Annotated in this window: 107 protein-coding genes and 1 tRNA gene (2 of these 108 only partly in view); 66 read left to right on the plus strand and 42 right to left on the minus strand. The window is 70.4% G+C overall.

Going from position 1 to position 111,068, the window contains the following annotated elements; all coding sequences use genetic code 11:
- From AAHF99_RS03390 to AAHF99_RS03445, 12 genes are all read right to left on the minus strand, one after another.
- Positions 1-9, minus strand: the 5' end (the start) of a protein-coding gene (locus AAHF99_RS03390; RefSeq protein WP_342162659.1) for a hypothetical protein. The gene continues 699 nt to the left of window position 1, outside the view; 9 of the gene's 708 nt are visible here — the first part of the coding sequence; it begins with the start codon at positions 7-9; its stop codon lies beyond the left edge, outside the window.
- Positions 6-1,151, minus strand: a complete 1,146-nt coding sequence (gene pqqE / locus AAHF99_RS03395; RefSeq protein ID WP_342162660.1) for a pyrroloquinoline quinone biosynthesis protein PqqE — start codon at positions 1,149-1,151, stop codon at positions 6-8. The genes AAHF99_RS03390 and pqqE overlap by 4 nt, the downstream gene beginning before the upstream one ends.
- Positions 1,148-2,236 carry a pyrroloquinoline-quinone synthase PqqC gene (pqqC, locus tag AAHF99_RS03400; protein WP_342162661.1) on the minus strand — a complete coding sequence of 363 codons (1,089 nt, stop codon included), beginning with the start codon at positions 2,234-2,236 and terminating at the stop codon, positions 1,148-1,150. Before pqqC ends, pqqE begins: the two co-directional genes overlap by 4 nt.
- Before the next feature lie 135 nt (positions 2,237-2,371).
- Positions 2,372-3,271, minus strand: a complete 900-nt coding sequence (pqqB, locus tag AAHF99_RS03405) for a pyrroloquinoline quinone biosynthesis protein PqqB (protein ID WP_342162662.1) — start codon at positions 3,269-3,271, stop codon at positions 2,372-2,374.
- Positions 3,272-3,304: 33 nt separating this feature from the next.
- Positions 3,305-3,394: a pyrroloquinoline quinone precursor peptide PqqA gene (gene pqqA, locus AAHF99_RS03410; protein ID WP_238204934.1), complete on the minus strand. Its 90-nt coding sequence runs from the start codon at positions 3,392-3,394 to the stop codon at positions 3,305-3,307.
- A gap of 241 nt (positions 3,395-3,635) precedes the next feature.
- Positions 3,636-4,340: a response regulator transcription factor gene (locus tag AAHF99_RS03415; RefSeq protein WP_243958926.1), complete on the minus strand. Its 705-nt coding sequence runs from the start codon at positions 4,338-4,340 to the stop codon at positions 3,636-3,638.
- Entirely contained in the window at positions 4,337-5,983 is a 1,647-nt protein-coding gene (locus tag AAHF99_RS03420; RefSeq protein WP_342162663.1) for a sensor histidine kinase, read from the minus strand. Before AAHF99_RS03420 ends, AAHF99_RS03415 begins: the two co-directional genes overlap by 4 nt.
- A 13-nt stretch (positions 5,984-5,996) precedes the next feature.
- Entirely contained in the window at positions 5,997-6,188 is a 192-nt protein-coding gene (locus AAHF99_RS03425) for a hypothetical protein (RefSeq protein ID WP_243958922.1), read from the minus strand.
- Positions 6,189-6,302: 114 nt separating this feature from the next.
- Positions 6,303-7,097 (minus strand): formylmethanofuran dehydrogenase subunit C, encoded by a 795-nt coding sequence (locus AAHF99_RS03430; protein ID WP_342162664.1) that lies wholly within the window; start codon positions 7,095-7,097, stop codon positions 6,303-6,305.
- A 3-nt stretch (positions 7,098-7,100) separates the two neighbouring features.
- Positions 7,101-8,045, minus strand: a complete 945-nt coding sequence (gene fhcD / locus AAHF99_RS03435; protein ID WP_342162665.1) for a formylmethanofuran--tetrahydromethanopterin N-formyltransferase — start codon at positions 8,043-8,045, stop codon at positions 7,101-7,103.
- Between the two features lie 17 nt (positions 8,046-8,062).
- Positions 8,063-9,691, minus strand: a complete 1,629-nt coding sequence (locus AAHF99_RS03440) for a formylmethanofuran dehydrogenase subunit A (RefSeq protein WP_342162666.1) — start codon at positions 9,689-9,691, stop codon at positions 8,063-8,065.
- Positions 9,685-10,734, minus strand: coding sequence for a formyltransferase (locus tag AAHF99_RS03445; protein ID WP_342162667.1), 1,050 nt, complete (start codon positions 10,732-10,734; stop codon positions 9,685-9,687). The genes AAHF99_RS03440 and AAHF99_RS03445 overlap by 7 nt, the downstream gene beginning before the upstream one ends.
- Positions 10,735-11,037: 303 nt before the next feature.
- Here AAHF99_RS03445 and AAHF99_RS03450 point away from each other — a divergent pair, with 303 nt between their 5' ends.
- The 14 genes from AAHF99_RS03450 (at position 11,038) to AAHF99_RS03515 (ending at position 23,843) form a co-directional block, all read left to right on the plus strand.
- Positions 11,038-12,009 carry a beta-ribofuranosylaminobenzene 5'-phosphate synthase family protein gene (locus tag AAHF99_RS03450; protein ID WP_342162668.1) on the plus strand — a complete coding sequence of 324 codons (972 nt, stop codon included), beginning with the start codon at positions 11,038-11,040 and terminating at the stop codon, positions 12,007-12,009.
- 94 nt (positions 12,010-12,103) lie between these two features.
- A complete protein-coding gene (locus AAHF99_RS03455; RefSeq protein ID WP_342162669.1) occupies positions 12,104-12,997 on the plus strand; it encodes an NADP-dependent methylenetetrahydromethanopterin/methylenetetrahydrofolate dehydrogenase in 894 nt (297 codons plus the stop codon).
- Positions 12,998-13,008: 11 nt separating this feature from the next.
- Positions 13,009-14,163: an ATP-grasp domain-containing protein gene (locus tag AAHF99_RS03460; RefSeq protein ID WP_342162670.1), complete on the plus strand. Its 1,155-nt coding sequence runs from the start codon at positions 13,009-13,011 to the stop codon at positions 14,161-14,163.
- Positions 14,160-15,134, plus strand: a complete 975-nt coding sequence (gene mch, locus AAHF99_RS03465) for a methenyltetrahydromethanopterin cyclohydrolase (RefSeq protein WP_342162671.1) — start codon at positions 14,160-14,162, stop codon at positions 15,132-15,134. The genes AAHF99_RS03460 and mch overlap by 4 nt, the downstream gene beginning before the upstream one ends.
- A 6-nt stretch (positions 15,135-15,140) precedes the next feature.
- Positions 15,141-16,049, plus strand: coding sequence for an ATP-grasp domain-containing protein (locus AAHF99_RS03470; protein ID WP_342162672.1), 909 nt, complete (start codon positions 15,141-15,143; stop codon positions 16,047-16,049).
- A 1-nt stretch (position 16,050) separates the two neighbouring features.
- Positions 16,051-16,881, plus strand: coding sequence for a triphosphoribosyl-dephospho-CoA synthase (locus AAHF99_RS03475; RefSeq protein ID WP_342162673.1), 831 nt, complete (start codon positions 16,051-16,053; stop codon positions 16,879-16,881).
- A 233-nt stretch (positions 16,882-17,114) separates the two neighbouring features.
- The gene (gene fae, locus AAHF99_RS03480; RefSeq protein ID WP_243958899.1) at positions 17,115-17,627 is read left to right on the plus strand and encodes a formaldehyde-activating enzyme; all 513 of its coding nucleotides are present in this window, start codon (positions 17,115-17,117) and stop codon (positions 17,625-17,627) included.
- A 366-nt stretch (positions 17,628-17,993) separates the two neighbouring features.
- Positions 17,994-18,308 (plus strand): polyhydroxyalkanoic acid system family protein, encoded by a 315-nt coding sequence (locus AAHF99_RS03485; protein ID WP_243958897.1) that lies wholly within the window; start codon positions 17,994-17,996, stop codon positions 18,306-18,308.
- A gap of 59 nt (positions 18,309-18,367) precedes the next feature.
- Entirely contained in the window at positions 18,368-18,589 is a 222-nt protein-coding gene (locus AAHF99_RS03490; RefSeq protein WP_342162674.1) for a hypothetical protein, read from the plus strand.
- A gap of 50 nt (positions 18,590-18,639) precedes the next feature.
- Positions 18,640-20,451, plus strand: coding sequence for an ATP-binding cassette domain-containing protein (locus AAHF99_RS03495; RefSeq protein ID WP_342162675.1), 1,812 nt, complete (start codon positions 18,640-18,642; stop codon positions 20,449-20,451).
- A 75-nt stretch (positions 20,452-20,526) separates the two neighbouring features.
- Complete coding sequence (locus AAHF99_RS03500) at positions 20,527-22,383, plus strand: OmpA family protein (RefSeq protein ID WP_342162676.1); 1,857 nt, start codon at positions 20,527-20,529, stop codon at positions 22,381-22,383.
- On the plus strand, positions 22,380-22,652 hold the full coding sequence (locus AAHF99_RS03505) for a hypothetical protein (protein WP_243958890.1): 273 nt from the start codon (positions 22,380-22,382) through the stop codon (positions 22,650-22,652). Before AAHF99_RS03500 ends, AAHF99_RS03505 begins: the two co-directional genes overlap by 4 nt.
- A gap of 64 nt (positions 22,653-22,716) precedes the next feature.
- Positions 22,717-23,358 (plus strand): YidB family protein, encoded by a 642-nt coding sequence (locus tag AAHF99_RS03510; protein WP_342162677.1) that lies wholly within the window; start codon positions 22,717-22,719, stop codon positions 23,356-23,358.
- A gap of 314 nt (positions 23,359-23,672) precedes the next feature.
- Positions 23,673-23,843, plus strand: coding sequence for a hypothetical protein (locus AAHF99_RS03515; RefSeq protein ID WP_342162678.1), 171 nt, complete (start codon positions 23,673-23,675; stop codon positions 23,841-23,843).
- A gap of 157 nt (positions 23,844-24,000) precedes the next feature.
- Here the strand turns inward: AAHF99_RS03515 and fabF are convergent, their stop codons facing one another.
- From fabF to fabD, 4 genes are all read right to left on the minus strand, one after another.
- Positions 24,001-25,260: a beta-ketoacyl-ACP synthase II gene (gene fabF / locus AAHF99_RS03520; RefSeq protein ID WP_243958884.1), complete on the minus strand. Its 1,260-nt coding sequence runs from the start codon at positions 25,258-25,260 to the stop codon at positions 24,001-24,003.
- A 90-nt stretch (positions 25,261-25,350) separates the two neighbouring features.
- A complete protein-coding gene (locus AAHF99_RS03525) occupies positions 25,351-25,590 on the minus strand; it encodes an acyl carrier protein (RefSeq protein WP_007559070.1) in 240 nt (79 codons plus the stop codon).
- Positions 25,591-25,866: 276 nt separating this feature from the next.
- The gene (gene fabG / locus AAHF99_RS03530; protein WP_243958882.1) at positions 25,867-26,604 is read right to left on the minus strand and encodes a 3-oxoacyl-[acyl-carrier-protein] reductase; all 738 of its coding nucleotides are present in this window, start codon (positions 26,602-26,604) and stop codon (positions 25,867-25,869) included.
- Positions 26,605-26,624: 20 nt separating this feature from the next.
- The gene (gene fabD / locus AAHF99_RS03535; RefSeq protein WP_342162679.1) at positions 26,625-27,557 is read right to left on the minus strand and encodes an ACP S-malonyltransferase; all 933 of its coding nucleotides are present in this window, start codon (positions 27,555-27,557) and stop codon (positions 26,625-26,627) included.
- Positions 27,558-27,737: 180 nt separating this feature from the next.
- Here fabD and AAHF99_RS03540 point away from each other — a divergent pair, with 180 nt between their 5' ends.
- On the plus strand, positions 27,738-28,655 hold the full coding sequence (locus AAHF99_RS03540; RefSeq protein ID WP_342162680.1) for a bestrophin family protein: 918 nt from the start codon (positions 27,738-27,740) through the stop codon (positions 28,653-28,655).
- Between the two features lie 66 nt (positions 28,656-28,721).
- Positions 28,722-30,077 carry an NAD(P)H-dependent oxidoreductase gene (locus tag AAHF99_RS03545; protein ID WP_342162681.1) on the plus strand — a complete coding sequence of 452 codons (1,356 nt, stop codon included), beginning with the start codon at positions 28,722-28,724 and terminating at the stop codon, positions 30,075-30,077.
- 3 nt (positions 30,078-30,080) lie between these two features.
- On the opposite strand, the gene AAHF99_RS03550 is transcribed toward AAHF99_RS03545, so the two are convergent.
- From AAHF99_RS03550 to AAHF99_RS03565, 4 genes are all read right to left on the minus strand, one after another.
- A complete protein-coding gene (locus AAHF99_RS03550; protein ID WP_243958874.1) occupies positions 30,081-30,293 on the minus strand; it encodes a hypothetical protein in 213 nt (70 codons plus the stop codon).
- Positions 30,294-30,392: 99 nt separating this feature from the next.
- Positions 30,393-31,508: an AraC-like ligand-binding domain-containing protein gene (locus AAHF99_RS03555; RefSeq protein ID WP_342162682.1), complete on the minus strand. Its 1,116-nt coding sequence runs from the start codon at positions 31,506-31,508 to the stop codon at positions 30,393-30,395.
- Between the two features lie 130 nt (positions 31,509-31,638).
- Positions 31,639-32,406, minus strand: a complete 768-nt coding sequence (locus AAHF99_RS03560; RefSeq protein ID WP_342162683.1) for an FkbM family methyltransferase — start codon at positions 32,404-32,406, stop codon at positions 31,639-31,641.
- Positions 32,407-32,753: 347 nt separating this feature from the next.
- Positions 32,754-32,831: transfer RNA gene (locus tag AAHF99_RS03565), tRNA-Pro, on the minus strand.
- A 186-nt stretch (positions 32,832-33,017) separates the two neighbouring features.
- Between AAHF99_RS03565 and AAHF99_RS03570 the strand changes: the two genes are divergently transcribed.
- The 8 genes from AAHF99_RS03570 (at position 33,018) to AAHF99_RS03605 (ending at position 42,277) form a co-directional block, all read left to right on the plus strand.
- Positions 33,018-34,301 (plus strand): glycosyltransferase family 4 protein, encoded by a 1,284-nt coding sequence (locus tag AAHF99_RS03570; RefSeq protein ID WP_412759836.1) that lies wholly within the window; start codon positions 33,018-33,020, stop codon positions 34,299-34,301.
- Positions 34,302-34,384: 83 nt separating this feature from the next.
- Positions 34,385-34,705: a rhodanese-like domain-containing protein gene (locus AAHF99_RS03575; RefSeq protein ID WP_342162685.1), complete on the plus strand. Its 321-nt coding sequence runs from the start codon at positions 34,385-34,387 to the stop codon at positions 34,703-34,705.
- Positions 34,706-34,811: 106 nt separating this feature from the next.
- The gene (locus AAHF99_RS03580; protein WP_342162686.1) at positions 34,812-35,948 is read left to right on the plus strand and encodes an efflux RND transporter periplasmic adaptor subunit; all 1,137 of its coding nucleotides are present in this window, start codon (positions 34,812-34,814) and stop codon (positions 35,946-35,948) included.
- Between the two features lie 58 nt (positions 35,949-36,006).
- Positions 36,007-39,213 (plus strand): efflux RND transporter permease subunit, encoded by a 3,207-nt coding sequence (locus AAHF99_RS03585; protein ID WP_342162687.1) that lies wholly within the window; start codon positions 36,007-36,009, stop codon positions 39,211-39,213.
- Complete coding sequence (locus AAHF99_RS03590; protein WP_342162688.1) at positions 39,213-39,719, plus strand: hypothetical protein; 507 nt, start codon at positions 39,213-39,215, stop codon at positions 39,717-39,719. Before AAHF99_RS03585 ends, AAHF99_RS03590 begins: the two co-directional genes overlap by 1 nt.
- 9 nt (positions 39,720-39,728) lie before the next feature.
- Positions 39,729-40,505 carry a lysophospholipid acyltransferase family protein gene (locus AAHF99_RS03595; RefSeq protein ID WP_342162689.1) on the plus strand — a complete coding sequence of 259 codons (777 nt, stop codon included), beginning with the start codon at positions 39,729-39,731 and terminating at the stop codon, positions 40,503-40,505.
- 114 nt (positions 40,506-40,619) lie between these two features.
- The gene (locus AAHF99_RS03600) at positions 40,620-41,066 is read left to right on the plus strand and encodes a hypothetical protein (protein ID WP_243958859.1); all 447 of its coding nucleotides are present in this window, start codon (positions 40,620-40,622) and stop codon (positions 41,064-41,066) included.
- A 98-nt stretch (positions 41,067-41,164) separates the two neighbouring features.
- Positions 41,165-42,277: a DUF2125 domain-containing protein gene (locus AAHF99_RS03605; RefSeq protein WP_342162690.1), complete on the plus strand. Its 1,113-nt coding sequence runs from the start codon at positions 41,165-41,167 to the stop codon at positions 42,275-42,277.
- 9 nt (positions 42,278-42,286) lie between these two features.
- Here AAHF99_RS03605 and AAHF99_RS03610 read toward each other — a convergent pair whose 3' ends face one another.
- From AAHF99_RS03610 to AAHF99_RS03625, 4 genes are all read right to left on the minus strand, one after another.
- Positions 42,287-42,682 carry a hypothetical protein gene (locus AAHF99_RS03610; protein ID WP_342162691.1) on the minus strand — a complete coding sequence of 132 codons (396 nt, stop codon included), beginning with the start codon at positions 42,680-42,682 and terminating at the stop codon, positions 42,287-42,289.
- Positions 42,675-42,926 (minus strand): prevent-host-death protein, encoded by a 252-nt coding sequence (locus tag AAHF99_RS03615; protein WP_342162692.1) that lies wholly within the window; start codon positions 42,924-42,926, stop codon positions 42,675-42,677. The genes AAHF99_RS03610 and AAHF99_RS03615 overlap by 8 nt, the downstream gene beginning before the upstream one ends.
- A gap of 61 nt (positions 42,927-42,987) precedes the next feature.
- On the minus strand, positions 42,988-43,935 hold the full coding sequence (locus tag AAHF99_RS03620; RefSeq protein WP_342162693.1) for a prephenate/arogenate dehydrogenase family protein: 948 nt from the start codon (positions 43,933-43,935) through the stop codon (positions 42,988-42,990).
- Positions 43,928-45,052: a pyridoxal phosphate-dependent aminotransferase gene (locus tag AAHF99_RS03625; RefSeq protein WP_342162694.1), complete on the minus strand. Its 1,125-nt coding sequence runs from the start codon at positions 45,050-45,052 to the stop codon at positions 43,928-43,930. Before AAHF99_RS03625 ends, AAHF99_RS03620 begins: the two co-directional genes overlap by 8 nt.
- Positions 45,053-45,325: 273 nt before the next feature.
- Between AAHF99_RS03625 and AAHF99_RS03630 the strand changes: the two genes are divergently transcribed.
- The 3 genes from AAHF99_RS03630 (at position 45,326) to metW (ending at position 47,486) form a co-directional block, all read left to right on the plus strand.
- The gene (locus tag AAHF99_RS03630; RefSeq protein ID WP_342162695.1) at positions 45,326-45,493 is read left to right on the plus strand and encodes a hypothetical protein; all 168 of its coding nucleotides are present in this window, start codon (positions 45,326-45,328) and stop codon (positions 45,491-45,493) included.
- A gap of 110 nt (positions 45,494-45,603) precedes the next feature.
- Positions 45,604-46,809 (plus strand): homoserine O-acetyltransferase MetX, encoded by a 1,206-nt coding sequence (gene metX / locus AAHF99_RS03635; RefSeq protein WP_342162696.1) that lies wholly within the window; start codon positions 45,604-45,606, stop codon positions 46,807-46,809.
- Entirely contained in the window at positions 46,806-47,486 is a 681-nt protein-coding gene (metW, locus tag AAHF99_RS03640) for a methionine biosynthesis protein MetW (protein ID WP_342162697.1), read from the plus strand. The genes metX and metW overlap by 4 nt, the downstream gene beginning before the upstream one ends.
- Here metW and AAHF99_RS03645 read toward each other — a convergent pair.
- Positions 47,461-47,946 carry a winged helix-turn-helix transcriptional regulator gene (locus tag AAHF99_RS03645; RefSeq protein WP_342162698.1) on the minus strand — a complete coding sequence of 162 codons (486 nt, stop codon included), beginning with the start codon at positions 47,944-47,946 and terminating at the stop codon, positions 47,461-47,463. The two genes, metW and AAHF99_RS03645, sit on opposite strands and share 26 nt — an antisense overlap.
- 106 nt (positions 47,947-48,052) lie before the next feature.
- Here AAHF99_RS03645 and AAHF99_RS03650 point away from each other — a divergent pair, with 106 nt between their 5' ends.
- A complete protein-coding gene (locus AAHF99_RS03650) occupies positions 48,053-49,264 on the plus strand; it encodes an MFS transporter (RefSeq protein WP_342162699.1) in 1,212 nt (403 codons plus the stop codon).
- A gap of 21 nt (positions 49,265-49,285) precedes the next feature.
- Here AAHF99_RS03650 and AAHF99_RS03655 read toward each other — a convergent pair whose 3' ends face one another.
- A complete protein-coding gene (locus AAHF99_RS03655) occupies positions 49,286-51,502 on the minus strand; it encodes a lytic transglycosylase domain-containing protein (RefSeq protein WP_342162700.1) in 2,217 nt (738 codons plus the stop codon).
- A gap of 187 nt (positions 51,503-51,689) precedes the next feature.
- Here AAHF99_RS03655 and dapA point away from each other — a divergent pair, with 187 nt between their 5' ends.
- Genes dapA through AAHF99_RS03670 form a run of 3 tightly spaced genes read left to right on the plus strand, consistent with a single transcriptional unit; the run spans position 51,690 to position 53,676 of the window.
- Positions 51,690-52,586, plus strand: a complete 897-nt coding sequence (gene dapA / locus AAHF99_RS03660) for a 4-hydroxy-tetrahydrodipicolinate synthase (protein WP_342162701.1) — start codon at positions 51,690-51,692, stop codon at positions 52,584-52,586.
- Between the two features lie 27 nt (positions 52,587-52,613).
- The gene (smpB, locus tag AAHF99_RS03665) at positions 52,614-53,087 is read left to right on the plus strand and encodes an SsrA-binding protein SmpB (protein WP_243958833.1); all 474 of its coding nucleotides are present in this window, start codon (positions 52,614-52,616) and stop codon (positions 53,085-53,087) included.
- Positions 53,088-53,103: 16 nt separating this feature from the next.
- Positions 53,104-53,676: a peroxiredoxin gene (locus AAHF99_RS03670; protein ID WP_342162702.1), complete on the plus strand. Its 573-nt coding sequence runs from the start codon at positions 53,104-53,106 to the stop codon at positions 53,674-53,676.
- Between the two features lie 7 nt (positions 53,677-53,683).
- Here the strand turns inward: AAHF99_RS03670 and AAHF99_RS03675 are convergent, their stop codons facing one another.
- From AAHF99_RS03675 to rpoZ, 3 genes are all read right to left on the minus strand, one after another.
- Positions 53,684-54,316, minus strand: coding sequence for a LabA-like NYN domain-containing protein (locus tag AAHF99_RS03675; protein WP_342162703.1), 633 nt, complete (start codon positions 54,314-54,316; stop codon positions 53,684-53,686).
- A 226-nt stretch (positions 54,317-54,542) separates the two neighbouring features.
- On the minus strand, positions 54,543-56,765 hold the full coding sequence (locus AAHF99_RS03680) for a RelA/SpoT family protein (RefSeq protein ID WP_342162882.1): 2,223 nt from the start codon (positions 56,763-56,765) through the stop codon (positions 54,543-54,545).
- 160 nt (positions 56,766-56,925) lie between these two features.
- Positions 56,926-57,336: a DNA-directed RNA polymerase subunit omega gene (rpoZ, locus tag AAHF99_RS03685; RefSeq protein ID WP_243958828.1), complete on the minus strand. Its 411-nt coding sequence runs from the start codon at positions 57,334-57,336 to the stop codon at positions 56,926-56,928.
- A 306-nt stretch (positions 57,337-57,642) separates the two neighbouring features.
- Between rpoZ and rpoN the strand changes: the two genes are divergently transcribed.
- The 5 genes from rpoN to AAHF99_RS03710 all read left to right on the plus strand — a co-directional run bounded on the left by rpoN (position 57,643) and on the right by AAHF99_RS03710 (position 64,336).
- Positions 57,643-59,205, plus strand: a complete 1,563-nt coding sequence (gene rpoN, locus AAHF99_RS03690; protein WP_342162704.1) for an RNA polymerase factor sigma-54 — start codon at positions 57,643-57,645, stop codon at positions 59,203-59,205.
- 48 nt (positions 59,206-59,253) lie between these two features.
- Entirely contained in the window at positions 59,254-60,627 is a 1,374-nt protein-coding gene (gene glmU / locus AAHF99_RS03695) for a bifunctional UDP-N-acetylglucosamine diphosphorylase/glucosamine-1-phosphate N-acetyltransferase GlmU (RefSeq protein ID WP_342162705.1), read from the plus strand.
- 27 nt (positions 60,628-60,654) lie between these two features.
- Positions 60,655-61,440, plus strand: coding sequence for an aldolase (locus AAHF99_RS03700; RefSeq protein ID WP_342162706.1), 786 nt, complete (start codon positions 60,655-60,657; stop codon positions 61,438-61,440).
- 104 nt (positions 61,441-61,544) lie between these two features.
- A complete protein-coding gene (gene glmS / locus AAHF99_RS03705; RefSeq protein WP_342162707.1) occupies positions 61,545-63,371 on the plus strand; it encodes a glutamine--fructose-6-phosphate transaminase (isomerizing) in 1,827 nt (608 codons plus the stop codon).
- Positions 63,372-63,496: 125 nt separating this feature from the next.
- Entirely contained in the window at positions 63,497-64,336 is an 840-nt protein-coding gene (locus AAHF99_RS03710; protein WP_342162708.1) for a collagen-like protein, read from the plus strand.
- On the opposite strand, the gene AAHF99_RS03715 is transcribed toward AAHF99_RS03710, so the two are convergent.
- Positions 64,267-65,541 carry a TIGR03862 family flavoprotein gene (locus AAHF99_RS03715; protein ID WP_342162709.1) on the minus strand — a complete coding sequence of 425 codons (1,275 nt, stop codon included), beginning with the start codon at positions 65,539-65,541 and terminating at the stop codon, positions 64,267-64,269. The genes AAHF99_RS03710 and AAHF99_RS03715 overlap by 70 nt on opposite strands.
- Before the next feature lie 189 nt (positions 65,542-65,730).
- Here AAHF99_RS03715 and AAHF99_RS03720 point away from each other — a divergent pair, with 189 nt between their 5' ends.
- A complete protein-coding gene (locus tag AAHF99_RS03720) occupies positions 65,731-66,744 on the plus strand; it encodes a TerC family protein (protein ID WP_342162710.1) in 1,014 nt (337 codons plus the stop codon).
- 3 nt (positions 66,745-66,747) lie between these two features.
- Here the strand turns inward: AAHF99_RS03720 and AAHF99_RS03725 are convergent, their stop codons facing one another.
- Entirely contained in the window at positions 66,748-67,503 is a 756-nt protein-coding gene (locus AAHF99_RS03725) for an N-acetylmuramoyl-L-alanine amidase (RefSeq protein WP_342162711.1), read from the minus strand.
- A 101-nt stretch (positions 67,504-67,604) separates the two neighbouring features.
- Between AAHF99_RS03725 and AAHF99_RS03730 the strand changes: the two genes are divergently transcribed.
- Positions 67,605-67,850 carry a type II toxin-antitoxin system prevent-host-death family antitoxin gene (locus AAHF99_RS03730; protein WP_342162712.1) on the plus strand — a complete coding sequence of 82 codons (246 nt, stop codon included), beginning with the start codon at positions 67,605-67,607 and terminating at the stop codon, positions 67,848-67,850.
- Complete coding sequence (locus AAHF99_RS03735) at positions 67,847-68,251, plus strand: type II toxin-antitoxin system VapC family toxin (protein WP_342162713.1); 405 nt, start codon at positions 67,847-67,849, stop codon at positions 68,249-68,251. The genes AAHF99_RS03730 and AAHF99_RS03735 overlap by 4 nt, the downstream gene beginning before the upstream one ends.
- Here AAHF99_RS03735 and AAHF99_RS03740 read toward each other — a convergent pair.
- Both AAHF99_RS03740 and AAHF99_RS03745 read right to left on the minus strand, forming a co-directional pair.
- Positions 68,243-68,998, minus strand: a complete 756-nt coding sequence (locus AAHF99_RS03740; protein WP_342162714.1) for a DnaJ family molecular chaperone — start codon at positions 68,996-68,998, stop codon at positions 68,243-68,245. The genes AAHF99_RS03735 and AAHF99_RS03740 overlap by 9 nt on opposite strands.
- 103 nt (positions 68,999-69,101) lie before the next feature.
- The gene (locus AAHF99_RS03745) at positions 69,102-69,371 is read right to left on the minus strand and encodes a hypothetical protein (protein WP_243958803.1); all 270 of its coding nucleotides are present in this window, start codon (positions 69,369-69,371) and stop codon (positions 69,102-69,104) included.
- Between the two features lie 194 nt (positions 69,372-69,565).
- On the opposite strand from AAHF99_RS03745, the gene AAHF99_RS03750 reads away from it, so the two are divergent.
- From AAHF99_RS03750 to AAHF99_RS03760, 3 genes are all read left to right on the plus strand, one after another.
- Positions 69,566-70,174, plus strand: coding sequence for an urease accessory protein UreE (locus AAHF99_RS03750; protein WP_342162715.1), 609 nt, complete (start codon positions 69,566-69,568; stop codon positions 70,172-70,174).
- Positions 70,164-70,943: a CDP-diacylglycerol diphosphatase gene (locus AAHF99_RS03755; RefSeq protein WP_342162716.1), complete on the plus strand. Its 780-nt coding sequence runs from the start codon at positions 70,164-70,166 to the stop codon at positions 70,941-70,943. Before AAHF99_RS03750 ends, AAHF99_RS03755 begins: the two co-directional genes overlap by 11 nt.
- Positions 70,944-71,033: 90 nt before the next feature.
- Entirely contained in the window at positions 71,034-71,507 is a 474-nt protein-coding gene (locus AAHF99_RS03760) for a hypothetical protein (protein ID WP_342162717.1), read from the plus strand.
- A gap of 19 nt (positions 71,508-71,526) precedes the next feature.
- Here the strand turns inward: AAHF99_RS03760 and AAHF99_RS03765 are convergent, their stop codons facing one another.
- The gene (locus AAHF99_RS03765; RefSeq protein WP_342162718.1) at positions 71,527-72,393 is read right to left on the minus strand and encodes an NAD(P)-dependent oxidoreductase; all 867 of its coding nucleotides are present in this window, start codon (positions 72,391-72,393) and stop codon (positions 71,527-71,529) included.
- A 232-nt stretch (positions 72,394-72,625) separates the two neighbouring features.
- On the opposite strand from AAHF99_RS03765, the gene AAHF99_RS03770 reads away from it, so the two are divergent.
- From AAHF99_RS03770 to AAHF99_RS03785, 4 genes are all read left to right on the plus strand, one after another.
- The gene (locus tag AAHF99_RS03770) at positions 72,626-74,683 is read left to right on the plus strand and encodes a carbon starvation CstA family protein (protein ID WP_342162719.1); all 2,058 of its coding nucleotides are present in this window, start codon (positions 72,626-72,628) and stop codon (positions 74,681-74,683) included.
- Between the two features lie 4 nt (positions 74,684-74,687).
- Entirely contained in the window at positions 74,688-74,909 is a 222-nt protein-coding gene (locus AAHF99_RS03775) for a YbdD/YjiX family protein (RefSeq protein WP_243958792.1), read from the plus strand.
- Positions 74,910-74,967: 58 nt separating this feature from the next.
- Positions 74,968-75,402, plus strand: coding sequence for a tellurite resistance TerB family protein (locus AAHF99_RS03780; RefSeq protein WP_342162720.1), 435 nt, complete (start codon positions 74,968-74,970; stop codon positions 75,400-75,402).
- A gap of 136 nt (positions 75,403-75,538) precedes the next feature.
- Positions 75,539-78,823, plus strand: a complete 3,285-nt coding sequence (locus tag AAHF99_RS03785) for an efflux RND transporter permease subunit (RefSeq protein ID WP_342162721.1) — start codon at positions 75,539-75,541, stop codon at positions 78,821-78,823.
- On the opposite strand, the gene AAHF99_RS03790 is transcribed toward AAHF99_RS03785, so the two are convergent.
- The 4 genes from AAHF99_RS03790 to glcE all read right to left on the minus strand — a co-directional run bounded on the left by AAHF99_RS03790 (position 78,820) and on the right by glcE (position 86,272).
- On the minus strand, positions 78,820-80,040 hold the full coding sequence (locus AAHF99_RS03790) for a methyl-accepting chemotaxis protein (protein WP_342162722.1): 1,221 nt from the start codon (positions 80,038-80,040) through the stop codon (positions 78,820-78,822). The two genes, AAHF99_RS03785 and AAHF99_RS03790, sit on opposite strands and share 4 nt — an antisense overlap.
- 224 nt (positions 80,041-80,264) lie before the next feature.
- Positions 80,265-83,165 carry an Rne/Rng family ribonuclease gene (locus AAHF99_RS03795; RefSeq protein ID WP_342162723.1) on the minus strand — a complete coding sequence of 967 codons (2,901 nt, stop codon included), beginning with the start codon at positions 83,163-83,165 and terminating at the stop codon, positions 80,265-80,267.
- Between the two features lie 550 nt (positions 83,166-83,715).
- Positions 83,716-85,044 (minus strand): glycolate oxidase subunit GlcF, encoded by a 1,329-nt coding sequence (glcF, locus tag AAHF99_RS03800; RefSeq protein WP_342162724.1) that lies wholly within the window; start codon positions 85,042-85,044, stop codon positions 83,716-83,718.
- 40 nt (positions 85,045-85,084) lie between these two features.
- Entirely contained in the window at positions 85,085-86,272 is a 1,188-nt protein-coding gene (glcE, locus tag AAHF99_RS03805) for a glycolate oxidase subunit GlcE (RefSeq protein WP_342162725.1), read from the minus strand.
- A gap of 222 nt (positions 86,273-86,494) precedes the next feature.
- Here glcE and AAHF99_RS03810 point away from each other — a divergent pair, with 222 nt between their 5' ends.
- Complete coding sequence (locus tag AAHF99_RS03810; protein ID WP_342162726.1) at positions 86,495-86,728, plus strand: hypothetical protein; 234 nt, start codon at positions 86,495-86,497, stop codon at positions 86,726-86,728.
- Here the strand turns inward: AAHF99_RS03810 and AAHF99_RS03815 are convergent.
- The gene (locus AAHF99_RS03815) at positions 86,698-87,324 is read right to left on the minus strand and encodes a TetR/AcrR family transcriptional regulator (RefSeq protein WP_342162727.1); all 627 of its coding nucleotides are present in this window, start codon (positions 87,322-87,324) and stop codon (positions 86,698-86,700) included. The genes AAHF99_RS03810 and AAHF99_RS03815 overlap by 31 nt on opposite strands.
- 141 nt (positions 87,325-87,465) lie before the next feature.
- Here AAHF99_RS03815 and AAHF99_RS03820 point away from each other — a divergent pair, with 141 nt between their 5' ends.
- The 5 genes from AAHF99_RS03820 to AAHF99_RS03840 all read left to right on the plus strand — a co-directional run bounded on the left by AAHF99_RS03820 (position 87,466) and on the right by AAHF99_RS03840 (position 93,268).
- On the plus strand, positions 87,466-88,770 hold the full coding sequence (locus AAHF99_RS03820; protein WP_342162728.1) for an HlyD family secretion protein: 1,305 nt from the start codon (positions 87,466-87,468) through the stop codon (positions 88,768-88,770).
- Positions 88,767-90,344, plus strand: a complete 1,578-nt coding sequence (locus tag AAHF99_RS03825) for a DHA2 family efflux MFS transporter permease subunit (protein ID WP_342162729.1) — start codon at positions 88,767-88,769, stop codon at positions 90,342-90,344. Before AAHF99_RS03820 ends, AAHF99_RS03825 begins: the two co-directional genes overlap by 4 nt.
- Before the next feature lies 1 nt (position 90,345).
- Positions 90,346-91,944 carry an efflux transporter outer membrane subunit gene (locus AAHF99_RS03830; protein WP_342162730.1) on the plus strand — a complete coding sequence of 533 codons (1,599 nt, stop codon included), beginning with the start codon at positions 90,346-90,348 and terminating at the stop codon, positions 91,942-91,944.
- 65 nt (positions 91,945-92,009) lie between these two features.
- Positions 92,010-92,561, plus strand: coding sequence for a sigma-70 family RNA polymerase sigma factor (locus AAHF99_RS03835; RefSeq protein WP_342162731.1), 552 nt, complete (start codon positions 92,010-92,012; stop codon positions 92,559-92,561).
- Positions 92,558-93,268, plus strand: a complete 711-nt coding sequence (locus AAHF99_RS03840; RefSeq protein WP_342162732.1) for an anti-sigma factor — start codon at positions 92,558-92,560, stop codon at positions 93,266-93,268. The genes AAHF99_RS03835 and AAHF99_RS03840 overlap by 4 nt, the downstream gene beginning before the upstream one ends.
- Positions 93,269-93,309: 41 nt before the next feature.
- On the opposite strand, the gene AAHF99_RS03845 is transcribed toward AAHF99_RS03840, so the two are convergent.
- Positions 93,310-93,864 carry a fasciclin domain-containing protein gene (locus AAHF99_RS03845; protein WP_342162733.1) on the minus strand — a complete coding sequence of 185 codons (555 nt, stop codon included), beginning with the start codon at positions 93,862-93,864 and terminating at the stop codon, positions 93,310-93,312.
- 184 nt (positions 93,865-94,048) lie between these two features.
- Here AAHF99_RS03845 and AAHF99_RS03850 point away from each other — a divergent pair, with 184 nt between their 5' ends.
- The 4 genes from AAHF99_RS03850 (at position 94,049) to AAHF99_RS03865 (ending at position 100,344) form a co-directional block, all read left to right on the plus strand.
- Positions 94,049-95,287 (plus strand): metallophosphoesterase family protein, encoded by a 1,239-nt coding sequence (locus tag AAHF99_RS03850; RefSeq protein WP_342162734.1) that lies wholly within the window; start codon positions 94,049-94,051, stop codon positions 95,285-95,287.
- Positions 95,287-98,769, plus strand: a complete 3,483-nt coding sequence (locus AAHF99_RS03855) for an AAA family ATPase (protein WP_342162735.1) — start codon at positions 95,287-95,289, stop codon at positions 98,767-98,769. The genes AAHF99_RS03850 and AAHF99_RS03855 overlap by 1 nt, the downstream gene beginning before the upstream one ends.
- 229 nt (positions 98,770-98,998) lie before the next feature.
- Positions 98,999-99,685 (plus strand): class I SAM-dependent methyltransferase, encoded by a 687-nt coding sequence (locus AAHF99_RS03860; protein ID WP_412759824.1) that lies wholly within the window; start codon positions 98,999-99,001, stop codon positions 99,683-99,685.
- Positions 99,686-99,732: 47 nt separating this feature from the next.
- Positions 99,733-100,344 carry a hypothetical protein gene (locus AAHF99_RS03865; RefSeq protein WP_243958755.1) on the plus strand — a complete coding sequence of 204 codons (612 nt, stop codon included), beginning with the start codon at positions 99,733-99,735 and terminating at the stop codon, positions 100,342-100,344.
- A 57-nt stretch (positions 100,345-100,401) separates the two neighbouring features.
- Here the strand turns inward: AAHF99_RS03865 and AAHF99_RS03870 are convergent, their stop codons facing one another.
- A complete protein-coding gene (locus AAHF99_RS03870; RefSeq protein ID WP_342162736.1) occupies positions 100,402-102,063 on the minus strand; it encodes an aminotransferase class III-fold pyridoxal phosphate-dependent enzyme in 1,662 nt (553 codons plus the stop codon).
- Positions 102,064-102,098: 35 nt separating this feature from the next.
- Here AAHF99_RS03870 and asd point away from each other — a divergent pair, with 35 nt between their 5' ends.
- The 6 genes from asd (at position 102,099) to phnE (AAHF99_RS03900) (ending at position 107,327) form a co-directional block, all read left to right on the plus strand.
- The gene (gene asd, locus AAHF99_RS03875; protein WP_342162885.1) at positions 102,099-102,974 is read left to right on the plus strand and encodes an archaetidylserine decarboxylase; all 876 of its coding nucleotides are present in this window, start codon (positions 102,099-102,101) and stop codon (positions 102,972-102,974) included.
- Positions 102,971-103,645, plus strand: a complete 675-nt coding sequence (locus tag AAHF99_RS03880; RefSeq protein ID WP_342162737.1) for a DUF1045 domain-containing protein — start codon at positions 102,971-102,973, stop codon at positions 103,643-103,645. The genes asd and AAHF99_RS03880 overlap by 4 nt, the downstream gene beginning before the upstream one ends.
- An 87-nt stretch (positions 103,646-103,732) precedes the next feature.
- Positions 103,733-104,563 carry a phosphonate ABC transporter ATP-binding protein gene (gene phnC / locus AAHF99_RS03885; RefSeq protein WP_342162738.1) on the plus strand — a complete coding sequence of 277 codons (831 nt, stop codon included), beginning with the start codon at positions 103,733-103,735 and terminating at the stop codon, positions 104,561-104,563.
- Between the two features lie 76 nt (positions 104,564-104,639).
- The gene (gene phnD, locus AAHF99_RS03890; RefSeq protein ID WP_342162739.1) at positions 104,640-105,572 is read left to right on the plus strand and encodes a phosphonate ABC transporter substrate-binding protein; all 933 of its coding nucleotides are present in this window, start codon (positions 104,640-104,642) and stop codon (positions 105,570-105,572) included.
- 7 nt (positions 105,573-105,579) lie between these two features.
- Positions 105,580-106,461: a phosphonate ABC transporter, permease protein PhnE gene (gene phnE / locus AAHF99_RS03895; protein ID WP_342162740.1), complete on the plus strand. Its 882-nt coding sequence runs from the start codon at positions 105,580-105,582 to the stop codon at positions 106,459-106,461.
- A complete protein-coding gene (phnE, locus tag AAHF99_RS03900) occupies positions 106,458-107,327 on the plus strand; it encodes a phosphonate ABC transporter, permease protein PhnE (protein WP_342162741.1) in 870 nt (289 codons plus the stop codon). Before phnE (AAHF99_RS03895) ends, phnE (AAHF99_RS03900) begins: the two co-directional genes overlap by 4 nt.
- A gap of 8 nt (positions 107,328-107,335) precedes the next feature.
- On the opposite strand, the gene phnF is transcribed toward phnE (AAHF99_RS03900), so the two are convergent.
- A complete protein-coding gene (phnF, locus tag AAHF99_RS03905; RefSeq protein ID WP_342162742.1) occupies positions 107,336-108,106 on the minus strand; it encodes a phosphonate metabolism transcriptional regulator PhnF in 771 nt (256 codons plus the stop codon).
- 63 nt (positions 108,107-108,169) lie between these two features.
- Here phnF and phnG point away from each other — a divergent pair, with 63 nt between their 5' ends.
- The 4 genes in view from phnG to AAHF99_RS03925 are tightly spaced (at most 4 nt apart) and all read left to right on the plus strand, a layout consistent with a single transcriptional unit that may run on beyond the window.
- Positions 108,170-108,622 carry a phosphonate C-P lyase system protein PhnG gene (gene phnG / locus AAHF99_RS03910; protein WP_342162743.1) on the plus strand — a complete coding sequence of 151 codons (453 nt, stop codon included), beginning with the start codon at positions 108,170-108,172 and terminating at the stop codon, positions 108,620-108,622.
- Between the two features lies 1 nt (position 108,623).
- Complete coding sequence (gene phnH, locus AAHF99_RS03915; RefSeq protein WP_342162744.1) at positions 108,624-109,208, plus strand: phosphonate C-P lyase system protein PhnH; 585 nt, start codon at positions 108,624-108,626, stop codon at positions 109,206-109,208.
- Between the two features lie 4 nt (positions 109,209-109,212).
- A complete protein-coding gene (locus tag AAHF99_RS03920; RefSeq protein WP_342162745.1) occupies positions 109,213-110,301 on the plus strand; it encodes a carbon-phosphorus lyase complex subunit in 1,089 nt (362 codons plus the stop codon).
- Positions 110,298-111,068, plus strand: the 5' portion of a protein-coding gene (locus AAHF99_RS03925) for an alpha-D-ribose 1-methylphosphonate 5-phosphate C-P-lyase PhnJ (RefSeq protein WP_342162746.1). It continues 66 nt past the right edge of the window; only the first 771 of its 837 coding nucleotides appear in the window; the start codon lies at positions 110,298-110,300; its stop codon lies beyond the right edge, outside the window. Before AAHF99_RS03920 ends, AAHF99_RS03925 begins: the two co-directional genes overlap by 4 nt.

Here is a 111,068-nt window from a genome sequence, read left to right on the forward strand (position 1 = left end):
GAGTCTCACGAAGAGGCACCTTCTTTCAGCGGCGAGCGGATATTGCTGCCGATCGTGCGGTAGACGTAGTCGGGAGGCGTCTCGGCCGCCTCCTCGACGGCGAGGGCACGCACCTTGGCGTGCAACGGGGACAGGGAGCAGGCCGGATCGGTCGCCGCCGCATCGCCCGCGAGCGCGAGCGCTTGGCAGCGGCATCCGCCCCAATCCTTCTCCCGCCGGTCGCAGGAGCGGCAGGGCTCCTGCATCCAATCGGTGCCGCGATAGGCGGTGAAGGCCGGCGAATCGCGCCAGATCTCCCCGAGGGAGTGGTCCGTCACGTGCCAGAATTCGAGGCCGGGGATCGTTTCCGCCGCGTGGCAGGGCAGCACCTTGCCCTGGGGCGTGACGTTCATGAGCTTGCGGCCCCAGCCGCCGGCGCAGGCCTTCGGGTACTTGGCGTAATAGTCCGGCACCACGAGGTCGATGACGAGCTGGCCCTTCAGGCGCTCGCGGGCGGCCTCGACGATGCGGATCGACTCGTCCACCTGGGCCTTGTTCGGCATCAGCGCGGCGCGGTTCACGTAGGCCCAGCCGTAATATTGCGTGTGAGCCACTTCGAGGCGCTTGGCGCCCATCTTCACCGCGAGGTTGATGAAGCCCGCCACCTCGTGGATGTTGCCCCGGTGGATCACCGAATTCAGCGTCAGCGGCAGGCCGAGTTCCACCACCTTGGCGGCGAAGGTCATCTTCTGCGGCTGGGCGTTCTTCAGACCACCGATCTTCTCGGCATTGGCCGCATCGACGCCCTGCACCGACAATTGCACGTGGTCGAGGCCGACGTCGTAGAGCGCCTGGAGCTTGTCGAGCGCGCCGCCGACGCCGGAGGTGATCAGGTTCGAGTATAGGCCGAGATCTGCGCAGGTCTTGGTGATCTCGACGATGTCGTTGCGGGCGGTGGGCTCGCCGCCCGACAGGTGGACGTGCAGCACGCCGAGTCCCGCCGCCTCCCGCAGCACCCGCTGCCACGTCGCCGTGTCGAGTTCCCCCGAGCGGCGGTCGAGTTCCAGCGGGTTCGAGCAGTAGGGGCAGCGCAGGGGGCAGCGGTGGGTCAGCTCCGCGAGGAGCCCCACCGGTGCCGGCGCGTCCGGGCGGATCGGCGCTTGTGCGTTCATCGCTCCAACACCCGCTTCTCCGCGAGGCCGTCGAGCATCACGCAGATATCCGCCTCGATCGCGCGCGGATCGGCGGCGTAGATCGTGCCCAACTCGTCGGCGATCTGGGACACCGTGCGCGACCCGTCCACCAGCTTAAGGACGGCGACGGCGTTGTCATCGAGGTCGAAGGTGCGCTCGGGGGCGAGCAGCACATACTTGCCGCGGGTCTCGTCGTTGCGCAGGCGGACGCCGCGCGGCAGGCGCGGTGTATCGCCCGGCACGGTCTTGCGCGGGCCGGCGGCTTCCGCCTTGGGCGCGTCCGCCCCGGCGACGAGGCCGACGCCCGGCTGCCACGCATCCGGCGGGATCATGCCGGGGGCCACGTAGGCGAAATAGAGCGCGTCGAGCTGTACCCAGAGGACGTTGCATTTGAAGGTCAGCGCGGCCATCGCCTGCCGCTGCAACTCCGGCGTCGTCGCGTGCTTCTTCACGTAGTCGAGGGCGAAGTCGGCATCGCGCGGCGCCTGGGTGAGGCGCTTGTCGAAGTACGCGAGCGTATCCTTCGTGATGAAGTCGTAGTTCTTCAGCATCCCGGCGACACGCTCGGAGATGATGGTCGGCGAGAACATCTCGGTCAGCGACGAGGCGATGGCCTCCAGGAGCGACCGCTCCGAGACGAAATGCACATAGGCTTCCACGGCGAACTTGGTCGCGGAGAGGATGCCGTTCGTGGAGAGCACGTAGTCGCGCTGGAAGCCGACGCCCTCGGCGAGCTTCAGCCAGCGCTCGATGCCGCCGTCGCCGGGGCCGTCGCCGTCGTGATCGACGATGCGCTGGCGCCAGATCCGCCGCAACTCGGCATCGTGCATCCGGGCGAGGACGGCGGAATCCTTCACCGGGATCATCGCCTGGTAATAGTAGCGGTTGAGCGCCCAGGCCCGGACCTGATCCTTCGAGAGCTTGCCGTCATGCAGCAGGCGGTGAAACGGGTGCAGGATATGGTAGCGCCGGGCGCCGATGTCGCGCAGGGCGGCTTCCATTTCGTCGCCGGTGAGGAGGCGTTCGCTCTCCGCGGCATCCGGGGTCGGGAAGATGGCGTTCATGGCGTTTCCGGCGTCCGACTTCGGCTCGTGCCCGATGGTCTTGTGACCGACTTCTTGGCGTTGCCCGGACCGAGTGCACGGCCCCAGACCGGGGATGTGGGTACGAGACACGCCCACTTAAATGGTGCGCGACGCTCAGAGCTGTAGGGCCAGCCCGTCGTGAGCGACCGTCCAACCCGCCAATTCGACGTCGGCCCGCTCGGCCGAGCCCTCCACGAGGACGGGATTGGTGTTGTTGATGTGGACGAAGACCCTGTGCCCGATGGAGACACCCGACAGGGCCTCGATCGAGCCGTTGTGGCCCCGCATCGGCACATGGCCCATGCGCCAGCCGGTCTTGGTGCCGACGCCGGCCCGGATCATGTCGTCGTCGTGCAGCACCGTGCCGTCAAAGAGCAGGGCATCCGCCCCGTCGAGGCGGGCTCGCACCGCGTCGTCCACCAGGGCGCAGCCGGGAATGTAGGCGAGGCGGCGCCCGTTCGCCTCGATCATCGCGCCGACCGTCGTCTCGGTCGCCGCGCCGATCTCGACCTCGGCGCCCTCCAGCCAGAGCGGCACCTTCCCCGGCACCGCGAACAGCGTCACGGTGAGGCCGGGCAGGGGTTCGAATGTGCTCTCCAGGGCGACGCTGGTGCGCTTCACCACACCCTCGGCCATCACGTCGAACACGCGGTTCGCGTTGACGGAGTCGAGGATGCCGGAGGTCGCATAGAGCGTGTAGGGCTGGCCCTCGCGCAGGGTCAGCAGCCCAGCCACATGGTCGACATCGCCGTTCGTGAGCAGCACGGCGCGGATCGGGGAATGACGTAGCCCCTCGCGCGGATGCATCACGCTGTTGTCGAACAACTGCTGGCGGATGTCTGGCGAGGCATTGATCAGCAGCCAGTCGTCGCCATCGGCGGACACGGCGATACTGGATTGCGTCCGGGGGCGGACGCGCTCCGGCTCGCTGCGCGCGAGGGAGCAGATGGGGCAGCGGCAATTCCATTGAGGAAGCCCGCCGCCCGCAGCGGAGCCGAGAACTACGACGCGCATGGTGCGTCTCCCGTGTTCCCGGCCCGCCTGAAATCAGTTGAAGGTGTCGATCTCGGCCGACTCGTAGCTCGTCACTTCCATGCCGACGCAGATCTCGGACACAACGGGGGCAGCCCAGGCCATGGTGTTTCTCCTTAGTATTTCGTTCACCGAGCGTCCTCAGATCAATCCTAAGAGGACCCTAAGACACTGATGGCGCTCTCGTTTCTGGCGCAGGACTGATATTGTCCATTTGCCCTTCGCATTCAAGCACCAAATTGCCGGATCATCCCAAATTTTTCGTGAGAGGTGAGCCGAAGGGATTGATCCGACAAAATAATTCCGCTCGGACCCCCGCTATCCCCCAAAGGTCCAAGACAGAACGTCACTGCCGGAAATCCGGCCCCCGGGATTCCAGCATGAAACCCTTGCCGCGCACCGTGGTGAGGACTGGACCGCCGTAGCGGACAAAATCGGCCATCTTGGAGCGGAGATAGCCGATATAGACATCGACCACGTTCAGGGAGAGCCCGCCCTGGCTCGCCCAGAGCCGGTCGAAGATCTCGGCGCGGGAGACCGGCTTGCCGAGGCTGTCCATCAGCATGGCGAGGAGTTCCGCCTCCCGCGGGGTGAGCCGGGCGCTGGCCTCGCCGCAGGTGACCTGCCGGGTGTCGAGATCGAAATGCAGCCGGCCGGCGACGAGGCGGGAGCGCGGCGCCTCTGCCTGCTGGCGGCGCATCAGGTGGGTGCGCAGCCGGGCGACCAGCTCGTCGAACTCGAACGGCTTGACGATGTAGTCGTCGGCGCCGAGCGCCAGACCCTCGGCCCGGTCGCGGATCTCGTCACGGGCCGAGAGGAACAGGATCGGGCCGGAAAAGCCGCCCTCGCGGAGGGAGCGGCAGACATCGTGGCCGGACCCGTCCGGCAGGCCGACATCGAGGAGCACGGCACCGGGGGCAGGATCGCGGGCGGCCTTCAGGGCGTCGCCGACGCTGTCGGCGGTGCCGACCTCGAACCCCTCGGCTTCCAGGCCACGGGCGAGAAGGCCCCGGATATCGATGTCGTCCTCGACGATCAGGATCCGCGTCATGCGGCCGGCTCCCTCAGCTTCCCTCCGGCACCCGTCTGCACGGACGCCCGGTCCATCCATGCCGGCTCGGCGGCGGGAATGTCCAGGCGGACGCGGGCGCCGCGTCCGGCCCCGCCCTCACCAAGATGCAGCGTGCCGCCATGCTGCTCCACCACCCAGCGGGCGAGCGCGAGGCCGATGCCGAAGCCGGTCTCGTCCGGGGCGGGGGCGCCGTCCACACGCTTGCCGCGCTTGAACCGCTCGGTCAGTTCGGCCTCCGGCGCGCCGAAGCCCGGCCCGTCGTCGGTGACGGTGATGCGCGCCGCGTTCCCCTCGACCCGCGCCAGCGCGACCTCGACGCGGGTGAGCCCGGTGGCGTGGCGCAGGGCGTTGTCGATCAGGCTCTCCACCGTCTGGCGCAGCCATTCCCGGTCGGCCACGCATTCCACGTCCTCGGCACCGGGCACGAGGTCGAGGGCGACCCGGCGGCGGGCGGCTTCGGAGGACATCGTGTCCACCGCCTCGGCCAGGACGGCGGCGACGCCGAGCGGGCGACGGTCGAGTTCGATCTCCCCGGATTCGGAGCGGGCGACGCGGAGCAGATCCTCCACCCGGCGCTTCAGCCGCTGGGCGCGCTTGCGGATGGTGGTGAAGGCCGGCGTCGGGTCGGCGGCGCGGGCGGCGCCCCGCATGGCGATGTCGCATTCGCCGAGGATGACGGTGAGCGGCGTGCGCAATTCGTGGCTGACATCGGCGAAGAAGCGGCGACGGGAGCGGTCCACCGCCTCCAGCCGGGCGTTGGCGGCGCGCAGATCCGCCGTGCGGGCGGCGATGGTCGATTCGAGGGCCGCCCGGTCGGCCGCGACGTGCACCTCCCGGCGGGAAAGGCGCGCGGCCATGCGGTTGACGTTGGCCATGAGCAGGCCGAGCTCGTCGCGGGATTGCACGGGCAGGCGGGTGTCGAGGGCGCCGCGCCCGATGGCGCTGGCGGCGAGCCGCACCTCCACGATCCGCGCCAGGATCGGCCGGGTCAGCATGCGGTAGAGGATCAGGAGCAGAACCAGAGCTGCCGCCACGGCGACCACCGCCGCGAGCCGCAGGCGGCTCGACAATTCGCGCGCCTCCTCGGAGCCCCGCGTCATGCTCCGCCGCTCGGCCTCGATCAGGAAGGAGAGCGGCTGGCCGGTCATGGCCCCGAAGCCGTTGAGGGCGCCCTTGATCGAATCCTGGCGCTTCTCCGGGTCCATCTGACGGCTGATGAGCGAGACCTGCCGGTCGAGGACCGCCCGCGCCCCGCGCAATTGCGACATCGGCCGCGAGCGCATGGCGTATTGCATCCGGTCGGTTGGGTCGTCGCTCGGCGGGAAGGAGCGCGCCATGGCCTCGTCCACGGCGATCAACGCCTTGTCGACGTTGGCGCGGGCGATGGCCATGGCCTCGGGTTGGCCGTCCGGGTTGCCCACCGTCTCCACGGCGGCGAGGCCGAACTGGGTGAGCCGGCCGGAGAGTTCCGCCAGGAGTTCGAGGCGCCCCTGGGCGGCGAGCGTCCGGTCCACCGTCCGCTCGGCCAGCCCGATCGAGGCCAGCACGGCCGCCGCCGCCAGCAGCACCACGATGGCGCTGACGGCGAAGAGGATCGCGAACCGGGCCTTCAGCGAGCCCATGGGCGCAGGCCCCTCACGGCTTCTTGGCCGCGCAGCGCCACTTCGCGACGTGCCATTCGGGATTCTCGTCCTGCCACTGGGCGAGCACGCTCTGCGAATTGCGCAGGCAGACGAAGGCGTTGGCGGACCCGCCACCCACCGGGATCTGCTCGTCGCGGCAGGTGGCGGGCTGGGCGATGAGACAGGCGGACAGAAGCAGCAGCAAGGGCGATCTCCCGAATGCCGGCCATCGTCTCGGGCCGGCTTGCGCTCAGCATAATCCGGCCCGGCTCCGTGTGGACAGGGCCAAGGCCCGCGCCCAGGGAGCGCAGGCCCGCCGTCAGCCCGCGACCCAGATCTCGCCCTTGGCCAGGGTCGCGAGGTCGCCGGAATAGCGCCGCAGGGGCCTGTCCAGCAGCGCGGCGTGCGCCTCGCTCACGGCGCGCAGGTGCTTGCCGAGGAGACGCAGGAACACGAGGTCGTGGCTCCCGGTCTCCACGAAGGTCGGCGACAGGGTGCCGTGCTTGCCGGTGACGAGGGTACCCCGGCGCATGCCGTAGCCCGGCAGGTCGCCGACGTCGAGGGCGGCGATGGTGCCCGCGATCATCCGCGCCCCGGCATGGGCGCCGGCCTGGCCGACCAGGATCAGCCCCCGGCGCATCCGGTCGCCGCAATGGTCCCCGGCCCGGCCACGCACGATGAGCGTCGCCCCGTCGAGCCCGGCCTTGGCCGCGTAGACGGCGCCGCCCGCGTAGTCGCCCGCGTCGCCTTCGATGGTGATGGTGCCGCCGGTGGCGCCGGAGGCCGCGTAGGGGCCGGCATGTCCGGTGACGGTGAGCGTGCCCGACGCCATGCCCGCGCCGAGGCGCTGGCCGACATCGCCGTCGACGCGGATCGTCCCCCCGGAGAGGGAGGCGCCGACCCGGTCGAGGCGTTCATGCCCGCCCTCGATGGTCAGGCTGTCGGAGCCGTCGAGGGAGACGGCGAAGCAATCGCCGAGCTTCACGCCCCGGCGGCTGGTGCCGACCTCGAGCCGCTCAGCCTCGGCCGGGGTGAGGCCGCTCAAGGCGAGGGGGGAGATGGAGAAGAAGTCCAGGCGCTCGGGGGGCGCTTCGCGGAGCGTGAGGGTGCTCAAGGCTCAGCCCTCCTGGCCGGCGGCCGGCGCGAGCAGGTCGCGCAGGTGGTAGTGGTGGCGGCCGAGATTGCCGCCGTAATTGCCCGCCGTGACGGCGATCAGCCCGTGCCGCTCGCCGATTTCCGTGGCGGCGTGCAGCCCCGCCCGCATGGAATCGGACACGCCCTGCGAGGTGAGGGCATCGATGACGATCTCCAGCACCACGCCGCATTCGGGCGGCAGGGCGGAGCCGGCCCGGCCCTTGAGGGTCGGGCAATAGGCGTCGTTGGTGGAGGCCATCATGCCCTTGGTCCGTCCGCCGACCTTCGAACCGGAGCGGACGATGCCGCCGGGGAAGGGCAGGATCGCGCCGGGGATGGAGGAGGCCGCCTCCACCGCGATCTCGGCGACCTTCAGCGTCTCGGCATGGGTGCGGCCGAGGAACAGCAGGTTGCCGCCGCCCACCGCGCCCTCGACGGCGCGAACCGAATCCTCGCAGAGGAATTCGCCGTCCATCACCGGGATGCGCCAGTAGCGGCGCTCCTTGCCGGTCTCGTCGGGCATGCGCTTGGCGATGGCGAAGCCGTCACCGAAATAGCGGATCGCGCCGCCGAGCTTGATCTTGTTCGGCCCGTCCACGCCCGCGTAGCAGGCGGTGCCGGGGCAGGTGAGGATGCACTGGCCGACCCGCTTGATGAGCTGGTCCTTCAGGCCGTTCGGCTCGAAGCCGAACAGCAGGATGCGCACGCCCGGCCGTCCGTCCGGCGTCTGGTCGGGGGAGAGGATGGCGTCGATGCCGGCCTCGGCGCCGCAGCCGATCACCGAGGTGGCGAAGCCGGTCATGGTCGTGGCCGCGATCATCGCCCATTTGGGCGTGTCGTTGGTGACGACGATGGCCGTGCCCGCGACATCGAACGCCTCGGCGAAGGTGTCGATGACGCGGATGCCGTTGAGGGTGAGGTCAGACATGGGGTGCGGCTCGCTGGTCACGCCCGACATGGCACGGCCTCGAAGGTCGGTGCGTCGAACGCCTCGTCCGGCACGGTGAAGCTGTCGAGCCCGGTGCCGAAGCGGTCGGTGAGGTAGGAATCGGTGCGCTTCTCCATCGCCCCATCGGACTCGACGGTGAGCGACAGGGTGCGGCCCGCCCGCCAGTCCACGACCTCGCCGTCCTCGACGATCGGCGTGCCGTCCTTGAGCACGAGCTTGGCGGCGGTGAACATCGCCGTGCGGTTCGGGTCGTCGCGGTAGACCGCCACGTCCGCCCGCGCCCCGGCCCGCAGGTGCCCCCGGTCGTCCAGGCCCAGCAGCTTCGCCGGCCCGGAGCGGGTGAGCTGCGCGATCTCGGAGAGGGTGTATTCCCGCTCGATCCCCGGCAGGCCGCTGCGCTCGCCGACGATGCCCGGCAGCGTCGCGATCTCGCGCTCGCGCTCGGACCTGTCCATCAGCAGGTGGATGATGCGCGGGTATTGCGTGAACGGGCCGCCGTTCGGGTGGTCCGTGGTGAGGATCGTCCGCTCCGGGTCGGGCGACAGGAGCATGATCTCCAGGCCGATGGCCCATTGCAGCGAGGACGTCGGCCCCTTCGGCCGGTAGAGGAACGGCACCACGCCGCCGCCCTCCGCGTCGCCCGCGTTCAGCACCCACTTCTTCGGGTTGGCACCCTTGCGGCCGGCGAACTGGCGCAGGATGTCGAGGGAGACCGTCACGGTCTGGCCGAACACCACCTGCCCAATATCGAGCGTGGCCTGCGGGTTGTCGCCGATGGCGCGGGCGATCCGCTCGGCGGCCGAGCGGAAGCCCTTGCCGTCGTCGGTCTCGCCATAGGCGTAGAACTGCGCGTGGGCGAAGTGGATGCGCCGCCCCTCCGCCGCGTCGAGGGTCGCCATGAACGAATCGTCGGCGCCCGGCAGGCCCAGGTTGTTGCAGTGGACGTGCAGCGGGTGCGGTACGCCGATTTCCTCCACCGCATCGAGGAGCGCGCCCATGATCTTGCGCGTCGAGAGCCCGTAGCAGGGGATCTCGTCATCGAGGGAGAGCTTCAGGGCGCCGTCCTTGAAGGCCGAGGCGCCGCCCGCGTTGATGCACTTCACCCCGAGCCCGCGCGAGGTCGCGACGTTGAGGGCCACGAGGTCCCTCACCGCCGCCTTGCCCTCGCCGTCGAGGAGCAGTTGCAGCAGCTGGTCGTCGTTGCCCATCACCGTCAGGGCGCCCCTGTCGAGGAGCGGGATGTCGGCGAGTTCGAGTTGCGTGGCCAGCGCATGGGTCGGCGGCATCGCCGGCTCGACGGCGGTGGTGTAGCCCATCCGCGCATAGGTCGAGCCGATCCAGGCGGCGGCGCCACCGGCGTGGGCGAAGGGGTGCCCCTCAGGCGCCGCCTCGCTCACGTAGAGCTCGGGCAGCAGCAGCCGCGAGGTGATGACGTTGCCGCCCGCGATGTGCGAATGCACCTCGACGCCGCCCGCCATCACGACGCAGCCCGCCGCGTCGATCACCCTGTCGGGCTCGCGCCCCGGTGCCTCGATCACCCGGCCGTCCTCGATCCAGACATCGCCGACGGCGTCGCGGGACGCGGTCGGATCGACGACGCGCCCGCCCCGGATCACACTCAGCATGCGGTGCCACTCCTCGCAGCGAGTCGGTTTGTCAGACGTCCCAGCACGGAGGCGGCCGTGGGCCGATCCGCCGGGGCGGATCCTCCCGCCTGAGCCGGCCAGTAGGTGAGGGCGCCCCGCGTCTCGTTCCACAGCACCCCGCCGACGTCGCGGCCGGGCACGCCCACGGCGATCACCACCTCGGCGGCATCGGGGCTCGCCTCGCCGACCAGCGCCACGGAGGGCACCTGCCCGAGCCAGTCGGGCCGGGGGGCGGGCAGCGAGGACAGCCACAGGGCGGCATCGGCCTCGCCCGCCGCGACCTGCCTTGCGGCATCGAAGCGCCAGGGATCGTGCTCGGGCACCTTGCGGCCGAGGCCGACGCGCGGGGCCTGCCCCGTCGTCCAGGCCGAGACGGGCACCACGGCCCTGTCCTGGTTCCGGTGGCCGCCGGAGACCGCGAGGGAGAAGGCACGCGTCCGGTCGTTGAGGTCGGTCACGAGCCCCTGAACGGTCTCGACACCCATCTCACCGATCTCGGCGGGATCGTAGAGCACCACCACGTACTGCGCGGCGGCGAGCTTGGAGGCCAGCACGGCGGTGGGCGACTCGTCGGCGAGGTGCCCCCGGAAATGGGCGCGCAGCCGCGCCAGGGCCGGCAGCACGCCGCCCTCGTTGGCCCCGTCCAGCGCCAGGATGGCCCGCGCGGCACCCGCCGCCCGGCCCCGCGTGGGGGCACCGGCCTCGATGCGGCCGAGAAGCTCGCTCTTCGCAGGTTCTGAACCGAGCACGAGCACGGCGTCGGCCCGGCCGACCGCCTCGGCCGGCGTCGAGGTCATCGCGCCGACGCGGGCGAGGGCGCCGAGTTCGGCATAGGTGCCGGCCGCGCCGTCCGTGTCGAGGGAGGCGCCCACGCGCCCGGCAAGATCGAAGGCCGCCCGGATGGCGGAGACTTCGGCGTTGAGGCCGGCGATGACCGGCATCCGTGCCGCGCCCAACAGGTCGGCGGCCGCTGCGATGGCGGCGTCGATGTCGGTGGCCGCGCCTTTGACCCAGGCTGGCATTGCTCCCCTCGCTCGATCTTTCTTGCGACCCGCGGGGTCGAGGCCCCGGGAATCGTGAATCTCTGTCGGGCGGGCGACGGCCGTAAGACCGGAGGAGCGGGACGTTTCGTAAAGTCCCGCCGGCTCGGAATGGCCTGCCCGCCGGGCCCTTGCCCGGACGGACGGCAAACTCGGCACGCCGTCGCGGGCCTAGGTTTGCCTTCATCGGGCGCGTCCGGCAAGGGCCTTGGCGGTTGCCCCGCCGGGTTTCCCGTGTGAGAAGCGCGCCAGTTCCGACGCCAGACCCGGAGGAAGGGGATCGCCGTGTCCGACGTCCCCGATTCCGCAGCGGAGAGCGTGCGCATCGAAGCGCCGGCCCGGCTGCATTTCGGCTTCCTCGACCTGCATGGCGGCCTCGGCCGCCGGTTCGGCAGCGTCGGGCTCGCCATCGACTCCCCCTCCCTGATCCTCACGGCGCGGCCCGCCGACAGCCTCCAGGCCGAGGGGCCGGAGGCCGAGCGCGTCCGACGCTACGCCGAGGCCGCCGCCGCCCATCTCGGGGTCGGCACGCGGGTCGCTTTCCGGGTCGAGCAGGCGATTCCCGCCCATGCCGGGTTCGGCTCCGGCACGCAGCTCGCGCTTGCCGTCGCGGCGGCCCTGGCGCGGCTCGCCGGGCGGCCGTTCTCGCCGGAGGACTTCTCGAACGCGCTGGATCGCGGCAACCGCTCGGGCGTCGGCCTGCGCGCCTTCACCGAGGGCGGGCTGATCGTCGATGGCGGGCGCGGGGCCGATGCCGCGCCGCCACCGGTCATCGCCCGGTTGCCCTTCCCGGAGGCATGGCGCCTCGTCCTGATCCTCGACACCAGCATGGCCGGCGTTCATGGCACGCGGGAGGTTGAGGCGTTCCGCGATCTCCCGCGCTTCCCCGAGGCCCAGGCCGCCGAGATCTGCCGCATCGTGCTGATGCAGGTGCTGCCCGCCTGCGTGACCGGCGACGCGGATGCCTTCGGCGCCGGCATCACCCGGATGCAGGATCTGGTGGGCGACCACTTCGCCCCGCACCAGGGCGGGCGCTACGCCAGCGCTTCCGTCGCCCGCGTGCTCGAACAGGCCGCGCAGCGTGGCGTCGCCGGCTACGGGCAGAGCTCCTGGGGGCCGACCGGCTTCATCCTGGCCCGCTCTGAGAAAGAGGCGAAGAGCCTCGTCTCCGGCCTCGACGGCGACGCGTCCCTGCGCTTCCTGATTGCGCGGGGACGCAATACCGGTGCAACGGTCGCCGGGGGGATCCGCGCCTGACGCGGGTCGCTTCCGCTTGACCGGGGGGCCTGCGGAAGACTTGTTTAAAGGAATCGGCTCCAGAAGGGGTCGATCAAAGGGAGAGGTCGAAGGAATGGCCCGCTCGATCCTGCACATGCTCACGCCGCTCCGGCACATGAGCCCGTTCGACGTGAACATGGCCGTCGATGCCGGCTTCGAGACGCTGATGACGTACACGGAGGTCAGCCTCTCCGACGTCGTGTCGCTGACCCAGGACTCGATCTTCTCGCGCTCGCCGCAGGACGGGACCCGCACTGGCCTGTTCATCGGCGGCAAGAACGCCGAGGACGCCCTGGACATGGTCGACCGGGCGAAGAAGGCCTTCGTGCCCCCCTTCGTGAATCACGTCTTCGCCGATCCGGCGGGCTCGTTCACCACGGGCGCGGCCATGGTGGCGCAGGTCTCCCGCGCCCTGCGGGTGAAGTTCGGCACCGATCTCAAGGGCAAGCGCATCGTGATCTTCGGCGGCGCGGGCGTCGTCGCCTACGTGGCGGCGGTGATCGGCGCGCTGGAAGGCGCCAAGACCGTCCTCGTCGGCCATGACGGCGAGGAGCGCGTCTCCAAGATCGCCTTCACCATGAAGTGGCGCTTCGGGGTCGAGGTCGGCGCCGTCGACGGCACCACCCCCGCCGACCGCCGCGAGGCGATCCGCGACGCCGACGTGATCCTCTCCGCCGGCCCCGCCGGCATCCCGATCCTCACCGCCGACGACCTGTCCTGCGCAAGCAAGCTCCTCGTCGCCTCCGACGTGAACGCCGTGCCGCCGGCCGGCATCGCGGGGATCGACGTGAACGCGGTGGATGTGGAACTGCCCGGCGGCCGGGGCTTCGGCATCGGCGCCCTGGCGGTCGGCAACGTGAAGTACCAGACGCAGAAGCGCCTGTTCCAGCGGATGCTCGAATCCGACACGCCGCTCTGCCTCGATTTCCGCGACGCCTACCCGCTCGCGGTGGAGATCGCCGGCTGATTCGCTCGTCCGTGGGCGAGGCCATCGTGATCGCGGCCCAGTCCGGCCGCGCCCTCGCGCAGGCGGCGCGGCGGGCGGGCCTTCGCCCCTACGTCGCCGACCTGTTCGGGGACGCGGATACGGTGGCGCTCGCCGAATCGACACGGGTCATGCCGGGCCGGTTCGGGCGGGGCATGGTGCCGGAGGCGGCGCTCGAGGCCATCGACGCCCTCGCGGAGGAGGCGGGCGCGCCGCTCGGCGTGGTGCTCGGCAGCGGGTTCGAGGACGATCCCGGCCTGATCGCGCAGATCGCCCGGCGTCACCGGCTGATCGGCGCCGGTGCCGAGGCCGTCGCGTCCCTGAAGGACCCCTTCGCCTTCGCCGCGCTCTGCGCTCGTCTCGAGGTGCCGCATCCCCCCGTCACGGCGGGGCCGGTGGACGATCCCGCCCGCTGGCTCGTGAAGGCTGTCGGCGGATCGGGCGGCGGCCATGTCCGCGCCGCGACCGGGGCGGCGCCGGAGGCGGGCCATTACCATCAGGCCCGCGTGCCCGGCCGTGCTTACGCGGTGAACATCCTCGCCGTCCCCGGCGGCGCGGAGGTGCTGGCGGTGACGGCGCAATGGTCCGCCCCGTCGCCGGAGCGGCCGTTCCGCTACGGCGGCGCGCTGGCCCTGGCGGCGGGGGAGGCGCATCCGCTGCCGGCCGCGATCCTCGCGGAGGTTCAGGAGGCTGCGATGCGGATCGCGGAGGCGACCGGCCTCGTCGGCCTCGCCAGCGCGGATTTCCTGAGCGACGGCGCCGGCTGGTGGCTCATGGAGGTCAATCCGCGCCCCGGCGCGACCCTCGACGTGCTCGACCGGCGGGCGACGCCGCTCCTTGCCGCGCATGTCGCGGCGTGCCTCGCGGAGCGCGGATCTCCGTCGATCGGCGTGCCGCCGGAGGATGCGGCGGCCTCGGCGATCTGTTACGCCCTGGCCGACCATGCGCCGGTTCCCGCCATCGCGTGGCCCGCCCATATCCGCGACCGGCCCGCCGCCGGCAGCACCGTGAGGCGGGATACGCCGCTCTGCACCGTCTTCGCCACGGGCGCGGATGGCGCGGCGGCCCGCGCCGCCCTCGACGCACGGACGGACCGTCTACGGACGGTTCTGAACGAGAACACGACACACGAGGAAGCCCGAGTATGAGCGACAGCCAGAGCCCCCCGAGCATCAACGCGCTGAGCGCCCCCCTGGTCGAGCGCTTCGTCGCCGATGCCCAGGCCTTGCGGCTCGCCGTCTCGCAGGCGCCGGGCGGCGCGCGGATGGTGGATGCGGGCTCCACCGCGCGGGGCTCCATCGAGGCCGGGCGGCGCATCGCCGAGATCTGCCTCGGCGGCCTCGGCACCGTGACCGTGGTTCCCTCAGGCCCGGTCGCCGCGTGGCCCTACACGCTCACCGTCCACTCGGCCGATCCGGTGCTCGCCTGCCTCGGCAGCCAGTATGCCGGCTGGAGCCTCGCGGACGAGACCGGCGGCACGGGCTTCTTCGCCCTCGGCTCCGGCCCTGGCCGCGCCGTCGCCGCCGTCGAGGAACTGTACGGCGAACTCGGCTATCGCGACACCGCCACCACGACCGCGTTGGTCCTCGAATCGGCCGGTGGCCCACCGGAGAGCGTGGTCGCCAAGGTGGCCGAGGCGGCCAATGTCCGCCCCGAGGACCTGACCTTCATCTTCGCCCCGACCCAGAGCCTCGCCGGCTCCACCCAGGTCGTGGCCCGCGTACTGGAAGTGGCCCTGCACAAGGCGCACACGGTCGGGTTCGACCTGCACGCCATCCTCGACGGGATCGGCTCGGCGCCGCTCTCGCCCCCGCACCCGGACTTCATCAAGGCCATGGGCCGCACCAACGACGCCATCATCTACGGCGGCCGGGTGCAGCTCTTCGTGGATGCCGACGATGCCGACGCGAAGCAGCTCGCCGAGCAACTGCCCTCGACGGGCTCGGCCGACCACGGATCGCCCTTCGCCGACATCTTCTCGCGGGTGAACGGCGACTTCTACAAGATCGACGGCGCGCTGTTCTCCCCGGCCGAGGCGATCGTCACGTCGGTGCGCACCGGCTCGACCTTCCGCGGCGGCCGGCTGGAGCCGTCGCTGGTCGAAGCGTCCTTCGCCTGAGCCGCGATGAAGATCGCCCTCGCGGCCGATAACGGCAACTGGCACAAGGCCCGGCTGCTCGCGGCCCTGCGGGCGCAGGGCGTCGAGCCGGTGCTCTTCTCGCTGGCCGACGTCACCATCGAGACCGGCGCCGGGGAGCCCTTGCGGGTGCCGGGCTTCGACGGCGCCCTGCCGGACGGGGTACTGCTGCGGACCATCGCGGGCGGCACCTTCGAGGCGACGACGATGCGCCTCGGCGTGCTCCACGCCCTGGTGGCGACGGGCTGCGTGGTGTGGAACTCGCCGAGCGCCATCGAGCGCTCGGTCGACAAGGCGGCGACCTCGCTGCTCATCGCCCGCGCCGGCCTGCCGACGCCGCAGACCTGGGTGGTCTCCACCCGCGAGGCCGCCTGCGCTCTCGCCGCGCGGGAGGCGCGGCCCGGCAACCCGCTGGTGCTGAAGCCGCTCTTCGGCTCGCAGGGCGAAGGGCTGGCCCTGATCGAGCGGCCGGAGGACCTTCCCGAGGAGGAAGCCGTCTCGCGGGTCTATTACCTGCAGCGCTACGTCCCCCGGCAGGACGGGCTGTGGCGGGACTTTCGCGTGTTCGTCTGCGACGGGCGGGCCGTCGCGGGCATGATCCGCGAGGGCGACGGCTGGATCACCAACGTCCACCGGGGCGGCCGTCCGCTGCCCTGGGCCATGCCCCCTGTGGCGGCCGAATTGGCCGAGGCGGCGGCGGCGGCGGTGGGCGTCGCCTATTCCGGCGTCGACCTCGTGGAGGACGGGGAGGGCGGCTATGCCGTGCTCGAAGTGAACTCCATGCCGGCCTGGTCGGGCCTCCAGACCGTCTGCGAGACCGACATCGCGGCCACCGTGGTGCGCGGTTTCCTGGCGGCGGTGCGGGGGCAGGTGCGCCCGCGCCTTGTCGTGGCGTGAGATGCAGCCCGCCGGAATTGCCGATCTCTACCGGGCCGCGTGCCTCGCCGAACTCGACGCGCTGAAGGTCGGCAACGTCCACGCCTACGCAGCGGGGCACCGGATGGAGGTGGCCGATTTCGCCCGCAGCGCCGAGGTCTCGGCGGAGGGGCTTGCCCGCGCGGGAGCCGGAATCGGTGCGCGGGTGCTGGCGGGGGTCGCCGCCACCCGCGCGGCGGTGGGGCAGAACACCAATCTCGGCATCCTCCTCCTCTGCGCGCCCCTGGCGGCGGCGGCCGAGCGGGGCCTCACCCTGGCGCAGGCGCTTGATTCCCTCGGGCCGGAGGATTCGAGGGATGTCTTCGCCGCGATTCGCCTCGCCTCGCCGGGCGGGCTGGGGCAGGCGGCCCGCCACGACGTGACCGACGAGTCGGCCCCCCCGCCGCCGCTGTCCGACGCCATGGCCGAGGCCGCCCCGCGCGACCGGATCGCCCGCGCCTACGTCACTGGCTTCGCGGATGTCCGCGCCATCGGTTTGCCGGCTCTCGACGCCGCCCGGGCGGCCGGGCTCGATGCGCCCTGGTGCGCCAGCGCCGTGCATCTCGCCTATCTGAGTGCTGTTCCGGACAGCCATATCCTGCGCAAGCACGGGGCGGCGGTGGCGGAGGAGATCCGCGCGCAGGCGGCTGCGCTCCGGGAGCGCGTCGATATGGCCGGCAAGCCCGTTGCCGACCTCCTGACCTTCGATGCCGCGTTGAAGGAGCGGGGCATCAATCCCGGCACCAGCGCCGACTTTACAGTGGCGACGCTGTTCTGGCAGGCGCTTGCCGAGGCCGGGGCGGGGCTCGCCTGAACGGGCCTCGATCCGGCCGATCCTTTCGCCGGCATAGAGATATTCCTCAAAATCAGGGCGTTGCGCGCCTTGTGACAGTTCGGGGGTCGCTGTAGGGTCCGCCGCGCTATCCGGCCCAACCGGCTCGGTCTGACCCCATCAGGGGCGTGCCGGGCGCCGATAACAAGGATGGCTTCCCGGCAGCGGCTTCGCCCGGCGCCGCAGCCACTTACGGATTCAGGGAGAGACACCGAATGGCGAAGATCAACAAGGTCATGGTTGGCGAGGCTCTCGTCGGCGATGGCAACGAGGTCGCCCACATCGACCTGATCATCGGACCGCGCAACTCGCCGGCCGAGACGGCTTTCTGCAACGGCCTGACCAACAACAAGCACGGCTTCACCAGCCTGCTCGCGGTGATCGCGCCGAACCTGCCGTGCAAGCCGAACACGCTGATGTTCAACAAGGTCACGATCAACGACGCCCGCCAGGCGGTGCAGATGTTCGGACCGGCCCAGCACGGCGTGGCGAAGGCGGTGCAGGATTGCGTCGCCGAAGGCATCATCCCGGCGGACGAGGCCGACGACCTGTACGTGCTGGTCGGCGTGTTCATCCACTGGGAAGCGGCCGACGACGCCAAGATCCAGCAGTACAACTACGAGGCCACCAAGCTCTCGATCCAGCGCGCCGTCAGCGGTGAGCCGAAGGCCTCCGTGGTCACCGAGCAGCGCAACACGGCCAAGCACCCCTTCGCCGCCAACGCTTAGATCGGGGACGGCCCTGGGCAGAGCGCACCTCCGCCCGCACCGCGGGGTCTGCTCCAGCGGTTGGCTTCGATCTTCCTCGGCCGCTAAGGCGTGACGCCGGACACCGGGCTCCGGTTGTCCGCCAAGCGACGGTTCAGGAACACTAAGGTCGCGCCGTCATCCTCCGGGATGGCGGTGTGGTCCGGGCGGTGCTCCGCCCGGGGCGTTTCAGGGTTGGGCCGAAGGCCCCGACGGAACACGACTCAACGGGGCGGCGCGAGCCGTCCCGTTTTTCATAAGCGCTGCCTTCGTTGTCGGGCGCCGGGGGCGACACCATGTCTGGGGCTCCTGACCGCGCGAGCCCCGCGCCCAACACGGTTCCCCCCGATGCCGAAGCCCCTCATCGTCGACATCCCGCACGATCTCGGACAGGCCGAGGCCAAGCGCCGCCTGATGGAGGGGACCGAGCAGGTCCGCGCCCTGCTCCAGAAGAGCGGCATCGCCATCGACCAGCTCGGCTGGACCGGCGACCGGCTCGATTTCGGCGTCTCGGCCGTGGCCCAGAAGGTCGCCGGCTCGATCGATGTCGGGACCGAGAGCGTGCGCCTCGAAGTGAAATTGCCGTTCCTGCTGGCCCTGTTCGCGGAGAAGATCCAGAAGGTCGCCAGCAAGGAAGCCACGCTCCTCCTCACCAAGAAATAGGCGGAACATCGCGCGCCTACGGGCCGTTCGATTGCCGAAAATACGAGGAGGAATGCCCAATGGCGAATCCCGGCTCCGTTCCGGAAGTCCCCCAGCCCGCCCCGACGCCCGCGCCCGATACGCCCTACGATCCGCCGCAGGTGCCGACGCCGAGCCCCGAGCCGGAGATCCCCGGCAACACGCCGGCCGAAGCGCCGGGCATCCAGCCGCCGGAGATTCCGGTGAACGACCCCGGCAGCCAGCCGATGAGCCCGCCCGGCCCCGCCAACCCGACGGCGTGACGCGGGACTGAGCGTTTGAAGAGCCAGCGCGGCGCTGCCATAAGCGCCGCATGGCCGCCCCCCCGCTTCTCACCCTCCAGGATGCCGCACTGACCTTCGGCGGCACGCCGCTGATCAGCCGCGCCGATCTCACCATCGCACCGGGCGACCGGACCTGCCTCGTCGGCCGCAACGGCTCCGGCAAGTCGACGCTGATGAAGATCGCCGCCGGGCTCGCGGAGCCGGACAAGGGCCGCCTCTTCGTCCAGCCCGGCACGACGATCCGCTACCTCGCGCAGGAGCCGGATTTCTCGGGGTTCGCCAACACCCTCGATTTCGTGGAAGCCGGCCTCGCGCCGGGCGATCCCATCCACCGCGCCCGCTACCTCCTCGAAAGCCTCGGCATGACGGGCGAGGAGGATCCGACGAAGCTGTCCGGCGGCGAGGGCCGCCGCGTGGCGCTCGCCCGTGCGCTCGCGCCCGAGCCCGACGTGCTGCTCCTCGATGAGCCGACGAACCATCTCGACCTGCCGGCCATCGAATGGCTCGAAGCCGAGTTGAAGGGCATCCGCGCCGCCCTCGTCCTCATCAGCCACGACCGGCGCTTCCTCTCCTCCCTGTCGCGGGCGACGATTTGGCTCGACCGGGGCGAGACCCGCCGGATCGAGCAGGGTTTCTCCGGCTTCGAGGCGTGGCGCGATGCCTTCCTCGAGGAGGAGGAGCGCAACCAGCACAAGCTCGACCGCAAGATCGCTGACGAGGAGCACTGGCTGCGCTACGGCGTCACCGCCCGGCGCAAGCGCAACGTGCGACGGCTCGGCAACCTCCACGCGCTGCGCAAGGACCGGCGGGAGCATCGCCGTCCGGTCGGCTCGGTGAGCATGCAGGCGGGGGAGGCGGAATCCTCCGGCGCCCTGGTGATGGAGGCGCGCGGCGTCTCGAAATCCTACGGCGAGCGCAGGATCGTCGATAACCTGAGCCTGCGGGTGATGCGCGGCGACCGCCTCGGCATCGTCGGCGCCAACGGCGCGGGCAAGTCGACCCTCATCAAGCTGCTGACCGGCGAGATCGCCCCCGATTCGGGGGAGATCGTGCTCGGCACGAACCTCAAGCCGGTGATCCTCGACCAGGGCCGCGCGGCCCTCGAACCGGGCATGACCGTCACCGACGTGCTGACCGGCGGGCGCGGCGACAGCGTCGTCGTGAACGGCCGCAGCCGGCACGTCATCGGCTACCTGAAGGACTTCCTGTTCGCGCCGGAGCAGGCGCGCACCCCGGTCTCGGTGCTCTCGGGCGGGGAGCGCAACCGGCTGCTCATCGCCAAGGCCCTGGCGCAGCCCTCGAATCTCCTCGTGCTCGACGAGCCGACCAACGACCTCGACCTCGAAACCCTCGACCTGCTGCAGGAGATGCTGGACGATTACGAGGGCACCCTGCTTCTCGTCAGCCACGACCGCGACTTCCTCGACCGCGTGGTGGGCAGCGTCCTCGTCTCGGAGGGGGAGGGGCGCTGGGTCGAATATGCCGGCGGCTATACGGACATGCTGACCCAGCGCGGCAAGGGCGTCGAGGCGCGCGCCGCGGCGGGCAAGAAGTCCGAGGGCAAGGCGGAGAAGGCCGAGCCGCGCGAGCGCGCCGCCCCGCCGCCCGGCAAGCCGAAGCTCGGCTTCAAGGACCAGCACGAGCTGAAGACCCTGCCGGAGCGCATCGCCAAGCTCGAAGCGGGCATCGTGCAGCTCAAGACGATCCTCGCGGATGCCGGCCTCTATGCCCGCGACCCCGCGCGGTTCGAGAAGGCGAGCACGATGCTCGCCCAGGCCGAGACGGACCTCGCCGCCGCCGAGGACCGCTGGCTCGAACTGGAAATGCTGCGCGAGGGCTGAGACTGTCGCGCCGCCTTCATACTGCCGGAATGGCTTTGTGCTATGGCGGGGTTTCCCCGTAATCGGACCCGATCCGTGCCGCAGACCGAGACGTCCGCCCGAGCCCTGCGCCGCGCCGGCTGGCTCGCCGGCCTGCTGCCGCTGGCCGGGCTCTGGGCCGGTGTCGCCATCTGGGCGGCGCCGGGCATCGGCGCGCGGGTCGTCGCCGAGGGCGAGGGCATCGCGGCCACCACCTTCAACAACGGCGAGCCGTGGCTGCGGATCGCCGCGCGCGGGCGGGATCTGGTGGCGCAGGGCGAGGCGCCCGACGAGGCCGGTCGCGCCATCGTCCTCGCCCGCCTCGCCGCCCTCGATGGCCCCCGCCGGATCGTCTCGGAGATCGGCCTCGTGGAGACGGCCGCGCCCTTCCAGTGGGCCGCGACCTGGACCGGCGGCACGGGCGTGACCCTCGAAGGCAGCCGCCCGGTCGAGATCGGCCGCAAGGCCCTCGAAGTGGAGGTGACGGGGGCCATCGGCGCGGGCACGCCCTTGCGCGATGCCGCCCGCGCGGCGCGGGGCGCGCCCCCCGACTTCTCCGCCGCCGCCACCTTCCTCGCCGCGCGCCTGCCGAGCCTCGCCCCCGGCGCCAAGGCGGTGCTGACCGACACCGTGCTCAGCCTCTCCGGCGAGGCGGTGGACCTCGCCGCCTACGATGCCCTGCGCGCCGCGCTCTCGCGCCCACCGGACGGGTTCAGTCTCGGCAAGGTCGAGATTCTGCCGCCGCGCATCACCGATTACCGCCTCGCCCTCACCCGCACCGGAACGGGGGCGACGCTCACCGGCTACGTCCCCTCCGAGGCCGCCCGCCAGATGGCCCTCGCCATGGCCCGCACGCTGACCGAGGGCGGGCCGGTGGAGGACAGGCTCCAGGCCGCGCGCGGCCTGCCGGGCTCCGTCGCGCCCCAGGATCTCATCGCCTTCATGGGCAAGCTCGCGGGGCTGATCCAGGCCGGCGAGGTCACGTATGCGGGCGGCGCGGTCTCTGTGAAGGGCGATGCCATCGACCCGCAGGCGATCCCCGAGGCGCAGGCGCTCCAGAAGGAGGGCCGCCCCGCCGGCGTCGCGGCCGGCACGGTGACCCTCGCCGCCAAGCCGCTCTCGCCCTACCGGGTGAGCCTGCGCCGCACGCCGGAGGCGCTGACGGTGAGCGGCCACCTGCCTGACGAGGAGACCCGCCGCCGGGTGCTCGCCGCCCTGCGCCAGCGGGTGTTCCGCGAGCCGGTGATCGACCGCACCCGCCTCGCCGACGGGGCCCCGACGGGTCTCGCGAACGCCCTCGACGGAGCTGCGACCATGCTCTCGACCCTTGCCACGGGCGAGGCAATCCTTACCGACAGGAGCCTGTCTCTCACGGGCGAGAGCCTCTATCCCGAGGCCGCCGACCGTGCGCCGAACCGGGTCTCCACCCTGCTGCCGGCCGGCTGGACCGGCGAGGTGGCCGTCTCCGCGAGGGAGGCGGACACCCGGCGCGACGGGGAATCCTGCCGTCAGGGCGTCGCCGCCGCGACCGCCACGGCGGATTGGCGCTTCGCCGTGGGCAGCACGGCCCTGACGCCGGCCTTCTATCCCGGCCTCGATGCCCTGGCCGCCTTGGCCAAGACCTGCCCGGACCTGCGCGTGGCGGTCTCCGGCCCCGCCGACCCGCCGGGCGCCAAGCCGCCGCCGCCCACGGAGGAGCCTAAGAAGCCGGCAGAGAAGAAGCCCGGCAAGGCGAAGGCCGAGAAGGCGCCGGAGCCCGAGGCCAAGCCGCCGGAGGAGGAGAATTCCGGCCTCGCCCGGCAGCGGGCGCAGGCGCTGATGGAATATCTGCTCCAGGCGGGGATGCGGCCGGGCCAGGTCGCGGCGGGTCCCGACCGGGGCGCCGGCCCCGCGACGGTGGCGCTCGCGCCGTGACCCTGCTTCTCACCGCCTTCTGGCCCGGCCTCGCCGGGGCGATCCTGCTCGGCTGCGCCGTGGGTTTCCTGGCGGGCTGGCCGGAGAACCGGGCGATCCCCTTGGGCCTCGCCGGGCTCGCCCTCGTGTTGCTGCTGCTCGCCACCGCCCAGGCGATGCCCGGCCTGCCCGGCCTCTGGCTCGAAGGGGCGGCTTTGATGCTGCCCCTCTACCTCGCGGGCTGCGCGCTCGGCGCCCTGGGGAACCGAACGACCGGCGCGGGGCGTTGATCCGCCGCCGACCGGCCTGCAGGCGCTGGCCCGGGCTCGCGACACACCACGGAGGGAGGCCCCCATGGGCATGCTGGAATCGGTGATCGGTGGCGTTCTCGGGCAGGTCTTCGGCGGCCGGCAGGGCGGGATGTCCCCGGTGGTGAAGGCGCTGCTGATGCTGCTCCTCGCCAAGGGCGCCAGCGGCGGCTTCGGCGATATCTTCGGCCGGGGGCAGCAGGGCGAGCCTGGCCCGGAGGCCGACCGCACGGGCACCCGCCCGCCGCAGCCGATGCCGCGCGACGAGCCCGGCGATATCGGCGGGTTCGACCAGTATGGCGGACGCCGCAACACCGGCCCCTCGGCGGATGGACCCGTCGATGACTCGCTCCCCGGCAGCGGCTTCGACGACCTGTCGGGGATGCTCGGCGGTGGTAGCGGTGGTGGCGGCAGTCAGGCGCGCCCCGATCCGGAGGAGGTTGGCGGCCTCGGCCCCCTGGTGGACCGTTTCCGCAATGCCGGGCTCGGCGACGTGATCGGTTCGTGGATCGGCCACGGCGCCAACCATGCCATCGACCCGGACCAGCTCGCCCACGCGCTCGGCGGCGACACCGTCGCGACGCTGGAGCGGGAAACCGGCATGGACCGCTCGGCGCTGCTCAGCGAGCTGTCGCAGGCCCTGCCGGAGGTGGTGCACCGCCTGACGCCCGAAGGGCGGGTGCCCTAAGACCCCTGCCTTCTCCTGGGACCAAATGCCCTCCGCCCCCTTGACCGCCGGGCCTGCGGTCGGCCTATTGGTGGGTGGGGCGGTACGCGCCGCCCTGGGGTTGGGAAGCCCCTAACAGAGAGGCTTGGTGCCCGCCGCTTGGGCGCCATCTTCCTTGACCATGCGGTCGGGGAGCCTGCGACGCATGTCCAGGCGCTCCGGTGCTAAAGGTCGTAGGAGCCGTCTCTGTTCGGTTTTCCCACTCCCCGACTATGGGTGGTTCAGGGCTCGTCAGCGGGGGCGTACCGCGGACACGGGCCTTCCGGGAGTTGAGGATGTCCAACCTCGCCGACACCAAGCAGCGGCTCACGCTGCTCCGCGCCACCGTCGAGGCCCTGCCCGACGCATGGCCGACCGATCCCCTCCATCGCTGCTCACGGGCGATGCTGATGCAGATCGTGACGATGCTGACGAAGCCGGCCGAGCGGCCCGCGCGGCAATTGTAAAGGCAGCCCATCCCATCCAGCCCTGTCCCTCATCCTGAGGTGCGGCGTCAGCCGCCTCGAAGGAGGGGTCCAGTCTGCGCGCGGTTCCTGGAGGCCTCCTTCGAGGCCGCCTCGCGGCACCTCAGGATGAGGGACGTGTCAGGGCGTTCTTGAAAGGTCAGACCCGGCGCATCACCAGCGAGGCGTTGGTCCCGCCGAAGCCGAAGGAGTTCGACAGGGCGATGTCCACCCGCTTGCGCTTGGCCTCGTGTGGCACAAGGTCGATCTTCGTCTCGACGCTTGGGTTGTCGAGGTTCAGCGTCGGCGGGATCACGCCGTCGCGGATGGTGAGGACCGAGAAGATCGCCTCCACCGCGCCAGCAGCGCCGAGGAGGTGGCCCACCGCGCTCTTGGTCGAGGACATCGTGGCCTTGCCCGCGCCGTCGCCGAGGAGGCGTTCCACCGCCTTCAGCTCCAACTCGTCGCCCATGGGCGTCGAGGTGCCGTGGGCATTAATGTAGTCGATCTCGGCCGGGTCGATCCCCGCCCGCTTCACGGCCGCCGTCATGCAGCGGAAGGCGCCGTCCCCGTCCGGGGAGGGGGAGGTGATGTGGTAGGCGTCGCCCGAGAGGCCGTAGCCGACGATCTCGGCGTAGATCTTCGCCCCGCGCGCCTTGGCGTGCTCGTATTCCTCCAGCACGACGATGCCCGCGCCTTCGCCCATCACGAAGCCGTCGCGGTCCTTGTCGTAGGGGCGGGAGGCCTTCTCCGGGGCGTCGTTGAAGCCGGTGGAGAGGGCGCGGCAGGCCGAGAAGCCCGCGATGGAGAGGCGGTTCACCGGCGATTCGGCGCCGCCCGCCACCATCACGTCGGCATCGCCCAGCGCGATCAGGCGGCTCGCGTCGCCGATGGCGTGCGCGCCGGTCGAGCAGGCCGTCACCACCGCGTGGTTCGGGCCCTTCAGCCCGTGCTTGATCGAGACCTGGCCCGAGGCGAGGTTGATGATGCGGCCGGGGATGAAGAACGGCGAGATGCGGCGCGGCCCCTTGTCGTGCAGGGTCACCGAGGCGTCGTAGATGCCGCCGATACCGCCGATGCCGGAGCCGATCAGCACGCCCGTGGCGCAGCGGTCCTCCTCGTCGGTCGGGTGCCAGTTCGCGTCGGCCAGCGCCTCGTCGGCCGCCGCCACCGCGTAGACGATGAACGGATCGACCTTGCGCTGTTCCTTGGGATCCATGGCGGAATCGGGGTTGAACGAACCGTCCGATCCGTCGCCGAAGGGAATCTGGCAGGCGATCCGGCACGGCAGGTCGGCCGATTCGAAGCCGCGGATCGTCCCGGCTCCGCTATCCCCCGCGATCAGGCGGCTCCAGGTGTGCTCCACCCCGCTGCCCAGCGGCGTGACCATCCCTAGACCCGTGACCACAACCCGCCGCATCGATTCCGTCCCGTCAGCCCTTCAAAAACGAATAACGGCGCGGGGGCGAAACCGCCTCATCCGCGCCGCGTGAAAACTCGCGTCGGCCCCTCAGGCGGCCGAGTTCTTCTCCAGGAACTTCACCGCGTCCCCGACCGTCTGGATGGTCTCGGCGGCGTCGTCCGGGATTTCGACGTTGAACTCTTCCTCGAAGGCCATGACCAGCTCGACGGTGTCGAGGCTGTCGGCACCGAGGTCGTCGATGAAGTTGGCGCTCTCGACCACCTTCTCGGGCTCCACGCCCAGGTGTTCGACAACGATCTTCTTCACGCGCTCAGCGATATCGCTCATCGGTCTTGCGTCCTCGTCCTTGCTGGTCTCTGTCGCGTCTTCTTGTGTGCCGTGGCTCACCTTGCCTGAGGGCACTGGAGAGCCGGTGTCCGATCGCGCGTGTTTCGAGGTGAACCGGGTTAGCCCCGATGCAGGGGCTTTGGACTGAAAACCCGCTTAACCGTCAACCCCCTGTACGGCTGAAGCGGGTGGTAGCACAGGGTTCCGGCGCTGGCGAGAGGCCGTTCACAAACCGTTCAGAGGTGTGGTTTTTCAGTGCCTTGACCCCGTTTCAGGTCAGATCATCGCCATGCCGCCGTTCACATGCAATGTTTGGCCGGTGACATAGCCCGCCTCCGCAGAAGCGAGGTAAAGCGCCGCCGCCGCCACTTCCGCGCCCTCGCCGAGGCGCCCCGCCGGCACGCGGGTGAGGATGCCCTCGCGCTGCTTCTCGTTGAGCGCGTCGGTCATCGGCGAGGCGATGAAGCCCGGCGCGATGCAGTTCACGGTGATCCCGCGCGAGGCGACCTCGCCCGCGAGCGCCTTGGTGAGGCCCACGAGACCCGCCTTCGCGGCGGCGTAGTTGCCCTGGCCGGGATTGCCGGTGGTGCCGACCACCGAGCCGATGCCGATGATCCGGCCGTAGCGGCGGCGCATCATGCCCTTCACCGCCGCCCGCGACAGGCGGAAGGCGGCGGTGAGGTTCACGGCGATCACCGAATCCCACTCCTCGTCCTTCATCCGCATGAAGAGGTTGTCGCGGGTGATGCCGGCGTTGTTCACGAGGATGTCGAGCGGGCCGATGGCCGCCTCGGCGGAGGGGACCAGCGCCTCGACGGAGGCGGTGTCGGCGAGGTTCGCGGGCACGATTGCCGTGCGCTCGCCGAGTTCCGCCGCCAGGGCCTCCAGCGCCTCGGCGCGGGTGCCGGACAGGGCGACCGTGGCGCCCGCCGCGTGCAGGCCGCGGGCGATGGCGCCGCCGAGGCCGCCGGTCGCGCCGGTGACGAGGGCCTTCCGGCCGGTCAGATCGAACATGGGTCGGGTTCCGTTCGTGATCAGAGCGCGAAGGCGGCGACGTCGGCCGGGGTGCCGACCGAACTGGCCTGCGCGCCGGGGGCGATGCGCTTGACGAGGCCGGCGAGGACCTTGCCCGCGCCGAGTTCGACGAAGCGGTCCACGCCGGATTCGGCCATGGCGGCGATGCTCTCGCGCCAGCGGACGGTGCCGGTGACCTGCTCCACCAGGGCGGCGCGGATTGCGTCCGGCCCGCCGACCGGCGCGGCGGTGACGTTGGCGTAGAGCGGCACGCGTGGGGCGTTCAGCTCCACCGCCGCGAGCGCCTGCGACATCCGCATGGCGGCGGGTGCCATCAGGCGGCAATGGAACGGCGCGGAGACGTTGAGCATCACCGCGCGCTTGATTCCCTTCGAGGGGGCGAGGGCGACGGCCCGCTCGACGGCGGCGCGGCTGCCGGAGAGCACCACCTGCCCGCCGCCATTGTCGTTGGCGACGTCGCAGACCTCGCCCTGCGCGGCCTCTTCGGCCAGGGCGTGGGCGGCGGCGAGATCGGTGCCGATCAACGCTGCCATGGCCCCGGCGCCGGGGGGCATCGCCGCCTGCATCGCCTCGCCCCGGATGCGCAGGAGCCGCGCGGCATCGGTGACGGAGAGGGAGCCGGCGGCGGCGAGCGCCGCGTATTCGCCGAGGGAATGGCCGGCGACGCAGGCCACGTCCCGCGTGAGATCCAGGCCCTTCTCGGCCTCCAGCACGCGCAGCGCCGCGAGGCTCGCGGCCATCAGGGCCGGCTGGGCGTTGGCGGTGAGGGTCAGCTCGTCGGCCGGACCCTCGGCCATCAGGTGCGAGAGCTTCTGGCCGAGGGCGTCGTCGACCTCGTCGAGCACGGCCCGCGCCTGCGGGAATTCCGCCGCCAGATCCTTGGCCATGCCCACGGCCTGGCTGCCCTGGCCCGGAAAGATGAGTGCGCGCATTCCAGCCGCGACGCCCAGCGCCGCCCCCTCCGGGGTGCCCCTCCCGGCGCGGCGGAGACCCCTCGTTAACGAAGGCGGCGCAGTCGCACCCGTTGCGGCGCGTTGTCAACAACGCGGCGCACAATCGTGTCCTCTCCGGAAGAGGCTGCCAAGCGCCCGCGCCCGTGGCACAGAGCGGGCATGATCGTCCGCCCCCGCCCCACGCTCATCACCGTCCTGTTCGCCCTGCGCGGCTCGATCCTGCCGCAGGTGGCGCCGACGGTGATCGGGATCACGGCCTTCTCGGTGGTGGTCGTCGCCGCCGAGCAGCGCTGGCCCTGGGCCTTCCCCGTCACCGCCGGGGTCGGGCCGTTCACGCTGATCGGCCTCGCCCTCTCGATCTTCCTCAGCTTCCGCAACAACGCCTGCTACGACCGTTGGTGGGAGGCGCGGAAGGTCTGGGGCTCGCTCATCGTGGAGACGCGGGGGCTCGCCCGCACCATCCCCGCCCTGCTGCCGGGGAAAGATCACGCCGCCCTGCGCCGGGCGAGCCTCCTGCGGGTGATCGCCTTCACCAGCGCCCTCCATGCCTCCCTCCGCGACGGGGACGAGGCGCAGGCCGCCGCCGCATGGCTGAGCGAGGACGAGGCCGCCCTGCGCGACCGGCCAAGCCCCGTGGACGCCACCCTCCGGCCGCTCCTCGGCGACCTCGCGGCGGCGATGCGGGCGGGGGCGATCACCGACGTGCTGTTCGGCCTGCTCGAACGGAAGGTCTCGGACCTCTGCGCGATCCAGACCGCCTGCGAGCGCATCCGCCACACGCCCGTGCCCTTCGCCTACACGCTCCTCGTCTACCGGACGGCGTGGCTCTACTGCCTGTTCCTGCCGGTGGGGCTTTCCGGCTCGCTGGGCTGGGCGACGCCCTTCGCCGTGGCGCTGGTCGCCTACACGTTCTTCGGCCTCGACGCCCTCGGCGACGAGCTGGAGGAGCCCTTCGGCACGGCGCCGAACGACCTGCCCCTCGACGCGATGCTGCGCACCGTCGAGCGCACAATCCTCGACGCGCTCGGCGACCCGCTCCCGCCCCCGATGGCGGCCGACCGTTACTGGTTGCGCTGACCGGCGGTCTTGCTCCCCGTCCCGGATCGTGCTGCACCGTTCGGCAAAAATCCGGGAGGAGAGGCCATGTCGTTGTTCGCGCAATTGCAGCGTCGCGCGCAGGAGAAGCGGCCCGTCCGCGTGGGGCTGATCGGGGCCGGCAAGTTCGGCTCGATGTATCTCTCGCAGGCGCCGCGCACCCCCGGCATCCACCTCGTCGCGGTGGCCGACCTCTCGCCGCCGCGCGCCATGGACTCCCTGCGCCGGGTCGGCTGGGCGGACGAGCGCTTCGGCGCCGCCACCCTCGAGCAGGCGTCCCGCGAAGGCACGACCTGCGTGACCGACGACGCGGACGGGATGATCGCCAGCCCGTTCATCGACATCGTCATCGACGCCACGGGCAGCCCGGCGGCGGGCATCCACCACGTCCTGAAGGCCTGCGAACACCGCAAGCACGTGGTGATGGTGAACGTCGAGGCCGACGTCCTCGCCGGTCCCTACCTCGCCCGGAAGGCCGCCGAGGCGGGCATCCTCTACAGCATGGCCTCCGGCGACCAGCCCGCGCTCATCGCCGAACTGGTCGATTGGGCGCGCACCATCGGGCTCGAAGTCGTCTGCGCCGGCAAGGGCACGAAGTACCTGCCGGTCTACCACGCCTCCACCCCCGATACGGTGTGGGGCCATTACGGCTTCACCGACGAGCAGGTGGCCGGCGGCGATTTCAACCGGCAGATGTTCAACTCCTTCCTCGACGGAACCAAGTCGGCGCTGGAGATGGCGGCGGTGGCCAATGCCTGCGGCCTCACGCCCCCGCGCGACGGCCTCGCCTTCCCGGCCTGCGGCGTGGACGACCTCCCGACCCTGCTCCGGCCAGTCTCCGACGGGGGCATCCTCGCCGACAAAGGCACGGTGGAGGTGGTCTCGTCCCTGGAGCGGGACGGGCGCCCGGTGTTCCGCGACCTGCGCTGGGGCGTCTACGCGGTGTTCGAGGCGCCGAGCCGCTACGTCGCGGAGTGCTTCGCGCAATACGGGCTGAAGACCGACAGCACCGGCCGCTACGCCGCCACCTACAAGCCCTATCACCTAATCGGGCTGGAACTCGGCATCTCGGTCGCCTCCATCGCGATCCGGGGCGAGGCGACGGGCGCCACCACCGCATGGCGCGGCGACGTGGCCGCCACCGCCAAGCGCGCCCTGAAGGCCGGCGAGAGGCTCGACGGCGAAGGCGGCTTCACCGTCTACGGCAAGCTGATGCCCGCCGCCGACGCCCTGGCGCAGGACGCCCTGCCGATCGGCCTCGCCCACAACATGGTGCTGCGGAACGACGTCCCGGCCGGGCGCCCCGTGCGCTGGAGCGACGTGAGCTTCGACGAGGGCCAGGAGGCGATCCGCGTCCGCCGGGACATGGAGACCCTGTTTCGCGCCGAACTCGGCGTGGCCTGAGCGCTATTGCTGCCAGCGGTAGATGTCGAACACGCTGCGCTTCGTCCGGAACCAGCGGCGCCCGGTCTCGGGATCGTGCCCGTTGGCCCGGAAGGATTTGGCGAGCCGCCGCACGAGGCGGTTCGCCAGCGACACGCTGTCGATGTCGTAGGCGATCAGTTCGGGAGGCCGCGTGGTTTCAGCCTTCCGTTCGCGGATGAAGATCGAATGAGGCATGGGCTTCACCGGTTGTGTGCTGCCGATACCTTTCAACGATCAGCTTATACCATTGTTCATTATCAACGAGACCGAGGTTAATACATAAAAATTGCTGTCTTAATTTGTCGAACGGCCGTACGGCGCAGCCATGCCTCGCATCCAGCGGGACAGCACCGAGCGCGGAGTCTGCGGGTCGTCGGGGCTGGCGCTGCGGGGCAATTGCGCCACCGCGCGGGCCATCTTGGGGGTGATGCCGTAGGCGGCTTTGAAGGCGCGGTGGAAGCTCGCCTCCGCGCCGAGTTGCCAGCGCCCGGCCACATCCTTCGCCCGCGCGCCGGGCGCGGTGAGATCGAAGAAGGCCCGGTGCAGGCGACGGCTTCGGATATAGGCCTCGACGCCCCCGTGCGGGGCGAAGAGCCGGTAGAGCACGGAGCGCGACAGGCCGAGCTGGCGCAGGATGCTCTCGCCCGACAAGTCCGCATCGCCGAGCCGCGCCTCGATATGCTGCTTGATGCGGATGAGCCGGTCGCCTTCTCCGGTGGTGCCGGCGCCCTGGTCGGCGCGCTGCACCTCGGCCCGCAGGCAGGCGGTGATCAGGCCGATGGAGGCCTCCACGGCCATCTCGCACTCGGTCTGCATCATGGAGGGGGCGACCTCCAGCAGGGCCTGCAGGTGGCGCCCGATCAGCGCCCCCGCCACCTCCGTCCCCGGGATGACCAGCCCGTGCAGCGCCTCGAGGCTCGGCAGGTAGGCCGCCAGCTTGGGGCGGGGGATCACCATCGTCACGTTCTCGAAGGCGTTCGCCCGCGTGTCGAGTGTCTGGGCGAGGTCGAACAGGCAGATGTCGCCGGGCTGCACCCGCATCGCCCGCGGGCCGGCGACGCCCTCGAAGCCGCCACGGACGTAGAGTTGCAGGATGATGTGATCGACGTTGCTGCGTGCGATGGTGTCGACCGTCCGGCGGAAGCGCTGGCCGCTCGCCCGCGTCGTGCCGAGGAGCACCGACCCGAGGGCGAAGCTGGTGAGGTCGGCGCGGAACGGGCCGGGCTCGCCCAGCGCCAAGTCCTCGACGTCGAAGAGCGTGCCGACCGCCTCGCGCCACACGCCGGCATTGTCCTCGGGCGACAGGGATTCGGCGAGGAAGCCGAAACGCGGAACGAGATCGCTGACCCTGACGGAATCGGCGTCGACGACCGACCTGTTCCGCGACGACGGCCCCGATTCCCTGGCCATGCCCCTTCCCGATCCCGCCCGCCGCCCCTCCGGCGGAAGGCCAGTCATGGCCGAGCCTCGCCGGCTTGGCTACTGGCAGGCCGTCCGATGCCGGGGGTGGGATCGACTTCTCTTGTGCCGAAGCGGTGTTCTAGTTCGGCCTGCGGGCGAACAGCATCGGGTATTTGTTCGAAACGATGAAGCCGAAATCGGTGAGCTTGTCGACGATCTCCCTGTCGCTGTGCCCCTCGATCGTGTGAAGCTCCATCGCGATCTGGCGCACGTTCTTCATCGTGTCGCGGTCGAGTGCCCTGAAGATATCGTACTCGGCGCCTTCGCAATCGATCTTCAGGAGAGCGACCGGGCGATCGAGCGAGCGCAGGATGGTGACGATGCCGGCGGCCTTCACCGTGAACGGCCGGACGTCGTTGCTCTCGCGCTGGTCGATGTTTGAGAACATCGTGGTGAGCGACGAGCGTTCCTGCAGCAGCAGAACGATCTCGCCGTCCTGGCCGCAGACCGCTTCGTTTCGCACTTCGATGTTGGACAGCGCGTTGATAGCCACATTGTGCTTGAGGCGTTCGCACACGTCCGGATTGGGCTCGAACGCGATGACCCGTCCGGTCCGCCCGACCTTCTTGGACGCCAGGACCGTGAAAGACCCGAAATTGGCACCGATATCGATGACGGTATCACCTTCGGCGAGGGAGATTCCATCGGAGAAGTAGTCCTCACGGATCACATTCTCATAGATCGTATACCACTCGTGCGTATTGGCTTGAATTTCGAAGCTGATGCCGCAACACTCAGCGCGATAGTTAGCGCGCTTCACTCGCATCAGGTCGAGTATGAGCGGCATTGGTTCTGAGCTGGTCGCGAAGATAGCTCGAATCTGCTCAATCTTTGCGATAATGTTCATCAGCAAATATCTTCGCGACCGAATTGACCATTTCGCCTCGTGTGGCGAAATATATCGATCATGATAACTTGGTATCCGCGCGGGGCGCAATGCTTTTGCTGCGCTGGGAGAATCACGCAGCAATTCCGCTTGAAGCTTGGCGATTGGGACCGCAGGGCCGTGCCGCGGCCGATCTGGCCGGCGAAAAGCTGCGAGGGCGGAGCGCTTTCGAGGAGCGGTGAGGTCTGGAAAGATCAGAATGCCCGTGCGAGCGAATGCGAGAGGCACGGGAAGCAGGGTCGCTGACCAAGTCTTGCGGGCCGAACAATCACCGATCCGACATCAGGTGATTGTATCGGGACGCAAAATGGTCGGAGTGGCGGGATTCGAACCCACGACCCCTAGTCCCCCAGACTAGTGCGCTAACCGGGCTGCGCTACACTCCGACGCCCCGAAGGGTCCGCGCTCTTAGCGTCTCCGCGCCCGGCAAGGCAAGCCCTGAAATGCATGGGACGGCGTATCGGCCACACCCGGTGGCGCGGAAGGCACCCCCGGCGCTGGTCCCGCGCCGCCGGGGCTTGTAGGCAGGGGCCCACATCCCCGGCACGCGAGACCACGCATTCATCGTGACGATCCAGCGCCCGACCGCCTTCGACCTCACCCGCCTCGTCACCCGGCTGCGCCACGCGAGTCCGTCCGGGATCGACCGGGTCGATCTCGCCTATGCGCACGCATTCCTCGGTCATCGAGAGAAAAGCGTCGGCGTCGTCTCCACGGCGGTCGGCCCCCGCGTGCTTCCGCGCGAGGAGGCGCTGTCCATCGTGGCGGCGGTGGAGGCGGGCTGGATCGAGGACCGCCCGGCGGACGAGGATCCCGCCTATCGACGGCTCGCCGCGCGCCTCGGGGCCCCGGTACCGGGCGAGGCGCGGGAACCGGCCGGCAAGCCGGGCTCCGCCGCGCGGGATCGGCGGCTTATCCAGGCCCGCACCGTGGCACGAATCCTCGCCCGGTCCCGGCCCATCGCGGCCCTGCCGCGCGACAGCCTCTATCTCCACACCTCGCATCTGCGGCTCGACAAGCCCGGCCGGTTCGATTGGCTCTATGACCGGCGGGACGTGCGGGCGGCCTTCTTCGTCCACGACGTCATCCCGATCAGCCATCCCGAATACGGCCGCGCGGGCGAGGCCGCCCGGCACGAGGTCCGGATGCGCACCGTGGGGCGGCACGCGGCGGCGATCCTCGTCAATTCCGAGGATACGGGCCGGCGCACGCTCGCCCTCCTCGATGCGTGGCGCTTTCCGCGCCCGCCCGTCGCGGTGGGGCATCTCGGCGTCGAGCCGGCCTTCGGGCGGGAGGGACCGCGCCTGCATCCGCCCCGGCCGACCTTCCTCGCCTGCGGCACCATCGAATCGCGCAAGAATCACCTCCTGCTGTTCCAACTCTGGCGGGTGCTGGCCGAGCGGCACGGGGCGGCGACGCCCCGGCTCGTCGTCGTCGGGCGCCGGGGCTGGGAGGCCGAGAGTGCCATCGACATGCTGGAACGCTGCCCCGGCGTGACGGCGCATGTCATCGAGGCCTCCGGCCTCTCGACCCATGGCCTCGCGGCGCTGATGCGCTCCTGCACGGCCCTGCTGATGCCCTCCTTCACCGAAGGCTACGGCATTCCGGTGGTCGAGGCCGCCGCCTCGGGGCTGCCGGTCGTCGCCTCCGACATCCCGGCCCACCGGGAGATTGCGGAGGGCCTTGCCCGATTCCACGATCCCCTCGACGGGCCGGGCTGGCTGGCGGCGGTGGAGCGTCTGATGGAGGCGGGCTCGCCCCTCCGGGCGGATCTCGCCGGCCGTCTCGAGGGATACCGGCCGCCGGATTGGCCGGCACACTTCGCTGCGGTGGGGCCGACCCTGGCCGCCCTGTGACGCCGCACGAGTTGCGTCGCCGGCCCCTGACGAATATGGAAAAGCGTCAGCGTCACGGATGAGACGCGGGGGAGCGACGTCGGATGAAGGTGGTCGACCTCGATCGCGAGACGGTCAAACAGGGTCTCGCGGATGGGTCGATCCTGGTGATCGACGTACGCGAGTCGCACGAATACGAGGCGGGGCATATTCCCGGCAGCGTCTCGCATCCCCTCTCGGACTTCGACTCCGCCGCCCTCGCCGAACTGGTGCGGACCGACGGGCGCAGGCCCGTCCTGTCCTGCGCGGCGGGCGTCCGCTCCGTGCAGGCGATGGCCGTGGCGCAGAGGGCGGGACTCGATCTCTCCGAACACTATCGGGGTGGTTTCAAGGATTGGTATTCGGCGGGCGAGGATATCGCCTAGAGTTTCCTGAACGTCCGTGTTGCGAACACCGTGATGTGTGGTCGCGCACAGGCGTTTTGGCCGGCGCGGGAGTAGCGCGCCATTGCCAAGGGACCCCAAAAGAACGATGCGCAGCCGGCTCGCACGCACTCTCTCGCTCTTCGTCGGCTTCGCCGCGGCAGCGACGTCCGCCCTCGCCCAAGCTCCGGGCGGCCCCCCGCCGAAGGTGACGGTCGCCAAGCCCGTCGTCCGCGAGATCGTGGAGAAGGACCAGTATACCGGCCGCTTCGACCCGGTGGAATTCGTCGAGGTCCGCGCCCGCGTCACCGGCTACTTGGAGAAGATCAACTTCCTGGACGGCCAGACGGTGAAGAAGGGCGACGTGCTCTTCGTCATCGACCGGCGGCCCTACAAGGCGGCCTTGGAGCAGGCGCAGGCGGCGCTCTCCTCCGCCAAGGCGCGGCAGAACTTCTCCGTCACCGATCTCGAGCGCGCCCAGACGCTCTCGCGCAGCGGCAACATCTCCGAGCAGGTCACCGACCAGCGCCGGCAGGCGTCGCTGACCGCGCAGGCCGATGTCGACAGCGCCCAGGCCGCCCTCGACAACGCCCAGCTCAACTTCAACTTCACCGAGGTGAAGTCGCCCATCGACGGCCGGATCAGCCAGCGTCTGGTCACCGAGGGCAACATCGTCATCACCGACCAGACGATGCTGACGACGATCGTGTCCCTCGACCCGATCTACTTCAGCTTCACCGTCGATGAGAAGTCGTTCCTGAAGTATCAGAGTTCCCTCGGCATCGGCATGGGCCAGACCCAGCGGGGCAAGGGCGTGCCGATCCTGATCGCCCTCTCGGGCGAGGCGAAGCCGACCCGCAAGGGCACGTTGGACTTCGTCGACAACCGCGTCGACACCGCCACCGGCACGGTGCTGCTGCGCGCGACCGTCGAGAACGCCGACAAGTTCATCAAGCCCGGCCTGTTCGGCATCGTCTCGATGCCGGCGACGAAGCCCGCGCAGGGCGTGCTGCTGCCCGACGACGCGGTGGCCGCCAACCAGGACAAGCGGATCGTCTACGTCCTGGGGCCGGACAACGTGATCCAGCAGCGGGACGTGAAGCTCGGGCCGAAGGTCGACGGCTACCGGGTGATCCAGGACGGCCTGAAGGGCGACGAGCAGGTGGTGGTGAACGGCCTGACCCGGGTCCGCCCCGGCGTGAAGGTCAACCCTGAGACCACCGAACTGCCGCCGAGCAAGACCTGAAACGGGACGAGGCGCCGCAGGCCCGCAAGGGCCGCTGCTTCTCCATGAGGTTCGACCGATGCGTTTCGCCCACTTCTTCGTCGACCGGCCGATCTTCGCGTCCGTCACGTCGATCGTCTTCCTGATCCTGGGCTTCGTCGCCTACGAGACGCTGCCGGTCTCGCAATATCCCGAGATCGTCCCGCCGACCGTGACCGTGCGCGCTTCCTATCCGGGCGCCAACGCCGAGACCGTGGCCGCGACCATCGCGACCCCGATCGAGCAGGAGGTCAACGGCGTCGACAACATGCTCTACATGACGTCGTTGTCGACCAACGACGGCAACATGCTGCTGACCGTGACCTTCAAGGTCGGCACCAACCTCGATATCGCGAACGTGCTGGTGCAGAACCGCCTGTCGGTGGCGCAGCCGCGCTTGCCGCCGGACGTGCGCAACCTCGGCGTCACCGTGCGCAAGGCCTCGCCCGACCTGATGCTGGTCGTGCACCTGCTCTCGCCGAACAAGACCTACGACCAGAACTACCTCGCCAACTACATCTACCTGAACATCCGCGACGAGCTGCTGCGCCTCGACGGCGTGGGCGACATCACGATCTTCGGCGGTAACGAGTACGCCGAGCGCATCTGGGTCGATCCGAACAAGCTCTCCGCCTACGGCCTCTCCGTCACCGACGTGACGACCGCCCTGCAGGAGCAGAACGTCCAGGTCGCGGCGGGCGCGCTCAACTCGCCGCCGGCCGCGTCGTCGGCCGCCTTCCAGCTCGTCGTGCAATCGCAGGCGCGCTTCAAGACGCCGGAGGAGTTCGCGGACGTCATCATCAAGGCGCAGAACGGGCGCCTCGTGCGGGTGAAGGACATCGCCCGCGTCGAGATGGGCCAGAAGGACTACACGACCAACTCGTTCCTAAACGACACGCCGGCCGTGGGCATCGGCGCCTTCCAGCGCCCCGGTACCAACGCCCTCGACGCCGCCGCGTCGGTCAAGAAGGTGATGGAGCAGGTCAAAAAGAACTTCCCACCGGACGTCGAGTACCGCATCGCCTACAACCCGACCGAGTTCATCGAGGAATCGATCCAGGAGGTCTACAAGACCCTCTACGAGGCGGTAGGCCTCGTGGTCATCGTGGTGCTGGTCTTCCTCCAGAGCTGGCGCACGGCGCTGATCCCGGTCATCGCCATCCCCGTGTCGCTCATCGGCACCTTCGCGGCGATGGCGGCCTTCGGCTTCTCGCTGAACAACCTCACCCTGTTCGGGCTGGTGCTCGCCATCGGCATCGTGGTGGACGACGCCATCGTCGTGGTCGAGAACGTCGAGCGCAACATGGCCGAGGGCCTGTCGGCGGGAGACGCGGCCCACAAGACCATGGACGAGGTGGGCGGGGCGGTCATCGCCATCGCCCTGGTGCTGGCGGCGGTGTTCATTCCCACCGCCTTCATCCCCGGCATTTCGGGCCAATTCTACAAGCAGTTCGCCCTGACGATCGCCGCCTCGACGCTGATCTCGGCCTTCAACTCCCTCACCCTCTCGCCCGCCCTGTGTAAGCTTCTCCTGAGGCCGCACCATGAGCGGGCCCAGCCGCGCTTCTTCCTCACGCGGTTCGTGAACTGGCTGGCGAACGGCTTCAACCGCGCCTTCGATGCCACGTCGAACGGCTACGGGCGGGTGATCCGGATGCTCACCGGGGGCGTGGTCGGCCTCGGCGTGATGCTGCTGGTCTATGCCGGCGTGATCTGGGGCACGCTCCACCTCGCGCAGACGACGCCCACGGGCTTCATCCCGGACCAGGACCAGGGCTACCTGATCGGCGTCGTCCAGTTGCCCTCCGGCGCCTCCCTCGACCGTACCACCGCCGTGGTGCTGCGGGCGGCGGCGGAGGCGCGCAAGGTCGATGGCGTCACCAACGCGGTGATCATCGCCGGCTTCGACGGCGCGACCTTCACCAACACCACCAACTCGGCGGTCATGTTCCTCACCCTCAAGGGGGCGAAGGAGCGGGCCGAGCACGGCCGCAGCGCGGGCGTGATCACCGGCGACGTGATGAAGGCCACCGCCAACATCGAGGAGGCGCGGATCATTGTCATTCCGCCGCCGCCGGTGCGCGGCCTCGGCCAGGGCGGTGGCTTCAAGATGCAGGTGGAAAGCCGCCAATCCTCCGACATCAACCAGCTGCTCGCCGCGACCGGCGAAATGCTCGCCCAGGCCAACCAGAGCCCGGACGTGACGCGCGTCTTCACCACCTTCGGCAACGACACGCCGCAGCTCTACCTCGACATCGACCGCACCATCGCGCGGATGCTCAACGTGCCGCTGGCCAACGTCTTCTCGTCGTTGCAGGCGGATCTCGGCGGCACCTACGTGAACGACTTCAACACGCTGGGCCGCATCTATCAGGTGCGCTTGCAGGGCGATTCGCAGTTCCGCTCCTCCGAGCAGGACATCTCGCAGATCAAGGTCCGGTCCTCGACCGGAGCCCTGGTGCCGATGGGTACGCTCGCCAGCGTGCGCAACGTGAGCGGCCCGCAGATCGTGCAGCGCTTCAACCTGTACTACTCGGTGCCGGTGCAGGGCGTGGCCAAGCCCGGCGTCTCGACCGGCCAGGCGCTCACCGCCATGGAGGAGATCGCCAAGAAGGCTCTGCCGGACGGCTACGCCTACGACTGGACCGAGATCGCCTACCAGCAGAAGGCGGCGAGCGGCACGGCCGGCTACGTCTTCGCGCTGGGCGTGCTCCTCGTCTTCCTCGTGCTGGCGGCGCAGTACGAATCGTGGGCCCTGCCGCTGGCGATCCTGCTCGTGGTGCCGACGGGGGTGCTCGCGGCTTTGGGCGGCGTGCAGTTCCGGGGGCAGGACAACAACATCCTGACCCAGATCGGCCTGATCGTGCTCATCGGCCTCGCGGCCAAGAACGCCATCCTGATCGTGGAATTCGCCCACGACATCGAGCAGCGTGAGCATCGCGGGCCGGTCGATGCGGCGGTGGAAGCCTGCCGCCTGCGCCTGCGGCCGATCCTGATGACCGCCTTCGCCTTCATCCTCGGCACCCTGCCGCTGGTGATCGCGACCGGCCCCGGCGCCGAGATGCGTCAGGCGCTCGGCACGGCGGTGTTCTTCGGGATGATCGGTGCGACCTTTTTCGGCCTGTTCCTGACGCCGGTCTTCTACGTGGTGATCCGCCACTTCTCGATCTGGCTCGGCAGCTTCCGGCGCAAGAAGACCGACCATGGCGACCATGGGACGGGAGGGGCCACGCCCGCCCACAGCTGATGCGGATCCTCGGCCGCATCCTCCTCGGCGGTTTCGCCCTGCTCCTCGCGGTCGTCGCGGGGAGCCTCGCGTTGATGCTGGCCCTCCTGCTCGATCCGCGGGCGAATGCGTGGCTGACGCAGGGCGCGCTCGCCGGCTTCGACGCCGCCTTCAGCGACCTTGCCGCCGGGCTCCCGCCGGAGGGCTTCCTCCTGCTCATGGTGGGGCTCGCGAAGGCGCTGTTCGTGCTGCTCTTCGTGCCGCCCGCCCTCGTCGGCGTGACGGGGGAGGCGCTGGGGCGGCGGGGCCTGCTCTGGTACGGCGGCGGCTGCGGCCTGCTCACGGCGGCGCTGCCCTGGCTGGTGCGCGGCGCGCCCCGGCCCGGCGCCGCCGGCCTCGCCGCCGCCGAGGCGCGGCTGACCCTCATCCTGTTCTTCGTCGGCGGCTGCGCCGGGCTGGTCTACTGGCTCGTCGCCGGGCGCAGCGCCGGAAACGCACCCTTGGAAGCCGGGCAGGGGCCGCGCTAAAGGAGGGCGATGCTCGCGCTGCGCTCCCTCGCCTTCAACCTCTGTTTCTACCTCACGACGACGGTGGTCGCGATCGTCGGCCTGCCGGCGCTGGCCACCCGTCCGGGCGTGCTGCGGGTCGCCCGGCTCTGGGGCCGGATCACCCTGTGGTTCCTGCGGGTCGTCGCGCGCACCGAGGTCGAGATCCGGGGTCTGGAGAACATCCCCGAGGGGCCGATCCTGATCGCGGCCAAGCATCAGTCGGCGCTGGAGACCCTGGCCCTCTGCACGGTGTTCCCGCGCTTCGCCTACGTGCTGAAGCGCGAGCTGCTCCTGATCCCGCTGGTCGGCTGGTTCTTCGCGCGGGGCGGCATGGTGGCCATCGACCGCTCCAAGGGCACCCGGGCGATGAGCCTGATGAACTCCGCTGCCGCCGCCGCTATCAAGGACGGGGCGCAACTCATCGTCTTCCCCGAAGGCACCCGCCGGGCGCCGGGGGCGCCGCCCGCCTACAAGCAGGGCATCTCCCATCTCTACACGGCGCTGAACGTGCCCTGCGTGCCGATCGCCCTGAACACCGGCCTGTTCTGGTCGCGCAACAGTTTCGTGCGCCGGCCCGGCAAGGCGATCATCGACATCCTGCCGCCCATCGGTCCGGGATTGTCCCGCACCGAGTTCCAGGCCCTCATCGAGGAGCGGATCGAAACCGCCTCGAACGCCCTGATGGGAAGCGGCCTGAAGGACCTCGCCGGAGCGGGTTACACGGTCTCGTCGCACGAGGCTCCGGCCGCCGCGCCGCGACGCTGAGACGGCCGCCGCAGGCCCCCCTCGGCCTTGTGGATAACTCCGCCGACACCCATCTTTCGCTCATGACCACAGCGTCCTTGACGTCTGTGGAAAACACGTTCTAATTGAGAACAAATGACGAACAGACGGGCCCTGTCCTGGTCGGCCGCGCTCCGCGACCTGAAGGACGATCGCTTACGGAGGCAGGACGTGCGTGAGGAACGCTTGAGAACGGCCCAGGGCCTGCGCGGCTCCCCGGCGCTTGCGCTGTCGGCGTGGCGCGGGCGGTCCGGCCGCCGCTACGTCGTCGGCGTCCACCCGGCGGTGGAGTTCGACCCCGAGGAGATGTCCGAATCGGTGACCATCGCCGTGCGCCGTGATTCGTCGGGCATCGCGCAGATGGTCTCGGTGGCGAGTTCGGGTGAGAGCCCGCGCGAGCACCTGCGCCGTGTCTGGCTCGACCGCGCCCGCCGCAGTGGCGCGACGGAGCTTCACATTCACCGTCTGGCCGAGGACGAGGGCGAGCGCGGCGCCATCGTGGACGATCTCCGCCCCGAGACGGCCGAGCCCCGTCAGGTCTGACCGGCGGTGCGACGGCCCTTGCGCTGCCGCATTCCACCGGGATAGGGCCGCGGGCCGAGATACGGCCCGACTGACAAGGCCCTGGGGGGACGCCGCGCATGACGCAGGGGATGGACGGCCGCAACGGGCCCGCGAGCGACATCGCGCGCACCCGGCGGCGCGGGCGGCTTGGGTTGTTCCTGCCCTACGTCGCCCTGGCCATCCTCGTGGCGGCCTGGTCCGGCGCGTGGTTCTGGATCCGCAGCAAGACCGAGCATGAGCTGGACGCCTGGATGGCCCGCGAGGCCGCCGCCGGGCGGACATGGGCCTGCCAGGACCGCAGCCTCACCGGCTACCCGTTCCGCATCGAACTGCGCTGCTCCGCGCTGACCCTCACCCGCTCCGACGGCAGCTTCCGCCTGGGCCCGACGACGGTCGTGGCGCAGATCTACCAGCCCCGCCTCGTCCTGTTCGAGAGTCAGGGGCCGTTCCATGCCGAGCAGGGCGCGCTCACGGGGGATGCGTCGTGGAGCGCGCTGCAGGGCAGTTTCCATGGCGCGAGCGAAGGCTTCACCCGCCTTTCCCTGGTGGTGGACGGGCCGAAGGTGAGCGTCGCGGGCGCCGAACCGCAGCCGATCACCCTACAGGGCAAGCACCTCGAACTGCACGCTCGCCCATCGCCCGCCCGATACGAGACGGACGGCGCCGTCGAGGTGAACCTGCAACTCGCCCAAGCCGCGATACCGAACCTCGACGCCCTGACCGGCAGCGTCGCGCCGGTGGACGCCTCCCTCGACACCACGATCACCCACGCGACGGTGATCGGCACGGGGGCGGTGCCGCGCGAATTGGAGAAGTGGCGTCAGGCCGGCGGGATGCTGGAGATTGGCGCCCTGTCCCTCGCCAAGGGCGTTCAGCGCATCCAGGCCCGTGGTCAGGTCGCCTTGGACGAGGCCCACCGCCCGACCGGGCAGATCGACCTCCGCGCGGCCGGCGTCGATGCGCTGATCGGCAGCGTCGTGGGGCAGCGTTTCGGCTCGGAGAAGGGGGCGCTGGTCGGCCAGCTCGTCGGCGGTCTGCTCGGCCTCGGTCGCGGAGCCCCTCGCGCGGAGGAAGCCCCCGCCGGCTCCGGCCCGCCGCTGAAGCCGCTGCCGCCGCTCAAGCTCGTGAACGGGCAGGTGCTGTTCAGCGGCTTCCCGATCCCGAACGTGCGCGTGCCGCCGCTGTATTGAGCGGTTGCATCAGCCTCGCGTTACGGCCCGAAGGCGCCGCGTGCGAGCGACGTCCTTCAGAGTCAGTGCGATCTTGCGCATGAAGCTGGGGCTGAACGCGCCGATCGGCTCCGGCGCTTCGAGGTCGAACGCGTCCGACTCGAGGAAGCGATTATACTCGTCGAGGATCAGGAACGACGGATAGTCGAGGCCGCCGCGCCGGCATTCAATCTCCGTGACGGCCAGATAGGCCCTTTCCTCGCTCGGTCGCTGCGAAGTCAGCGGAAAGATGAAGAGGCTCGACGGTTGCGAGGGGATGCGGACCACGATGCAGGCAGGGCGGAATTTCCGGCCCGTCTCTTCGCCCCGTGCCGCTTCGCGGGCCCAAAGATAACCGTACCGGATCAGGTCGCCCGGCTTAACCATTCCGAGGTTCGTCCGCGAGGAGGGCGTCGAGCCCGTCCATGAGCTCGTCATGGATCTGGTCGGGCGCGTCCTCCAAGGTGAAGGCCGTTTGCCGCGAGCCGCCGGCCAGGGCGCGATACCGATCGGCGGGGATGATGACGAGCCGCTCCTTGCCGTACTTGGTCAAGGCGACCGGCTCGGACAGAGCGGTTTCGAGGATCTCGCCCGAGAGCCGGTTCATGTCGGAAAAGGAATAGCGCTTCATCCCAATCTCCCGCGATCTACCTAGGTTAGGTAAGTCACGTCGTTGGGGCAAGGGTGAGGTCTCAGGCCCCACCCTCCGCTGGACGAGGCCGTCCGAAATCCGGGGCCGCCGTATCCTGGCCCAGCGCGACGATGCTCCGGCGGATGGCGCGGGTGCGGGTGAACATCGCGTGCAGGGCGTCGCCGTCGCCCCAGCGCACCGCCTTGGCGAGCGCCGCGAGGTCTTCGTTGAAGCGGCCGAGCATTTCCAGCACCGCGTCGCGGTTGTTCAGGAAGATGTCGCGCCACATCGTCGGGTCGGAGGCGGCGATGCGGGTGAAATCGCGAAAGCCGCTGGCCGAGAACTTGATCACCTCGGATTGCGTCACCGCCTCCAGGTCGGCGGCGGTGCCGACGATGTTGTAGGCGATCAGATGCGGCACGTGGCTGGTGATGGCGAGCACGAGGTCGTGGTGCTCGGGGCTCATCGTCTCGACCAGCGCCCCCATGCCCTCCCAGAGGGCGCGGACGCGCGCGGCGGCCTCGTCCGGGGTGCCCTCAGGCGGGGTGAGGATGCACCAGCGCCCGGCGAACAGGGTCGAGAAGCCGGCATCCGGCCCGGAATACTCTGTGCCCGCGATCGGGTGGCCGGGCACCAGATGGACGCCCTCGGGCAAGTGCGGCTGGATCGCGGCCACCACCGAGCCCTTCACGGAGCCGACATCGGAGACGACGGCGCCGGGCTTCAGGTGCGGCGCCATCGCCTCGGCGACGGAACCCATGGCGCCCACCGGCACGCAGAGCACCACGAGATCGGTACCCGTGGCGCCCTCGGCGGGGTCGCCGGTTACGGCATCGGCGATGGCGAGTTCGCGCACCCGCTCGCGCACCGCCGCGTCAGCATCGACGGCCACGATCTCCCGCGCGAGCCCGTAGCGCCGGGCGGCGCGGGCGATGGAGGAGCCGATCAGCCCGAGGCCGACGATGGCGATCCGGTCGAAGGGCGGCGGGGCGGGCGGGGTCTCAGGCACGGGCGCCCCGCACGAAATCACCGAGCGCCGCGAGGAAGGCGGTGTTGGCCTCGGCGCCCGCCACCGTCACCCGCAGGGCGTTGGGCAGGCCGTAGGCCGTGACGCGGCGGGTGATGAGCCCGCGCTCGGTCAGGAACGCATCCGCGTCCTCCGCCGAGCGACCCGGCTCGTCGGGGAAGTGGATCAGCACGAAGTTCGCCACGCTCGGCGTGACGGTGAGGCCGAGCGCCTGCGCCCCGTCGATGAGCCGGGGCAGCCACTCGGCGTTGTGCGCGGCGGCGGCGGCGGTGTGCGCCTCGTCGGCGATGGCCGCCGCGCCCGCCGCGATGGCGGGACCCGAGACGTTGAACGGCCCCCGGATGCGGTTCACCGCGTCGGCGACATGGGCCGGGGCGAGCATCCAGCCGATCCGCACGGCGGCGAGGCCGTAGATCTTCGAGAAGGTCCGCGTCATCACGACGTTCTCGGCCTCGAGGGCGAGTTCGAGCCCGGCCGTGTAGTCGTTCGCCCGCACGTATTCCGCGTAGGCGCCGTCGATGACGAGGAGCACGTGCGCGGGCAGGGCCGCGTGGAGCCGGCGGATCTCGCTGAACGGCAGGTACGTGCCGGTCGGGTTGTTGGGGTTCGTCACGTAGACGATCCGCGTGTGCGCGGTGACGCGGGCGAGGATGGCATCGACGTCGGTCGTCAGGTCGCGCTCCGGCGCGACGACGGGGGTGCCGCCTGACGCCAGGATCGCGATCCGGTACACGAGGAAGCCGTGCTCCGAGTAGATGCCCTCGGCGCCGGGGCCGCAATAGGCGTAGGCGAGCAACGACAGCAACTCGTCCGAGCCCGCGCCGCAGACGATCCGTTCGGGATCGACGCCGAACTTCCTCGCGATGGCCGTGCGCAAATGGGTGGCACGCCCGTCGGGGTAGGTCTCCAGCTTGGCGGTCGCCTCGTGGAGGGCGGCGATGGCGGCCGGGCTCGCCCCGAGCGGCGTCTCGTTCGAGGACAGCTTGTGGACCTTGCCCGGACCCGGACGCCCGCTCTTGCCGGGGACGTAGAGGTCGACCGCGAGGACGCCGGGGCGCGGTTCCGGGCGGGAGGGGGCGGGCGTGCTGGCGGAGGACATGGGCGAGGCCGGTCGGCGGTTCTGATGCGACGATGCGGTCCCTGTACAGCATTTCGCCGGACGGTGAAGCTGGGCCGGTTCCTCGCCATGCATCCGGCGCGACCGCTCCCTGCAACGGGCCGGCGGCGCTTGACTTGGCTCCGATACTTGGACCCGATCCGCACCCGGAACAAATGTCGCGGGGCACCGGCCATCATCCGGCCTGTTGTTATTTCGTAATGCCCTTTACCCGGCTGTCCGAAAGGCGGCGGGAACGACCGGGGTTCGCCAACAATGCTGGATGATCTTCTTCCCTGCGCGCTCTTCGTGCTCGGAATCCTGGTCTCGGTGACGGCTGAATTACGGCTGCGCCGGGGGGATACGGGCTCGATCACCAACGGATTCATCACGGCGGCGGGGGCGGGCCTCGTCTTCGTCGCCTGCGCGGTCGCCATCCGCTGAACCGGCGGGGGAGGGCGGCCGATCCGCGTTGACGCTGCCGGGGCGGGCCATTACCTCCGACCTGTGCCGCAGGGCGTTTTGTAGCCGGCGGTGCCGCCGAAGACCCGGACATGGATACCCGACTGGATACGGCCCCCCGGCCGGACGCCCCCGAACGGAACGCCGCGCCCGTCGCGGAGCCGTCGCAATCCCTCGATCCGAAGAGCCCCGTGGCGCGCTTCGGACCCGACAGGCCGCTCCTGACGGATGCGGGGGTGCGCCTCGCGCCCTTCCAGATTGCCTACCAGACGGCGGGCACCCTCAACGCCGACCGCTCGAACGCCGTGCTCATCTGCCATGCGCTGACGGGCGATCAGCATTTCGCGCACACCCATCCGCTCACCGGCAAGCCCGGCTGGTGGGAGACCCTGGTCGGCCCCGGCAAGCCGGTGGACACCGATCGCTACTTCGTCATCTGCTCGAACGTCATCGGCTCGTGCATGGGCACGACCGGCCCGGCCTCGATCGATCCGGCGACCGGCCGCCCCTACGGGCTCGACTTCCCGCTGATGACCATCCGCGACATGGTGCGGGCGCAGGCGATGCTGCTCGACCATCTCGGCATCAACAGCCTGTTCCTGTGCATCGGCGGCTCGATGGGCGGGATGCAGGTGCTGCAATGGGCGGCGCTCTACCCCGAGCGCGTCTTCGCCGCGATGCCCATCGCCACGGGTGCTCGGCACTCCGCGCAGAACATCGCCTTCCACGAGGTCGGGCGGCAGGCGATCATGGCCGATCCCGCCTGGGCGGACGGGCGCTACCTGGAGGAGGGCACGCGCCCGGCAAAGGGGCTCGGCGTGGCGCGGATGGGGGCGCACATCACCTATCTGTCGGAGCCCGCGCTCCACCGGAAGTTCGGCCGCCGCTTCCAGGGCGGCTCGGCGCCAACCTTTTCGTTCAACGCCGACTTCCAGATCGAGAGCTACCTGCGCCACCAGGGCCTGAGCTTCGTGGAGCGGTTCGACGCCAACGCCTACCTCTACCTGACCCGCGCGATGGACTATTTCGATCTCGCGGCGGACCATGGCGGCGTGCTGGCCAACGCCTTCCGGGGCACGACGACGCGCTTCTGCGTGATCTCCTTCACCTCGGACTGGCTGTTCCCCACGGCCGATTCGCGGGTCATCGTCCACGCGCTGAACGCGGCGGCTGCGCCGGTCGCGTTCGTCGAGGTCGAGACCGACAAGGGCCACGACGCCTTCCTCCTCGACGAGCCGGCGATGTTCGCCGCCGCGCGCGGCTTCATCGACGCGGCGGCCAGGGCGCGCGGCCTGTGAGCGGCGGAACCCCGCACGCCCGCCCCTGGGAGGCGACCGAGGCGCTGCCCCGGGAGAATACCGGCGCCCGCGTCGATCACCTGATGATGCTCGACCTCGTGCCGGCCGGGGCGCGGGTGCTCGACATCGGTTGCGGCGACGGCGCGCTCCTCGCCCTGCTGCGCGACCGCAGCGGCATCGACGGGCGCGGCATCGAACTGTCCCGCGAAGGCGTGAACGCTTGCCTCGCGAAGGGGCTGCCGGTGATCCAGGGCGACGCCGACACCGACCTCGCGAACTATCCCGACGGGGCGTTCGACGTGGTGGTGATGTCGCAGACGATCCAGGCGACGCGCCAGCCGCGCGAGGTGCTGGAGCACCTGCTGCGCATCGGGCGGCACGTCATCATCTCCTTCCCGAATTTCGGGCATTGGCGGGTGCGCACCGAACTCGCCCTGCGCGGGCGGATGCCCGTGACCGACCTGATGCCGGATGCGTGGTACGAGACCGCGAACATCCACCATTGCACGATCCGCGACTTCGTCGTCCTGTGCCGGGTGCTCGGCGCCCGGATCGAGACGGCGGCGGCGCTCGATTCGCGGGGGCGGGCCATGCGCTTCGCCCTGCCGTGGTGGATCTGGAACCTGTTCGGCGCGCAGGGGGTGTTCCTGCTCAGCAAGCAGGGGCGCGGGGGGTGAGGTCCCCAGTGGACTGAACCGTCTTCTTCACGCGGGTCTCGGTCCAGCCCAGGATGTGGCCTTCCGCCGAGCGTAATGCCAACCGGGCGACACGATTGCCCGTTGCAGCCTCGACCAATTCGGACCGCTGCTCGCCGGGGCGATAGAGGTGATCCTCGCCCCATTGTCGGAGCGCGACGATCACGAGGAACAGGCCGCGGCCTCTCTCTGTCAGGACGTACTCGCGGTAGGCGCTGCCGTCCGATGCGGGGACCGTTTCCAGGATTCCGCGCTCCGTGAGGTCACGAAGCCGGGTCGCGAGCATGCCCCTCGCGATGCCGAGACTGTTCTGAAACTCGCCGAAGCGCCGCACGCCATCGAACGCATCACGGATGATGAGCAGCGACCACCAGTCACCGATCATGTCGAGGGCACGGGCCACGGGGCACGCATCCCGCCCAAAGCTTGTCCGTTTCACCATCTCCCACCTCCGCCGGAGCCATCCAGTCTCAATTTAGAACTAGATGGTCGGGTCGTCATCTGGTTCCATGATGAGACCATACGGGCCGACGCGGAGAATGGAACCGATGCAAGGTGTTGCCGAGGGCCGCGCTGAACTCCTCCCCGGACCAGGCCTCACCCGCGGGACGACGCTGATCCTGGCGGCCACGGCCGGTCTCAGCGTTGCGAACATCTACTATGCCCAGCCGCTGCTCGACGTGATGGGGCGCGATCTCGCGATCTCATCCGACAGGGTCGGTCTCGTCGTGACCCTGACACAGGTCGGCTACGGGCTGGGTCTGATCCTGATCGTGCCGCTCGGGGACCGCATGGATCGACGCCGTCTCGTGATCGCGCAGGTCGCGCTGTCCGTGCTGGCACTGCTGACCGTGGCCGCATCCGGGACGGCGGCGATGCTCTTCGCCGGCATGGTGGCGCTCGGGCTGCTGGCCGTCGTGGTGCAGGTGCTCGTGGCCTTCGCTGCGACGCTGGCGGCGCCGAACGCCCGGGGGAAGGCCATCGGAACGGTGACGGGGGGCATCGTCGCCGGCATCCTCACGGCCCGGTTCATGGCGGGGATGATCGCCGATCTCGGGGGGTGGCGGGCCGTTTATGGGCTCTCGGCCGGTGCCACACTCGTCATGCTTGGCGTCCTCGCCCGCTCCTTGCCGTCTCACCCGGCTCCGCCCCAGGGCGGCCGCTACGCAGACGCGCTCCGCTCCATCCCGCTTCTGTTCATCCGTGACCCGGTCCTGCTTGTCCGCGGCGTCCTCGCGGCTCTCATCTTCGCGTCCTTCAGCACTCTCTGGACCACGTTGGTTTTCCCCCTCAGGGCGGCCCCGTTCGCCTACTCCCATGGCCAAATCGGCCTGTTCGGCCTCGTCGGCCTTGCGGGGGCGCTCGCCGCAACGGGGGCGGGGCGCCTCGCGGATCGCGGTCTCGGTCAATGGACGACGGGCGGGGCCCTCGTGATCCTGACAGCCTCATGGGGAGCGATCGCACTCCTGCCGAGATCCATTCTCCTCTTGGTCGTAGGCATCCTCCTGCTCGATCTCGCGGTTCAGGCGGTGCACGTCACGAACCAGAGCATCATCCTGGCCCGTCATCCGGAGGCCCGCAGCCGTCTCGTGGGCGGCTACATGGTGTTCTATTCGGTCGGCAGTGCCATCGGCGCAGGCAGCGCGACGATGATCTACGCCCAGGCCGGCTGGCTCGGGGTTTCGGCGCTGGGGGCGGCTTTCAGCGCCCTGGCGCTGGGAGTGTGGGCAGGGACGCTGACGCTTGATCGTTCCGGTTGACCGGCCGATGGGACTCCAACCCTACTTCGCCCCCCGGTGCAGATCCCCCTCGATCAGCAGCGCGCTGCGGCTGTCGAGGCGGGTGCGGTACACCTGCAGGTTCTCCATCACCCGCTGGACGTAGTTGCGCGTCTCGGTGAACGGGATGCGCTCCACCCAGTCGATCACATCGACCTCGCCCTTGCGCGGGTCGCCGTAGGCGTCGATCCACTTCTTCACGTTGCCGCCGCCGGCATTGTACGAGGCGAAGGCGAGCACGTAGGAGCCGCGCCAATCCTCCATCAGCTCGCCGAGATGCGCTTGGCCGAGCTTCGCGCAGAAGGCGGGGTCGCTGGTCAGGCGGTCCGGGTCGAAGGCGGTGGAGACGCGCTTGGCCGTGCGCATGGCGGTGGCCGGCATCATCTGCATCAGCCCCCGCGCCCCGACGCCGGAGCGCGCCCGCGCGTCGAACTGGCTCTCCTGCCGGGCGATGGCATAGACCATGGCCCGCTCGACCTGCGGCACGGCGGTGAAGGTCTCGTAGGTTGGGATGCCGATGGTCGGGAAGGCGTGGGCGTCGAGCGGCAGGCCCCGGTGCAGGGCGAGCTTGCCCACCGCCACCAGGGCGCGGGCGTCCTTGGCCTCGGTGGCGACGTCGCCCAGCGCCTGGACCTCGCCCGCATCGGTCAGGGCGCGGGTCGCATCGATGTAGAGGGGCAGCGCGAGGTCCTGAAGCCCCGCCTGTTCGAGCAGGCGCAGGGCGCGCACGGACAGGCGGTTGTCGAAGGCCTCCCGCTCGGCGCCGTCGAGCGCCGGCACGGCACGCAGCGGCAGGCTCGTCTGCCCGAGCTTGGCGCGGGCAACCTGCCCGTAATAGGCGATGGGCTGCGCCGCCGCCTTCTCGTAGAAGCGCTTCGCCTCGTCGGCCCGGCCCAGGGCCTCGGCGGCGCGGGCCTGCCAATAGGCCCCCCGCGCCAGGGAGTTCGGCCCCTCGGCGAGGGCGGCGACCTGCGCGAAATGCTGCCCGGCCTTCTCGGGGTCGGAGAGGAAGCGCAGGGCGATCCAGCCGGCATGGAACTCGGCCTCGATCTTCTTCTCGGGCGAGCGCGCGCCATGGCCGCTCACCACCGCGTAGGCGGTCTTGGCGTCGCCGCCATCGAGGAGCTTGCGCGCCACGATCCGGCGCTCGACCCACCATTCGTCGCCATCGACCAGCACGTCCGGGTTGGTCGGCGCGGTGGCGAGCACGGCGGCGGCCTCCACGGGCTTGTCGGCCCGGCGGAAGAACTGCGCACGCGAGAAGATGTACGAGGCGTCGTTGCGCAGCGAGGGCGGCACCGCCGCCAGCGCCGAGGCGGCGCCGGAACTCTTATCCTCCACGGCCCGGCGGGCGCGGACGAGGCTCGCGTAGCTGCCGCCGGCATAGCCCGCCGCGCGGCCCGCGCTCTCCCAATCCTCCTTCAGGAGCGCCCGCTCCATCCGGTAGCGGTGATCCTGGCGGGTGAGCAGGGCGGGGAAGGCATCCTGCACCTTGGCTTCGAGGCTGCGGCCGAAACTCTCCGTGCGCCACAGGTCGCGCACGAGGTCGGCGGAGTCGGCTTCGAGCCCGTCCGCGCGAAGCGCCAGCGCCAGGGCGAACTTGCCCGGTGCGCTCGACGGCTTGGCGGTGGCGAAGAAGGCCCGCACCGTGGCGGGCGCCTTGCGCTCGCTGAGCAGCGTCTCCTCCGCCCGGCGGCGCAGGAGGGGGCCGCCCGGCCAATCCGGGTTGGCACGGGTGAAGGCGACCGTGCGCTCGAAGCCGATGCCGGCCCCGGCGCGGATCGCCACCCATTGCAGCAGGGCGCGGGCGGCGGGATCGGTGAAACCCTCGGCCATCCGGTCGGCGTCGGACACCTTGCCCTTGCGGTAGAGGTCGATCGCCCCGCGCAGCAGGGTCAGGTCGGTGTCGCCGGAGGCCTTCGGCTTGGCGAGGTCGGGCACCTCCGGCACCGGGGCGGCGGGGGTGAGGCCCGCATCCGGCAGCGGGAAGGTGATCGCCGCGTCCGGGTCGGCGGAGGCGTAGGCCGAAGCGGCAGCAGGCTTACGCTCGGCCTCCTCAGCGCGCACCGCCTCGGGGGCTGAGTCGGTGGAATCCGGGGCATGGATGGCGGCGGGCAGGGGCGTCTCCGCCCCGGTCGCGCCGGCCAGAGCCGCCCCGGCGCTCGCCGCGAGAGCGATAAGCGTAAGGTGCGGGCGCTTCCAGGCGATGGCTCGGATCACGACCTCACCCCTCCGCAACGTCAGCGTGAAGGACACAGTCTGGGCAACGAGTGATTAAGAGCCCGTTAACCGTGTCCCGGATCCGTTTGCGAAGGCGCGCACGAACCCCTATGTCTGCGCGCTCGCGCAACGACAGCGCGGCACAATGGCGGCGAGACGACCGCTCGATTCCCCTGGGACGCCTGAGATGACCGAGACGACCGCCCGCCTGCGGGGCTCGATGACCGCGCTGGTGACGCCCTTCCGCGATGGCGCCTTCGACGAGCAGGCCTTCCGAAAGTTCGTGCGCTGGCAGATCGAGCAGGGCAGCCACGGCCTCGTGCCCACCGGCACGACCGGCGAGAGCCCGACCCTGACCCATGCCGAGCATGACCGGGTGGTCGAGGCCTGCATCGACGAGGCCGGCGGGCGGGTGCCCGTGGTGGCGGGTGCGGGCTCGAACTCGACGGCCGAGGCGATCGAGCGGGCGCAGCACGCCGAGAAGGCCGGCGCCGACGCCGTGCTCGTGGTGACGCCTTATTACAACAAGCCGACGCAAGGCGGACTCTACGCCCACTTCAAGGCGATCAACGATGCGGTCGGAATTCCGATCATCATCTACAACATCCCGCCGAGGTCCGTCATCGACATGAGCGTCGAGACGATGGCCCGCCTCTTCGAATTGAAGAACATTGTCGGCGTGAAGGACGCGACCGCGAAGATCGACCGCGTCAGTCAGCAGCGACTGGCCATGGGCGAGAGCTTCGTCCAGCTTTCAGGCGAAGATGCGACCGCGCTCGGCTACAACGCCCAGGGCGGCCACGGCTGCATCTCGGTGGTGGCGAACGTCGCCCCGCGCCTCTGCGCCGACCTGCAGGAGGCCTCGCTCTCCGGCGATTACGCCAAGGCGCTGACGATCCAGGACCGGCTGTTCCCGCTCCAGAGCGGCCTGTTCGCGGAGGCCAATCCCGGCCCGGTGAAGTACGCCCTCTCGCGGCTCGGCCACATGGGCGAGGAGATCCGCCTGCCCCTCGTGACGATCTCGGACGCGACCCGCAGAATCGTGGACGACGCCCTGCGCCACGCCGGCCTCCTCGAAGGCTGACCCCGTAAAAAAGGACGACAGACCCGCATGGCGCCGAAGACGGAGCCCGGACGGCGCGTGGTGGCCGACAACCGCGCCGCCCGCTTCCACTATTCCATCGAGGACACGCTCGAAGCCGGCATTTCGCTCACCGGCACCGAGGTGAAATCCCTGCGCGGGGGCAAGGCGACGATCGGAGAGGCCTATGCCGGCCCCTCCGGCAACGACCTGATGCTCTTCAACGCCTACATCCCGGAATATCTGGAGGCGAACCGCTTCAACCACGACACCAAGCGGCCCCGCCGCCTGCTGCTGCATCGCCGCCAGATCGACAAGCTGATCGGCGCCACCCAGCGGCAGGGCTATACGGTCGTGCCGCTGAAGATCTACTTCAACGAGCGCGGCCGGGCGAAGGTCGAACTCGGCCTCGGCAAGGGCAAGCAGGCCCACGACAAGCGCGAGGCGGTGAAGGAGCGCGACTGGAAGCGGGATCAGGCCCGCCTCCTGCGCGACAGGGGATAGGGCGAGGAGGCACGGGATGAGCGCCAGTCTGACCAGCCTGCCGGACGATCTGCCGGTTCCAGCGGATGACGGCGCCGCCGCCCACCTGCTGGGCGCCCGCCTTCCCGACGTGGCCCTCCGCGCCACGGACGGGAGCACGGTTTCGCTGGCCAAGCTCAAGGGCCGCACGGTGGCCTATGCCTATCCGCGCACCGGCGAGCCGGACAAGCCGGCCCTCACCCCCGATTGGGACGCGATCCCCGGCGCGCGGGGCTGCACGCCGCAATCCTGCGATTTCCGCGACCATTTCGACGAGTTGAAGGGGCTCGGCGTCGATCACGTCTACGGGCTCTCTACGCAGACCCGGGAGTATCAGACGGAGGCGGTGACGCGCCTGCACCTGCCTTTCGCGCTTCTCTCCGATGCGCACCGTGCCCTGGCGATGGCGGCCCGGCTGCCGACCTTCGAAGCCGGCGGCGAGACGCTGCTGAAGCGCCTCACCCTGGTGATCGACGACGGAGTCGTCACGCACCTGTTCTACCCGGTCTTCCCGCCGGACCAGAGCGCCCGGCAGGTCGTCGCGTGGCTCGACGCGGGCCGCCGGGCCTGAGACGCGGCTAGGCGTCGTCCTCCGGCTGGCGGATGCCGTAGCGGTTTTCGAGGTTCGGGCGCGATTCGGCGCGGTGGCGGGTCGGCGTCTCGCCCGTGGGGCGCGGGGCGCGCTCGGTGGCCTCACGGCCGATCCGCGAGGCGAGGGTCGACAGGTCCACGAACTCGTCCGCCTGCCGCCGCAACTCGTCGGAGATCATCGCCGGCTGCGTCTGGATCGTGGAGATCACCGTGACGCGCACGCCCCGGCGCTGCATCGCCTCGACCAGCGAGCGGAAATCGCCGTCGCCCGAGAACAGCACCATGTGGTCGAGGCGCGGGGCGAGTTCGAGGGCGTCGATCGCCAGCTCGATATCCATGTTGCCCTTGAACCGGCGGCGGCCGGCGGAATCCGTGAACTCCCGCACCGGCTTCGTCACGACGCGGTAGCCGTTATAGTCGAGCCAATCGACCAGCGGCCGGATCGAGGAATACTCCTGATCCTCGATCATCGCGGTGTAGTAAAAGGCACGGATCAGGTTCTCGCGTGCCTGGAAATCCTTCAAAAGCTTCTTGTAATCGATGTCGAAGCCCAGGGCCTTGGTCGTCGCATAGAGGTTGGCGCCATCGATAAAGATGGCACACCGTTGATCTGACGGCATGAATGTCTTTCCAAGTACAAAATAGATGAAATCGGTCGAGGGAATTCGTTGCCTAGGCGTCACTGATGCATTAAAAAAAGTCTTTCGCAAAACTGAGTTAAAAATGAATCAATGCTTCATCGTGAGGCGATGAAGAGGTTTAAAGCATTGCGGACGGTCATGCCGAAGTCAAGGTAAGCCGACCACGGCTAAACCCGCTGTACGGCTCGACAACCTCAGGTAATAATCAGCCGTTGACGCGCTGAACGCTGCTCACCGGCCGCTTGCTGCGCAACTCCGCGACGATGGCGTTCAGGTGTTGAAGATCCCAGACCGACAGGTCGAGGGTGATGTCGGTGAAGTCCTGGGTGCGGCGTTTCATCGAGATGTTGTCGATGTTGCCGTCATGGTCCGCGATCACCTGGGCGATCTGCGCGAACACGCCCGGCTCGTTGATGGATTGCAGGGACAGGCGGGCGGGGAAGCGCTCGCCGCTCGACGCCTCCGTATCCCAGCGCACGTCGAGCCAGCGCTCCGGCTCGTTGTCGAAAGCGGCCAGCGCCGCCGACTGGATCGGGTAGACCGTCACGCCGACGCCCGGCGTGAGGATGCCGACGATCCGGTCCCCCGGCACCGCGCCGCCGTTGGGGGCGAAGGTGACGGGCAGGTCCCCCGCGAGACCCCGGATCGGAATCGCGTCCGGGGAGGCTTCGCCGCTGCCGTTGAAGGTCAGGCGCATGGTCTGGTCGGGGGAGCGCACGAGCCGCCCCGCCCCGGTGGCGCCGGGCTGTCCGGCCGAGGGGCGGCGCTCCTCCCGGTGGTCGGGATAGACCGCGCGCACGACGTCGCCGGAGAACATCTCGCCGCGCCCCACGGCGGCGAACACGTCCTCCGTGGTGGAGCGGGCGAGGCGGGGCAGGGCGCCGCGCAGCTTGTCCTCGGAAAAGCTCTTGGCCGCGCGCTCGAAGGCCCGTTCGAGGATCTGCTTGCCGAGGCCGGCATATTGCCGCCGCACCGCCGCGCGGGTCGCCCGGCGGATCGCCGAGCGGGCCTTGCCCGTCACGACGAGGGATTCCCAGGCGGCCGGGGGCGAGGCGCCGTCCGAACGGCTGATCTCCACCTCGTCGCCGTTCGAGAGTTCGTGCAGCAGCGGCACCATGCGGCCGTTGATCTTCGCGCCCACCGCCGAGTTGCCGACATCGGTGTGCACGGCATAGGCGAAGTCGATGGGCGTCGCGCCCCGGGGCAGCGCGATGAGCCGGCCCTTCGGGGTGAAGCAGAAGACCTGATCCTGAAAGAGTTCGAGCTTGGTGTGCTCCAGGAACTCTTCCGGGCTGTCGCCTTCGGCGAGCAGTTCGATGGTCCGGCGCAGCCATTGGTAGGCGCCGCTCTCGGTGGCGAGCTTCGGGTGGACGCTGCCGATGGCGTCGCGCCCGCTCACGTCCTTGTAATGGGCGTGGGCGGCGATGCCGTATTCGGCGATGTCGTCCATCGCCTGGGTGCGGATCTGCAGTTCGACGCGCTGGCTCTTGGGGCCGATCACCGTGGTGTGGATCGAGCGGTAATCGTTCTGCTTCGGGGTCGAGATGTAGTCCTTGTAGCGCCCCGGCACCATCGGCCAGCTGGTATGAACGACGCCCAAGGCCGCGTAGCAATCGTCCAGGGCGTTCACGATCACCCGGAAGCCGAAGATGTCCGACAGTTGCTCGAAGGCGAGCGACTTGCGCTCCATCTTCGCCCAGATCGAATAGGGCCGCTTCTGCCGGCCCGTGACCTCGGCTTCGATGCCCCGCGCCGAGAGCTTGTCGGAGAGCACCTTCTCGATGTCCTCGACCATCCGGCCGGACTTGGCGGTGAGCCGCAGCAGGCGCTCGGTGATGGTGGCGTAGATCTCGGGTTCGAGGAAGCGGAAACCGAGGTCTTCCAATTCCTCGCGCAGCTCCTGCATGCCCATGCGGGCGGCCAGCGGCGCGTAGATGTCCAGCGTTTCCTGGGCGATGCGGCGACGCTTGTCGTCGCGCATGTGCTCCAGGGTGCGCATGTTGTGCAGGCGGTCGGCGAGCTTCACGAGGAGCACGCGCACATCCGCCGCGACGGCGAGCAGCAGCTTGCGGAAGTTCTCGCCCTGGGCGGCCTGCTTCGAGACGAGGTCGAGCCGCTTGAGCTTGGTCAGCCCATCGACGAGGGCGCCGATCTCGTCGCCGAACAGGCGCCGGATCTCATCGAGGGTGGCCTCGGTGTCCTCGACGGTGTCGTGCAGGACGGCGGCGATGATCGTCGCGTCGTCGAGATGCAGATCCGTGAGGATCGCGGCGACTTCGAGGGGATGGGCGAAGAACGGATCGCCCGAGGCCCGCTTCTGGGTGCCGTGGGCCTGCATCGCATAGACGTAGGCGCGGTTGAGCAGATCCTCGTCGGCGGCGGGGTTGTAGCGCTTGACCCGCTCGACGAGTTCGTACTGGCGCATGATCCGCCGGGAAATCGGTGCCTCCTGAACGCTGTACGCGCCGCCGCTTCAGGGAAAGTCTCCCGCAATGCGGCGGCCGACACCAGAGGCAAGGCGCCGCAATCGGCGCATCGAGCGCTTTTTTCTTCGCGCCGGGGGCCGAATCGACCCCCGACAACCGGCCTCACTCGGCCTCTTCGTCGGTCTCGACCGGCGGGGCGAGGTTCTCGAGGCCGCGGAGGAGGTCTTCCTCGCTCATGCGGTCGAACTGCACGCCGGCGTCGTCGCTGGACGATTGCGGCGCGTGGGCGGCGGCGGCCGGCGAGCTCGACAGCAGCGGCACGGCCTCGGCCTCCGGCTCGTCCACCTCGACGTACTTCTGGAGCGAGTGGATCAGCTGCTCCTTCAGATCCTCGGAGGTGATGGTGCCGTCCCCGATCTCGCGCAGGGCGACGACCGGGTTCTTGTCGCGGTCGCGGTCCACGGTCAGCGGCGCGCCGGCCGCCAGGAGGCGGGCGCGGTGGCTCGCCAGGAGGACCAGCTCGAAGCGGTTCTCGACCTTTTCGATGCAATCTTCGACGGTGACGCGCGCCATGCCTGACGGCTCCTTCGCGGAACGAATTCTCTCGGGATGGGCGGCGTCTTACACCGGATGCGGTTTGGCAACAAGCTGAGAGACTTGACGGCAGGCATGCCGTCCCGGCCTCATGCCGCTCAAAGCTTCCTTAATCGCGGGCCGCGAGAGTGAACGCCCTCGCCGCAATCTTCGCATGGGACGAGCGAACACCCGGCTTTGACGCGCCGCGGCATTCGGTCTAAAGATTGGGCAGAACGAACAAGCAAGAACCGTGCCGGGCTGCCATGCTCGGACAATCTGAACAATGCGCAATCGGGGCTGGGTATGAGTCTGCTGCAAAGGCTGGAGGTGCGACAGGGCCAAGCCCTGGTCATGACGCCTCAGCTCCTGCAGGCGATCAAGCTCCTGCAGCTCTCGCATCTGGACCTTGCCGCCTACGTGGACGCGGAACTGGAGCGCAACCCGCTTCTGGAGCGCGCCGAGGCCGAGAATCCGGGCGTGCAGGACGCGCCGGAGGCGCCGGCCCCCTCCGACGAGGGCGCGGGCGAAGACGGGTTCGAGGGCGGCGAGGCCGATTCGTGGCTCGCGCCGGAGATGAACCCGATCCGGGGTGAGATCGAGGGCGACATCGACGCCCGCCTCGACAACGTCTTCCAGGACGAGACGCCGACGAGGGTCCGCGAATCGGACGCGGGCGACATGCTGAGCCTGACGCCCGCGCCCTACGGCAGCACCGGCGGCAGCTTCGATGCCGAGGCGCCCGACTTCGAGGCGACCCTGACCTCGGAGGTCAGCCTGCGCGAGCACTTGGCCGCACAGCTCGACCTCGCCACCCGCGATCCCATCGAGCGCCTGATCGGCGGCTTCCTCATCGATGCCGTGGACGAGGCCGGCTACCTCCGCGAGACGGTGGAGGCCGTGGCCGAGCGGCTGGCGGCCTCGCCCGCCCTGGTCACGAAGGTGCTGGCCCTCGTGCAGAGCTTCGACCCGACCGGCGTCGGCGCCCGCGACCTCGCGGAATGCCTCGCCATCCAGTTGCGCGAGAACAACCGCTTCGATCCCGCGATGGAAGCCCTGGTCTCGCGCCTCGACCTCGTGGCCAAGCGCGACTTCGCGGGGCTGCGGCGCCTGTGCGGCGTGAACGACGAAGACCTCGTGGACATGCTGGCGGAGATCCGCCGCCTCGATCCCAAGCCGGGCCGCGCCTTCGGGTCGAGCGCCGTCGAGGTGCTGGTGCCGGACGTGTTCGTCCGCGCCGCGCCGGACGGCTCCTGGCTCGTGGAGCTCAACAGCGAGGCGCTGCCGCGCGTCCTCGTGAACCAGAGCTACTATGCCCGCGTCTCGCGCACGGCCCGCGCCGAGGGCGACAAGGCCTTCCTGTCCGAGGCGTTGCAGAACGCCAACTGGCTCACCCGCAGCCTGGAACAGCGGGCGCGGACCATCCTGAAGGTCGCCACCGAGATCGTCCGCCAGCAGGACGGGTTCTTCGCCCACGGCGTCGCCCATCTTCGGCCGCTCAACCTGAAGACGGTGGCCGAGGCCATCGCCATGCACGAATCGACCGTCTCGCGCGTCACCTCGAACAAGGCCATCGGCACCAGCCGGGGCACGCTGGAGATGAAATACTTCTTCACCGCCGCCATCCCCGGCGCGGCGGGTGCGGCGGCCCATTCCTCCGAGGCGGTGCGCCACCGCATCAAGCAGCTCGTGGACGGCGAGACCGCCGACAACGTCCTCTCGGACGACGCGCTGGTGCAGAAGCTGCGGGACGAGGGCGTGGACATCGCCCGCCGCACCGTCGCCAAGTACCGGGAATCCCTGCGCATCCCCAGCTCCATCGAGCGGCGGCGGGAACACTCCGCGCAGGCCGTCCGGGTGCTTGCCTGAACGGCCGGTTCGGCCCATTCAGCCCGCCGACCCCGATCGGACTCCGTGATGACGACCTCTTCCTCGCCGCGCAGCCTGACTGCCATCGTCCTCGCCGCCGGCAAGGGGACGCGAATGCGCTCCGACCTGCCGAAGGTACTCCACAAGGTCGCCGGGCGGACCATGCTCGGCCATGTGCTCGCCGCCGTGCGTGAGGCCGGCGCGACGCGGGTCGGCGTCGTGGCCGAGCCCGGCCGGGCCGACGTCGCCGCCGAGATCGAGCGGCAGGCGCCCGGCGCGGGCGTCTTCGCCCAGGCCGAGCGGCTGGGCACCGCCCACGCGGTGCTGGCCGCCCGCGCGCTGCTCGCCGAAACCGCCGACGACGTGATCGTCGCCTTCGGGGATACGCCCCTCGTCACCGCAGAGACTTTCACCCGCCTGCGCGCGCCGCTCGCCGCCGGGGCGGCGGTCGCCGTGCTCGCCTTCGAGACCGAGAACCCCACCGGCTACGGGCGGGTGCTCACCGAGGGCGCGCGCGTCGTCGCGATCCGCGAGGAGAAGGATGCGAGCGCCGCCGAGCGGCAGGTGCGCCTGTGCAATGCCGGGCTCATGGCGCTCGGCGGCGCGCACGCCCTGAGGCTGCTGGAACGGATCGGCAACGACAACGCGGCCGGCGAATATTACCTGCCCGACGCGGTGGCCCTGGCGGTGGCCGAGGGGCTGACCGTGGCGGTCGTGCCGGTGGACGAGCCGGAGGCGCAGGGTGTCAACGACCGGGTGCAGCTCGCCGCCGCCGAGGCGGTGGTGCAGGCCCGCCTGCGCCGGACGGCGCTCCTGGGCGGCGCGACCCTGGCGGCGCCGGAGACGGTGTTCTTCAGCCACGACACGGTGCTCGGCCGCGACGTGACCGTGGAGCCGAACGTGGTGTTCGGCCCCGGCGTGACGGTGGCCGACGGCTGCACGGTGCGGGCCTTCGCGCATCTGGCGGATGTCCGCCTGGAGGCGGGGGTGAAGGTCGGGCCGTTCGTGCGGATGCGCGGCGGCGCGGTGCTGGAACAGGGCGCCGAGATCGGCAACTTCGTGGAACTCAAGAACACCCGCATGGGGCCGGGCGCCAAGGCGGCGCACCTCACCTATCTCGGCGATGCCGAGGTGGGGGCGAAGGCCAATGTCGGCGCGGGCACCATCACCTGCAATTACGACGGCGTGTTCAAGCACCGCACCAGCATCGGCGCGGGCGCCTTCATCGGCTCGAACTCGGCCCTCGTCGCCCCCGTCACGATCGGGGCCGGGGCGTTGGTCGGGGCCGGTTCGGTCATCACGCAGGATGTGCCGGAGGGCGCCCTTGCGGTGGCGCGCGGCCGGCAGGAGGTGCGGCCCGGCTGGGCGGTGCGGATGCGCGAGCGGTTGCTCGCCCTGAAGGAACGGCGGTCAGGCCGGTGAGCCCGGAAGACGAGGGGGAGAGGCGACATGGCTCATGAATTCCGCGTGGTGGAGGGCGGCAAGGCCGACCTCGGCGCCATCGACCGCGAGGCGCTGTGGCAGGCGCGCGTCGATCTCGCCGCCTGCTTCCGCATGGCCGCGCGCTACGGTCTGGAAGAGGGCATCTGCAACCACTTCTCGGCCATGGTGCCGGGGCGGGACGACCTGTTCCTCGTGAACCCCTACGGACTGGCTTTCTGCGAGGTGACGGCCTCCAGCCTCCTCGTCTGCGATTTCCACGGAAGGGTCGTCGAGGGCGAGGGCCAGCCGGAGGCGACGGCCTTCTTCATCCATGCCCGCGTGCACCGGAACGTGCCGCGCGCCCGGGCGGCGTTTCACACCCACATGCCCTACGCCACGGCGCTGAGCATGACCGAGGGCGAGCCCCTGGCCTATGCCGGGCAGACGGCCCTCAAGTTCTACGGCCGCACGGCGGTGGACGATGCCTATAACGGCCTCGCCCTGGACGAGGCCGAGGGCGACCGCATCGCCGCGACGCTGGGCGACGCCGACATCGTGTTCCTGCGCAACCACGGCGTGATGGTCACTGGCCCGACCATCGCGGAAGCCTGGGACGATCTCTATTATTTGGAGCGCGCCGCCGAGGTGCAGGTGAAGGCCCTCTCGACGGGCCGGCGGCTCCTGCCCGTCGATCCGGCCATCGCCAAGGCCGCCGCCGCGCAGATGCGCGAGGGCGACCCCGAGAGCGCCCGGCTGCACCTCGCGAGCATCAAGCGGGTGCTCACGCGGGATGGCGACACCTACGCGGAATAGCCCCGTGCGCCGGCCGCTGGGTCTCGCCGCTGCGATGCGGTAACCTCGACCGCATATATGGGCCTGGCCCCCGGCCGGGCGGCCCTGCGAATGGAAGACGGAACATGTGCGGCATCGTCGGCATCGTCGGGCGCGACGCAGTGGCGGGACAGGTGGTCGAGGCGCTGCGCCGCCTCGAATACCGGGGCTACGATTCCGCCGGCATCGCCACCCTGGAGCACGGCAGCCTTCAGCGCCGCCGCGCTTCGGGCAAGCTCATCAACCTCGAAGCGCGGCTCGCCGAACAACCGCTGACCGGCACGATCGGCATCGGCCACACCCGCTGGGCGACCCATGGCCGCCCCACCGAGGTCAACGCCCACCCCCATGCCACGGCGCGCGTCGCCGTCGTGCATAACGGCATCATCGAGAACTTCCGCGAGCTGAAGCAGGAGCTCGAAGGGGAGGGGATCCGCTTCGAGAGCGACACCGACACCGAGGTCGTCGTCCAACTCGTCAGCCGCCTGATGGACAAGGGCGCCGGCCCGGTCGAGGCGGTGGCCGCCGCTCTGCCGCGCTTGCGCGGGGCCTTCGCCCTTGGCTTCATCTTCGCGGGCGAAGAGAACCTGCTGATCGGCGCCCGGCACGGCGCGCCGCTCGCGGTCGGCTACGGCCACGGCGCCACCTATCTCGGCTCCGACGCCCTGGCGCTCGCCCCCTTCACCGACGCCATCGCCTATCTCGACGAGGGCGATTGGGCGATCCTCACTCGCGAGGGCGCCGAGTTCCGTGACGCTTCCGGCGCCGTGGTGGAGCGCCCCCGTCAGACCATCGCCACCCAGGCGTTCCGGGTCGACAAGGGCGAGTACCGCCACTTCATGGCGAAGGAGATCCACGAGCAGCCGGAGGTCGTGGGCCGCACGCTGGCCCATTACGTCGACATGGCCGAGGGCCGGGTGATCCTGCCGGAGGCGCTGCCCTTCGACTTCGCCAAGCTCAGCCGCGTCTACATCACCGCCTGCGGCACCGCCTTCTATGCCGGCCTTGTCGCCCGCTACTGGTTCGAGCAGATCGCCCGCCTGCCGGTGGAGATCGATGTCGCCTCCGAGGCCCGCTACCGCGAGGCGCCCCTGGAGCGCGACGGGCTGACGCTGGTCATCTCGCAATCGGGCGAGACCGCCGACACCCTGGCCTCCCTGCGCTACGCCAAGAGCCAGGGCCAGCACACGCTCAGCGTCGTGAACGTGCCAACCTCGACCATCGCGCGGGAATCCTCCGTGGTGATGCCGACGCTCGCCGGGCCGGAGATCGGCGTGGCCTCGACCAAGGCGTTCTCCTGCCAGCTTACCGTGCTCCTCTGCCTCGCCATCGCGGCGGGCCGGGCGCGGGGCACCCTCGACGCGGCCGGCGAGCGGCGCCTGATCGACGGGCTCATCAAGGCGCCGGGCCTGATGGCCGAGGCGCTGGCGCAGGAGCCGGACATCGAGGGGCTGGCCCGCGAGGTCGCGAAGGCGCGGGACGTGCTCTATCTCGGACGCGGCACGAGCTACCCGATGGCGCTGGAAGGCGCCCTGAAGCTCAAGGAAATCAGCTACATCCACGCCGAGGGCTACGCGGCGGGAGAACTGAAGCACGGGCCGATCGCCCTTATCGACGAGAGCGTGCCGGTCATCGTCATCGCGCCGCACGACGCGGTGTTCGAGAAGACCGTCTCGAACATGCAGGAGGTCGCGGCGCGGGGCGGGCGGATCGTGCTCATCGGCGACGCGAAAGGTGCGGCGGAGCACGGGCTCGACACGATGGCGACCTTCACCATGCCGGCGCTCGACCCCATCGTGGCGCCCATCGTCTACGCGGTGCCGGTGCAACTCCTCGCTTATCACGTCGCCGTCGTGATGGGGAAAGACGTCGATCAGCCCCGCAACCTCGCGAAATCCGTCACCGTGGAGTGACGGACGGTCCCCACGGAGAACACATCCGAGGGGTGTAGAACTACCGAGTTTTCAATTGACGATACTCGGTAGCAAAGCCAAGGTCCGCCGCCGCCCGACCGGGGCGGTCGAGATCCGGGTCGAGCATGCGCGCAGCCCTCGTTCTGCCTTTGCTGGTGGGCCTCACCGCCCCCGTCGTCGCCCAGCCGGCGCCGACGGATCCGGGCACGAGCCAGGGGGCGCCGGCCCCCGCGCGCCGGGCCGGGCCGCCGCGCCGTCCGCAGGCGCCGAGCCAGCCCATCGCGGTCTACGATGCGCGGATCGAGGCGGGCGACCTTCGCCTGTCGGGTTCGGTGCGCAAGCCCGGCGCCATCGTGGAGATGGACGGCGAGACCTCGATCCAGGCCGACAAGCGCGGCCGGTTCGTATTCAAGCTGCCCTACAAGCCCGCGACCTGCGTCGTCACGCTCAAGAGCGGTGAGGACGAGCGCGAGGCGGTCGTGGCCAATTGCGCGCCGGAGGGGCCCCCCGGCCCGGCCGGACCGCAGGGTGTGCCCGGCCCCGCCGGAGAGAAGGGCGAGACCGGTCCGAAGGGTGACGCCGGTCTTAAGGGTGATGCCGGCCTGACCGGTGAGGCGGGGCCCAAAGGTGAGGCGGGTCCGAAGGGCGAGCAGGGACCGGCCGGGCCGCAGGGCGAAGCCGGCACCCCCGGCCTGCCCGGCCCGAAGGGCGAGGCGGGTCCCGCCGGCCCCCGTGGCCCGATCGGCGGACGCGGCGAGCCCGGCAAACCCGGCACGGCGGCGACATCCACCTTCCGGGTGCTGCGCAAGACCGAATGCGGCGGCGCCTGTTCCGCCACCTGCGACGAGGGCGAGGTGCTGGTCGCCGCCCGCTGCCTCGGCGGCGGCAGCGTGACCTACGAGGGCGAGGGCGCGTCCTGCCCGTCCGAGGCCACCGGCCTCGTCGGCTTCTGCGCCAAGCCCTGATCCGCGAGCCAGCGCAGCATCCCGCCGGCGGCCGCCCGGCCGCCGGCTATCGCGCCCTGGAGGAGGTAGCCGCCGGTCGGCGCCTCCCAGTCGAGCATCTCGCCCGCCAGGAACAGGCCGGGCCGCGCGCGCAGCATGGCGTTGCCGTCGAGGGCGCCGAGATCCACGCCGCCGGCTGTCGAGATCGCCCGGTCGAGGCCCATCATGCCGGTGAGGGTGAGCGCCGCCGCCTTGATGAGCCGCGGAAGGGCGTCGGGCTCGCCTGGCAGGGCGGCGCCCGCCGCCTCCCGCACGAGACCGATGGCGACGGGCGACAGGCCAGCGGCCTTGCGCAGCCGGGCCGAGAGGGAATCGCCCTTCCGCCCTTTCGCGAGCCGCGCCGCCAGCGCCTCGACGGCGAGGTCCGGCCGGAGATCCACCACGAGCCGCGCCGCCCCCTCCGCGAGGATCGCCTCACGTAAGGGGCGTGACAGGGCGTAGACCGCCCCGCCTTCGAGCCCCGTCCGCGTGACGATGGCCTCACCGGGCACGGTCTCTCCCGCGAAGGTCAGGGCGATGCGCTTCAACGGCGTGCCGGCATGGCGCTCGCGGAACGTGTCGGACCACGCGCAGGCGAAGCCCGCATTGGCCGGGCGCAGGGGCGCGACCGGCACGCCGAGCCCTTCGAGGAGCGGCACCCAGGCACCGTCCGATCCAAGGCGCGGCCAGCTCGCCCCGCCGAGGGCGAGCAACGTCGCGGCAGGGCGCACGGTGAGGTCGCCCTCCGGCGTGTCGAAGGTCAGGGCGCCCTCCGCGATCCCGGTGAGGCGGTGGCGGGGGCGGATCGCGACGCCGTGATCCCCCAGGCGGGCGAGCCACGCCCGCAGCAGGGGCGAGGCCTTGAAGCTCTTGGGGAAGACACGGCCGCTCGACCCGACGAAAGTCGGCTGGCCGAGTTCTGCGCACCAATCCCGCAGGGCATCGGGCGGGAAGGCCCGGATCGCCCCGGTCAGGCTCTGCGCCGGATGGTAGCGGCCGAGGAAGGCCGGCAGGGGCTCGCTGTGGGTCAGGTTGAGCCCGCCGCGCCCGGCCATGAGGAGCTTGCGCCCGAGGGAGGGCATCCGGTCGTAGAGCGTGACCGTGCCGCCCGAAGCCGCGAGGATCTCCGCCGCCGCCAGCCCGGCCGGGCCGCCGCCGATCACCGCGATGTCGCATCCTTGCACCATGGCGCCGAGAGGCGCGTCGCAGGGTTGCGTGTCAAGCGCTGGGGATCGGCCCGTGCCGCCCTTGATTCGCCTCGTTCCCCCTCTTACGTCGCGTCCATCGACTGCGGGCCCCTCTGGCGGACGCTCCTTGAGGCGTCCGTGATGTCGGAGTCGATGCTTTCCTCCCGGAAGGAGCATCAGGTCCCGCCTATGGTCGATTTTCTGTACGTCGAGTGGCTCGGCAAGCCGCTGTGGATGTGGCTCGGCTTCCACGTGCTCATCGCGGTGCTTCTCGCCTTCGATCTCGGTCTCCTGCACCGAGACAAGGAGCACGAGATCGGCGTGCGCGAGAGCCTTGGCCTTACCGCATTCTACCTGACCCTCGGCCTCGCCTTCGGCGGCTTCATCTGGTGGGAGCTCGGCTGGACGCCGGCCGAGGAATACGTTACCGGCCTCGTGGTCGAGAAGTCGCTGTCGATGGACAACGTCTTCGTCATCGCAATGATCCTCACCGGGCTCGGCGTGCCGCGCACGGCGCAACACCGGGTGCTGCTCTGGGGCATCCTGGCGGCGGTGCTCCTGCGTGGGTTGATGATCGGCCTCGGCGCGGCCCTGGTGCATCAGGTGCACTGGATCCTGTCGCTGTTCGCGGCCTTCCTGATCTATGCCGGCCTCAAGATCCTGTTCTCCGGCCATGAGGAGCAGGGCGACTTCGGGAACAGCAAGATCGTCCAGTGGATCCGGCGGCGCTTCCGCGTCACCTCGGAACTGCACGGCCAGAAGTTCACCGTGCGCAAGACCGACCCGAAGACCGGGCGGAAGGCCCTGTGGTTCACGCCCCTCGCTCTGGCGCTGGTGCTGGTGAACGGCGCCGACGTCATCTTCGCCGTCGACAGCGTGCCGGCGATCTTCGCGATCACCACCGACACCTTCGTGGTCTACACCTCGAACATCTTCGCGATCCTCGGCCTGCGCGCCCTGTATTTCGCGCTGGCCGCGATGGTGGACCGCTTCGCCTACCTGAAGACGGCGCTGGCCTTCATCCTCATCTTCATCGGTGCGAAGATCGTGGTGGCGGACACGTTCGGGCTCCTGAAGGTGCCGCCGTGGGTGTCCCTGGTCGTCACCCTGGTCCTGCTGCTGGGTGGCGTCGCCTACAGCCTGTGGCGCACCCGCGGCGAGGCGCCCCTGCCCGAGGGCGAGGCGCGGGCGCACCGCGCCTGAGGCTCAGGCGGCCGGCAGGCTCGCCAGCAGGTCGCGGAGCGTGGTGATGGTGGAGCTGTCGGCGACGCCATCGACCCGCGCCTGCCGGAAATGGCGCTGGAAGGCGGTGACCACCGCCTTCGTCCGGGCGTCGAACGTGCCGTTCACCGGCAGGCCGTAGCCGTAGAGGGCGAACATCGCCTGCAGCGCCTCCACCGGCTGGCCGGCATCGCCCTCCGCGAAGAAGCGCCCGTCCCGCAGGGGGGCGGGCGGCACGCAATGGCCGAGCCCGGCCTCTGCGAGGCGGAGCCAGGGGAAGGTCTCGCCGGGGTCTTCCTTGCGCTCCGGCGCGATGTCCGAATGGGCGAGCACCCGCTCCTGCGGGATGCCCCAGCGCCCCGCGATGTCGAGGCCGAGCGCGATCACCGCCGCGATCTGCGCGTCGGGATAGGGCGGCAACCCGCCGACATGGCCGGGATGGACGAGCTCGATGCCGATGGAGCGGGAGTTGATGTCGGTGACACCCTTCCACGCCCCGGCCCCGGCGTGCCACGCCCGCGCGGCCTCGGCCACGAGCTGCACCGTGTCGCCATCCTCGAACACGACGTAATGAGCCGAGACCTCGCTCATCGGATCGCGCAGCCGTGCCAGAGCCGCCGCGCCGCTCTCCATGCCGGTGTAGTGCAGGATCAGCATGTCCGGCCGCAGGCCCCGCCGGTCCCCCTGGTTCGGAGACGGCGCCACCTTGCGGGCGAGGGGGGTGTCGGGCGTGAGGGTCATCTCAACCTCGTTCGGACGAGGCTCCTTAGCACGATGGATGCGTGGTGCGATTGACGCCTCGCCGTGGTGTACGCATGATGCGTACAGTGTGGGGAAGAACCGTGCCGTTGCAGCAAGTGGGAATCCGTGCCTTCCGCGAGCAACTCTCCGGATATCTGCGTCAGGCACGCGACGGCGAAACCTTCCTCGTCACGTCGAACGGCGAAGTATTGGCGGAGATCCGGCCGCCGCCGGTCGACGCCCGGCCTTCGCGCCGCCCCGGCGCCCTGCGCGGTCAGATCGTTCTGGCACCCGATTTCGATACCCTCCCGGCGGATGTCGTCGCGGCCATGGAAGGCGAGGGGTGAAGCTCCTCCTCGATACTCACGCCCTGCTGTGGTGGCTGAGCGACGATCCCTCGCTCGGTGGCGGGGCGCGGGATGTGATTGCCGATCCCGGCAACGACGTGCTCGTCAGCATCGTCTCCCTGTGGGAGATCGTCGTGAAGGCCCGGATCGGAAAGCTCCGGGCCGATATCCGCACGGTCGCTGCCGCCGTGGAGGAAGGCGGCTTCACGCGCCTCGATCTCGCGGTGTCGCATCTGCTCGCGCTCGACCGATTGCCGGTCGATCCGGCACACCGCGATCCGTTCGATCATCTGCTGGTTGCGCAAGCCATCGCGGAGGACGCGGCCTTCATGACCGAGAACCGGCGCATGGCCGCCTATCCCGTACGCATCCTGTCATGCGCCGCGACGGCGCTACCGTAACCCCCGCTCGGCCGCGACCAGATCGTAGGCGGCGTTGATCGCTGCGAGGCGCTTGCTGGCGATGGCCACCGCCTCGGGGGGAAGGCCCCGGGCCAGTGCGCGGTCGGGGTGGTGCTCGGACACCAAGCTGCGATGGCGGGCCTTCACCGTCGCGTTGTCGGCGGCCCGGTCGAGGCCCAACACCTCGTAGGGGTCGTCCTCCAGGCGGACATGCCGCGCGGCGATGCGCCGGAACGCGCCCTCCTCGAAGCCGAAGATCGCCGAGACGGCGCGCAGGTACTGCTCCTCGGCCGCATGGATCGCCCCGTCCGCGCCCGCGATCTGGAACAAACCGTCGAGCACGTCTTCCAACAGGGCCGGCTCGTCGCCGAAGGTCGCCGCGAGCTGGTGGGCGTAGGCCTCGTAGCCGTCGGTGGTGCGCTTGGCGAGGTCGAACAGGCGCGTCACCCCGGCCTGGGCCGAGGGCTCCACATGCACCACGCGGGCGAAGGCTTCGACCTCCGAGGGCGCGACGACGCCGTCCGACTTGGCCATCTTGGCCGCCAGCGCCACGAGCCCGGTGGTGAAGATCACGTCGCGCGGGGTTGGGCCGAAGGGCGCGCCGATCCGGTCGACGAGGAAATGGCCGGCGACGCCGCCGATCAGCCCGCCGAGGGGGCCTCCGACCGCCAGCCCGATGCCGGCGCCGCCGAGCTTGCCCCAGATCCCGGAGGCGCGAGGCGTGGGCGTCCGGCTGTCGTGGATCATCGGGCGGCTTTGAGATCATCCGCCGGGATGGCCCCGGCCGCCACCCGATAGACCGGCGGCGCCCGGGGTGGAAGGGCCGGGATGTCTCCCGGCCGATCGTGCCTTAGCGGCAGTAGACGTTGCCGTAGGCGTCGCGGTAGGTGCCGTAGGGGCAGCGCGGCGCAGTCGAGGCGCCGACGATGGCACCGCCGGCGCCGCCGATGGCCGCACCCGCGAGGGCGCCGCCGGCCCGGCCGGTCGCCGCGCCGCCGATGGCCGCACCGGCCAGCGCGCCGAGGCCGGCGCCGCCGAGAGCCCGGTCCTCGGGCGTGTTGCAGGCGCCGAGCGACAGCGCTGCGAGTCCGGCGAGGGCGGCCGCGATGGTCTTCTTCATGTCTCTACAACTCCCCTGTGCATCCGTTTTGGCTTTTGCCGTTATGGCTGCGAATCGAGCTTAGCAGGAACCCAACGCGGTCCCTACGGCCAAGGTTCCGATCCATGAACGGGGCAGTTGCGTCCCGTCATCCTCCCGCCCTATGCCACGGGGAAGGCGGCCCGCCTGGGCCGCCGCCGGATTTCGAGGCTCCCATGCAGAAAGCCACCACGATCGTCCGCCGTCCGGCCGTGCGCGCCGACCGCGTTGCGGACACCGTCGAACTCGACCATGCCGGCCGGTCCGCCCTCCCGTCCAGCTTGACGGCGGCGGGTGGCCTCGCCTTCGAGGTGGCCCTGCCGAAGGCCGGATCGCTGGAGGACGGCGACGCCCTGCGCCTCGACGACGGCCGGCTCGTCGTCGTGAAGGCGGCCGCCGAATCGCTCCTTGAGGTGCGGGCGGAGAATCCGGCCCGGCTGATGCGCCTCGCGTGGCAGCTCGGCGGCAACCATGTCGAGGCCGAGGTCGGCGCCGACACGCTGCACATCCCCGCCTCGCCGGCCAATGCCGAACTGGTGCGCGGCCAAGGCTGCGTCGCCACCCCGGTGATCCGCGCCTTCAGCCCGGAGAAGGCCGCCCACGATCACAGCACGTGCGGCCACGATCACGGCCACGACCACCATGGGCACGACCATGGCCATGATCACGGGCACGATCACGACCACCACGGCCACGACCATGCGCACGATCACGGCCATTCCCATGGCCACGACCATGACCATGCGCATCACGGGCACGAGCACAGCCACAAGCATGACCACTGACCGGCGGCGGATTGCGCTGTCGGCGGGGTTGATCGGGCTGGTGCTCGCCGTCCCCGCCTCGGCCGGGTCGGACCCGACCCGCGACGTCCTCTGGATGGCCCTGAAGACCTGCGTCCTCGCCAAGACGCTCGCCAACCGGACCTTCCCCTGTCTGGCCGTCGATCTCGGCGACAAGGAGCGCCCCGGCACGGCGGTGCTGCGGGCGCCGGGCGAGCCGACGCATATCGTGGTCATGCCCACCGATACGGTCTCGGGGCTCGAATCCACGCCCCTGCGGGGGCCGCGCGGTGTGGCGTACTGGAAGGCGGCGCTCTCGGCCCGGCACTTCGTGGTGGATTCCCTGAAGAACCGCGTGCCGGAGGCCGATATTGGTCTCGCGGTGAATTCGGCGCGCGGGCGCAGCCAGGATCAACTGCACATCCACCTCGATTGCCTGAGGCCCAAGGTGCTCGATGCCCTCGACGCCCATGGCCGCGCCGTCGGAAAGGTGTGGGCGCCGTTCCCGGTGCCGCTGGCCTATGACCGGTTCCACGCGATGCGGGTGCGTGCCGCCGACGTCGAGACGTTCAACCCCTTCGCGGCCATCACGACCCTGCCGGGCCGCCGCGACCTGACGCGGACCACCTTCGCGGCGGTCTCGACACGGCCCGGTGATCCGGAGCCGGGCCTCATCCTCCTCGCCTACCGGGGGCGTCAGGCCAGCGCGGAGGACATCATGGACCATGGCTGCGCCATCGCGGAGCAGCGCCGCGCCCGGCCCGCCGGATAGTCGTCGCCGTCCGGGGCAAGGAAGACAGTCCTCCCGCAGTCTAGGCGCGGGCCAAGCGGAACCATTAGCTTGGCCTCACGTTGAAGCGGCATGGAACACTTCAAGTCCACCATCGCCACGACAGCGATTGCAGCTTTCGGCCTCCTCGCCGCAGCGCATATCCTGCATCCGGGCAACTTCGAGCGCACGACATACCCGTCGCGGCCCGTCGCGACGGTGGCTCCCCAAGCCTGGGCCAACCCGCCGGCCGCCCCTGCGGTTTCCGTGGTGGCCCCCGTCCTCAAGGCGGAAGCCCCGCAGCCCGTACCCGCTCCCGTGGCCTGGACCTCGGTCCAGGTCGAGCCGCCGGCCCCGGTGCGCACCGCCGAGACCGCGCCGGAGCATCGCCGGAAGGCCGGTGCCCACCGGCATAAGCTCTCGCAGCGCCCGGCTCCGGTCCGTCAGGCCGTGCTGACCCAGCCGGCCCAGCCGGCGGCGGTCGCCCCCGTGAAGAAGCCGGAAACGAACCGCATCGACCCGATCGGCGACATCATTCGCGGCCTCGGGCTCGGCAGCGACAGCTGAGCCGCCGCGCCCGCGTCCGTCAGCGTTCCAGGCGGGCGACGAGGCTCGACGTGTCCCAGCGATTGCCGCCCATCGCCTGCACCTCGGCGTAGAACTGATCGACCAAGGCCGAGACCGGGAGCTTGGCGCCGTTGCGGCGGGCTTCGTCCAGCAGGATGCCGAGATCCTTGCGCATCCAATCGACGGCGAACCCGAAGTCGAACTTACCCTCGTTCATGGTCTTGCCGCGGTTCTCCATCTGCCAGGAGCCGGCGGCGCCCTTCAAGATGACGTCGAGCACGGCCTCGACATCGAGACCCGCGCGCTTGGCGAAGTGCACGCCCTCGGAAAGGCCCTGCACGAGGCCGGCGATGCAGATCTGGTTGACCATCTTGGTGAGCTGGCCGGAGCCGACCGGGCCCATCAGCCGGCAGGCGCGGGCGAAGCTCTTGATGGCCTCCTCGACCTTCGCATAGGTCTCGGGCTCCCCGCCGCACATCACCGTCAGCACGCCGTTCTCGGCGCCGGCCTGTCCGCCTGAGACGGGGGCGTCGATGAAGCCGAAACCCTTCTCCTGCGCGGCGGCAGCGAGTTCGCGGGCGACCTCGGCCGACGCGGTGGTGTGGTCCACGAAGACCGCGCCCGGCTCCATGCCGGCGAGCGCCCCGTCGTCACCCAGCACCACGCTGCGCAGATCATTGTCGTTGCCGACGCAGGCGAAGACGATCGTGGCACCCTTCACGGCCTCGCGCGGGGTGGCGGCATGGGCGCCGCCATGGGCCTTCACCCAGGCCTCCGCCTTGGCGCCCGTCCGGTTGTAGACCGTGACGTCATGGCCTTTCTTCGCGAGATGCCCGGCCATCGGGCCGCCCATCACGCCGAGTCCCAGGAAAGCGACCTTGGCCATCATCCGTCTCCACCCGAACGAAGCGGGCCATTCGGAGCGGCCCGCGTTCCGCCCGCCGGTCCGTGGCGGGCGCCCGACCTATAGCAGCCCGGCGCGGGCGAACAACGAGCCCCGGTTTGTCCGTCGCGACGACAGCGGAAATCTTTGCATGGCGTAAAAATTCCGGCAGAACGCAAGCCAGATCACAGGCCCTGTCAGGGTCGTTCGAGCCGTGGGCCGGGGAGGCCACGCCATGACCGCCATTCAGAAGCATGGGCCTTGGGCCCTCGTCGGGGCGCTCGGCGCCGCCGCCCTGTCCATCGTGGCCGTCGAGCGTGGCGAGGCGGTGAACGCCCTCTGGATCGTGGTCGCGGCGGTCTGCGTCTACCTGATCGCCTACCGGTATTACTCGAAGTTCATCGCCGACAAGGTGATGCGCCTCGACGCGAAGCGCGAGACCCCGGCGCTGCGCCACAACGACGGGCTCGATTACGTCCCTACCAACAAGAGCGTGCTGTTCGGCCACCATTTCGCGGCCATCGCGGGCGCCGGCCCGCTGGTCGGCCCGGTGCTGGCGGCGCAGATGGGCTACCTGCCCGGCATGCTGTGGATCCTGGCGGGCGTCGTCCTCGCGGGCGCGGTGCAGGACTTCATGGTCCTGTTTGTCTCGATGCGCCGGGACGGGCGCTCGCTGGGCGAGCTGATCCGCGCCGAGCTTGGGGCGGTGCCGGGCGTCATCGCCCTGTTCGGCACCTTCCTCATCATGGTCATCCTGCTGGCGGTGCTGGCGCTGATCGTCGTGAAGGCCCTGGCCGAGAGCCCGTGGGGCACCTTCACGGTGATGTCCACGATCCCGATCGCCATCTTCATGGGCCTGTACACCCGCTACATCCGCCCGGGTAAGATCGGCGAGGTCTCGGTGCTGGGCTTCGTGCTGCTCATGGCCGCCATCGTCGGCGGCGGGCAGGTCGCGGCGAGCCCGGTTTGGGGCCCGGCCTTCACCTTCACCGGCACGCAGCTCTGCTGGATGCTGATCGGCTACGGCTTCGTCGCCTCGGTGCTGCCCGTGTGGCTGCTGCTGGCTCCGCGCGACTACCTCTCGACCTTCCTCAAGATCGGCACCATCGTCGGCCTCGCGCTCGGCATCGCCTTCGTGGCCCCGCACCTGCAGATGCCGGCCATGACCAAGTTCGTGGACGGCACCGGCCCGGTCTGGGCGGGCAGCCTGTTCCCATTCCTGTTCATCACCATCGCCTGCGGTTCGGTCTCGGGCTTCCACGCGCTGATCTCGTCGGGCACCACGCCGAAGCTCATCGCCAACGAAGTCGATGCCCGCTTCGTCGGCTACGGCGCGATGCTGATGGAATCCTTCGTGGCGATCATGGCGCTGGTCTCGGCCTGCGTGATCGATCCGGGCGTGTACTTCACCATGAACTCCCCGGCGGCCCTGGTGGGCACCACGCCGGAGACCGCCGCCGCCGCCGTCACCAAGCTCGGCTTCGCCACGACGCCGGAGGTCATCACCCAGACCGCCGCCGATGTCGGCGAGCACACGATCATCTCCCGCGCGGGTGGCGCCCCGACCCTGGCAGTGGGCATGGCGCACATCATCTCCTCGGCCATCGGCGGCAAGGGGATGATGGCGTTCTGGTACCACTTCGCGATCCTGTTCGAGGCGCTGTTCATCCTCACGGCGGTGGATGCGGGCACGCGGGCCTGCCGCTTCATGGTGCAGGATCTCGTGGGGCTCATGGCGCCCAGCTTCAAGAAGACGGATGCCTGGGGGCCGAGCATCGTCGCCACCGCGATCTCGGTGGGCGCCTGGGGCTACTTCCTCTACCAGGGCGTCACGGATCCGCTGGGCGGCATCAACACCCTGTGGCCGCTCTTCGGCATCTCGAACCAGATGCTGGCGGCAGTGGCGCTGACGCTGTGCACCGTGGTGATCTTCAAGATGAAGCGCGAGAAATACGCCTTCGTCACGATTATCCCGACCGTGTGGCTCTGCATCTGCACCCTGACGGCGGGCTACCAGAAGATCTTCTCGGCCGACCCGAAGATCGGCTTCCTGGCCCATGCCGAGCGCTACGCGATGGCCGCCGCCGAGGGCAAGCTCCTCGCGCCGGCCAAGAGCGCCGACCAGATGAGCCAGATCATCCTCAACGACCGGATCGACGCGGTGCTCGCCGCGTTGTTCATCGCGCTCGTCGTGGCGATCGCGGTCTTCGGCATCATGGCCTGCATGAAGGCACTGCGCGCCGACCGCTGGACCGCGCTGGAGACCGAGCCGCGCATGGTGGCGGCGGAGTGAGGCGATGATGCCGGCGCAGGGCTTTCGCAACCAGCTGCGGACGCTGACGAAATGCGTCTGCGACGGGGCGCGGCTGATGGTGGGGCAGGGCGACTACGCGGTCTATGCCGAGCACATCCGCCGCACCCATCCCGACCGGGAGCCGATGACCGAGACGGAGTTCTTCCGCAACCGGGAGAACGCGCGGTTCGGCGTCGGCAACACGTCCGGTTTCCGGTGTTGCTGAGGACAAGCTTGACTCAAGGGCCCCTTCTCCCGCCATCTTGGATCAACGGGAGAGGGGCATGAGTATTTTCCAGGACGCCATCCTTCGCTTCGGCCGGACCATCATGTCCTATGCCGGCGATGCGATGTTCCTGCAGGCGGCCGTCTCGGCGGCGGCCAACGTCATCGTCGCGGATGGCGACGTGGCGGAGGAAGAGGTCGAGGCGGCCATCGTCGGCATCCGTGCCAACCCGATCCTCGAAAAGTCCTACGACACCCTGCGCGTCGAACAGGAACTGTACGAGGCGATCAGCCGCGCGAAGACCCGCGCCGGGCGCATCGAGAACCTCCGGGCCGCCGCCGCGATCGCCGAACGGCCCATCGAGCAGCGGCAGGACGTGTTCCTGATCGCCGCCGACGTCGCTGACCTCGGCGGCATCAGCGCGGTCGAGCACACGGCACTCGACGAGATCGCGAATTCGTTGGAAGTGGAAAAGTCGGCGCTGCTGCGCTGAGAACACGAGCGTGACCACGACAGTGTTTCCGCTGGAAACAACTTAACGGCGCCTGCGGCATCGCGGATCAGTACTTGTCGGCCCGGGCGGGTTAGCTCACCCTGGTGCTCGCACGTCCGGGGGGCCGGGAGATCGCATGGGCCTCGTCCTCTACGCCCTCAAGTTCCGCATCACGACCTACGTGCTCGCGGTCCTGATGATGCTCGGCGGCGTCGGCGCCATCGTCGTCATGCCGAAGGACGTGCTGCCCGTCGTCGATATCCCCGTCGTCGTGGTGGTCTGGACCTATACCGGCCTGTCCACGCCGGAGATGGAGACCCGCGTCACGACCTATGCCGAATTCGGCATCTCCAACAACGTCAACAACATCCGCCGGATGGAATCGACCACCCTGCAGGGCACGGCGGTCCAGCGGATCTATTTCGATCCGAGCGTGAGCATCGACCTCGCCATCGCGCAGGTCGTGTCGTCCACGAACTCCATCCGCGCCGCGATGCCGCCCGGCATCCAGCCGCCGGTGATCGTGCGCTACTCGGCCTCCTCCGTGCCGGTGATCCAGCTCGCGCTGTCTTCGGCCAGCCAGAGCCTCAACGAGATCTACGATTACGCCCAGTACCGCATCCGCCAGACCCTGGCGCAGGTGCCGGGCTCGACCCTGCCCGCGCCGTTCGGCGGGGCGCCGCGCCAGATCATGGTCGATCTCGACCTCAACGCCCTCCAGGCGCTCGGCCTGACGCCGCTGGACGTCACCAACGCCATGACGGCGCAGAACCTCACCGTGCCCTCCGGCCTCGCCAAGATCGGCGAGCAGCAATACCCGATCCAGCTCAACGCGACGCCGCCCTCCATCGAGACCCTGAACACCGCGCCGATCAAGATCGTGGCCGGGCAGCCGGTGCTGGTGCGGGACGTGGCCTTCGTCCGCGACGGCGGGCCGCCGCAGATCAACGTGGTCCGCGCCGACGGCAGCCAGGCCGTGCTGATGCAGGTCATCAAGAACGGCAACGCCTCGACGCTCAGCGTCGTGAACAACGTCAAGGCGGCGATGCCGACAATCCGGGCCGCCGCCCCCGAGGGCATGAGCATCAAGCTGCTGTTCGATCAGTCGGTCTTCGTGTCGAACGCCATCGAAGGGGTGCTGCACGAGGCGGCCATCGCCGCCGCGCTCACCGGCCTCGCGATCCTGCTGTTCCTCGGCTCGTGGCGCTCGACCCTCGTCGTGTTGATCTCGATCCCGCTTTGCGTGATGACCTCGCTGGCCGTGCTGGCGGCGCTCGGCCAGACCATCAACATCATGACGCTGGGCGGCCTCGCCCTGGCGGTCGGCATCCTCGTGGACGATGCCACGGTGGCCATCGAGAACACCTACCGGCTGTTCGAGGAGGGCGAGGAGTTCCGGGAGAGCGTGGTCCACGGCGCGGCCGGCATCGCCAAGCCGGCGCTGATCTCGACGCTGTCGATCTGCGCGGCGTTCACCGCCGTCTTCGCCCTCACCGACACGCCGAAATACCTGTTCACCCCGCAGGCGCTCGCGGTCGTGTTCGCGATGCTGACCTCCTACCTGCTGTCGCGGACCCTGGTGCCCCTGCTGATCGATGTGATCGTGGCGCCGGAATACGCGGCCAAGCACGCCAAGGATCGGCACGAGAAGGGCGAGGCCCCCCGCCGGACACGGATCGGCCGGGTCGTTGGCGCCGTTGGGGCGCCGCTGATGCGCGTCGCGGGCGCCTTTCACCGGGGCTTCGAGGCGCGCTTCACCCGCTTCCATCGCGGCTATGTCGGGCTGCTCCATGCCGCCCTGCGCCACCGCGTCGTGACCGCGATCATCACCGTCTGTGTGCTCGCGCTCGGCGGCACGCTGTTCGTCTTCACGGGGCAGGATTACTTCCCCGAAATCGAATCCCGCCAGATGACGATGCACCTGCGCGCCCGAGCCGGGCTGCGCATCGAGACGACGCAGCAGGTCTTTGCGCAGGTCGAGGACGTGGTGCGCGAGGTGATCCCCGAGCACGAGCTGGAGCAGATCCTCGACAACATCGGCGTGCCGTCGATCAACTACAACTTCGCCTTCTCGGACGGGTCGTTCGTCTCCTACAACGACGGGCAGATGCTTATCAGTCTGAAGGAGGAGCACGGCTCGGTGGCGGGCTACAAGAAGCGCCTGCGCGAGGTGCTGATGCAGCGCTTCCCCGACCTGACGGTCTATTTCCAGCCGGCCGACATCATCACCCAGATCCTGAATTTCGGCGTCATCACGCCGATCGACATCCAGGTGTCGGGCCGTCACAAGGAGAAGGACCTGGAGGTCGCGCAGAACATCGTCCGCCGCCTACGCGACACGAAGGGCCTCGTGGACGTGCATCTGCAGCAGATCGTCAACGTCCCGCAATTCTACGTGGACGTAGACCGGCGGCTCGCCTCGGAACTCGGGCTCACCGAGCAATCCGTGGCGCAGAATATGAACATCTCGCTCTCGGGCAGCTATCAGGTCACGCCGAACTTCTGGCCGGACCCCAAGACCGGCATCCCTTATCAGCTCTGGGTGCAGACGCCGGAATACCGCAACGCCTCCCTCACGGACCTGCGCAACACGCCGCTCTTCGTGCGCGCCGCCGCCACCTCGGGCTCGGGGCCGGGGGTGCTGACGCTGCTGTCGAGCGTCGCCGACATGAAGCGCGTGCCGACGCAGACGGTGATCAACCACGTCAACATCCAGCCGACCTTCGACATCTTCGCCTCGGTGCAGGACCGCGACCTCGGCTCCGTCGCCCGCGAGATCGATACGATCGTGCAGGAGGAGCAGAAGAACCTGAGCGCCCCCGACAAGATCACCGTGCGCGGCCAGATCGAGAACATGCGCTCGGCCTTCCTGCGCCTGGGCATCGGCCTCGGCATCGCGCTGATCGCCGTCTACCTGCTGATGGCGGTGAACTATCAGAGCTGGGGCGACCCGTTCGTGGTCATCGCCGCCCTGCCCATCGCCTTCTGCGGCATCACCACCGGCCTGTTCGTGACCGGCACGACCTTCTCGATCCCCTCGATCTTCGGGGCGATCATGTCGGTGGGCATCGCCTCGGCGAACTCGATCCTGCTCGTCACCTTCGCCAAGGAGCACCGGGAGGCGACCGGGTGCAGCGCCGCCGAAGCCGCCATCGCGGCGGGCGAGACGCGTCTGCGGCCGGTGCTGATGACCGCCTCGGCGATGTTCCTGGGGCTGATCCCGATGGCGCTGGGCACGGGGGAGGGCGGCGAGCAGAACGCGGCGCTCGCCCGCGCGGTGATGGGCGGCATCGCCTTCGCGACGCCGGCCACGCTGCTGCTGGTGCCGTTCCTCTACACGCTGCTGCGCAGCGGCCCCGCCCAACCGGTGGAGGATTACCTCCCACCGGAGGGCGCCAAGGTGGCTCAGACGGCGGCCTAGGCGGCGGCCTGGGCGGACGCGACGGCGGCCTCGAACGCCTGGAAAGCGGCGGTGGCCTCGTTCCAGCGCGATGCCTGGATATGGCCCATCATGGCGCGGCACTCGCTGCGTGCCGTGGCGAGGGCCTGCTCCACCGGCCCGTGGAAGGCCGGATGCGGGGCGATCTCGCCCTGGTCGGCGGTGGCCGGGCGCATGCCGATCAGCACCGAGGCGAGGCGGCGGCGCCACGCGGCGCAATCCGCCGGCAGGCGGGCGCGGCGCAAAGCGGTCTCGTCGCCCTGCTGCTTGTCGAGGAGAGTCTGGCCCAGGGTCTCGATCTGGTCGATCCGGTCGATGGCTTCGCTGATCTCCTTGCGGGCCTTGTCGGCGCCCGCCGAGACCCGGCCGACGCTGTCGGCGATCTCGCTCGTGGCCTGGATCTGCTGGTCGAGCAGGCTGGAGGCCATGCGCATCTCGGCCGACACGCTCGCGACCTTGGCGCTCTCGGTTTCGACGCGGGCGCTGGCCTGCGACATCGCCTGGGCGCCGGATTTCACCGCCTCGCGGCTCTGGCTCACGGCCTCGCGCATGGCGGACATCTCGTCCCGCAGGCTCTTGATGCGCTGGTGGATCTCGTCGGTGGCCCGCGCGGTCTGGGCGGAGAGGGCCTTCACCTCGGCGGCGACCACGGCGAAGCCGCGTCCGGCGGCGCCGGCCCGGGCGGCCTCGATGGTGGCGTTCAGGGCGAGGAGATTGGTCTGGCCGGAGATCGCGGCGATGGCGCCCGCCATCTCCTCGATCCGCGCGGCGGCCTGGGAGAACCCGTCGAGGCGGCGGCCGATCTCGTCGGCGCCGCCCTCGATCCGGCGCATGCCGTCGGAGGCGCGGTGGATGTCGCCCGCGCAGGCCGCGATGCCGCCGCTCGCCGCCTCGGAACTGCTCGCCACTTCGGCGGAGCGCGCCGCGATCTCGCGGGTCGTCGCCGCCAATTCCTCGGTGGCGGCGGCCATCAGGCGAGCCTGCTCGGCCATGCCGGTGGAATCGTAGGCCATCCAGCCGAGGGAGGTGCCGGCCTCCGAGGCGGCGGCCGAAAGACGGCCGGGCAGCGCCATCAGTTCGCGGTCGATCACCGGCGCGGGGGCCGCGGCGAGGGCCACGACGGGCGCCTCGGTCACGGGGGCGGAACGCACGACGGGGGTCTGGTCGACCGGCTGGACTTTTCTTTGGAGACCGAACATCCGGCAGCTCGACTGAAGTTTCGGGAACGCGCCCGAAACAATGCCGGATTTCTATGAAGGAAATGTTCACGCACAGGATAGGGCAGGCGTGATCACACTCGCCCTATGATTGCTGTGGCTTCACTCGCCTGAATGGGCAGCTCGTTCCGCCCAATTCGCGTCCGAATGCTGTAGATTAGCCCCGGCAAGTCAAATCTTGCCGGGGCGAATACCGTTGTAGTCGATCACTCGCCCGTGAGGGCCGCCTTGGTACGCGACCACCAGCCCGCCCGCTTCGGCCGGGACGGATCGGAGGGCGGCGTCAGGACGACGGCGACGGGCTCGGCCGGCGGCTCGCTGGGCACGTCCGCAGCCGGCTCGGGCGCAGGCGCCTCGGCGGCTTCGGGGGCGGCGGGGGCTGGAACCGGCTCGGCGTGGGTCGCCTCGGCGACCTCCTCCGCGCTCACCGGCTGCTCCGCCGCAGGCTCGACGAAGCGGACGGGGGCCGGCTCCGCGACGGCCTCGAGGGTTTCGGCGCTGACGGGTTCCTCGGCGGCGGCGGCAATGGCCTCGTCCGAAGCCTCGCCGGCCTCGGCCTCACCCTCGCCCTCGTCGTCCCGCTGGCCGGTGCGCTCCACCCGGCCGCGACCGCCACGGCGGCCACGGCGGCGGCGGCGGCCCTTGTCGCCGTTGCCGGCGGCGGCATCCTCGCCCTCGGCGGCGGGCGCGGCCTCGGCCGCTTCCTCGTCGCCTTCGGAGGCGCCGGCCTCGGCGGGCTCGTCCTCGCCCTCGTCCTCACCCTCGTCGGCGCCGCCTTCGCGGCCCTCCTGACCCTCGGTGCGGCCGCCGCGACGACGACGGCGGCGGCGACGACGGCGGCCCTCGCCATCCTCGCGGGCTTCCTCGGTGCCGGCCTCGCCGGGGGCGGCCTCGGCCACCTCGGCGGTTTCGGTCTCTTCGACCTCGTCCTCGGCTTCGTCCTCGAACTCCATGGACGGCGAGATGGCGGTGGCGCGCACGCCCGTCACCGGACCCTCGGCCCGCTGGGCGGGCTCACCGCGATCCAGCTGGAAGGCCGAGGTCGCGGGCAGGCGCTCGTCGGCCGCGATGGTGACGGTGACGCCGAAATGGACCTCGATCTCGTGCAGATGCGCCCGCTTCTGGTTGAGGATGTAGAGCGCCACCTCCGTGCGGGTCCGCAGGATGAGGTTGTTGCTCGCGGACTTGAGCAGCGCCTCCTCGATGGAGCGCAGGATGTGCAGGGCCACCGAGGCGGTGGCGCGCACGAAGCCCGAGCCGCCGCAATGCGGGCAGGGGATCGAGGAGGATTCGAGCAGGCCGGTGCGGATGCGCTGGCGGCTCATCTCCATGAGGCCGAAGGGCGAGATCCGGCCGACCTGGATGCGGGCGCGGTCGTTCTTCAGGCAGTCGTTGAGCTTCTTCTCGACGGCGCGGTTGTTCCGCTTCTCCTCCATGTCGATGAAGTCGATGACGATCAGGCCCGCGAGGTCGCGCAGGCGCAATTGCCGGGCGACTTCCTCGGCGGCTTCGAGGTTCGTCTTGAGGGCGGTGTCCTCGATGTCGTGCTCGCGGGTGGCGCGGCCGGAGTTCACGTCGATTGAGACCAGGGCCTCGGTCGGGTTGATGACGAGGTAGCCGCCCGACTTCAGGGAGACGTGGGTCGAGAACATCGCGTCGAGCTGCGCCTCGACGCCGTAGCGGGCGAAGACCGGGGTGGTGTCGCGGTAGGGCTTCACGACCTTCACCTGGTCGGGCATCAGCATCCGCATGAAGTCCTTGGCCTCGCGGTAGGCGTCGTCGCCCGCCACGAGCACCTCGTCCAATTCCTTATTGTAGAGGTCGCGGATCGCCCGCTTGATGAGCGAGCCCTCTTCGTAGACCAGCGACGGGGCGATCGAGGTGAGGGTCAGCTCCCGCACCGATTCCCACAGGCGCATCAGGTATTCGAAGTCGCGGGCGATCTCCGGCTTCGAGCGCGAGGCGCCGGCTGTGCGCAGGATGACGCCCATCCCCTCCGGCACGTCGAGGTCGGCCACGACCTCCTTCAGCCGCTTGCGGTCGGCCGCCGAGGTGATCTTGCGGGAGATGCCGCCGCCGCGCCCGGTGTTGGGCATCAGCACGGAGTAGCGCCCGGCGAGGGACAGGTAGGTGGTGAGCGCCGCGCCCTTGGTGCCGCGCTCTTCCTTCACGACCTGCACGAGGATGATCTGGCGGCGCTTGATCACCTCCTGGATCTTGTAGTGGCGGCGGGGCGCGCGGGGGCGCTCCGGGATCTCGGCGAGCGCGTCGCCGTTGCCGCCGACCTGGGCGATCTTGGGCTCGGCGTCCGGATCGTCGGAATCCTCCTCGCCCTCGTCCTCCTCGTCGCCCTCATCCTCGTCGTCTTCGTCGGACTCGTCCTCGTCGTCCTCCTCGTCGTCGGACTCGTCCTCATCCTCGGCGTCCGCGTCGTCGGATTCGAACGGGGCCGGGGCCTCCTTGATGGCGGTCAGATCTTCGGTGACGGCGATCACCGCCTCGGGGGGCACCTCGGAATCGAGTTCGGTCGCGGCCGCAACCGGCTCGCCGGGGGCGGGCTCGTCATGGGCGGACTCGGCGGACGACTCGATGGCCTGACCCTCGGTGGCGAGTTCCTCGCGCACGGCCTCGGCGTTGTCGGAGAGGGCGTCGGGCAGGGTCTCGGCGGCGAAGACCTCACCGTCGATAATCGAAACGCTCTCGGTGGAATCCTCGGTGCTCACCGTCTCGTCGCGGCGCGAGCGTGCCTCGGCCCGGCGCCCACGCGAACGGCGGGGCGAGCGGCGGCGGCGCTCCTCGCGCTCGCGGTATTCCTCGGCCTCGCGGGCCTCCTCCTCGAGGAGGGCCTGACGGTCGGCCAGGGGGATCTGGTAATAGTCCGGGTGGATCTCGTTGAAGGCCAGGAAGCCGTGGCGGTTGCCGCCATACTCCACGAAGGCGGCCTGGAGCGACGGCTCCACCCGCGTGACCTTGGCGAGATAGATGTTGCCGCGCAGCTGGCGGCGGCTGGCGGACTCGAAGTCGAACTCTTCGACCTTAGACCCTTGGACCGTGACGACCCGGGTCTCTTCCGGGTGCATCGCGTCGATGAGCATCTTGTTGGCCATGACGAACTCTCGGCATGGCGGCCGACGTCGCGTTCCGTGCCCGGAGCCCCGGCGGCGCCTCGCCCGACCGTGTACGCGTCGGGCCAGGGGCCGGCCTCGTCACCGAGGCCGCGGGGAGGAGGGATGGGATTGTGCCGTCAACCGCCTTAGGGCGCCCTTGGCGCCTGGGGTTGAAACTGGCCGGGCGGATGGTGGGGACGGCGCGTGGCGACATGCGTGCGCGCGGGGCACGAGCAGCGGCAAGCGGTGCTGTGCGTCCCTCCATCCTCTCCCGACCTCACGAAAGCATCTCGACCGGTCTGGTCCGGCCGTGAATTCCTGTGCGGCGAACATCGCCGCGCTGTGTGACACCCGACCGGCCGTTGAGTGGTCCGCCATCGCGAGAGCGGGCAACACACCCGCTGCGACGTCGCGTCCGTCTTTCCATCGAAAGAGTGGACACGTCCGCAGGTTGCACATGCGACCGGCGGGACCGGAAAGGGGTCCTTACCATTACAAACCGTGGCAGCGGTTTGGCAAGGGCCAGCCGCGCGAACTCGTCACGCAATTGTCATTCCGCTGCCGCGAGATGCGGGCGAATGGCCTGGAGCGCGGCGGGCTTCGGACCGCCGGTCGCCCAATCGAGCAGTTCCACGGTGTGAACGATCGGGATGGCCGTTCCCTTCCCGATCTGCGTGGCGCATCCGATATTGCCGGTGGCGATCACGTCGGGGCGGATCCGTTCGATGTTGGCGACCTTCCGCTCCCGCAGCTTCTCCGCGATCTCCGGCTGGAGGATGTTGTAGGTGCCGGCCGAGCCGCAGCAGATATGGCCCTCGGGCACCTCCTTCACCGTGAAGCCGGCCTGGGTGAGGAGCGCCTTCGGCTCGGTGCGGATGCCCTGGCCGTGCTGCATCGAGCAGGCCGAGTGGTAGGCGACGACGAGGTCGCTCTCCACCACCGGCTCCGCCAGCGGCAGGGTGGCCATGAACTCGGTCACGTCTTTGGCCAGCGCCGACACCCGCGCCGCCTTCTCCGCGTAGGCCGGGTCCTCGCGGAACATGAAGCCGTAATCCTTGATCGTCGTGCCGCAGCCGGAGGCGGTGACGAGGATCGCATTGAGCCCCTTGGCGATCTCGGCGTCCCAGGCGTCGATCGCCTGTTTGGCCAGGGCGTGGGACGAGTGCTCCTTGCCCATGTGGTGGGTCAGCGCCCCGCAGCAGCCCTCCTGCGCGTGGACCACCTCGACCCCGTGGCGGTTGAGCAGGCGGATCGCGGCCTCGTTGAAGTCGGGCCGCAGGACGCTCTGGGCGCAGCCCCGCAGCAGCGCGACGCGCTTGGTCGCGGCGCCCTTCGGCGGGAAGGTGCCGGCCCGGTTCGTGGGGTTGCGGCCGGGCATCGAGGCCGGGGCGAGGTCGAGCATCGCCGCGAGCCGGCGGCCGACCTGCGGCACGCGGGCGACGAGCCCCTTGAACGGCTGGCCGAGCTTCGCCGCGCGCAGCGCGAGGCGGAACCGGCCGGGATAGGGCAGGACCTGCGCGAGCAGCGCCCGCAGGAACCGGTCGCCCGCCGGGCGGGGATAGGTCGTCTCGATATGCGCGCGGGCATGGTCGACGAGGTGCATGTAATGCACGCCCGAGGGGCAGGTCGTCATGCAGGACAGGCAGGAGAGGCAGCGGTCGACATGGCGGACCACCTCGGCGCTCGCCGGCTTGCCGCCCTCCAGCATGTCCTTGATCAGGTAGATGCGCCCGCGCGGGGAATCGAGCTCGTCCCCGAGCAGCAGGTAGGTCGGGCAGGTCGCGGTGCAAAAGCCGCAATGTACGCAGGTCCGCAGGATCTTCTCGGACGCCGCCATGGCGGGATCGGCGAGCTGGGCGAGGGAGAAGTTGGTCTGCACTGTCGGATCCTGAGCGTTCTGATCCCCGGAGCGGACGGCGTCAGACGCCCGCGTACATCCGGCCGGGGTTGAAGATTCCCGCCGCGTCGTGGGCGGCCTTGATGCCGGCGGTGACGCGCATCAGCGGCTCCGGCAGCGGCTCGAAGACCGGCACGGCGGCGCGCACGGCGTCGGGCGCGCGGACCAGGGTCGCGTGGCCCCCCTGCGCCCGCACGGCGGCGCGGATCGCCTCCGCGCCGGCATCGCCCTCCGCCGGGGTGGCGAGCCAGACGAGGCCGCCGCCCCAATCGTAGAACCAGCGCGCCTCGCGCCGGGCCGCGATGGCGGCCGTGAGCGCCGGGCCCTTCGACGGGGCCGTCGAGATCCGCCACAGGGCGTCCCCGCGCGGCTCCACCAGGGGGGCGGCGTCGCGCACGCCCCGCCAGAGGGCGGCGCTGGCCTCGCCGTCCAGGGTCTCGGGGGCGCCGAACCGCTTCAGCAGGCGGCGCAACTCCCCGAGCCGGTAGGTGATGGAATCCGAGAAGCCCTCGATGCGGATGAGGGTGCGCGCCTCCCCCGAGCCGCGCCCGGCGGGGAGATGGGCCGCGCCGGTCGGCTCGAAGGGCGAGCCCAGCGCCGCCGCCAGCAGTTCGATGGCCCTGGCGTCGTCGAGGCCGGAGAAGACCAGCGTCGAGACCCGCTCGTTGGCCGGCAGCACCTTGAACGTCACCTCGGTGAGGAAGCCCAACGTCCCGTGGGCGCCGGCCATCAGCTTCACGAGGTCGAGGCCGGTGACGTTCTTCATCACCCGCCCGCCCGACTTGATCGCCTCGCCCCGTCCGTTGACGAAGCGCACGCCGATCAGGCTGTCGCGGGCGGCGCCGGCATTGATGCGCCGGGGGCCGGAATTGTTGATGGCCGCCACGGCGCCGATGGTCGGCTCGCCGTCCGTGCCGAACACGCCCCGGTAATCCACCGGCTCGAAGGGCAGCATCTGCCCCTTCGTGGCGAGCAGCGCTTCGACCTCCGCGAGCGGCGTACCCGCGCGGGCGCCGATCACCATTTCGGCCGGCTCGTAGAGGGTGATGCCGGTCAGGCCCCGCGCCGAGAGGCTGGCCTCGTCCTGCGGCGGGCGGCCGAGCCCCGCCTTGGTGCCGCCGCCGACGATCCGCAGGCGCTCCGACCGGGCGGACGCCGCGCGCACGCGCTCGCAGGCTTCCGCCTCGGTGCCGGGCTCAGTGCCGCCCATCGTCTCCCGCCCCGTCGCTTGTTTGGATCGTGTCCAGACACGGGTGTCGCCGGAACGGAGGGAGGTTTCAAGCCGGGCAACGGGCCGCGCCTGTCAGCCGGCGCATTTTCTCCCATCGGTGGAGGCATTCTGTCGCGTCACCGGCGATTCAGCCTTTTCACCTCGATTTTGGAGGATCAGCGGTGATGAAATGCTGAGGAATTGTTGTTACGGTTCGCCCCGATGGAGAAGATCGCAGCAAGTATCGCGCAAATTGCAGCCGAAGCCCTGCTCAAGGCAGGCGGGAATGCGCGCGAGCTCGGCGCAGACCTTCCCGAGCCCGTGGCGGCGGCGCTGAAGGCGTGGATCGCCGACCAGCCGGAGCCCCGCCCGTCATGGCCCGAGGCGGTGGAGCGCGGCCTGTCGGAATGGCTCACGGGGAAGGGCTACCTTCCGGCCCCGCCCTCGGCGGGATGAGAGTAGCGGCCCAGGAACAGGGCGACCGCCTCATCGACCCGCCTGTCGATCTCGGCGGCCTCCATCGGGCGCTCGGGCGGGCGCAGCAGGTTGAGGAGCGAGGCGTTGCCCAGAACGGCACCGATGTAGAGCGAGGCCGCCAGCTCGGCATCTAATCCGTGGAAATCCCCGCGGCCTTTCGCCGCCTCGAGATAGGCCGCGAGCCGCCGGGTCGTCCGTTCCGGCCCCGCCGTGAACAGGGCCAGCCCCAACGCCGGATTGCGCACCGTCTCCGTCACGACGATGCGCAGAAGCGGGATCACCTCGCCGTTTCCCATCGCTTCGAGGAGGTTGCGGCCGATCTCGCGCAGCACCGTCGCCAGGGGCGCGCCGCTCTCGAAATTCGCGTCCAGCGCCTGCCTTAGCGCCTGCGTGCGGGCGAGGACGACCTCGATCAGCAGGTCGTCCTTGCTATTGAAATGGCGGTACAGGGTCTCTTTCGAGGCTCCCGCCTCCTCCGCTACGCGCTGCATCGTCGTCTCGGTGAAACCCTGGCGCAGCAGGGTCCGCTCGGCCACCGCCAGGATCTCGCTCCGGCGCTTCTGACCCCGGGGCACCGGCCCGTCGCGGCGTCTTGGGGGTGTATCGCCTCCAATTGACATCTTCTGCGCGACTCCCCTTAGTAAGCGTACTTAACGGTTCGCTTGTGCCGCGGCAATTGACGCCTGCCGGCCAGCGCCAGGATCGAGCAGCCCAGAATGCGTGACAGCGACGACGAGGCGTTCGGGCCGCGCCAGGGGCGTGGCCGGTCGGGCTCCCGGCGTCGGGATTATCTCGACGTGGGCGGGCGCCGGGATGACGACGACGCGGACGAGACGGCCGAGGAGGCCGAGTCCAAGGAGTCCAAAGCCAAGGAGTCCAAAGCCAAGGACGGCCAGTCGAAGGACGGCCAGCAGGCGTCCAAGGACAAGAAGGACGATGAGTCCGACCACAAGAAGGACGAGGAAGAGGGCGAGCAGCGCCGCAAGAGCCGGCGACCGCTGGTCATCGGCATCGCGGCGGTGGTGGTGCTGCTCCTGATTGGCGGCGGCGTTTATTACTGGCTCTCCACCCGTGGCAAGGCTTCCACCGACGACGCCTATACGGACGGCAACATCGTCACCATCGCGCCTCAGGTTTCGGGGCAGGTCGTCAGCCTGGACGTCACGGACAACCAGTTCGTGCACAAGGGCGATCCCTTGTTCCGTATCGATCCCCGACAATTCGTGTTCAGCCAAGAACAAGCGCAGGGCCAGCTCGATACGACCAAGGCTCAGGCGGCCAGCCAGAAGCTCGGCGTGGAAATCGCCAAGAAGAACTTCCCGGCGGCGCTCGAACTGGCGAAGGCCAATCTCGACGCGGCCAAGGCGAACCTGCAGCTGCAGCAATCCAATTACGACCGGCAGAAGAGCCTGCCCAAGCTCGCCACGACCCAACAGGAGGTCGACACCACGGCGGCGAACCTCGCCCAGGCCAAGGCGCAGGTGGAGCAGGCCCAGGCCCGCCTCATCCAGGCCGAGCCGGTGAAGCAGAACATCGGCCAGTCCGAGGAGCAGGTCACGCAGATCGAGGGTCAGATCGAGCAGGCGCAGGGCCGCCTCGATCAGGCCAAGCTCAACGTCGAGTGGACGGTGGTGCGCGCGCCGCAGGACGGCTGGGTGACGCGCCGCAACGTCAACGCGGGCAATTACGTCTCCTCCGGCCAGCAGGTCATGTCCCTGGTGACGACGGACGTCTGGGTGACGGCGAACTACAAGGAGACCGAACTCGACGGGATGCACCCCGGCCAGAAGGTGACGATCACCGTCGATGCCTATCCCGACCTGAACCTCCAGGGCCACGTCGACTCGATCCAGCGCGGGTCCGGCTCGAAATTCTCCGCATTCCCGGCCGAGAACGCCACGGGCAACTTCATCAAGATCGTGCAGCGGGTGCCCGTAAAGATCCTGATCGATTCCGGGCTCAAGCCCGAAGAGCCACTGCCGCTCGGCATCAGCGTGGAGCCGACGGTGATGCTCAAGTGAGCGGCGCCTCGGACCAGGCCTGGAGGCCCCGCCACAACCCGTGGCTGATCGCCGTCGTCGTCACCATGGCGGCGTTCATGGAGATCCTCGACACCACCATCGTCAACGTGGCGCTGCCCTACATCGCCGGGTCGCTCGCCGCCTCGAACGACGAGGCGACCTACACGCTCACCGCCTACCTCGTCGCCAACGGCATCGTCCTCACCATCGCCGGGTGGCTGTCCGATACGATCGGGCGCAAGCGCTACTTCCTGATCTGCATCGGCATGTTCACGGTCTCGTCCCTGCTCTGCGGCCTCAGTCAGAGCCTCGGGCAGATCATCCTGTTCCGGCTGATGCAGGGCTTCTTCGGCGGCGGACTGCAACCGAGCCAGCAGGCGATCATCCTCGACACCTTCCCGCCGGCCAAGCGCGGGGCGGCCTTCGGCGTCACGGCGGTGGCGACCATCGTCGCGCCGGTCCTCGGGCCGACGCTGGGCGGCTACCTCGTCGAGCACCTCGACTGGCGCTGGATCTTCTTCGTGAACGTGCCGGTGGGCGTGCTGGCGGTGATCCTCAACTTCATCCTCGTGGAGGATCCGCCCCACGAGCAGGCCAAGAAGAACCGCAAGCGCGGGATAGACTATATCGGTCTGTCGCTGATCGTCATCGGCATCGGCTGCCTGCAGATCGTGTTCGACCGGGGCGAGGACGACGGCTGGCTCGGCTCGCCCTTCATCGTCACCATGTCGATCATCGGCGGGCTGGGGGTGTTCTTCGCGATCTGCTGGCTGTTGACGGCGAAGAAGCCGATCATCGACCTCGACGTGTTCCGCGACAAGAACTTCGCCATCGGCTGCATCCTGATCGGCGCGATGGGCTTCGCCCTCTACGCCAGCGCCGTGATCATCCCGCAATTCGCGCAGAACGTGCTCGGCTACCCGGCCCTGCAATCGGGCCTGATCCTCTCGCCCGGCGGCATGGTGGTGATCGTCCTGATCCCCATCGTCGGCCAGCTGATGAAGGTCGTGCAGACCCGCTACATCGTGATGTTCGGCTTCTCGCTGATGGGCGTGGCGCTCATGTATTCGAGCAAGCTCGCCCCCGACATCGACTTCAAGACCCTGGTGATCATGCGGTCCATGCAGACCGCCGCGCTCGGGTTCCTGTTCGTGCCGATCTCGACCATCGCCTACCTGACCCTGCCGCAGAAGTACCGCAGCGACGGGGCGGCGTTGTTCTCGATGTTCCGCAACGTGTTCGGCTCGCTGGGGATCTCGCTCTCGACCGCCGCCGTCACCGAGCGGCGGCAGGCGGATCAGGCGCACCTGTCGTCGTTCATGACGCCGCTCCGGCAGGGCTACAACACACTGATCCAGGAGAGCGAGCACACGCTCCGCTCCCTCGGGCGCGCGGCGGATACGGTGCATCAGGAGGCGGTGGCCCACACCTACCAGATGTACATGAAGCAGGCCTCGATCCTCGCCTACGGCAACGTCTTCCAATACACGGCCATCATCGCCTTCCTCGTGGTGCCGTTCTGTTTCCTCATCTCGGCCAAGACCGCCTCGGGCGGCGGCGGCGGAGGGCACTGACATGGCGATCCGCCTCCTCGACCTGTTCCTCGCCGGCACGGCGGCGCTCGGCCTCTCGGACCTCCTCGGCGGCTGCGTCGTGGGGCCGGATTTCGTGCGCCCCGTCCCCACGGTCGCGGCTTCGGCGACTTATGTGGAGCCCGCGCCGGGGCGCCCGGTCCACACCTCGCTGCCTCTCCTGCGCGGCACGACCGACGCCCCGCCGGACGTCGAATGGTGGCGCGCCTTCCGCGATCCCGTCCTCGACGGGCTCGAAGCGCGCATCGCCGCCCAGAACCTCGACGTGCAGACGGCGACCGCCCGCCTGCTCCAGAGCCGGGCGCAACTCGGCACCAGCGCGGCGGCGGCCCTGCCGACGCTCTCCGGCACCGGCTCGGCCTACCGGCAGCAATTCAGCAAGAACGGCACGATCGGCCTGCTGTCGAACTCCCTCGGCGGCCTGACCGGCGGCACCGACCCGACCGCCCCCCTCACCAACGGCTTCGAGAGCTACACCCTCGGCTTCGACGCCTCGTGGGAACTCGACCTGTGGGGCCGGGTCCGCCGCTCGGTGGAATCCGCGCAGGCCCAGGCCGAGGCGTCGGCGGAAGGGCGCCGGGGCACCCTGGTCTCGGCCCAGGGCGAACTCGCCCGCGACTACATCCAATTGCGCGGCACGCAGGACCTCGTGCGGATCTACCAATCCTACGTGCGGGTGAACCAGCAGATCCTCGATGTCGTGCGCATCCGCCAGCAGAAGGGCCTCGTCACCGGGCTCGACGTGGCCAGCGCCGCCTCGCAGGTGGAGGCGATCCAGGCGCAGATCCCGCAATTGCAGCAGCAGGAAATCCAGCAGATCAACGCGATCTCGCTGCTGCTGGGCGAGCCGCCGCTGGCCCTCGCGCAGGACCTGACCGGCGGACGCGGCGTCCCGCCCGTGCCGCCGAAGGTGCCGGTGGGCATTCCCTCCGAGCTGATCCGCCGCCGGCCCGACATCCGTCAGGCCGAGGCGCAGCTTCACTCCGCCATCGCCGAGATCGGCGAGGCCGAGGCCGAGTTCTTCCCGCGCGTGACGCTCACCGCGAGCCCGAGCGTCAACGCCATCGACCCGGCCAAGATCTTCCGGGGCTCGTCGCTGCAATACATGAACATCGGCCCGTCCCTCTCGATCCCCTTGTTCGAGGGCGGGCGGCTGCGCTCGAACCTCGTCCTGCGGCAGGCGCAGCAGCAGGAGGCGGCCATCGCCTACCAGAAGGCGGTGCTCCAGGGCTGGCACGAGGTCGTCAACGCGCTCGCGTCCCTTCAGGGCGATGCCGGCCGCCGGGCGCGGCTCGCCCGGCAGGTGGTGGACGCGCGGCGGGGCCTCGACCTCGCGCGGGCGCGCTACACGCAGGGCGTCGAGATCTTCACCACCGTGCTGCAGAACGCGCAGGTGGTGCTGCAGGCCGAGACCAACCTGTCCCAGGCCAACGCCGCCGTCTCGACGGACTTCGTCGCCCTCTCGAAGGCTTTGGGCGGCGGCTGGGAGGGCGCCTTCCCGCCCCAGCCCGCGCCCCCCGGCCCGCCGGAGGGGGCGCAGGTGCCTGTGGCCGAGATCATCCCCCGGCCGGTGGTGCCGTAGCGCCCTCACCGGAGCGCGGTTATGGTGCCGCCCCGAGCGGCTTGGCCGCAGCAGGGGGGAGTGCCTTGGGGAGCGCCCAGCGCGACGGCGATTTGGCGCGGCTGATCGAGGCCGTCGCCGGGGGCGATCAGGCGGCCCTGCGCGCCCTTTATGATCAGACCGCCCCGAAACTTCTGGGGATCGTGCTCCGTATCCTTCGGGATCGGGGCGCGGCGGAAGACACGCTGCAGGAGGTGTTCGTGCGCATCTGGCAGCGGGCCGGCAGCTATGATCCACGAGCCGGCGCCCCGCTCGTCTGGCTGGTCGCCATCGCCCGGAACGGCGCCATCGACCGCCTGCGGCAGGAGAAGGCCGCCCGCCTGACGCAGGTCGAGGAGGGCTGGCTCGAACGCCTGCCCGATCTCGGCGACGGCGAGGGCGACCTCGCCCGGCGGGATGCCCTGGCCCATTGCCTCGGCACGGTGGAGGTGCCCCAGCGCGAATGCCTCGTCCTCGCCTATTGCGAGGGCTGGTCGCGGGAGGAACTGGCCGCGCGGTTCGGCTGCCCCGCCAACACGGTCAAGACGTGGCTGCGCCGGGGCCTCATCAGCCTGCGCGGCTGCCTGGAGGCGGCATGAGCACCCCGCATTCCTGGCCCGACGATCCGGACGGCACGGCCGGCGAATACGTGCTCGGCACCCTGCCGCCGGAGGAACGCGCCGCCTTCGCCCGCGCCCTCGCCGGGGATGCGGCCCTGCGTGCCCTCGTGGCCGGCTGGGAGACGCGGCTCGCGCCGCTCGCCGTGGCGACGCCTCCGGTGGCGCCGAGCCCCGCCACCTGGGCGGGCATCGCGGCGCGGACCGGCGGGACGCCCGGCGCGGTCGCGGGCGGGGCACAGATTATCCGCCTGGAGCGGGCGGCGCGGCGCTGGCGCGTGGCGGCGATGGGGGCGGGGGCGCTCGCGGCGGGTCTCGCCCTGTGGATCGCCGCGGGGCCGCGTCCGGCGCCCGAGGGGGCGCAGTATCTCGCGGTGGTGGATCGGGGCGGCGCCCTTCCGGCGCTGATCGTGCGCGTCGATCTCGGCGGCGGCCTCGTGCAGGTCCGTAGCCTCGCGGCGGAGACGCCGCCGGATCGCAGCCTGGAACTCTGGTACGTGGGGGCGGGGGCCGCGCCGCGCTCGCTCGGCCTCGTGACCGACGCCTCGGCCCGTCTGCCCGTGCCGGCGGCCCTGCGCCAGGGCGCCGAGGGCGGGAGTCTCGCGGTGTCAGTGGAACCGAAGGGCGGCTCGCCCACCGGCGCGCCGACTGGCCCGGTGATCTACTCGGGCAAGCTCGTGCGCGATTGACGAAGGGCGGACCCCGGCGAGGCCGGGGCCCGCAGACCCGATCAGGGCATCATCACGCCGTTGATGACGTGGATCACGCCGTTCGACTGCATGACGTTCGGGATCGTGACCTTGGCCATGTTGCCCTTGGTGTCGGTGAGCATCACGGCCTTGCCCTTAGTCGTCACGGTCAGGGGCTCGCCCTGCACGGTCTTCAGCTCGGCCTGGCCACCGCCCTGGCGCACCGCCGCCATCAGCTCCTTGGCGGTGTAGACGCCCGGAACGACGTGGTAGGTCAGGATGCCGGTCAGCTGCGCCTTGTTCTGCGGCTGGACCAGGGTCTCGACGGTGCCCGGCGGCAGCTTGGCGAAGGCGGCGTTGGTCGGCGCGAAGACGGTGAACGGACCGGGGCCGGACAGGGTGTCCACGAGGCCTGCCGCCTTCACGGCCGCGACCAGGGTGGTGTGGTCCTTCGAGTTCACCGCGTTCTCGACGATGGTCTTGTTGGCGTACATCGGCGCGCCGCCGACCATCGGGTTCTTGGCGAGGGCCGGGCTCGCGACGGCGGCGGCAGCGAGGCCCAGCGCGAGGGCGAGGCGACGGATCGACTTGGACATGTTAGCTCCCTTGATCAGCGCCCATCGGGGCGTCGCTAGTTCCTACGGAGGCCGGGGGCCGGAAAGTTTCAGCGGCAGGAATCCGGGTGCGAAAAAATTAACGCGACGGTGGACGCCCCCGCCCGCTCCCTTGAGCCGCCGCACCGGAACGTCCTAAGAACACCGGCCGTCGCCCAGGACCCGGATGTCGCGTTTCCAGTTCGTCCACGCCGCCGACCTTCATCTCGGCAGCCCGCTCACCGGGCTCGCCGGGCGCGATGCCGACCTTGCCCGGCGCCTCGCGGCGGCGGGGCGGGGGGCGTTCGAGGATCTCGTCACCGCCGCCATCGAGCGGAAGGTGGCCTTCGTCGTGGTGGCGGGGGACATCTACGACGGTGATTGGGCGGATGCCTCCATCGGCCTGTTCTTCGCCCGGCAGGTCGGGCGCCTCGACCGGGCCGGCATCCCCGTCGTGATGGTACGCGGCAACCACGATGCCGAGAGCGTCATCACCCGCTCGATCACCCTGCCGCCCTCCGTCCACGTCTTCCCCTCCAACCGGGCGACGACGCATCGGCTCGACGCCTGGAAGGTCGCCCTGCACGGGCGCAGTTTCCCGAACCGGGCGGTGGAGGAGAACATCGCGCTCGGCTATCCGGCCGCCGTGCCGGGATGGTTCAACCTCGGCGTACTGCACACCTCCTGCGCGGGCTATGCCGAACACGCCACCTACGCCCCGTGCTCGGTGCAGGATCTGGCGCTGCGCGGCTACGAATACTGGGCGCTCGGCCACATCCACGAGTATCAGGAGCTCTCCCAAGACCCGTGGATCGTCTTCCCCGGCAACCTCCAGGGTCGGAGCGTGCGCGAATGCGGCCCGCGCGGCGCGGTGCTCGTCACGGTGGAGGATGGGCGGGTGCGCGAGGTCGAGCGGCTGGTCTTCGACCGGGCGCGGTTCGAACGCCTCGCCGTCGATCTCTCCGGCGTGTCCGAGCCCTCGGTGGCCCATGAGCGGGTGGAGGCGGCCCTGCGCCCGCTCGCCCCGGTCGCGGCCTCGCGCCTGATCCTCGTGCGCGTCCACCTGACCGGCGAGAGCGCCGCCCATGACCGGCTCTGCGCCGACCGGGACGACCTCGCCGCCGAGGTGCAGGCCGCCGCGCACCGGGTGCACGAGGAGATCTGGCTGGAACGGCTGAAGGTCGAGACGCGCCGGCCCCAAGCCGAGATCCCCGCCCTCGCGGCGGGCATCGACCCCAGCGCCCTGATGGCCGACATCGACCGCGATCCGGAGTTCCGCGAGCGCGCCCAGGCGGCGCTGGCCGAGATCGTCCGCAAGATGCCCGCCGGTGTCGCGGACGAGGCCGCCATCGAGGCCGAGTTCGACGCGCTCTGCGCCGAGGCGCAGGCCCTCGTCCTTGGGCGCCTCTCCGGGCGGAGCTGCTGATGCGCCTCCTCAACCTCACCCTGGAGCGCTTCGGCGCCTTCACCGACCGCACCCTGACCTTCCGGCCGGATGCCCGGCTGCACGTGGTGCTCGGCGCCAACGAGGCCGGCAAGAGCACCGCGCTCGCTGCCGTCACCGACCTGCTGTTCGGTTTCGGCAAGAGCACCGATTACGCCTTCCTGCACGACATGCCGTCGCTGCGCATCGGCGCCGAGATCGCCTCGGCCGACGGGCGGCGCCTCGCCTTCCGCCGCCGCAAGGGCAATGCCCGCACCCTCGTCGATGGAGCGGACGCGGCCCTGCCTGACGATGCCCTGGCGCCGTTCCTCGGCGGGCTGTCGCGCCCGGTCTTCTGCCGCGCCTTCGGCCTCGATGCCGAAGCCCTGCGAAAGGGCGGCAAGGAGATGGTCGCCGTGGAGGGCGAGGTCGGCGCAAGCCTGTTCGCGGCGGGCTCCGGCCTGCGCGGCCTCACCGAGTTGCAGGCCCGGCTCGACGGCGAGGCCGAGGCGATCTTCACCCCGCGCAAGGCGGGGCACCGCACCTTCTACCAAGCCCTCGACCGGTGGCAGGATTCGCGCAAGGCCGAGCGCGAGACCGGCCTCTCCCCCGCCGAGTGGCGGCAGCTCAACGAGACCATCGACACGGCGGGCGCGGACCTCGACGCGCTGCGCACCGAGCGCGGGCGCCTCGCCGCCGCGCGGGCGCGGCTCGAACGCCTGAAGCGGGCGGGGCCGGTTCTGGCCGAGATCGACGCCCTGGAAGCCCGCCTCGCGGAGGATCCTCTCGCCGTCGAGGCGGACGGCGCCTGGATCGCGCGGCTCGGGCAGGCGCTGGCCGAATGCCGCGCCGCCGAGGTCGAGGCCGCCCGCGCCGCCGCCGCCCTCGCCAGGGCGCGGGCCGAGGTCGAGGCGCTGCCCCCGGCGGCGCCCCTCGCGCTGCGCGCGGAGGAGATCCTGGAGGCGTTCCGGGGCATCGACCGCTTCGAGAAGGACGGGACCGATCTCACTCGCCTGCGCGGCGAGGCCGAGCGGGCCGAACAGGCCCTCGACCGGCTCTGCGCCCGGCTGGGCTTGCGCAGCCGCGAGGCCCTGGCCGACGCCCTCCCCACCGACGCCGTCCGCGCCGGGATCGAGCGCCTTTTGCGCGAGGGCCGGGCGCTCGATGCCGCCGAGGCCCAGGCGGCGCGGGAGGCCGAGACCGCCCGCGCCGAGCGCGACCGCCTGATCCGCGAGGGCGAGGCAGCCGGCTCCGTCCTCGATCCCGCTCCCTTGCGCGAGATGCTGCGCCCCTTCGTGCGCCTGCGCGAGACCATCGCCCGGCACCGGGAATTCGAGGACGGCATCCGCCGGGCCGCCGACTTCCTGCGCGACCGGGCGGGACGCCTCTCGCCGTCCATCGCCGACCCCGCCGCCCTGGCGCGGACCCCGCTCCCCTCGGCGGAGGCCATCGGGCGGTTCCAGACCCTTCTGGACGAGGCGGCGCGGGAGCGCGGGCGGGTCGCCGACCGCCTCGCCGCCGCCCGCCGCCGGGTCGTGGAGATCCGCGTGCGACTGGACGAGCGCGAGGCCGCCGGGCCGGTGGCGACGCAGGAGCGATTGGCCGCCCTGCGCGAGGCCCGCTCCGGCGCCTTCGCCCCCCTGCGCGATGCCCTGATCGCCGGAACCGGCGCCGCTCCCGAGGCCGTCGCCGCCTTCGAGCGGGCGGTGGAGGCTGCCGACCGTCTCGCCGACGCCCGCGCAGAGGATGCGGCGCGGGTCGCGGCCCATGCCGCCGACCAGCACCGCCTCGCGGCCTGCCTCGCCGAGGTGGCCGAGGAGGAAGCTGCGCTCACGGCCTGCGAGGCCGATGTCGCCGAGGGCGAGGCCGCGTGGCAGGAGGCCTGGCGGGGTGCCGGCATCCGCCCCGGCCCGCCCGTCGAGATGGCCCGCTGGCTCGCCGAGGCGCAGGCGGTGATCGGGGCCGAGCAGGACCTCGCCGACGAGCGCATCAGCCGCGACCGCTACGCCGCCGAAATCGCGGCGGCCCGGGAGCCCCTGGCGGCCCTCTGCACCCGCGCCGGGATGGAGGTGCTGCCGGGGCTCGACCTCACCGCCCTGCTCGACGGGCTGGAGGGGCACCTGCGCGCCCTCGCCACGAAGTGGGAGGCCGGGCGGGAGGCGACCGGCCGGCTCGGTGCCGCCCGACAGGCAGCCGAGCGGCAGGAGGCGATCCTGGCCGAGACGGCCGCCCGCCGCGCCCTCTGGCGCGACACCTGGGCCGGCGCGGTCACGGCGCTCGCGCTGCCCGTGAGCGCCGGCCTGGAGGAGGCCGAGGGTGCCTTGGCCGCGTGGCGCGACGTGCCCCAGGCCCTGGCGCAGCATTCGGATCTCGCCCGCCGGGTGAGGGGTCTGGTCCGCGACCGGGACCTGTTCCAATCCGCCGCCGCGTCCCTGGTGGGCGACCTCGCGCCCGACCTCGCCGACATGTCGCCGGGCGCCGGCATCCGCACGCTGCACACCCGCCTCGAAGCGGCCCAGGCCGAGGCCGTCCGCCGGACGGAGCTGACGCGGTTGCAGGACGCCGCCGGGCGCGCCGCCGCCGAGGCCGCGAGCGAGGGCGAGGTGGCGCGGGGCCGGCTCGTCGCCCTCGCCTCCGAGCGGCTGCCGGACGAGGCGGCGCCCTCCCTGGACGACCTCGCCGCCCTGCATGCCCGGCTCGACGCCCGCGAGCGGCTGCGCGGGGACCTCGCCCGATTGCGCGGGCGCGACCTCGCCACCGCCGGTGACGGGCTGTCGGAGGCGGATCTGCGCGCGGGCCTCGCCGAGACCCCGCCCGAGGCGATCGAGGCCGGTCTGGCGGCGTTGGTCGCCGAGGCCGAGGCGGTCGAGGACCGTAGCCGGGTCGTCTATTCAGACCGCGAGCGCGAGCTGGCCCGCCGCGCCGAACTCGAAGGCGGCACGGGCGCCGAACTGGCGCTCGCCGCGCGCAAGGGCGCCGAGGCGCAGATGCAGGAGGCGGCCCGTTCCTGGGCGGTGCTGCGGCTGGCCGGGATGATGCTCGGCGCGGCCGTCGCCAAGCACCGCGCAGGACAACAGGATCCCATGATCACACGGGCCGGGATCCTGTTCCGGCGATTGACCGGCGGCGGCTTCGACGGTCTCGCCCAGAGCTACGACGAGGACGACACGCCCCGCCTCGTGGGGCGGCGTGCGGCGGGGGGCGAACTCGTCGGCATCGAGGCCATGAGCGAGGGCACCCGCGACCAGCTCTACCTCGCCCTGCGCCTCGCCCATCTGGAGGATTACGCCGGCCGCGCCGAGCCCGCGCCCTTCGTCGGCGACGACCTGTTCTCGACCTTCGACGATGCCCGCACCGCCCACGGGCTCGAAACCCTGGCCGAAATCGGCGGCACGGTGCAGCCGATCCTGTTCACCCACCACCGCCACGTCGCCGAGATCGCGACAGCGCGGCTCGGTTCCGCCGTGGACGTGCTGTCGCTGTAGCGCACGGCACGGCGACGGCGCGCGTTATTTGCCGACTTATGTGCGTATCGCCCGCGTATTCAAGCGGTAAGCCGGCTAGTTAAAACTTGCAACGCGCGATCCAATAGTGCGCGTATCGTGCACGGTGTCACAGAACATTCAAAAATCAACCATACATCTGCTGTCGGCTTCGCATCGAGGCGGGCGGGCTCCCTGCCTGACGCCACCGCCTGAGGGAAGGTTTCGACACTTGGCCATCGGATTGGACAGCCGGGATTCCTCCCGGCCGGGCGCGCTCGGCGCTGCCCTGAACCGTGACGGGGTTGCGCGGGCCTACGGGCGCTGGGCGCCCGTCTACGATCTCGTCTTCGGGCCCGTCTTCGCCCGGGGCCGCAGCCTCGCCGCCTCGGCGGCGGAGCGCGTCGGCGGGCGGGTGCTCGAAGTGGGCGTCGGCACCGGCCTGTCGCTGCCGGCCTATGCCAAGTCGCGCAGCGTCTTCGGCATCGATATCTCGGCGCCCATGCTGGAGAAGGCGGAGGCGCGGGTGAAGCGTCTCGGCCTGCGCAACGTCGAGCGTCTGGCGGTGATGGATGCCGAACGCCTCGAACTGCCCGACGAATCCTTCGACGTGGTGGTGGCGCAGTACGTCGTGACGGCGGTGCCGAATCCGGAAGCCGCCCTCGATGAGTTCGCCCGTGTGCTCCGGCCCGGCGGCGAGATCATCATCACCAGCCGGATCGGCGCCGAAACCGGCCTGCGCAAGGCCATCGAGCACGCGCTGGCCCCCATCACCAGCCGGCTGGGCTGGCGCACGGAGTTTCCGTGGGCGCGCTACACGACCTGGGCCGCCGCCGCGCCCGGCATCGAGATCGTGGAGCGACGGGAACTGCCGCCGCTCGGCCACTTCTCCCTCATCCGCATGCGCAAGACGGCCTGACCGGCCGCTTCCTTCCCCGCAGAAATCACAGAACGGAGTGTCGAGGCATGGCCAGCTTCAGGGAAGCGCTGCGCACCCAGCGATGGGATGACCACCGCTACTATCACCACAACCTCATCAACCAGAGCCTGCACGTGGTCAGCGCCATCTGCTTCCTGGTGGCCTACGTGCTGGCGTTCAAGGATCCGGCCAAGGCCGCCCTGGTCGGCTGGCTCCTGGCGATGACGAGCCGTCAGGCGGGGCATCTGTTCTTCGAGCCGAAGGGCTACGATCACGTCAACCACGCGACCCACGAGCACAAGGAAGAGATCAAGGTCGGCTACAACCTGCAGCGTAAGATCGTGCTGCTCTCGATCTGGGTGCTGTCGCCCCTGCCGCTGTACTTCAGCCCGAGCTTCTTCGGCCTGCTCACCCCGGCGGCGGATTGGTCCGGCGTGGTGCACAATGTCGGCTGGGTCTGGCTGTGGCTGGCGCTCGGTGGCCTGCTCTTCCGCGTCGGCCAGCTCTGCATCCAACAGAGTGTGCAGACCGGCGTGGTCTGGGCGACCAAGATCCTCACCGACCCGTTCCACGACATCAAGCTCTACCACAAGGCGCCGCTGCGGCTGCTCCAGGGCGAGATGATCGACGAGGAAGAGCAGGCCGAACACCACGCCTGATCCATTCCTCACGGGACTGCGCCCCTTCCCCCTCGCGGGGGGAGGGGCTTTTTCGTGTCAGGCCCTCGGCGCCAGCCCGAGCCGCACCCGCGCCGCTTCCTTCAGCACCGAGCGGCGGATCGCCTTGTCGGTGGTCTCCGGCCCGTCCCACCAGCGGTCGGCCTTCATCGCCGCGCAGGCGGCGAGGAACCGCTCGGCCACGGTGGCGAATTCGGCTTCGCCATAGGCGAGGCTGAAGATCAGCCGGCCGGTGCCGACCCAGGACAGGTGCAGCCCCGCCGACCGCAGGTAGAATTGCAGCATCCAATTGTAGCGGGAGGGCCGGGTGTAGAGCACGGTCCAGACCGTCGAGAGGTTGGCGACCCGCACCGGCAGGCCCGCCTCCTCCAGCCGCCGGTTCAGCGCGGCGGCCCGCCCGTCCCAGGTGGCGTCGAGGCCGTCGTACAGCGCCGCGACCTCCGGCGTGTCCAGCCTGTCGAGGAAGGCGGCCATGGCCCCCATCACCTGCGGATGGGCGTTGAAGGTGCCGCGCGCGAAGCAGATGTCGACCGGCCTGTCCTCGCGGTAGCGGCGCATCAGGTCGGCCCGGCCGCAGAGCACGCCCACCGGCAACCCGCCGCCGAGCGTCTTGCCGTAGGTCACGAGGTCGGCGCGGACGTTGAAGTATTCCTGCGCGCCGCCCTTCGCGAGGCGGAAGCCCAGGAAGACCTCATCGAGAATGAGAACGATGCCGCGCTTGGTGCAGACCTCGCGCAGCTTGGCGAGCCATTCCGTGTAGGCGGCGCGGTCGAAATGCGCCTTGCGGGCGCTGTCGACCAGGGCCGAATCGGACGGGGCGCCCGCGTTCGGGTGCAGGGCCTGCAACGGATTCACGAGGACGCAGGCCACATCCTTGCGGGTAGCGAGGACATGCAACGTCCGCTCGGACATCTCGGCCAGCGTCAGCGTGTCGTTGGCCGCGACAGGGTTGCCGATGCCCGGCTGCACGTCGCCCCACCAGCCGTGATAGGCGCCGCAGAACCGGACGATCCGGCGCTTGCCGGTGTGGTAGCGGGCAAGCCGCACCGCCTGCATCACCGCCTCGGTGCCGGACATGTGGAACGACACCTCGTCGAGGCCGGAGAGCGCCTTCAGCCGGGCGACGTTGTGGGCCACCACCGGGTGGAGCGAGCCGAGCACCGGCCCCAGGGCCGCGACGCGGGCGGCCCCGTCCTCCAGGCAGGCCCGGTAGAAATCGACGCCGAACAGGTTCACGCCGTAGGAGCCGGCGAGGTCGTGGAACGCGTTGCCGTCGAGATCGGTGATCGTGACCCCGTTCGAGGCGGCCATGAAGGCGCCCGCGCCGAGATTCCGGCGGACGGGCTCCGCGAACTGGAACGGCACCCGGTAGAGGCCGGTGAATTGCAGGTCCGAGAGGCCGGCGCGGACGTTCTCGGTCTCGGCGCGGCTCTTGGCGAAGCGCGTGCGGAACTCGTCCGACAGGCGGGCGAAGGCGGCCTCGCGGGCCTGCGCCACCGCTTCGGCCGGATCGTCAGCGCGGAAGAACTGTCGTGAATCGTAGGCATAGGCTGGGATCTGGCGGGCGATTCGCCGGGCCATCCGGGCATGGCCGGTCAGCGACGGGTGCTTCGCTCGCGAGAGCTGAAGGCGCCGCACGGTGGGCGGCAGGGCGAGGGCGACCGCCGCGGCGGCCGACAGGGAAGTGAGAAGCGCGTCCATCACGGTCGCGGCTAACGGGAACGGTTCACGCGATGATGACGCTTCGCACCGCGTTGGGCCGAATCGGCGCGCAGGAAGACCTGAACTTCCTTCTCACCAACCGCCTCCCCCGGCGCCTCGCCACCCAGGCCATGGGCCGAGTCAGCCGCATCGAGCAGCCTCTGGTGCGGGATGCCTCCCTCTTCCTGTGGAGGCTGTTCTGCGACGTCGATCTTTCCGACGCGAAGGAGACGCGCTTCAAGAGCCTGCACGACGCCTTCGTGCGCGAGTTGCGGCCCGGCGCGCGGATCGTGGACCCGGACCCCGCCGTATTGGTCAGCCCCTCCGACGCGATCCTCGGGGCGAACGGCACCGTCTCGGCCGGGCAGGTGCTGCAGGTGAAGGGCAGCGCCTATCGCCTCGCCGACCTTCTGCAGGACGAGGCCCTGGCCCGCGCCCACGAGGGCTGTGCCTACGCGACGCTTCGCCTGACGGCGGGGATGTACCACCGCTTCCACGCCCCCGCCGATCTGCGGGTCGATTCGGTGCGCCACCTCTGGGGCGATACGTGGAACGTGAACCCCATCGCCCTGAAGCGCGTCGAGGCCCTGTTCTGCCGCAACGAGCGGGCGGTGATTCGCGTGCGCCTGGACGACGGGGCGGCGATGACCCTCGTGCCGGTGGCGGCGATCCTCGTGGCCGGGCTGAAGCTCGGCTTCCTGGCCGAGGGGAACGATCTGCGGGCGACGGGCGAGCGCACGCTTCCCTGCTCCGCGCACCTGACGAAGGGCGCGGAGATGGGTTGGTTCGAGCACGGCTCGACCATCGTGGTGCTGGCCCCGCCGGGCTACACCCTCGCGCCGGGCTTGCGCGAGGGCGCGCGGCTGCGCATGGGCGAGAGGCTTCTTCTCAGCCCCGGAGCCACCCGATGAGCGAACCCCGCTACGCGATCTACGCGCTGCCGGAACCGGGCTCGGCGCTGGAGGCCTTCGGCCGGGCCGTGCTCGGTTACGACAGCGCCTCCGGCGAGGCCGTGCCGCAGGAGCCCGGCCTCGCGGAGGTCACGGCGGGTGCGCGGGTCTACGGCTTCCACGCGACGCTCAAGGCGCCGATGCGCCTCGCCGCTGGGGTGGACGAGGCCGCCCTGCTGGCGATGGCCGAACGGCTCGCGGCCGCGCATCCGCCGGTCGAGGTGGGGCCTCTAGCGGTGGCGGCGCTGGGCCGCTTCCTCGCGCTGGTGCCGGTGGCGCCGCCGCCCGCCCTCGGGCTGTTCGCGGCGGAATGCGTCGCCGCGTTCGAGCCGCTGCGCGCGCCCCTCACCGAGGCCGAGCGGACCAAGCGCCGGCCGGAGCGGCTGAGCCCCCGCGCCCGCGCGCTCCTCGACGCCTGGGGCTATCCGCACGTCTTCGAGGAATTCCGCTTCCACATGACCCTCACCGACGCCCTTCCCGAGGAGGCGCAGGCCGACTGGCACGCCCGTCTGACGGAGGCATTCCGGGACAGCGGCGCCGGGCCGCTCACGATCCGCTCCCTCGGCATCCTGCGCCAGGACGGACAGGCGCCGTTCCGGCTGCTGGCGCGCATTCCTTTCGAAGGCGGCTAACAATACCTTGGAATACTTCGCCGGCAATCGTCATCCAAGTGTCGTGCAAGCTGTGTCTACGGAACCCAGTTATTTCCGGATTCCCGAATGCTGGTCATCGACAACCTGACGCGTCAATACGGTGATCGCCGTGCCCTGGACGGGGTGTCCCTGCGGATCGAGCCGGGTAGCTTCGTCGGGGTGATCGGCCGGTCGGGCGCGGGAAAGTCAACGCTGCTGCGCCTCGTCAACCGCCTCGCCGAGCCGAGTTCCGGCCGCATCCTGCACGGCAGCACGGACGTCACCGCCCTCAGCGGCCGGCGCCTGCGCGACTGGCGGGCGCGCTGCGCCATGATCTTCCAGCAATTCAACCTCGTCGGCCGGCTCGACGTGATGACCAACGTGCTGATGGGCCGGCTGAGCCATGTGCCGAGCCACCGCTCGCTCCTGCGGCTGTGGTCCGAGGCCGACCGCGCCATGGCGCTCGCCGCCCTCGACGGGTTCGACATGGGCCAGTTCGCCGCCGTGCGGGCGGACCAGCTCTCCGGCGGCCAGCAGCAGCGCGTCGCCATCGCCCGCGCCCTGGTGCAGGAGCCGGAGATCATCCTGGCGGACGAGCCCGTCGCCTCCCTCGATCCGCGCAACACGCGCCTCGTGATGGATGCCCTGGCGGAGGTGAACAAGCGCTACGGCATCACCGTGGTGTGCAACCTCCATTCGCTGGATCTCGCCCGCGCCTATTGCGACCGCCTCGTCGGGCTGGTGGCCGGGCGGGTGGTGTTCGACGGGCGCGGCTTCGACCTGACCGAGGACGTGGCGCGCCGCCTCTACGGCCTGGAGGCCGGCGAGGTGCTGGACGACGACGCGGCGGGAAACTCCCCCTTCCCGCCCATGCCGATCCCGGCGGGCCCGATCCGCGAAGCCGCGCTCGGCGCCTGAGAACCGGACACGAGGAAACGCCCCGTGATGCGCCCGGCCTTCAGGCCGGGTGCCGATTTGCGAACGGAGATTCACGATGATCACGAGACGGTTTCTCACCGGCGCCGCCCTGGCGTTCGGGCTCTTCGGCGGCGCGGCCCAGGCGGCGGATGACTGGAAGGCGCAATATCCCGAGCTGACCCTCGCCGTGATCCCGGCCGAGAACGCCTCCGGCACGACCGACCGCTACGCCCCGCTCACCGAGTACCTGACCAAGGAAGTCGGCGTGCCGGTGAAGCTGCGCGTCGCCAACGACTACGCGGCGGTGATCGAGGGCCAGCGCGCCGGCAACATCCAGATCGCCTTCTATGGCCCGGCCTCCTTCGCCCGCGCGGTGATGACCGGCGTGAAGATCGAGCCCATCGTCAACCAGAAGCATGAGACCGGCGTTTCGGGCTATTACTCGGTCATCTACGTGAAGGCCGACAGCCCCTATAAGACGATCGAGGATCTGAAGGGCAAGAACCTCGCCCTGGTCGATCCGAACTCCACCTCCGGCAACCAAGCCCCGCGCTTCTTCCTGAAGAAGGCCGGGTACGAGGTGGACAAGTTCTTCGGCAAGACGGTCTTCGCCGGCAGCCACGAGAACGCCGTCCTCGCGCTCACCCAGGGCACCGCCGACGCGGCGGCGAACCTCTGGAATGCCGAGGACGACACCATGGTCACGCGCATGGTGGCCAAGGGCGTGCTCAAGAACGCCGACGGCAGCCCGATGAAGCAATCGGATTTCCGCGTGGTGTTCAAGTCGGAGTTCCTGCCGGAAGGCCCCTTCGCGATGCTGGATTCCCTGCCGGCCGAGCTGAAGACGAAGCTCCGCACCGCCTTCGAGGCGCTGCCGACCAAGGACAAGGCCGCCTTCGACCGCCTGTCCGATGGCAAGGACAAGGGCCTCACCCCGGTGACGCTGAAGGATTACCAGCCGATCATCGACATGCTGAAGTTCAACGACGAGCAGCGCCGGAAGTCGTGATACAGCCTTGCGCCGCCTGACGCCCCTTCCGCCCCAGCGGGCCGCCGACCTTGTCGGACGTTACGCCGCCGAGCGGGCGGGCGCCCGGCGGCGCGTCCTCATCGGGCTCGCGGTGATGGCGGTGCTCGTCGTCCTCGCCGGTTACGCGGCCGAGGTGCGCCCCCTCTTGCTGGCCGCCAACATCGACAAGTTCACGGCCTATCTCGGCCAGATCCTGCCGGTGTTGCGGCCCGCCCATCTCGGGGAGGATGTCGCCGAATGGTATTGGGGCCTGCCGAAATGGCTGAAGCTCCTCGGCGAGACGCTGCTGATGGCCTATCTCGGCACCCTGCTTGGGGCGGTCGGCGGGTTCGTCCTGTGCTTCGTCGCGGCGGGCAACCTCGTGCGAAGCGCCGCCCTGCGCTTCGCCGCCAAGCGCTACCTCGAAATCTGCCGGACGGTGCCGGAGATCGTCTTCGCGCTGATCTTCGTCATCGCCTTCGGCCTCGGCCCGATGGTCGGGGTGCTGGCGCTGGCGATCCACACCACGGGTGCGCTCGGCAAGCTGTTCTCAGAGGTGGTCGAGAACATCGACATGAAGCCGGTCGAGGGGCTTACCGGCACGGGGGCGAGCTGGGTCGAGACGGTGCGCTTCGCCGTGCTGCCGCAGGTCCTGTCGAACTTCGCCTCCTACGCGCTGCTGCGCTTCGAGATCAACGTGCGCGGCGCGGGCGTGATGGGGTTCGTCGGCGCGGGCGGGATCGGGCAGGAATTGCTGATCGCGATTCGCAACTTCTACTACTCTGACGTCAGCGCGATCCTCCTGCTGATCGTGCTCACCGTCTTCGCCATCGATCTCGGCACCGAGAAGCTGCGCCATCACCTGATCGGCGCGGAGGGGACGCAATGACCGGGCGCACCCCGTCCTCCCTGCGCGCCACGGCGCTCGCCGAACTGGATGTGATCCGCGCCCGCCATCCGGAGCAGTTCCGCACGGACATCGCGGGCCGCCTGCGCCTCCTGGCGGTGCTCGGCGCCGTCCTCGGGCTCGCCGCCTACGGGATGTGGGCGCTCGAATTCTCGCTGGCGCGCATCCTCGGCGGCCTCGGGCGTCTCGGCGGTTTCGCGCTGGAGATGCTGCCGCCGAGCGCCGGCGGGCGCTTCGGGGTGTTCCTCCACGCGCTCGCGGAAACTCTCGGCATCGCCTTCCTCGGCACGCTCACGGCGGCGATCCTCGCCTTCCCCGTGGCCTTCCTGGCGGCGCGGAACGTGGTGCCGAACCCGTTCGCGCGGTTCGCCGTGCGACGGGGGCTCGACGTGATCCGTTCGGTCGATGTGCTGATCTGGGCGCTCATCTGGATCAATGTCGTCGGGCTCGGCCCCTTCGCTGGCGCGCTCGCCATCGCGTGCTCGGATGTCGGGGCCTTCGGCAAACTGTTCTCCGAGGCCATCGAAACCTGCGACCGGAGGCCCGCCGAGGGTGTCGTCGCCTCGGGCGGCTCGGCGCTCCACCGCATCCGCTTCGGCCTCATCCCCGGCGTGCTGCCGGTGCTGGCGAGCCAGGTGCTGTACTTCTTCGAGTCGAACACCCGCTCCGCGACGATCATCGGCATCGTCGGGGCAGGCGGCATCGGCCAGTACCTCACGGAACTGATCCGCGTCTTGGAACTGCAGCAGGTCGCGTTCCTGGTGCTGATGATCCTCGTGACCGTCGCGGTGATCGATTGGGTTTCCGGGCGCCTGCGCCGGGCGATCATCGGTGGCGCGGCGCGGTGAGCGGGGGCCTAGGTGCCCACCACCACTTCCACCCGGTCCGCCGCGAAGACCGCCCGGTTGGCCTGCACCGGCACGCCCGCGCCGTCGACGTTCACGCTCGACACGACGATGACCACGCGCCCCGGCGTCAGATCGAGCCGGGCGGCCTCGGCCGGGTCGGCGAGGCGGGCGCGGATGCGCGTCGAGAGGCGGGTGTAGTCGGGCACGCCGCAGGCCGCGAGCGCCCGCGTGATCGAGCCGGACGCCGCATAGGCCTCCGCGAAGCCGGCGAAGCGCGGCAGGGGCAGCCATGTCCGCGCGGTGGAGAGCGGCACGCCGTCCGCCCTATGGACGGTGACGAGTTCGATCAGCGGGGCGCCCTCGCCGATGCCGAGCAACGCCGCGCCCTCGGCGTCGGCCTGGACCTCCGCCTGGGCCACGAGATCGCCCCAGGGTTCCCGCCCGGCCCCGGTGACGATCTCGGAGAAGCGGGTGCGCCGGCCGATCGGGTAGGCGAGGGGCGGTGCCTCCACGAAGGTGCCGCGCCCCTGGCTCGCGCGGATCAGCCCCCGCTCGGCGAGCGTCCCCAGCGCCCGGCGGACGGTGTGCCGGTTCACGCCGAAGCGCATGGCCAGCACCGCCTCGGTGGGAAGCTGCGTCCCCTGCGCCAACTTGCCCGCCGCGATCTCCGATTCGAGGGCATCCGCGATCTGCCGCCACGCGGCGAGACCCGCCCCACGGCTCAACGCTTCGACCGGTTCACTCACGCAGGCCCCGCCCTCCTGGAACAGCGGCGTCATACAAACTTCATTTGCGCTCCCGGCGCCAGTTGTCTACACATATAGACAAGCACGGAGGTCGTCATGGACGTGGCTGATCGGGACGCGGGGACGGAGGCGCGCAGGAGCGTCATGGCCCTCTGCACCGCCGCGACGGCGGACGAACTCGCCCGCGCCCTCATCGGGCTCGGCGCCCCGGAGGCCGAGGACCTGCGCGCGCCGGAAATTGGGCTGGTGATGGCCACCGGCCGCATCGGCGGCGACGGGCGGCCCTTCAACCTCGGGGAGGTCAGCGTCACCCGCGCCGCCGTGCGGCTGGCCGATGGGCGGACGGGCTTCGCCTACCATCTCGGCCGCGACCGGCGCCGCGCCCGGCAGGCCGCCATCCTCGACGCCCTCTGGCAGGGCGACCGTGCGGGGGTCGAGGCGGCGCTTGCCCCCGTCGCCCGGCGGCAGGCCGAGGAGCAGGCCGCAGAGGCCCGGCGCATCGCCGCGACGCGGGTCGATTTCCTGACGCTCGCCCGTGGGGAGGATTGAGATGCTGCGCCCTGGCTTCCGCGATCCCGTCCACGACGCGCAGGGCGTGTTCCGCGCCGTGCTCGACGCCCTGGCCCGGCCGGGGACGATCCACGCCATTTCAACGCACCTCGATCCGCCGCAGCCCCTGACGCCCGAACTCGCGGCCATCGCCCTAGCGCTGACCGATGGCGACACGCCGGTCTGGCTCGATCCCGCGCTGGCCGCATCCCCCGAGGTCGCCGCGTATCTGCGCTTCCACACCGGGGCGCCGCTGACCGACGATCCGGCGCGGGCCGCCTTCGCCTTCGTGCGGGAAGCGGGGCGCTGCCCGCCGCTCGCCGCCTTCGCGCAAGGCACGCCGGCCTATCCCGACGGCTCGACCACGCTCGTCCTCGCGCTGGATGCCCTCGATACCGGGGCGGGCCTGCGCTTCACCGGGCCGGGCATCCGCGGCACGGCGGATCTCGCGCTGGCGCCGATGCCGCCGGGCTGGCCCGGCGCGCTGCGGGAGAACCATGCCGGCTTCCCCCTCGGGGTCGATGGCCTGCTCACAGCGCCCGGCCGCGTGGCCGGGTTGCCGCGCTCGACCGCCGTGGAGGGCTGAGCCGATGTATGTAGCCGTGAAGGGCGGCGAAGCCGCCATCGACAACGCCCACCGTCTCCTCGCGGAGGTGCGCCGGGGCGATCCGGCGGTGCCGGAACTGACCGTCGCGCAGATCCGCGAGCAGATGGCCCTGCTGGTGGACCGGGTGATGGCCGAGGGCTCGCTCAACGATCCCGACCTCGCGGCGCTGGCGCTGAAGCAGGCGCGGGGCGACGTGGTGGAGGCGGTGTTCCTCGTGCGCGCCTTCCGCACGACGCTGCCGCGCTTCGGCGCCTCGGTGCCCCTCGACACGGGGGCGATGGCCCTGCGGCGGCGGGTCTCCGCGACCTTCAAGGACCTGCCCGGCGGGCAGGTGTTGGGGCCGACCTTCGACTACACGCACCGCCTCGTGGATTTCGCCCTCGCCGGGGACGGCGACCCCGAGGCGGCGGCCGAGGCCGAGCCCCGCGAGGACGCCGCATCGACGCCCCGCGTGACGGATCTCCTCGGGCGGGACGGGCTGATCGAGCCCTCGCCGCAGGACGACGGCACGCCGCTGCCCGACATCACCCGCGAGCCGGTCGATTACCCCTGCGACCGGGCGACGAGGCTGCAAGCCCTGGCGCGGGGCGACGAGGGCTTCATCCTGGCGCTCGGCTATTCGACCCAGCGCGGCTACGGGCGCACCCACCCCTTCGTGGGCGAGATCCGGGTCGGCACGGTCGAGGTCGAGTTCGTGCCGGAGGAGCTGGGCGTCCCCGTGCCGCTCGGCACCGTGCAGGTCACGGAGTGCCAGATGGTCAACCAGTTCAAGGGCTCGCGCGTGGTGCCGCCGCAATTCACGCGGGGCTACGGGCTGGTCTTCGGCCAGAGCGAGCGCAAGGCCATGGCCATGGCGCTGGTGGACCGGGCTTTGCGGGCGGGCGAGTTGGGCGAGCCCCTGGCGAGCCCGGCGCAGGACCAGGAATTCGTCCTGGCCCATTGCGACAGCCTTCAGGCGACGGGCTTCGTGGAGCACCTGAAGCTGCCCCACTACGTCGATTTCCAGGCGGAACTCGAACTGGTGCGCCGCCTGCGCACCGAGTTCGAAGCCGGGCGGGAGGCTGCGGAATGAGCGAGGCCTACAACTTCGCCTATCTGGATGAGGGCACCAAGCGGATGATCCGCCGGGCGCTGCTGAAGGCGGTGGCGGTGCCGGGCTATCAGGTGCCCTTCGCCTCCCGCGAGATGCCGATGCCCTACGGCTGGGGTACGGGCGGCGTGCAGGTGACGGCGGCGATCCTTGGCCGGTCGGACGTGCTCAAGGTCATCGACCAGGGGGCCGACGACACGACGAACGCCGTCTCGATCCGCCGCTTCTTCGCCAAGACCGCAGGCGTCGCCACCACCACCCGCACCACCGAGGCAAGTGTCATCCAGACCCGCCACCGCATCCCCGAGACGCCGCTGCACGAGGGCCAGACGCTGGTCTATCAGGTGCCGATCCCGGAGCCCCTGCGCTTCCTCGAACCGCGCGAGACCGAGACGCGCCAGATGCACGCTCTGGCCGAATACGGTCTGATGCACGTGAAGCTCTACGAGGACATCAGCCGCCACGGCCACATCGCGACCACCTACGCCTATCCGGTGGAAGTGGCAGGCCGCTACGTGATGGACCCGTCGCCGACGCCGAAATTCGACAACCCCAAGATGGACGATTGTCCGGCGCTCCAACTCTTCGGCGCGGGGCGCGAGCGGCGGATCTATGCCGTGCCGCCCTACACGACAGTCCGCAGCCTCGATTTCGAGGACCATCCGTTCCGGGTGCAGACTTTCACCGAGCCCTGCGCCCTGTGCGGGGCGCGCGGGCACTACCTCGATGAGGTCGTCACCGACGATGCC

Origin of the sequence: Methylobacterium litchii (assembly GCF_038442315.1) — a bacterium.
GTDB classification, from domain to species: domain Bacteria; phylum Pseudomonadota; class Alphaproteobacteria; order Rhizobiales; family Beijerinckiaceae; genus Methylobacterium; species Methylobacterium litchii.

Bases quoted from the DNA above. Each gene is read 5' to 3' on its own strand.
- pqqE (WP_342162660.1), bottom strand. From the start codon at position 1,151: ATGAACGCACAAGCGCCGATCCGCCCGGACGCGCCGGCACCGGTGGGG.
- AAHF99_RS03600 (WP_243958859.1), top strand. From the start codon at position 40,620: ATGACGAACAGACGGGCCCTGTCCTGGTCGGCCGCGCTCCGCGACCTG.
- AAHF99_RS03790 (WP_342162722.1), bottom strand. From the start codon at position 80,040: ATGTTCGGTCTCCAAAGAAAAGTCCAGCCGGTCGACCAGACCCCCGTC.
- AAHF99_RS03440 (WP_342162666.1), bottom strand. From the start codon at position 9,691: ATGCTGAGTGTGATCCGGGGCGGGCGCGTCGTCGATCCGACCGCGTCC.
- metX (WP_342162696.1), top strand. From the start codon at position 45,604: ATGGATACCCGACTGGATACGGCCCCCCGGCCGGACGCCCCCGAACGG.
- AAHF99_RS03670 (WP_342162702.1), top strand. From the start codon at position 53,104: ATGAGCGCCAGTCTGACCAGCCTGCCGGACGATCTGCCGGTTCCAGCG.
- AAHF99_RS03740 (WP_342162714.1), bottom strand. From the start codon at position 68,998: ATGATCCACGACAGCCGGACGCCCACGCCTCGCGCCTCCGGGATCTGG.
- AAHF99_RS03715 (WP_342162709.1), bottom strand. From the start codon at position 65,541: ATGGTGCAAGGATGCGACATCGCGGTGATCGGCGGCGGCCCGGCCGGG.
- AAHF99_RS03810 (WP_342162726.1), top strand. From the start codon at position 86,495: ATGGAGAAGATCGCAGCAAGTATCGCGCAAATTGCAGCCGAAGCCCTG.
- fabF (WP_243958884.1), bottom strand. From the start codon at position 25,260: ATGCGGCGGGTTGTGGTCACGGGTCTAGGGATGGTCACGCCGCTGGGC.
- AAHF99_RS03485 (WP_243958897.1), top strand. From the start codon at position 17,994: ATGCCGAAGCCCCTCATCGTCGACATCCCGCACGATCTCGGACAGGCC.
- phnH (WP_342162744.1), top strand. From the start codon at position 108,624: ATGCTGCGCCCTGGCTTCCGCGATCCCGTCCACGACGCGCAGGGCGTG.
- AAHF99_RS03475 (WP_342162673.1), top strand. From the start codon at position 16,051: ATGCAGCCCGCCGGAATTGCCGATCTCTACCGGGCCGCGTGCCTCGCC.
- rpoN (WP_342162704.1), top strand. From the start codon at position 57,643: ATGAGTCTGCTGCAAAGGCTGGAGGTGCGACAGGGCCAAGCCCTGGTC.
- AAHF99_RS03855 (WP_342162735.1), top strand. From the start codon at position 95,287: ATGCGCCTCCTCAACCTCACCCTGGAGCGCTTCGGCGCCTTCACCGAC.
- fabD (WP_342162679.1), bottom strand. From the start codon at position 27,557: ATGCGCGCACTCATCTTTCCGGGCCAGGGCAGCCAGGCCGTGGGCATG.
- smpB (WP_243958833.1), top strand. From the start codon at position 52,614: ATGGCGCCGAAGACGGAGCCCGGACGGCGCGTGGTGGCCGACAACCGC.
- AAHF99_RS03870 (WP_342162736.1), bottom strand. From the start codon at position 102,063: ATGGACGCGCTTCTCACTTCCCTGTCGGCCGCCGCGGCGGTCGCCCTC.
- glcE (WP_342162725.1), bottom strand. From the start codon at position 86,272: ATGGGCGGCACTGAGCCCGGCACCGAGGCGGAAGCCTGCGAGCGCGTG.
- AAHF99_RS03760 (WP_342162717.1), top strand. From the start codon at position 71,034: ATGGAACACTTCAAGTCCACCATCGCCACGACAGCGATTGCAGCTTTC.
- phnE (WP_342162741.1), top strand. From the start codon at position 106,458: ATGACCGGGCGCACCCCGTCCTCCCTGCGCGCCACGGCGCTCGCCGAA.
- glmS (WP_342162707.1), top strand. From the start codon at position 61,545: ATGTGCGGCATCGTCGGCATCGTCGGGCGCGACGCAGTGGCGGGACAG.
- AAHF99_RS03920 (WP_342162745.1), top strand. From the start codon at position 109,213: ATGTATGTAGCCGTGAAGGGCGGCGAAGCCGCCATCGACAACGCCCAC.
- pqqA (WP_238204934.1), bottom strand. From the start codon at position 3,394: ATGGCCTGGGCTGCCCCCGTTGTGTCCGAGATCTGCGTCGGCATGGAA.
- AAHF99_RS03525 (WP_007559070.1), bottom strand. From the start codon at position 25,590: ATGAGCGATATCGCTGAGCGCGTGAAGAAGATCGTTGTCGAACACCTG.
- AAHF99_RS03675 (WP_342162703.1), bottom strand. From the start codon at position 54,316: ATGCCGTCAGATCAACGGTGTGCCATCTTTATCGATGGCGCCAACCTC.
- AAHF99_RS03510 (WP_342162677.1), top strand. From the start codon at position 22,717: ATGGGCATGCTGGAATCGGTGATCGGTGGCGTTCTCGGGCAGGTCTTC.
- AAHF99_RS03515 (WP_342162678.1), top strand. From the start codon at position 23,673: ATGTCCAACCTCGCCGACACCAAGCAGCGGCTCACGCTGCTCCGCGCC.
- AAHF99_RS03840 (WP_342162732.1), top strand. From the start codon at position 92,558: ATGAGCACCCCGCATTCCTGGCCCGACGATCCGGACGGCACGGCCGGC.
- phnG (WP_342162743.1), top strand. From the start codon at position 108,170: ATGGACGTGGCTGATCGGGACGCGGGGACGGAGGCGCGCAGGAGCGTC.
- AAHF99_RS03630 (WP_342162695.1), top strand. From the start codon at position 45,326: ATGCTGGATGATCTTCTTCCCTGCGCGCTCTTCGTGCTCGGAATCCTG.
- asd (WP_342162885.1), top strand. From the start codon at position 102,099: ATGACGCTTCGCACCGCGTTGGGCCGAATCGGCGCGCAGGAAGACCTG.
- AAHF99_RS03795 (WP_342162723.1), bottom strand. From the start codon at position 83,165: ATGGCCAACAAGATGCTCATCGACGCGATGCACCCGGAAGAGACCCGG.
- AAHF99_RS03495 (WP_342162675.1), top strand. From the start codon at position 18,640: ATGGCCGCCCCCCCGCTTCTCACCCTCCAGGATGCCGCACTGACCTTC.
- AAHF99_RS03445 (WP_342162667.1), bottom strand. From the start codon at position 10,734: ATGCCAGCCTGGGTCAAAGGCGCGGCCACCGACATCGACGCCGCCATC.
- AAHF99_RS03575 (WP_342162685.1), top strand. From the start codon at position 34,385: ATGAAGGTGGTCGACCTCGATCGCGAGACGGTCAAACAGGGTCTCGCG.
- AAHF99_RS03585 (WP_342162687.1), top strand. From the start codon at position 36,007: ATGCGTTTCGCCCACTTCTTCGTCGACCGGCCGATCTTCGCGTCCGTC.
- fabG (WP_243958882.1), bottom strand. From the start codon at position 26,604: ATGTTCGATCTGACCGGCCGGAAGGCCCTCGTCACCGGCGCGACCGGC.
- AAHF99_RS03865 (WP_243958755.1), top strand. From the start codon at position 99,733: ATGGCCAGCTTCAGGGAAGCGCTGCGCACCCAGCGATGGGATGACCAC.
- AAHF99_RS03745 (WP_243958803.1), bottom strand. From the start codon at position 69,371: ATGAAGAAGACCATCGCGGCCGCCCTCGCCGGACTCGCAGCGCTGTCG.
- AAHF99_RS03725 (WP_342162711.1), bottom strand. From the start codon at position 67,503: ATGACCCTCACGCCCGACACCCCCCTCGCCCGCAAGGTGGCGCCGTCT.
- AAHF99_RS03610 (WP_342162691.1), bottom strand. From the start codon at position 42,682: ATGGTTAAGCCGGGCGACCTGATCCGGTACGGTTATCTTTGGGCCCGC.
- AAHF99_RS03750 (WP_342162715.1), top strand. From the start codon at position 69,566: ATGCAGAAAGCCACCACGATCGTCCGCCGTCCGGCCGTGCGCGCCGAC.
- AAHF99_RS03755 (WP_342162716.1), top strand. From the start codon at position 70,164: ATGACCACTGACCGGCGGCGGATTGCGCTGTCGGCGGGGTTGATCGGG.
- AAHF99_RS03765 (WP_342162718.1), bottom strand. From the start codon at position 72,393: ATGGCCAAGGTCGCTTTCCTGGGACTCGGCGTGATGGGCGGCCCGATG.
- pqqC (WP_342162661.1), bottom strand. From the start codon at position 2,236: ATGAACGCCATCTTCCCGACCCCGGATGCCGCGGAGAGCGAACGCCTC.
- AAHF99_RS03550 (WP_243958874.1), bottom strand. From the start codon at position 30,293: ATGCCTCATTCGATCTTCATCCGCGAACGGAAGGCTGAAACCACGCGG.
- AAHF99_RS03455 (WP_342162669.1), top strand. From the start codon at position 12,104: ATGGCCCGCTCGATCCTGCACATGCTCACGCCGCTCCGGCACATGAGC.
- phnC (WP_342162738.1), top strand. From the start codon at position 103,733: ATGCTGGTCATCGACAACCTGACGCGTCAATACGGTGATCGCCGTGCC.
- AAHF99_RS03650 (WP_342162699.1), top strand. From the start codon at position 48,053: ATGCAAGGTGTTGCCGAGGGCCGCGCTGAACTCCTCCCCGGACCAGGC.
- AAHF99_RS03605 (WP_342162690.1), top strand. From the start codon at position 41,165: ATGACGCAGGGGATGGACGGCCGCAACGGGCCCGCGAGCGACATCGCG.
- mch (WP_342162671.1), top strand. From the start codon at position 14,160: ATGAGCGACAGCCAGAGCCCCCCGAGCATCAACGCGCTGAGCGCCCCC.
- glmU (WP_342162705.1), top strand. From the start codon at position 59,254: ATGACGACCTCTTCCTCGCCGCGCAGCCTGACTGCCATCGTCCTCGCC.
- dapA (WP_342162701.1), top strand. From the start codon at position 51,690: ATGACCGAGACGACCGCCCGCCTGCGGGGCTCGATGACCGCGCTGGTG.
- AAHF99_RS03490 (WP_342162674.1), top strand. From the start codon at position 18,368: ATGGCGAATCCCGGCTCCGTTCCGGAAGTCCCCCAGCCCGCCCCGACG.
- AAHF99_RS03700 (WP_342162706.1), top strand. From the start codon at position 60,655: ATGGCTCATGAATTCCGCGTGGTGGAGGGCGGCAAGGCCGACCTCGGC.
- AAHF99_RS03830 (WP_342162730.1), top strand. From the start codon at position 90,346: ATGGCGATCCGCCTCCTCGACCTGTTCCTCGCCGGCACGGCGGCGCTC.
- rpoZ (WP_243958828.1), bottom strand. From the start codon at position 57,336: ATGGCGCGCGTCACCGTCGAAGATTGCATCGAAAAGGTCGAGAACCGC.
- AAHF99_RS03560 (WP_342162683.1), bottom strand. From the start codon at position 32,406: ATGAACATTATCGCAAAGATTGAGCAGATTCGAGCTATCTTCGCGACC.
- AAHF99_RS03625 (WP_342162694.1), bottom strand. From the start codon at position 45,052: ATGTCCTCCGCCAGCACGCCCGCCCCCTCCCGCCCGGAACCGCGCCCC.
- AAHF99_RS03820 (WP_342162728.1), top strand. From the start codon at position 87,466: ATGCGTGACAGCGACGACGAGGCGTTCGGGCCGCGCCAGGGGCGTGGC.
- fhcD (WP_342162665.1), bottom strand. From the start codon at position 8,045: ATGTCTGACCTCACCCTCAACGGCATCCGCGTCATCGACACCTTCGCC.
- AAHF99_RS03770 (WP_342162719.1), top strand. From the start codon at position 72,626: ATGACCGCCATTCAGAAGCATGGGCCTTGGGCCCTCGTCGGGGCGCTC.
- AAHF99_RS03850 (WP_342162734.1), top strand. From the start codon at position 94,049: ATGTCGCGTTTCCAGTTCGTCCACGCCGCCGACCTTCATCTCGGCAGC.
- AAHF99_RS03590 (WP_342162688.1), top strand. From the start codon at position 39,213: ATGCGGATCCTCGGCCGCATCCTCCTCGGCGGTTTCGCCCTGCTCCTC.
- AAHF99_RS03845 (WP_342162733.1), bottom strand. From the start codon at position 93,864: ATGTCCAAGTCGATCCGTCGCCTCGCCCTCGCGCTGGGCCTCGCTGCC.
- AAHF99_RS03710 (WP_342162708.1), top strand. From the start codon at position 63,497: ATGCGCGCAGCCCTCGTTCTGCCTTTGCTGGTGGGCCTCACCGCCCCC.
- phnD (WP_342162739.1), top strand. From the start codon at position 104,640: ATGATCACGAGACGGTTTCTCACCGGCGCCGCCCTGGCGTTCGGGCTC.
- AAHF99_RS03470 (WP_342162672.1), top strand. From the start codon at position 15,141: ATGAAGATCGCCCTCGCGGCCGATAACGGCAACTGGCACAAGGCCCGG.
- AAHF99_RS03785 (WP_342162721.1), top strand. From the start codon at position 75,539: ATGGGCCTCGTCCTCTACGCCCTCAAGTTCCGCATCACGACCTACGTG.
- pqqB (WP_342162662.1), bottom strand. From the start codon at position 3,271: ATGCGCGTCGTAGTTCTCGGCTCCGCTGCGGGCGGCGGGCTTCCTCAA.
- AAHF99_RS03775 (WP_243958792.1), top strand. From the start codon at position 74,688: ATGATGCCGGCGCAGGGCTTTCGCAACCAGCTGCGGACGCTGACGAAA.
- AAHF99_RS03595 (WP_342162689.1), top strand. From the start codon at position 39,729: ATGCTCGCGCTGCGCTCCCTCGCCTTCAACCTCTGTTTCTACCTCACG.
- AAHF99_RS03415 (WP_243958926.1), bottom strand. From the start codon at position 4,340: ATGACGCGGATCCTGATCGTCGAGGACGACATCGATATCCGGGGCCTT.
- AAHF99_RS03880 (WP_342162737.1), top strand. From the start codon at position 102,971: ATGAGCGAACCCCGCTACGCGATCTACGCGCTGCCGGAACCGGGCTCG.
- AAHF99_RS03555 (WP_342162682.1), bottom strand. From the start codon at position 31,508: ATGGCCAGGGAATCGGGGCCGTCGTCGCGGAACAGGTCGGTCGTCGAC.
- AAHF99_RS03645 (WP_342162698.1), bottom strand. From the start codon at position 47,946: ATGGTGAAACGGACAAGCTTTGGGCGGGATGCGTGCCCCGTGGCCCGT.
- AAHF99_RS03720 (WP_342162710.1), top strand. From the start codon at position 65,731: ATGGTCGATTTTCTGTACGTCGAGTGGCTCGGCAAGCCGCTGTGGATG.
- phnF (WP_342162742.1), bottom strand. From the start codon at position 108,106: ATGACGCCGCTGTTCCAGGAGGGCGGGGCCTGCGTGAGTGAACCGGTC.
- AAHF99_RS03420 (WP_342162663.1), bottom strand. From the start codon at position 5,983: ATGGGCTCGCTGAAGGCCCGGTTCGCGATCCTCTTCGCCGTCAGCGCC.
- AAHF99_RS03580 (WP_342162686.1), top strand. From the start codon at position 34,812: ATGCGCAGCCGGCTCGCACGCACTCTCTCGCTCTTCGTCGGCTTCGCC.
- AAHF99_RS03540 (WP_342162680.1), top strand. From the start codon at position 27,738: ATGATCGTCCGCCCCCGCCCCACGCTCATCACCGTCCTGTTCGCCCTG.
- AAHF99_RS03780 (WP_342162720.1), top strand. From the start codon at position 74,968: ATGAGTATTTTCCAGGACGCCATCCTTCGCTTCGGCCGGACCATCATG.
- AAHF99_RS03615 (WP_342162692.1), bottom strand. From the start codon at position 42,926: ATGAAGCGCTATTCCTTTTCCGACATGAACCGGCTCTCGGGCGAGATC.
- fae (WP_243958899.1), top strand. From the start codon at position 17,115: ATGGCGAAGATCAACAAGGTCATGGTTGGCGAGGCTCTCGTCGGCGAT.
- AAHF99_RS03545 (WP_342162681.1), top strand. From the start codon at position 28,722: ATGTCGTTGTTCGCGCAATTGCAGCGTCGCGCGCAGGAGAAGCGGCCC.